The organism is Arthrobacter sp. ISL-5, from assembly GCF_018613835.1.
In the GTDB taxonomy this organism is placed as follows: domain Bacteria; phylum Actinomycetota; class Actinomycetes; order Actinomycetales; family Micrococcaceae; genus Arthrobacter.
This window is the reverse complement of record NZ_JAGGPM010000032.1, coordinates 56,923-145,698: the sequence shown is the minus strand read 5'-3', so window position 1 is coordinate 145,698 and position 88,776 is coordinate 56,923. Positions and strand designations below refer to the sequence as shown.

At 66.6% G+C, this 88,776-nt stretch carries 81 protein-coding genes and 1 pseudogene (1 of these 82 only partly in view); 24 read left to right on the top strand and 58 right to left on the bottom strand.

Going from position 1 to position 88,776, the window contains the following annotated elements:
• Nucleotides 1-58: 58 nt before the first annotated feature.
• From J7I89_RS18310 to J7I89_RS18295, 4 genes are all read right to left on the bottom strand, one after another.
• Complete coding sequence (locus J7I89_RS18310) at nucleotides 59-1,984, bottom strand: multicopper oxidase family protein (RefSeq protein WP_214973235.1); 1,926 nt, start codon at nucleotides 1,982-1,984, stop codon at nucleotides 59-61.
• An 18-nt stretch (nucleotides 1,985-2,002) separates the two neighbouring features.
• Nucleotides 2,003-2,461 carry a DUF6220 domain-containing protein gene (locus tag J7I89_RS18305; protein WP_214973233.1) on the bottom strand — a complete coding sequence of 153 codons (459 nt, stop codon included), beginning with the start codon at nucleotides 2,459-2,461 and terminating at the stop codon, nucleotides 2,003-2,005.
• 486 nt (nucleotides 2,462-2,947) lie between these two features.
• Nucleotides 2,948-3,430 (bottom strand): hypothetical protein, encoded by a 483-nt coding sequence (locus J7I89_RS18300; protein ID WP_308159962.1) that lies wholly within the window; start codon nucleotides 3,428-3,430, stop codon nucleotides 2,948-2,950.
• Nucleotides 3,431-3,516: 86 nt separating this feature from the next.
• On the bottom strand, nucleotides 3,517-3,786 hold the full coding sequence (locus tag J7I89_RS18295) for a hypothetical protein (protein WP_251045521.1): 270 nt from the start codon (nucleotides 3,784-3,786) through the stop codon (nucleotides 3,517-3,519).
• Nucleotides 3,787-4,027: 241 nt separating this feature from the next.
• On the opposite strand from J7I89_RS18295, the gene J7I89_RS18290 reads away from it, so the two are divergent.
• Both J7I89_RS18290 and J7I89_RS18285 read left to right on the top strand, forming a co-directional pair.
• Nucleotides 4,028-4,267 (top strand): response regulator, encoded by a 240-nt coding sequence (locus J7I89_RS18290; protein WP_251045520.1) that lies wholly within the window; start codon nucleotides 4,028-4,030, stop codon nucleotides 4,265-4,267.
• Nucleotides 4,268-4,379: 112 nt separating this feature from the next.
• Nucleotides 4,380-5,132 carry a hypothetical protein gene (locus J7I89_RS18285; RefSeq protein ID WP_214973231.1) on the top strand — a complete coding sequence of 251 codons (753 nt, stop codon included), beginning with the start codon at nucleotides 4,380-4,382 and terminating at the stop codon, nucleotides 5,130-5,132.
• A 32-nt stretch (nucleotides 5,133-5,164) separates the two neighbouring features.
• On the opposite strand, the gene J7I89_RS18280 is transcribed toward J7I89_RS18285, so the two are convergent.
• Nucleotides 5,165-5,368 carry a cold-shock protein gene (locus J7I89_RS18280; protein ID WP_214973229.1) on the bottom strand — a complete coding sequence of 68 codons (204 nt, stop codon included), beginning with the start codon at nucleotides 5,366-5,368 and terminating at the stop codon, nucleotides 5,165-5,167.
• A 1,250-nt stretch (nucleotides 5,369-6,618) separates the two neighbouring features.
• Between J7I89_RS18280 and J7I89_RS18275 the strand changes: the two genes are divergently transcribed.
• The 3 genes from J7I89_RS18275 to J7I89_RS18265 all read left to right on the top strand — a co-directional run bounded on the left by J7I89_RS18275 (nucleotide 6,619) and on the right by J7I89_RS18265 (nucleotide 7,911).
• Nucleotides 6,619-7,107 carry a hypothetical protein gene (locus J7I89_RS18275; RefSeq protein ID WP_214973227.1) on the top strand — a complete coding sequence of 163 codons (489 nt, stop codon included), beginning with the start codon at nucleotides 6,619-6,621 and terminating at the stop codon, nucleotides 7,105-7,107.
• Between the two features lie 194 nt (nucleotides 7,108-7,301).
• Nucleotides 7,302-7,565, top strand: coding sequence for a hypothetical protein (locus J7I89_RS18270; protein ID WP_214973225.1), 264 nt, complete (start codon nucleotides 7,302-7,304; stop codon nucleotides 7,563-7,565).
• 127 nt (nucleotides 7,566-7,692) lie between these two features.
• Complete coding sequence (locus J7I89_RS18265) at nucleotides 7,693-7,911, top strand: hypothetical protein (protein ID WP_214973223.1); 219 nt, start codon at nucleotides 7,693-7,695, stop codon at nucleotides 7,909-7,911.
• Here the strand turns inward: J7I89_RS18265 and J7I89_RS18260 are convergent.
• The 5 genes from J7I89_RS18260 to leuS all read right to left on the bottom strand — a co-directional run bounded on the left by J7I89_RS18260 (nucleotide 7,868) and on the right by leuS (nucleotide 14,824).
• On the bottom strand, nucleotides 7,868-9,379 hold the full coding sequence (locus J7I89_RS18260; protein WP_251045519.1) for a ComEC/Rec2 family competence protein: 1,512 nt from the start codon (nucleotides 9,377-9,379) through the stop codon (nucleotides 7,868-7,870). The two genes, J7I89_RS18265 and J7I89_RS18260, sit on opposite strands and share 44 nt — an antisense overlap.
• A gap of 469 nt (nucleotides 9,380-9,848) precedes the next feature.
• A complete protein-coding gene (locus J7I89_RS18255) occupies nucleotides 9,849-10,817 on the bottom strand; it encodes a helix-hairpin-helix domain-containing protein (RefSeq protein WP_214973221.1) in 969 nt (322 codons plus the stop codon).
• A 103-nt stretch (nucleotides 10,818-10,920) separates the two neighbouring features.
• Nucleotides 10,921-11,106: a hypothetical protein gene (locus J7I89_RS18250; RefSeq protein ID WP_104138436.1), complete on the bottom strand. Its 186-nt coding sequence runs from the start codon at nucleotides 11,104-11,106 to the stop codon at nucleotides 10,921-10,923.
• Between the two features lie 77 nt (nucleotides 11,107-11,183).
• Nucleotides 11,184-12,236, bottom strand: coding sequence for a DegV family protein (locus J7I89_RS18245; protein ID WP_308159961.1), 1,053 nt, complete (start codon nucleotides 12,234-12,236; stop codon nucleotides 11,184-11,186).
• A gap of 56 nt (nucleotides 12,237-12,292) precedes the next feature.
• Nucleotides 12,293-14,824 carry a leucine--tRNA ligase gene (leuS, locus tag J7I89_RS18240; protein WP_214973254.1) on the bottom strand — a complete coding sequence of 844 codons (2,532 nt, stop codon included), beginning with the start codon at nucleotides 14,822-14,824 and terminating at the stop codon, nucleotides 12,293-12,295.
• A 425-nt stretch (nucleotides 14,825-15,249) separates the two neighbouring features.
• Here leuS and J7I89_RS18235 point away from each other — a divergent pair, with 425 nt between their 5' ends.
• Nucleotides 15,250-16,119, top strand: a complete 870-nt coding sequence (locus J7I89_RS18235) for a hypothetical protein (protein WP_251045517.1) — start codon at nucleotides 15,250-15,252, stop codon at nucleotides 16,117-16,119.
• 61 nt (nucleotides 16,120-16,180) lie between these two features.
• On the opposite strand, the gene glpK is transcribed toward J7I89_RS18235, so the two are convergent.
• The 3 genes from glpK to J7I89_RS18220 all read right to left on the bottom strand — a co-directional run bounded on the left by glpK (nucleotide 16,181) and on the right by J7I89_RS18220 (nucleotide 20,511).
• Nucleotides 16,181-17,695 carry a glycerol kinase GlpK gene (gene glpK / locus J7I89_RS18230; RefSeq protein WP_214973220.1) on the bottom strand — a complete coding sequence of 505 codons (1,515 nt, stop codon included), beginning with the start codon at nucleotides 17,693-17,695 and terminating at the stop codon, nucleotides 16,181-16,183.
• Between the two features lie 94 nt (nucleotides 17,696-17,789).
• Entirely contained in the window at nucleotides 17,790-18,536 is a 747-nt protein-coding gene (locus J7I89_RS18225) for an MIP/aquaporin family protein (protein ID WP_214973219.1), read from the bottom strand.
• A gap of 172 nt (nucleotides 18,537-18,708) precedes the next feature.
• Nucleotides 18,709-20,511 carry a glycerol-3-phosphate dehydrogenase/oxidase gene (locus tag J7I89_RS18220; protein ID WP_214973218.1) on the bottom strand — a complete coding sequence of 601 codons (1,803 nt, stop codon included), beginning with the start codon at nucleotides 20,509-20,511 and terminating at the stop codon, nucleotides 18,709-18,711.
• 137 nt (nucleotides 20,512-20,648) lie between these two features.
• Here J7I89_RS18220 and J7I89_RS18215 point away from each other — a divergent pair, with 137 nt between their 5' ends.
• The 5 genes from J7I89_RS18215 (at nucleotide 20,649) to J7I89_RS18195 (ending at nucleotide 25,181) form a co-directional block, all read left to right on the top strand.
• On the top strand, nucleotides 20,649-21,611 hold the full coding sequence (locus tag J7I89_RS18215; protein WP_214973217.1) for a sugar-binding transcriptional regulator: 963 nt from the start codon (nucleotides 20,649-20,651) through the stop codon (nucleotides 21,609-21,611).
• A gap of 350 nt (nucleotides 21,612-21,961) precedes the next feature.
• On the top strand, nucleotides 21,962-22,168 hold the full coding sequence (locus J7I89_RS18210; RefSeq protein WP_214973216.1) for a hypothetical protein: 207 nt from the start codon (nucleotides 21,962-21,964) through the stop codon (nucleotides 22,166-22,168).
• A 128-nt stretch (nucleotides 22,169-22,296) separates the two neighbouring features.
• Nucleotides 22,297-23,166 carry an aldo/keto reductase gene (locus J7I89_RS18205; protein ID WP_214973214.1) on the top strand — a complete coding sequence of 290 codons (870 nt, stop codon included), beginning with the start codon at nucleotides 22,297-22,299 and terminating at the stop codon, nucleotides 23,164-23,166.
• Nucleotides 23,167-23,178: 12 nt separating this feature from the next.
• Nucleotides 23,179-24,108 (top strand): alpha/beta fold hydrolase, encoded by a 930-nt coding sequence (locus tag J7I89_RS18200; protein WP_214973212.1) that lies wholly within the window; start codon nucleotides 23,179-23,181, stop codon nucleotides 24,106-24,108.
• A complete protein-coding gene (locus J7I89_RS18195; protein ID WP_214973210.1) occupies nucleotides 24,105-25,181 on the top strand; it encodes a glycosyltransferase family 1 protein in 1,077 nt (358 codons plus the stop codon). Before J7I89_RS18200 ends, J7I89_RS18195 begins: the two co-directional genes overlap by 4 nt.
• A gap of 6 nt (nucleotides 25,182-25,187) precedes the next feature.
• Here J7I89_RS18195 and J7I89_RS18190 read toward each other — a convergent pair whose 3' ends face one another.
• From J7I89_RS18190 to pyrR, 13 genes are all read right to left on the bottom strand, one after another.
• A complete protein-coding gene (locus tag J7I89_RS18190; RefSeq protein WP_251045516.1) occupies nucleotides 25,188-27,320 on the bottom strand; it encodes a primosomal protein N' in 2,133 nt (710 codons plus the stop codon).
• Between the two features lie 83 nt (nucleotides 27,321-27,403).
• Nucleotides 27,404-28,639, bottom strand: a complete 1,236-nt coding sequence (gene metK / locus J7I89_RS18185) for a methionine adenosyltransferase (RefSeq protein ID WP_214973208.1) — start codon at nucleotides 28,637-28,639, stop codon at nucleotides 27,404-27,406.
• Between the two features lie 76 nt (nucleotides 28,640-28,715).
• A complete protein-coding gene (coaBC, locus tag J7I89_RS18180; RefSeq protein ID WP_214973206.1) occupies nucleotides 28,716-29,978 on the bottom strand; it encodes a bifunctional phosphopantothenoylcysteine decarboxylase/phosphopantothenate--cysteine ligase CoaBC in 1,263 nt (420 codons plus the stop codon).
• Nucleotides 29,979-30,018: 40 nt separating this feature from the next.
• Nucleotides 30,019-30,279 (bottom strand): DNA-directed RNA polymerase subunit omega, encoded by a 261-nt coding sequence (gene rpoZ / locus J7I89_RS18175; protein ID WP_056635274.1) that lies wholly within the window; start codon nucleotides 30,277-30,279, stop codon nucleotides 30,019-30,021.
• A 39-nt stretch (nucleotides 30,280-30,318) separates the two neighbouring features.
• On the bottom strand, nucleotides 30,319-30,891 hold the full coding sequence (gene gmk / locus J7I89_RS18170) for a guanylate kinase (RefSeq protein WP_214973204.1): 573 nt from the start codon (nucleotides 30,889-30,891) through the stop codon (nucleotides 30,319-30,321).
• A gap of 43 nt (nucleotides 30,892-30,934) precedes the next feature.
• Nucleotides 30,935-31,258: an integration host factor, actinobacterial type gene (gene mihF, locus J7I89_RS18165; protein ID WP_251045536.1), complete on the bottom strand. Its 324-nt coding sequence runs from the start codon at nucleotides 31,256-31,258 to the stop codon at nucleotides 30,935-30,937.
• Between the two features lie 90 nt (nucleotides 31,259-31,348).
• Nucleotides 31,349-32,230 (bottom strand): orotidine-5'-phosphate decarboxylase, encoded by an 882-nt coding sequence (gene pyrF, locus J7I89_RS18160; RefSeq protein ID WP_214973198.1) that lies wholly within the window; start codon nucleotides 32,228-32,230, stop codon nucleotides 31,349-31,351.
• A complete protein-coding gene (gene carB, locus J7I89_RS18155; RefSeq protein WP_214973197.1) occupies nucleotides 32,223-35,537 on the bottom strand; it encodes a carbamoyl-phosphate synthase large subunit in 3,315 nt (1,104 codons plus the stop codon). Before carB ends, pyrF begins: the two co-directional genes overlap by 8 nt.
• A complete protein-coding gene (gene carA / locus J7I89_RS18150) occupies nucleotides 35,537-36,796 on the bottom strand; it encodes a glutamine-hydrolyzing carbamoyl-phosphate synthase small subunit (protein WP_214973196.1) in 1,260 nt (419 codons plus the stop codon). Before carA ends, carB begins: the two co-directional genes overlap by 1 nt.
• Nucleotides 36,777-37,298: a hypothetical protein gene (locus J7I89_RS18145; RefSeq protein WP_214973195.1), complete on the bottom strand. Its 522-nt coding sequence runs from the start codon at nucleotides 37,296-37,298 to the stop codon at nucleotides 36,777-36,779. The genes carA and J7I89_RS18145 overlap by 20 nt, the downstream gene beginning before the upstream one ends.
• Nucleotides 37,298-38,689 carry a dihydroorotase gene (locus tag J7I89_RS18140; protein WP_214973194.1) on the bottom strand — a complete coding sequence of 464 codons (1,392 nt, stop codon included), beginning with the start codon at nucleotides 38,687-38,689 and terminating at the stop codon, nucleotides 37,298-37,300. Before J7I89_RS18140 ends, J7I89_RS18145 begins: the two co-directional genes overlap by 1 nt.
• On the bottom strand, nucleotides 38,689-39,684 hold the full coding sequence (locus tag J7I89_RS18135; RefSeq protein ID WP_214973192.1) for an aspartate carbamoyltransferase catalytic subunit: 996 nt from the start codon (nucleotides 39,682-39,684) through the stop codon (nucleotides 38,689-38,691). Before J7I89_RS18135 ends, J7I89_RS18140 begins: the two co-directional genes overlap by 1 nt.
• A complete protein-coding gene (pyrR, locus tag J7I89_RS18130; RefSeq protein WP_214973190.1) occupies nucleotides 39,681-40,265 on the bottom strand; it encodes a bifunctional pyr operon transcriptional regulator/uracil phosphoribosyltransferase PyrR in 585 nt (194 codons plus the stop codon). Before pyrR ends, J7I89_RS18135 begins: the two co-directional genes overlap by 4 nt.
• A 187-nt stretch (nucleotides 40,266-40,452) precedes the next feature.
• On the opposite strand from pyrR, the gene J7I89_RS18125 reads away from it, so the two are divergent.
• Nucleotides 40,453-41,721 carry a PrsW family intramembrane metalloprotease gene (locus J7I89_RS18125; protein WP_214973188.1) on the top strand — a complete coding sequence of 423 codons (1,269 nt, stop codon included), beginning with the start codon at nucleotides 40,453-40,455 and terminating at the stop codon, nucleotides 41,719-41,721.
• Nucleotides 41,722-41,838: 117 nt separating this feature from the next.
• Here J7I89_RS18125 and nusB read toward each other — a convergent pair whose 3' ends face one another.
• The 14 genes and pseudogenes from nusB to J7I89_RS18055 all read right to left on the bottom strand — a co-directional run bounded on the left by nusB (nucleotide 41,839) and on the right by J7I89_RS18055 (nucleotide 55,509).
• Entirely contained in the window at nucleotides 41,839-42,249 is a 411-nt protein-coding gene (nusB, locus tag J7I89_RS18120; RefSeq protein WP_214973186.1) for a transcription antitermination factor NusB, read from the bottom strand.
• Nucleotides 42,249-42,812 (bottom strand): elongation factor P, encoded by a 564-nt coding sequence (efp, locus tag J7I89_RS18115; RefSeq protein ID WP_056635236.1) that lies wholly within the window; start codon nucleotides 42,810-42,812, stop codon nucleotides 42,249-42,251. Before efp ends, nusB begins: the two co-directional genes overlap by 1 nt.
• Nucleotides 42,813-42,967: 155 nt before the next feature.
• Nucleotides 42,968-43,486, bottom strand: a complete 519-nt coding sequence (locus J7I89_RS18110; RefSeq protein ID WP_214973184.1) for a tetratricopeptide repeat protein — start codon at nucleotides 43,484-43,486, stop codon at nucleotides 42,968-42,970.
• Nucleotides 43,486-44,574, bottom strand: a complete 1,089-nt coding sequence (gene aroB, locus J7I89_RS18105) for a 3-dehydroquinate synthase (protein WP_214973182.1) — start codon at nucleotides 44,572-44,574, stop codon at nucleotides 43,486-43,488. The genes J7I89_RS18110 and aroB overlap by 1 nt, the downstream gene beginning before the upstream one ends.
• A gap of 212 nt (nucleotides 44,575-44,786) precedes the next feature.
• A pseudogene (locus J7I89_RS18100) lies at nucleotides 44,787-45,317 on the bottom strand (shikimate kinase); the annotation flags it as partial.
• Complete coding sequence (aroC, locus tag J7I89_RS18095; RefSeq protein WP_214973181.1) at nucleotides 45,317-46,516, bottom strand: chorismate synthase; 1,200 nt, start codon at nucleotides 46,514-46,516, stop codon at nucleotides 45,317-45,319. The pseudogene J7I89_RS18100 and the gene aroC, both read right to left, overlap by 1 nt.
• Before the next feature lie 26 nt (nucleotides 46,517-46,542).
• Entirely contained in the window at nucleotides 46,543-47,403 is an 861-nt protein-coding gene (locus J7I89_RS18090) for a shikimate dehydrogenase (RefSeq protein WP_214973178.1), read from the bottom strand.
• Nucleotides 47,400-49,049: an endolytic transglycosylase MltG gene (mltG, locus tag J7I89_RS18085; RefSeq protein WP_214973176.1), complete on the bottom strand. Its 1,650-nt coding sequence runs from the start codon at nucleotides 49,047-49,049 to the stop codon at nucleotides 47,400-47,402. The genes J7I89_RS18090 and mltG overlap by 4 nt, the downstream gene beginning before the upstream one ends.
• Nucleotides 49,046-49,645 (bottom strand): Holliday junction resolvase RuvX, encoded by a 600-nt coding sequence (ruvX, locus tag J7I89_RS18080; RefSeq protein WP_214973175.1) that lies wholly within the window; start codon nucleotides 49,643-49,645, stop codon nucleotides 49,046-49,048. The genes mltG and ruvX overlap by 4 nt, the downstream gene beginning before the upstream one ends.
• An 11-nt stretch (nucleotides 49,646-49,656) precedes the next feature.
• Nucleotides 49,657-52,335, bottom strand: coding sequence for an alanine--tRNA ligase (gene alaS / locus J7I89_RS18075; RefSeq protein WP_214973167.1), 2,679 nt, complete (start codon nucleotides 52,333-52,335; stop codon nucleotides 49,657-49,659).
• Nucleotides 52,336-52,446: 111 nt separating this feature from the next.
• Nucleotides 52,447-52,677, bottom strand: coding sequence for a DUF6167 family protein (locus J7I89_RS18070; protein WP_214973166.1), 231 nt, complete (start codon nucleotides 52,675-52,677; stop codon nucleotides 52,447-52,449).
• Between the two features lie 21 nt (nucleotides 52,678-52,698).
• A complete protein-coding gene (locus tag J7I89_RS18065; protein WP_078027879.1) occupies nucleotides 52,699-53,073 on the bottom strand; it encodes a DUF948 domain-containing protein in 375 nt (124 codons plus the stop codon).
• Nucleotides 53,074-53,218: 145 nt separating this feature from the next.
• Nucleotides 53,219-53,845 (bottom strand): 30S ribosomal protein S4, encoded by a 627-nt coding sequence (gene rpsD, locus J7I89_RS18060; RefSeq protein ID WP_011692125.1) that lies wholly within the window; start codon nucleotides 53,843-53,845, stop codon nucleotides 53,219-53,221.
• Between the two features lie 170 nt (nucleotides 53,846-54,015).
• Nucleotides 54,016-55,509 (bottom strand): replication-associated recombination protein A, encoded by a 1,494-nt coding sequence (locus J7I89_RS18055; protein WP_214973165.1) that lies wholly within the window; start codon nucleotides 55,507-55,509, stop codon nucleotides 54,016-54,018.
• Nucleotides 55,510-55,571: 62 nt separating this feature from the next.
• Between J7I89_RS18055 and J7I89_RS18050 the strand changes: the two genes are divergently transcribed.
• Nucleotides 55,572-56,243, top strand: a complete 672-nt coding sequence (locus tag J7I89_RS18050) for an acVLRF1 family peptidyl-tRNA hydrolase (protein WP_214973164.1) — start codon at nucleotides 55,572-55,574, stop codon at nucleotides 56,241-56,243.
• 104 nt (nucleotides 56,244-56,347) lie between these two features.
• Here the strand turns inward: J7I89_RS18050 and J7I89_RS18045 are convergent, their stop codons facing one another.
• From J7I89_RS18045 to J7I89_RS18020, 6 genes are all read right to left on the bottom strand, one after another.
• Complete coding sequence (locus J7I89_RS18045; protein WP_214973163.1) at nucleotides 56,348-56,671, bottom strand: 2Fe-2S iron-sulfur cluster-binding protein; 324 nt, start codon at nucleotides 56,669-56,671, stop codon at nucleotides 56,348-56,350.
• Nucleotides 56,672-56,680: 9 nt separating this feature from the next.
• Nucleotides 56,681-57,985: an NAD(P)/FAD-dependent oxidoreductase gene (locus tag J7I89_RS18040; protein ID WP_214973162.1), complete on the bottom strand. Its 1,305-nt coding sequence runs from the start codon at nucleotides 57,983-57,985 to the stop codon at nucleotides 56,681-56,683.
• Nucleotides 57,978-58,295 (bottom strand): cytochrome P450, encoded by a 318-nt coding sequence (locus tag J7I89_RS18035; protein WP_214973160.1) that lies wholly within the window; start codon nucleotides 58,293-58,295, stop codon nucleotides 57,978-57,980. Before J7I89_RS18035 ends, J7I89_RS18040 begins: the two co-directional genes overlap by 8 nt.
• A 9-nt stretch (nucleotides 58,296-58,304) precedes the next feature.
• Nucleotides 58,305-59,237: a cytochrome P450 gene (locus tag J7I89_RS18030; protein WP_214973159.1), complete on the bottom strand. Its 933-nt coding sequence runs from the start codon at nucleotides 59,235-59,237 to the stop codon at nucleotides 58,305-58,307.
• A gap of 163 nt (nucleotides 59,238-59,400) precedes the next feature.
• Nucleotides 59,401-60,168, bottom strand: a complete 768-nt coding sequence (locus J7I89_RS18025) for an IclR family transcriptional regulator (protein WP_214973157.1) — start codon at nucleotides 60,166-60,168, stop codon at nucleotides 59,401-59,403.
• 21 nt (nucleotides 60,169-60,189) lie between these two features.
• Nucleotides 60,190-61,932, bottom strand: coding sequence for an FAD-dependent oxidoreductase (locus J7I89_RS18020; RefSeq protein ID WP_251045515.1), 1,743 nt, complete (start codon nucleotides 61,930-61,932; stop codon nucleotides 60,190-60,192).
• A gap of 145 nt (nucleotides 61,933-62,077) precedes the next feature.
• On the opposite strand from J7I89_RS18020, the gene J7I89_RS18015 reads away from it, so the two are divergent.
• The 5 genes from J7I89_RS18015 (at nucleotide 62,078) to J7I89_RS17995 (ending at nucleotide 67,224) form a co-directional block, all read left to right on the top strand.
• The gene (locus J7I89_RS18015) at nucleotides 62,078-62,869 is read left to right on the top strand and encodes an IclR family transcriptional regulator (RefSeq protein WP_214973156.1); all 792 of its coding nucleotides are present in this window, start codon (nucleotides 62,078-62,080) and stop codon (nucleotides 62,867-62,869) included.
• A 100-nt stretch (nucleotides 62,870-62,969) separates the two neighbouring features.
• Nucleotides 62,970-63,731, top strand: a complete 762-nt coding sequence (locus J7I89_RS18010; RefSeq protein WP_214973154.1) for an SDR family NAD(P)-dependent oxidoreductase — start codon at nucleotides 62,970-62,972, stop codon at nucleotides 63,729-63,731.
• A gap of 74 nt (nucleotides 63,732-63,805) precedes the next feature.
• A complete protein-coding gene (locus J7I89_RS18005; RefSeq protein ID WP_214973152.1) occupies nucleotides 63,806-65,482 on the top strand; it encodes an FAD-dependent oxidoreductase in 1,677 nt (558 codons plus the stop codon).
• 1 nt (nucleotide 65,483) lies between these two features.
• Nucleotides 65,484-65,813 (top strand): Dabb family protein, encoded by a 330-nt coding sequence (locus tag J7I89_RS18000; RefSeq protein ID WP_214973150.1) that lies wholly within the window; start codon nucleotides 65,484-65,486, stop codon nucleotides 65,811-65,813.
• Nucleotides 65,814-65,823: 10 nt separating this feature from the next.
• Nucleotides 65,824-67,224, top strand: coding sequence for an MFS transporter (locus tag J7I89_RS17995; protein WP_214973148.1), 1,401 nt, complete (start codon nucleotides 65,824-65,826; stop codon nucleotides 67,222-67,224).
• Between the two features lie 431 nt (nucleotides 67,225-67,655).
• Here the strand turns inward: J7I89_RS17995 and J7I89_RS17990 are convergent, their stop codons facing one another.
• Together J7I89_RS17990 and aspS are read right to left on the bottom strand one after the other, a co-directional pair.
• Complete coding sequence (locus J7I89_RS17990; protein ID WP_214973146.1) at nucleotides 67,656-68,450, bottom strand: GNAT family N-acetyltransferase; 795 nt, start codon at nucleotides 68,448-68,450, stop codon at nucleotides 67,656-67,658.
• Nucleotides 68,451-68,616: 166 nt separating this feature from the next.
• Entirely contained in the window at nucleotides 68,617-70,410 is a 1,794-nt protein-coding gene (gene aspS / locus J7I89_RS17985; RefSeq protein ID WP_214973144.1) for an aspartate--tRNA ligase, read from the bottom strand.
• Nucleotides 70,411-70,507: 97 nt separating this feature from the next.
• Between aspS and J7I89_RS17980 the strand changes: the two genes are divergently transcribed.
• Nucleotides 70,508-71,752: an APC family permease gene (locus tag J7I89_RS17980; protein ID WP_214973142.1), complete on the top strand. Its 1,245-nt coding sequence runs from the start codon at nucleotides 70,508-70,510 to the stop codon at nucleotides 71,750-71,752.
• A 71-nt stretch (nucleotides 71,753-71,823) separates the two neighbouring features.
• Here J7I89_RS17980 and hisS read toward each other — a convergent pair whose 3' ends face one another.
• Nucleotides 71,824-73,176, bottom strand: a complete 1,353-nt coding sequence (hisS, locus tag J7I89_RS17975; RefSeq protein ID WP_214973140.1) for a histidine--tRNA ligase — start codon at nucleotides 73,174-73,176, stop codon at nucleotides 71,824-71,826.
• A 256-nt stretch (nucleotides 73,177-73,432) separates the two neighbouring features.
• Between hisS and J7I89_RS17970 the strand changes: the two genes are divergently transcribed.
• From J7I89_RS17970 to J7I89_RS17960, 3 genes are all read left to right on the top strand, one after another.
• A complete protein-coding gene (locus J7I89_RS17970; protein WP_214973138.1) occupies nucleotides 73,433-74,233 on the top strand; it encodes a peptidylprolyl isomerase in 801 nt (266 codons plus the stop codon).
• 70 nt (nucleotides 74,234-74,303) lie between these two features.
• Nucleotides 74,304-76,025 carry a DUF349 domain-containing protein gene (locus tag J7I89_RS17965; RefSeq protein ID WP_214973136.1) on the top strand — a complete coding sequence of 574 codons (1,722 nt, stop codon included), beginning with the start codon at nucleotides 74,304-74,306 and terminating at the stop codon, nucleotides 76,023-76,025.
• Nucleotides 76,026-76,114: 89 nt separating this feature from the next.
• Nucleotides 76,115-76,819, top strand: a complete 705-nt coding sequence (locus J7I89_RS17960; RefSeq protein ID WP_214973134.1) for a type IV toxin-antitoxin system AbiEi family antitoxin — start codon at nucleotides 76,115-76,117, stop codon at nucleotides 76,817-76,819.
• On the opposite strand, the gene J7I89_RS17955 is transcribed toward J7I89_RS17960, so the two are convergent.
• From J7I89_RS17955 to pdxT, 9 genes are all read right to left on the bottom strand, one after another.
• Nucleotides 76,700-79,093, bottom strand: coding sequence for a bifunctional (p)ppGpp synthetase/guanosine-3',5'-bis(diphosphate) 3'-pyrophosphohydrolase (locus tag J7I89_RS17955; RefSeq protein ID WP_374102028.1), 2,394 nt, complete (start codon nucleotides 79,091-79,093; stop codon nucleotides 76,700-76,702). The genes J7I89_RS17960 and J7I89_RS17955 overlap by 120 nt on opposite strands.
• Nucleotides 79,094-79,243: 150 nt before the next feature.
• Nucleotides 79,244-80,263, bottom strand: coding sequence for a protein translocase subunit SecF (secF, locus tag J7I89_RS17950; protein ID WP_214973132.1), 1,020 nt, complete (start codon nucleotides 80,261-80,263; stop codon nucleotides 79,244-79,246).
• On the bottom strand, nucleotides 80,263-82,020 hold the full coding sequence (gene secD, locus J7I89_RS17945) for a protein translocase subunit SecD (protein ID WP_214973130.1): 1,758 nt from the start codon (nucleotides 82,018-82,020) through the stop codon (nucleotides 80,263-80,265). Before secD ends, secF begins: the two co-directional genes overlap by 1 nt.
• A gap of 108 nt (nucleotides 82,021-82,128) precedes the next feature.
• Nucleotides 82,129-82,515, bottom strand: a complete 387-nt coding sequence (yajC, locus tag J7I89_RS17940; RefSeq protein ID WP_214973247.1) for a preprotein translocase subunit YajC — start codon at nucleotides 82,513-82,515, stop codon at nucleotides 82,129-82,131.
• Nucleotides 82,516-82,748: 233 nt separating this feature from the next.
• Nucleotides 82,749-83,849, bottom strand: a complete 1,101-nt coding sequence (gene ruvB, locus J7I89_RS17935; RefSeq protein WP_214973128.1) for a Holliday junction branch migration DNA helicase RuvB — start codon at nucleotides 83,847-83,849, stop codon at nucleotides 82,749-82,751.
• Nucleotides 83,842-84,486, bottom strand: a complete 645-nt coding sequence (gene ruvA, locus J7I89_RS17930) for a Holliday junction branch migration protein RuvA (protein ID WP_214973126.1) — start codon at nucleotides 84,484-84,486, stop codon at nucleotides 83,842-83,844. Before ruvA ends, ruvB begins: the two co-directional genes overlap by 8 nt.
• 80 nt (nucleotides 84,487-84,566) lie before the next feature.
• Nucleotides 84,567-85,145 (bottom strand): crossover junction endodeoxyribonuclease RuvC, encoded by a 579-nt coding sequence (ruvC, locus tag J7I89_RS17925; protein ID WP_214973124.1) that lies wholly within the window; start codon nucleotides 85,143-85,145, stop codon nucleotides 84,567-84,569.
• 34 nt (nucleotides 85,146-85,179) lie between these two features.
• Nucleotides 85,180-85,935 (bottom strand): YebC/PmpR family DNA-binding transcriptional regulator, encoded by a 756-nt coding sequence (locus J7I89_RS17920; RefSeq protein WP_214973122.1) that lies wholly within the window; start codon nucleotides 85,933-85,935, stop codon nucleotides 85,180-85,182.
• Nucleotides 85,936-85,938: 3 nt separating this feature from the next.
• On the bottom strand, nucleotides 85,939-86,661 hold the full coding sequence (gene pdxT / locus J7I89_RS17915) for a pyridoxal 5'-phosphate synthase glutaminase subunit PdxT (RefSeq protein WP_214973120.1): 723 nt from the start codon (nucleotides 86,659-86,661) through the stop codon (nucleotides 85,939-85,941).
• A gap of 91 nt (nucleotides 86,662-86,752) precedes the next feature.
• Between pdxT and J7I89_RS17910 the strand changes: the two genes are divergently transcribed.
• Complete coding sequence (locus J7I89_RS17910; RefSeq protein WP_214973117.1) at nucleotides 86,753-88,045, top strand: Mur ligase family protein; 1,293 nt, start codon at nucleotides 86,753-86,755, stop codon at nucleotides 88,043-88,045.
• On the top strand, nucleotides 88,042-88,776 hold the 5' portion of the coding sequence (locus J7I89_RS17905; RefSeq protein WP_214973116.1) for a type 1 glutamine amidotransferase. 6 nt of this gene lie beyond the right edge of the window; the window shows 735 of its 741 coding nt (coding positions 1-735); the start codon lies at nucleotides 88,042-88,044; its stop codon lies beyond the right edge, outside the window. The genes J7I89_RS17910 and J7I89_RS17905 overlap by 4 nt, the downstream gene beginning before the upstream one ends.

The window sequence follows — 88,776 nt, the reverse complement described above, 5'->3', positions numbered from 1 at the left end:
CGTTCAGCTTGAAAAATTCCGGTGTCGGCGGGGTGCTGTCCTTTCGGACCCGCTGCCACTATTCAGTGTGGTTCTGGGATGCACCGTCGTGGGTGTAAGGCGTCGAGATGCCGTCGTACGCGAGGTGGAACATCATGCCGTCCCTGGCGTGGGCGAGATTGTGGCAATGGTCCATCCAGATGCCGGGATTGTCTGCTGTCAGCAACATCGTCCATACCTGCCCGGGCCTGACTTCAATGCTATCCATGTGAAGATCCGCCTTGACCGGCTGGCCGTCGATCGAGAGGATGCGTACGTGATGACCGTGAGGATGCATAGGGTGTGTTTCCTCGCTCCGATTGACTATTGTGATCACGATCCTCTCCCCCTCATGAACCACAAGTGCCGGGATGTTGGGGTACACCGCCCCGTTAACAGTGAACGCGAAGCGAGGCACTCCATCGACAAAGCGGACGAGGTGGTCAAGCACAAATGTGGCGGATTGCTCGGTACTCGGGGAGGGCATGGCGGCAGGGGCCGCCCCGTAGGTGGCCAGATCCAGCTCGGGGCCGGCGATAAAGCGCGGAGACGGGGCTGCCGATGGCATTGCCCCCGGCATGAGTGAGAGCCCCCCCACGCGGGCGCCGTCGAGGGCGAGGTGTACCGGAAGGTCGGGCATGATGAGCTCGAGGTCATAGCGGCCTCCGGCGGCGAGCGGCAGGACGGTCCCGGTCAGTTCCCCGTCCGCCGGGTCCTCGCCCGGCGCCAAGTCGCGGCCGTCGACGGCCGTAAGCCTGAAGGGCACACCGGCGATGCTGAAGCGTTGGGTGAGTTGGTCGGTGTTGATGATGCGGAGCCTCACGTGCGTTCCGGGCGGCGCCTGCTGTGTCCAGACCGCTGCGTGGCTCCCGAAGAGTGTCGCGCCCCCGAGGGTGTGCACGGGGACGGTGAGGTCCAGGACACCGTACGGCGGTCCCGCGGCAGGGTCCACGATGAGCGCCCCGTAGAGGCCCTTGGGCTCGTCCACGGAGGCGTTTTGGTGGGTGTGATACCAATATGTTCCGGACTGCGCCGCCGGGAATTCATAGGTGAAACTTTGGCCCGGCATGAGCGCGTCCTGGGTGACGCCCGGGACGCCGTCCATGGCATTGGGCACGTCGTAGCCGTGCCAGTGGAGTGTGACACCGTCTGGAATGTTGTCGTTCACGAGGGTCACCCGGATGGTCTCGCCCTGGGTGGCCCGCAGCTCGGGGCCGGGCAGGGAGCCGAACGTCAGCGCGTCGACGCTGGTGCCGTCGTCGAGCGTGACGCGTTCGCTGCGAGCGTGGAGGGCATAGGAGCGGACCGGCCCGACCTCTGCAGGGCCTCGCAGGGTATCGACGCCACGGGTGATCCCTGGGCTGTTGCTTGTCCCAGCGTGGTGGCCTGCCGCATGGAACGACGACGGCGGCGCGGCGCGGCTGTCCATCCACGAGACCGCGAGTGCTCCCACAAGCACAGCCGCTCCCAGGGAACCGGCCGCGATCGCGCCCCGGTTCCGCCAGCCATGCCTGATCCCGAGGGTCCCGGCGACAGTTCCGAGGACGGCCAGCACAGCCAAGACGGCGAGCGGAAGCCAGCCCGCCGGGGTCCCAAACGTGACGACGGCGAGGAGCCCCGCCGTCGTGAACGCTGCTGCTGCGGTCAGCCCGGGAAGGACGGGGGCGCCGGCGCGCCTAGCGAGTACCTGAGACAAGGCGCCCACCGCCGCGCCAGGGATGGTGAAGACGAGACAGCCGAGAATCCGGTCGCCGACGAGATCCGGCTTGCCCGTGAGGAGGACCGCCAGGCGGCTGGCAGCAAGGAGCAGGCCCAGCCCGGCACACGCGGTGGGAACCCACGCCGGCAGCCACGTGGGAGCCGTGGTCTGTGCCTGCATGACGCACGCAACGAGCCCGCCAATCCACACCGCCGCACACAAGGCGGCAAGGATCAGGTCGACGCCGAGAACGGCTGACGCAGGCATCGCCAGTGTTTCTTGCGATCAGGAGGATGCGGGGAGGGACTCCTCCTTCGTTGATTTTAAGACAATCCCGGTTCGGTCCAGGCGCCGCGCGCGGAGCATCAGCCAGTACGTGGCGAAGATGATCAGCAGCCCGCTGACCGCGTGGAGGGAGACGGTCCAGGCGCCGGGCAGGTTGGGGTTTTCCTGACTTGAGCCGGTCAGGATGCTCCCGACGATGAAGACGAGCAGCTGCACCCAGGTCAGGAGGAAGATGCCAACGGTGAGCCAAACCGTCGACTTCCCGGACCTCGCGAGGGCAGCGAAGAGAATCGCGAGAAGAGCGAGGGACCGCATGACGAGCTGTCCGTTGATCATATGCGGCGTGAACGCCTCCTCTCCGATGAGCTCCCCGCTAAAGGTGCCGAACGCTGCGAGGTAGAGCTGGACGATCGTGTCGAGGAACAAGAGCGTGCTGATGATGAGCAAAGTTTTGCGCATGGTCACTCCTTATGGCTGAGCTGTGCCGGGTGGAAAATGACGGCGACCGGCATTCCGAGTGCGTGGCGGGCCGAGGAGGGCGGGCCGGTGTATGGCCGGCCATCGCCGGCCACCCCCAGTGTCACCAGTGGACCCTATGAAAACCCGGAACAAAGACCGTGCCGTTGTCTGTGGACCCCGTCCGTGGGTGGGTCCCGGTGGGCCTGCCTGGGACCTAGCCGCCCGATCAAACCGGACATACAGTGGAGGTTTCCTCCGCTAGGAAAAAAGGGGAGAGGCCTCCCTTTTCCTTGCCCCTGGCCGCAGGCCGCGCAGGCCTGCCTGTGACAGTCCGATCTGTGCCGGCGGGCGGGCTGGAATCCGCCCGGCGTGATCGGTACCCACCTTCACCGGTGATTCCACCAGATTGGAATCAACGTGCGGGAGGGCCGGATGAGGTCAAAAGTGGAGAGTGGAGTCCGTTCCTGGTATTCACCGGGGTTGTTGTCAGATGGCGTCCGTGGGAAGGTCCCCGGCCTGGGCTGCTTCGGGCTCTCCGCTTCCGGTTAGACCCCGCCAGGCAAGTACTATTGCGGCCACGGCCGCAACGAGAAGGCCTGCGGCCAGCCATGCCTTGCCGTGGCCGGGGCGGGTGGGCCTGAGTTTCCGCTCCGCGCGGTGGATCGCCTGTTCGGCAGCCTTCCGTGCCTGTTTCGCGGCCTTCTGATTCCCTGTCAGAGTGAGGACAACTGCGTGGACCACCTCGGGCATATTGGCGTCCTCAAGCCGGGACAGCGCCCAGCCCACAGCGGCGTCCACCTGGGGCGGAGGGACCTGGGCTGCGTGTCTGGTCCGGCCCGCCGCGCCGTGCTGAACATCATGGGAAGTCTTGTTCAATCCGATCATGGTCATCTCCTCCGAACCGATGGCTGCCAGCACCAGACTACGCCGGGGGCCGCCGGCCGACTCCCGCGCCGCAACAACCGTCACCCGCCTTCACTGCCTTCACTGTTCGGCTGGTTGGCATCCGCCAGCTTCACCTCGCGGCGCAAACCGGGAAGGGGGCGGTGTCGGCTCTACGTGTTTTCTCCAGGCTGGGTTGCGTCGAAGAACCGGTGCTCCGGCGGGGCTGTTTGGGTTTCTTCCGCCTTGGCCTGGATGAAATCCAGGTCCTCCTGGGAGAGCATTGCCTGGCCGTGCTCGTCACAGTCAACCCTGACGCCGGTTTCCCGGCAGATCTCTTCCGTCATGGTGCGTGGCAGAATCAGGCATCCGGGGTTGTTGGTGAGCCACCGCTGCGTTGCGGGGCTGAGTCGGTCCCAGTGGTCCTTGATTTTCATCTTCATTGATGATGCCTTTCTCAGTGAGCCCGCAGGGACGTGGTCGGTCCCGGCGTGTGCTCAGGGTACCTGACGATCCAAGAAGGACAGGGCGGCGATCAAGGGGCTTGAGGGTACCGCCCTAGACTATGCAGCACCTACTACAGGCCGGGGGGCACGTTGGGTTCACGCGGGCTTTGCCTGGTCATCGAGGATGACCAGGATATTCGGGATTTGCTCACGCTGATCCTGACGCGGATGGGGTTCGATGTTGAATTTACCGGACATGGACGGGCTGGACGTCGCCCGGCATATCCGGGCAAGGTCCGAGGCGCCGATGCTGTTTATCACCGCCCGGGCAGAGGTTGACGACGAAATGGCCGGCATGGCCTCCGGAGCAGCGGCGTACCTGACAAAGCCCTTCCACACCCGGCAACTCACCGAGGTAGTGAATCGGCTCTGCCCCGTAGGCCCCCTGACCGCACACCGCCAGGATAAGCGCGCCTAACGACATCCACTGAGGTTGGGACTAGCTGACGCGTTTGGGCAGGGGAAGCGTACCCCTGGCAGTTTCAGCCCTTTCAGCTGCTGTCGCAGTTACCGACGGGTAGAATCGCTGGATGCCTGTCACACGCAATGTCGCCTGGGACGAGGATCTGGCATCCTTCAAGGGCCGGGACACAACGCACTACGTGATCACCGCGGCAGCCATCGCGACGACCTGCGCTGCCTGCTACCGGCGGCTGCAGCCCGACGAACCACTGTCCTTGAGTGTGGATATCATCGAAAGCACCGCGCCGGACGGAACCGAATACGTCACGTTCACCGACTATGTCTTCCACCGGCAGTGCAGCGAACCCGGCCTCACCGTCGGTAGGGCACCCTGGAAGCCGGCTGATCTGACGCCCCGTGCCGCCCGGATGGTCCTGACCCAGGAGCCCCTCCCCGGCAGCCCCGGGACCGTCGTTGCGGCGCTGGCGTACACACTGACCCCGGTCGTCTCCTTCCGTGAACGCGACGGCGAACTGACCTCCGCGCTAGTGTCGATCCTGCTTTCCCACGGCTTTCAGCTGGCCATGAGCCCGGAGTACACCGACATCCTGCAACAGGCCGCGGAGGTGGAGGTGGAGGACGGCTGCTGCGTGGCAGTGACCGGGGCGGTCCTCACCGTGACCGTCGGCGGGGAAACGATCTATTCGGAACAGCTGAACCTGAAGAATCCTGACGATGCCCAGTGGCTGGAGGCGGCAGGCAAAGGCAGCGCCCTGCTGATCGCCGGGGACAACCTGGTCATCACCGACACCATGCTCGACATGAGCGCAGCCGCGCATCTGGGCACGCTGGTCATCGGTTACGTCCCCATCAAGACATGACAGGACGTCCCAAGCTAACGGAAATTACACCCCTACAGCGGGTGGATGTTCTCCGCCTGGGGGCCCTTCGGACCCTGGACCACCTCGAACTGAACCTTCTGGTTCTCTTCGAGGGAGCGGTAACCGCTGGAAGCGATCGCGGAGTAATGGGCGAAGACATCTGCGGACCCGTCATCAGGGGCTATGAAGCCGAAGCCCTTTTCGGAGTTGAACCATTTCACTGTGCCTGTTGCCATGCCCGCTGCTCCTGAAACTCTTCATCTCACCGCGGCTTTGCCAAGCCGGCGGCGCGGAAGCTGTCTCCCGCTGGTCCCAAAGCTACGGTTCCCCTTCTGTGGGCACAAGAGCCGGGGCAGTTGAGGCAAATAAGACCGGCGGCGGACTGGATGCCCACATGGCATGGGGGGAACCATTGGATCCTCCGCCGTCGGCCTGTTCTAAGGCTAGGCTGGGCGGTTCCTTGAGGCTCTTCGCGGCCACTGTCAATAGCGACCGTTACCGTGCAGAGGCAACAGGCAGGCAACCTGCCTTTGGGTTCATGGAGATGCTCCCTGAGCTGCGGTGGGACTGCCTGGGACCTAGCCGCCCGATCAAACCGGACATACAGTGGAGGTTTCCTCCGCTAGGGAAAGAGGGGAGACCGGCAAGCAACGCGGCCTCCCTTTTCCTTGTCCCTGGCGGCAGGCCGCTGCATGATCAACAGGAGTGGGAATCCTGGGATTTGGGTGGGAGGTGTCCGCGCCGGGAAGCTTCCGGGAATACCTGGCGGATGTTGGAGAACAAGACAGCTTTTACAGCCGTTACCTCGGGGCCGTGGCCGTGCTCTAGTCCCGTCTCCAGATCCCGGCAGTACGATTCGAGCCGCAGGGCGCCGGCCATCGCGGTCTTTGGCAACGATGAGATGGGCAGGGCCGGGAGGTGCACGATTTGGGTGATGGCATTGTCCTGGCACCATTGGAGAAACGGGCGTATTCGTGTCTGGTCCTTGGTCCCCGCAGCGAACCAGGCCCCAAGGTGGGCTTGAGTCGCGGTCCGGAGGGTGGACCCGTTGGAGTGGAGCGAGTGCAGAAACCGTGAGACGAGGGTGAGCTCACGTCTGCGCCAACCTAGTTGGGACTCTGTGAGCGCCTTCAGACGTGCCTGCCTCAGATGACCACTGGGTTGATAGATGGATTCGACCATCTCCATCAAGTAGACCGTTCTGGGTTTCCCCCGGCACCTTTGGTCATCAAACCAGCGTAGGGCGCCCAGGGCGCACTATCGGCCCCCCGACTAGCAGGCTATGTCCCGTCAGACGTTCCCATTCGGCCCCTTCGATAGTCCGGTGTCAACGCATTTCCGATTAGCTCGGCCGGCGGCAGCTCGTTGCAGCGGCCCGGGTGCCGACCGCTAGGCAGGAATAGGAACCTAAGATTTTCGAAGGGACGCGACAGGAGCTGGAACTCATGCAGATGGATGCGTGCCTGTGGGCGGAGGAAGGACAAGAATGGAGAAACGGCAGCGCTGGAAGGTGCGCTGGTGGATTCGACTCGTGGGCATTGCTGCCGTTCTGATCCTCTTGTCACAGCAATTTTCGACCATCTATTTCGTTGATCGCGGCGAAATGCCTGCTTCTGAGATCCCCCTAGGCTGGACCTCGATCGGTGCGCTCGCTTTGCTCGTTGTTCTGATGAGTTTCCGCCCTAACATAGAATTGCGTGCTGATGGCCGGCTCGTGCTGCAGGGACCATTTCGCAAGCACACTTTTCATCGTGAACAGGTTAGTGAAGTGCGCCCTACGGAATGGGGGCTGGGATTCACCCTCACAGACGGCTCCCGTCGGACAAGCATCGTCTGCCAAAAGACTTGGTCCCGAAACGAGCCCCGGTGGTTTGACGTTGCAGAAGCAGTTACGGGCCGTCGGCCCGTCTTTGGCCACGACGAAGATGATGAACGGGGCGTATGGCAGCACGTCCGCAGAGCGTTCCTCCCATAAGGCGGGCATGAGATGCTGGCCCAGCAGGTATATGGCTCAAGCCCAGTAGCTCAAGATGACCTTCCCTCGCGGAATCTTTCGATCTTCGGGAGTATGCTCAGGCCATGCTGCGAGCTCAGGGAAGGGCCAAGAGGGCGAAATACCAGTGGATCATCGGTATGAGTGTTCTTCCCCTTGCCTTAGGAAGTTGCGCAGTGAACCCTGGCGATGCAGACCTCACTTCCGGCACATCCGACCGCTGGATCGTTGGCGTGTCCGGCCCGCGGAGCGGCGTGATCGACCCATGCTTGAAAGACCCAATTATCGAAGAGTCGATTGAAAGTGCAAATCTGCCATCCACGCACTTGAGCATCAAACTTCGCGAAGCGGCGAAAAAAGAAGACGCTGACCGGATTGCAGACTGCCTTCGGCGTGGCTTGAAGAGCGGAGATGTATCGATCATTAGCCCCAAGAATTGAGGCAGTCCTTCAGCGACCGTTCAGGGTTCCTTCAGGGACGGCCGGGCGACGCCGGCGCCCGCGGTCCGCAACGCGCAGTCTCCGGCTAAACGCTGTTCTCAAGAGTGCATCTGACAGAATGGCCGGCATGATCGAGATGCAGCCGCCTGAACCGCCTGAGCTCGAACCGGATAAGATCCGGGCTCTGATCGACTACGCGGACAGGATGGCCGCGTTCATGGAAGCTGAGATGGAGCTGGCCGGTCAGCTTGGCAGGGCAACTCCGGAGAGCGACCTGAACGAACTCGTCGAAGGCTGGAGGTTCACCGCACAGGGCCTTCGGGACAGCTACGACGGACGGTTCTGAGACAGAACCACCGCGGCGATGATCGGCGGCCACTCCAAGGTTCGGTCCGGTTCCTAACAGGAACCCTGCGGGAAGGGCCGGGCCGCATGGACTTTCCTTCCAGTGTCCAGTCAAGCACACAGGCCGTCTTGAAGTGGGCCGCCAGCACGAGACGGATGGTTCCGGCAGGATGGGCCGCCGCCCAGACTGCCAGAGCGGTCAGAACGGAGAACAGCACCATGGTGAGCAATCCGAACGGACCCTCGGGCCAGGGCGGCGCCGCGCCCGGCAGGCCAGCCATGAACCTGGCGATACCGGCCACCCCGGCCGCGAAAAGGCCAGCCACGCCGATCAGTGCGGTGGCCAGCCACGGCAGGAGCGGCACCAACGGCACGGCAGCCGTCCCCAGGATGGTGACCGGCGCCACCAGCGGGGCCACGAACATGTTGGCCAGCAACGAGTACGTGGCGAACTGAGGCTGCAGCACCACGATGACCGGTCCGCACAGCAGCTGGGCGGACAGGGGCACGGCCATACCCGCGGCCGCCCAGCGCGGCACGGCAGGTGGAACCCAGTCCATGATGCGCCGTCCCAGCACGATGATCCCCAACGTGGCCAAGACAGACAGCAGGAACCCGAAACTGGTACCCAAGGCAGGATCACTAAGCAGCAGGGCGATGACCGCCAGGCACAGAAAGCTCAGCCCCCTGCCGGCTCGTCCGCCCGCCAGTGATGCCAGCGCGATGGCACCCATCAGCGAAGCCCTCAGGACACTGGCGTCCGGGCCCACCATCAGCACGAACATCCCGAGTCCGGCCAAGGCGCATGCGGCAGCCGGCAGCCTGGCCAGGCGCAGGCTGCGGGCGGCCAGCAGCAGGACCCCAAGGATCAGGCTGCAGTTGGCGCCGCTGACCGCCGTCAGGTGGGTCAGGCCCACGGTCTTCATGGCGGCCTCGAGTTGTTCATCCAGGCCACTGGTGTCTCCTGTCACCATGCCCGGCAGGAGCCCGCGGGCATCAGCATCCAGCCAGCCGGCCGCCTCCGCGAACTGCCGGCCCAGGGCGGCAGGCTGCTGCTGCCAGGGTGCGGCCGCCTCGAGGGTCACCGGGGGCGAGGACGCGGTGAGGATTCCGGCCTCAACGTCGCCGGGATCAGGAGGCCGCAGCTTGCCCGTGGCGCGCACCAGCTGTCCCAAGACCGCATGCTCCCAGTCCTGTCCGCCCATGATGAGGACGGCGGCCTCCGCACGGAGCAGCCGGCCGCCGGTATTCAGCGTCTTGACCATGGCCGTCACCGCCCAGCGTTGTGCCAGGGACGAACTGCCGGGCGCTTTGAGCGCTCGGGGGGCGCCGGTGATTTCCACCTCCGCCACGACGGACGCGTGTGCGGCGATGGCCCCTGCCACGGGACCGTCATGCCTTTGCGCGGCTGACACCGCGGAATGGGCAGCAGCGGCAGCGGCAAGCACCATGGCTGCCGCAAGGGTCATTAGAAAGCTCCGTGGGAGGCGGCCAAGGCCGCTGCGCCGCCGCTGGAATAGCAGGAGGAGCAGCCCTGCCCCGGCGGCACACCCGCAGCACACGCCCAGCAGCCCTACAGGCGTGAGCCATGGGCCGGCGACCGTCGCGGCCCACACGAGCAGTGCCGCCGGCGCCAGACGGAGGTCAACCCGCCGCCGCAGCTGGTCGGCGGCATCCGTGTTGGGCGCATCGGGGACAAGCCGCTGCCGGATCTTTTCGCGAAGTCCGTGCCGGACCGCTGTTCCCGCGTGGCCTGCAGCGGCGGCCTTGACTGGTACCGGGAATGTCGCCTGCGTCCTTCTGTCGGGACCGATCGGAGCGGCTGTGTCGCGGGCTGAGGGCGGGCGGACCGAAGCCCGGCCGGCGGCTTCCGGATTTACGGCTGCCTCGACGTATCTGTGCCACCGGCTTCTGGTTCTTTCACGATTGCCGTCCATCTCAGACCGTCACCAGCGGCAGCAGTGTTTCGAGCATTTTGGGTCCCACGCCGTCCACGGCGTCAACTTCCTCGGCGGTCTTGAACGGGCCGTGCTCCGTGCGCCAGTCGACGATCCGCTGGGCCAGCACCGGGCCGACCTTCGGCAGCTCCGCGAGTTCTTCGGCGCCGGCGGTGTTCAGATTCACTTTGCCCCCGGGAGCGGAGCCGCCGCCACCGCCGACATCCCCCGATGAGCCCGGGCCGGCGCCGGCTCCCGGCAGCGCGTCCGCCGGCGCCTCGGGCGGGGCGGCCTCACCGCGGCCGGGCACGTAGATTTTCTGGCCGTCCTCCAGCACGGACGCGAGATTGAGCCGGTTCAGGTCAGCCGCCGGAGTGGCGCCCCCTGCTGCCGCGATGGCCTGGTGGACGCGGCTGTTCCGGGGAAGCTCCACTATGCCGGCCTTCTTGACCGCACCGGCCACGTGCACCACCACCGTTCCGGCAGCGTCTCCAGCCTGGCCGTCGCCGGCCGCGGCGGAGCCGTCGCCGCCCGCCCCCGGGGAATCCGCCGGGGCCGTTTCGGCTGCATCGCTCGTAACGGCGCTCAGCGGGGTGACTTCCGGCCCGGCGGTCGCGACCCTCCACCAGAACCAGCCTGCGGCGAGCAACGACACCACCCCTAGCAGTACCGCAGCGCGGATGCCGAGCCGCCATCTGAGCCGGGCATCGGCCATGCCGTCAGCAGGCCCCGGGTCCGGTCCGGATCCCGGCCCGTTGCCGTAGGTGAAGCCGTTGAGGTCCCCCGCGCCCAGCAGTCCGGGAGAGGCCCTGCCGGATGCACGGCCGCCCTCAGCGTCCGGCGGCGGCCCGAGTGTCGCCGCGAGCCGCCTCGCCGCACGCCCGTCTGCTGCACGCCGCTCGGGCGATCGACGTCCTGCGCCGGCGCGCGACGGGGTGCTGGCTGCGGCTCCAGCGATCCGGCGTGACATACCCACCACCGTAGGAGACCGGCAACGGGGCATGAAGGGCGTACCGCCCCTATGTGGATAGCGCCACCGCTGGCGCGCTGCCGCGTACGGCGGCCAGGTACGGCTACTGCTGATATGTGATGTAGGCCTCGTACTGCACGCGCCACTTCTCCGGAGCTTTGGGGTCGGGAACAGTGGTGGTGAGGAACTGAACGTGTGTCACCTGGCCTTTGAGGTACTTCAGCCATTTGGTGACTTCGCCGGCGACGTCCTTGTCGAACTGGGCGACGTGGTGGACCTGCATTCCCATGGGAGCCTCCTTGATCGGTGGGGAGACTGTACTACCAGCGGCCGGGCACGGCCAGCCCCGGCCGAGTGCCTTCCGAACTAGGGAGCGGGTTCTGCCGGCCGGTCCTCTTCCTGCGTCCGTTCGGCGTCGTCGGCACCTTGGGAACCGGCCAGCGACGTGCTGCTCTCCCCCACGATCACGGCGAGGACGCCAAGGCCGGCGTGGGCGGCCAGCACGGCCGGCAATGCACTGATCTGGGCCGGCGGACTGTCCGGCAACGCCGCCGCGAGCCGGGCGGCGAGGAGCTCCGCTTCCGCCTCGTTGCCGAAGTGGTGGATGGCCAGCCTGGCCTCCCCCTTGGGCCTGGCAGCGGCGTCCGCGACCACGATCTCCTCCAGCCGGGCAACGGCTCTCGCGGCGGAACGGACCTTCTCCAGCGGAACGATCTTGCCGCCGTCGACCGCCAGGATCGGCTTGATCGCAAACATGGCCCCGACCAGGGAGGCTGCCGCGCCGATCCGGCCGCCGCGGCGCAGCTGCTCTAGGCTGGGCACGTAGAAGTACACCTTGGTCTTGGCGGCGCGCGATTCAGCCAGCCTGCGCACTTCGGCCGCGCTGCGGCCGTCCGCCGCCGCCACTACGGCACTCTGCACCGCCAGCCCCTGGGCCATCCCCACGGTGCGGGTGTCCAGGACCTCGACAGGGATGCTGACCCGCGCGGCCGCGAGGCGGGCGGCGTCGGCCGTGCCGGACAGGTCGCCGGAAATGTGGATGGACACCACTGACTCGAAACCGTGGCGTTCGGCCGCACGGTACGCCTGTTCGAACTGCCCCGGCGACGGCCGGGACGTCTTAACCGGTGTGGCCGCGGCCAACGCCACGGCGATAGTCCCGGCGATGTCGTCCTCGCCCTCGCCATAGATCTCCGCCCCCACCATGACAGGCATGGGGATGACGGCCAGCCGGCCGTTGATGGAGAAGGCCCTCACCCAGTCAGCGGGCAGCGCGGCCGCGGAGTCGGTCACCACTGCGGTACGGACGACGACGGCGGGCTCGCCAGTGGGCGGGGCCTGCCCCGGCCGGGTGGCCTGGCGGAGACGGACGAGGTGTTCCTTCAACCACAGCCAGGCGGCCGGTTCGCGGTCGATCACGGCACACCCCCTGCAGTTCTGGCCGGCCGCCGGCGATTCCGGCGGCCGGAACCCGGCTAGGCCGGGACGATGTTCACCAGTTTAGGTGCACGCACAATGACCGTCCGGATGGCGCGGCCGTCGAGGGCCCGCTGGACGTTTTCCGAAGCCAGCGCCAGTTCGCGCAGCTCATCCTCGGAGATCGCCGGTGAAACCTCCAGCCTGTCCCGCACCTTGCCCTGGACCTGAACCACGGCCGTGATGGTGTCCTGCACCAGCAGGGCCTCATCGTGGGCGGGCCAGCCTGCGTTGGCAACCGAGGCAGGGTGCCCCAGCACGTTCCACATGTCCTCGGCGGTGTACGGAGCGAACAGGCTCAGGATCACGGACACAGCCTCAGCCGCCTCGCGCACGGCCGGATCTGCACCGCCGGCGCCGGCGGCTGCATCTATGGTTTTGCGCGTGGCGTTGACCAGCTCCATGAGCTTGGCCACAACAACGTTGAACTTGTTGTTGTTGAGCAGCTCCGCGGCGTCCGCGATGGTCCTGTGCGTGACCGACCGCAGGGCGCGGTCGCCCGTGCTGAAGTCCACGCCGGGTTCGCTGGTCACGTCCTGCGCCAGACGCCAGGCCCGCGCCAGGAACTTCGCGGAGCCCGACGGCGAGACATCCGCCCAGTCGACGTCGTCTTCCGGCGGGGAGGCAAAGATCATGGTGAGCCGGACTGCGTCCACGCCGAACTTGTCCAGCTGTTCGCCCAGGTCCACGCCGTTGCCCAGCGACTTGCTCATGGCTTTGCCGCCGTTGAGCACCTGGCCCTGGTTCAGCAGCGCGCTGAAAGGCTCGTCCGCCGCCAGCAGGCCCATGTCATGAATGACCTTGGTAAAGAAGCGGGCGTAGAGCAGGTGCAGGATGGCGTGCTCTACGCCGCCGACATACTGCCCGACCGGCATCCACTCGTTGATCTTCGCGGGATCAAACGGACCGTCGGTGTAGTGCGGAGAGACGAAGCGCAGGAAGTACCAGGACGAGTCCACGAAGGTGTCCATGGTGTCCGTGTCCCGCTGGGCTGCGCGTCCGCAGTTCGGGCAGTCGACGTTGACCCATTCGAGGGCCGCGGCCAGCGGCGAGGTGCCCCTCGGGGACAGAGCCTCGCCGCGCAGGTCCTCGGGCAGCGTAACCGGCAGCTGCTCGTCGGGTACCGGCACTTCGCCGCACTCGGCACAGTGGATGATGGGGATCGGGGTGCCCCAGAAGCGCTGGCGGCTCAGGAGCCAGTCACGCAGCCGGAAATTCACGAACTTCTCCCCGGTGCCCTGCTGGCCGAGGATTTCGATGGCGGCCGGAATGGCCTCGGCCTTGGGCAGGCCGTCGAGCGGACCGGAGTTGATCAGCGTGCCCTCGCCCGCCGTTGCCTTGCCGGAGACGGCGGGATCCTCCTCGCCGGTGTTCAGCACCGCGCGCACAGGCAGGCCGAACTCCTGGGCGAAGTCGAGGTCGCGCTGGTCGTGCGCGGGGACGGCCATGATGGCGCCCGTGCCGTAGTCGGCCAGGACGTAGTCCGCCGCCCAGACGGGCAGCTTTTCACCGTTGAGGGGATTGATGGCGTAGCGGCCGGTGAACACACCGGTCTTTTCGCGCTCGGTGGACTGGCGTTCGATGTCCGAAAGGGCCTTGACCTTTTCACGGTAGGCCATGAGTGCGTCGTGGTGTTCAGGGGTGACCAGGTCCAGTGCCAGGTGCGCGTCCGCGGCCACGACAAAGAACGTGGACCCGTACAGGGTATCGGGACGCGTGGTGAAGACGGTGACTTCGCGCTCGGCACGTCCGTCGGACGCCTCGATCACGAACCGAACATGCGCGCCTTCCGAGCGGCCGATCCAGTTTCGCTGCATCGCCAGCACTCGCTCGGGCCAGTGCCCCTGCAGCTCGGACATGTCGTCGAGCAGCCGGTCCGCGTAGTCGGTGATCTTGAAATACCACTGGTTCAGCGACTTCTTGGTCACTGCCGTGCCGCAGCGCTCGCAGGCGCCGTTGACCACCTGCTCGTTGGCCAGCACGGTCAGGTCCTTGGGACACCAGTTGACCGGTGAGTCCTTGCGGTAAGCGAGGCCGCGCTCGTAGAAGCGCTTGAAGAGCCACTGGGTCCAGCGGTAGTACTCCGGGTCGGACGTGTGCAGCCTGCGGGACCAGTCAGCAGAGATGGCGTAGCGCTTGAACGACGCCGCCTGGGTTTCGATGTTGGCGTACGTCCACTCGCTCGGATGGGCGTTGCGCTTGATCGCGGCGTTCTCCGCCGGCAGGCCGAAGGAATCCCACCCGATCGGGTGCAGGACGTCGTATCCCTGCTGGCGCAGGTACCGCGCCACGACGTCGCCCATGGCAAACGCCTCGGCGTGGCCCATGTGGAGGTCGCCGGACGGGTAGGGGAACATGTCCAGCACGTAGCGGCGCTCGCGGGAACCGTCGTCGGCCGGCGTGAAGACCTTGAGGTCCTCCCACACCTGGGGCCACCGGGCCTCCATCGCCGCGAAGCTGTAGGCACCCTCCTCGGGGCTCTCGGCTCCACCTGCTGTTGTTCCGGTTTCGGTCTCCGGCTGAACGCTCACTGCTGCCCTCTTCTGTTCTGTCATGACGTCTGTCCTGTCATAACGGTCTGATCCCCTGCCGCCTGCCGGGAATGCGTCCCGAACACACAAAAGCCCCTCGACATGGAGGGGCGGCCGCTCGGTAATCCGTATTTGTCCGGGATACCGGGCGGCTAGCTAAGCAGAAGGATCGCACGCATAGTCCTACCTTAGCGTCTCCGGGGGAATCATGGTGAAACGAACACCGGATGGGGCGCTGGCCTACCCATTGCCAAACGCCCTTCAGAGGGTCACCATTCATTACACAGTTATTGGGGGTTGGCAAAGGTCTCAGGGTTGAGGAGCCTGACGTGGACCTTTCGGCTGGTAATACGTTGCATCACCGCGCAAGATCCACCGCATTCGCGGCGCCACCCTTAAGATCCGAGGGGCTTCGGATCGCAGCCTTGGGCTCAGTCCTGATACTGTTTCTGGCCATGTTCACCGTGGCGTCTGCCGCCCCTGGGGCCGCGGCGCCCGCCTCCGATGAACTCTGCAGACCCGGATCCGCCATAGATTACGATGCTTCGGACTTCCAGTCGTCGCCAAAAATCGACAACGACTGGTTTCCGCTGAAGCCCGGCATGCAATTCACCACGACCGGTACTGTTTCGAGCGCCGAGACCACCAAACGAACCGTGATCCACACTGTGACCGGGCTGACCAAGGTCATCGACGGAGTCAAGACACTGGTCATGTGGGACAGGGACTTCTCCGACGGCGAGCTCGTTGAATCCGAACTGGCCTTCTTCGCCCAGACCAGGAGCGGAACGGTCTGGCTCTTCGGGGAGTACCCGGAGGAGTACGAGAACGGAACGTTCGTGGGGGCACCCAGCACGTTCATTCACGGGATTGACAAGGCCCAGGCGGGAATTGCCATGCAGGCAAGCCCCCGCACCGGTACCCCGGACTACGTCCAGGCATATGCGCCCAAGGTTGACTTCCTGGACTGCGGCCACGTCTTCCAGAAACATCAGCGGGTATGCGTTCCCACGGGCTGCTACAACGATGTGCTGGAGATCGACGAATACAACCCGCTCGAGCCGGACGCAGGCCACCAGCACAAGTTCTACTCGGCAGGCACGGGACTCGTGCGGGTGACAGCGGTGGGCGGTACCGAGCAGGAAGTCATGGACCTGGTCAAGATCAAGAGGCTATCCAGCTCCGGACTCCGGGAGGTCAACGAGCAGGCACTGGAACTGGACCGGCACGCATACACGGTGAGCCGCAACGTCTACGCCAAGACTCCTCCCGCCGAAGTCTCAACGGCGCGTTAGCTTCCGCGCCTAACGGCTGCCCGGATCCGTGGCCGCTCACGGATCCGGGCTTATGCGCCGCCTACCTCACGTCCGCGTCCACCCAGTCCATGGCCTTGGTGACGGCCTTCCTCCACAGCCGCAGCTGCCGGTCCCGCTCTGCCGGGTCCATTGCCGGCTCCCACCGCTTGTCCTCGGACCAGTTGGCGGAGAGCTCGCCGAGGTCCTTCCAGAAGCCGACGGCGAGGCCGGCGGCGTAGGCGGCGCCCAGCGCGGTGGTCTCCACCACCTTCGGACGGATGACCGGGACGCCCAGGATGTCCGCCTGGAACTGCATGAGGGCATCGTTGGCGACCATTCCGCCGTCGACCTTCAGCTCGGTGAGCGGGACGCCCGAGTCAGCGTTGACCGCGTCCAGCACCTCGCGGGTCTGGAAGGCGGTGGCTTCCAGCGCGGCCCTGGCAATGTGGTTCTTGTTGACGAACCGCGTCAGGCCCACCATGGCGCCCCGGGCGTCCGAGCGCCAGTACGGCGCGAAGAGGCCCGAGAAGGCAGGAACGATGTACACGCCGCCGTTGTCCGGCACGGCGGCCGCCAGGGTCTCCACTTCCGGGGCGCTGCTGATCATGCCGAGATTGTCCCGCAGCCACTGGATGAGCGAACCGGTGACGGCGATCGACCCTTCCAGCGCGTAGTGGGTCGGCGCGTCTCCCAGCTTGTATCCGACAGTGGTCAGGAGCCCGTTCTTGGAGTGGACGATCTCCTCCCCGGTGTTGAAGATCAGGAAGCAGCCCGTGCCGTAGGTGTTCTTCGCTTCACCTGTCTGGAACGCCGCCTGGCCGAACGTGGCCGCCTGCTGGTCGCCCAGGATGCCGGCCACGGGAACCTCCCGCAACAGCTGGGTTGTGTGGACGGTGCCGTAGACCTCGGATGAGGACTTGATGGCCGGCATCATGGTCACCGGGACTCCGAAGATGCCCAGGATTTCCTCGTCCCACTTCAGCGTGTCCAGGTCCATGAACAGCGTCCGCGAGGCGTTGGTGACGTCGGTGACATGCACGCCGCCGTCAACGCCGCCTGTCAGGTTCCACAGCACCCAGCAGTCCGTATTGCCGAACACAAGGTCCCCGGACTCGGCCTTGGCCCGGGCACCTTCGACGTTATCCAGGATCCACTTGATCTTGGTTCCGGAGAAATAGGTGGCCAGCGGCAGGCCGACTTTTTGCTTGAAACGGTCCGCGCCGCCGTCGCTGGAGAGTTCATCCACGATCGGCTGGGTCCGGGTGTCCTGCCACACGATGGCGTTGTAGATCGGCTTGCCGGTGGTCTTGTCCCAGACCACCGTGGTTTCGCGCTGGTTGGTGATGCCGACGGCGGCGATGTCATGCCGGGTCAGGTTCGCCTTGGACAGCGCGGAGCCGATGACCTCGCGGGTGTTGTCCCAGATCTCGGCGGGGTCATGCTCAACCCAGCCGGCCTGGGGGAAGATCTGCTCGTGTTCCATCTGCCCGGAAGACACAATGCTGCCGCTCTGGTCGAAGACGATGGCGCGGGTGCTGGTGGTGCCCTGGTCAATGGCTATTACGTATTGGCTCATGATGACGTCCTTGTCGTGGTTCTTTCTAATGAGGAAATGTGCGCAAAAAAACTTGAAAGCGTTGTGCAGCCGGAGTCGTGCAGTGAATCAGGTGTCAGGTGGCCGCGGTGAAGACGATCGGGAGCCACCCGGCGAGGCCAGCCAGGGCTCCGCCGATCAGTGGGCCGACAACCGGGATCCAGGAGTAGCTCCAGTCGCTGGGACCCTTGCCCTTGATGGGCAGCAGGGCATGGGCGATGCGGGGGCCGAGGTCACGGGCGGGGTTGATGGCGTAGCCGGTGGGACCGCCAAGTGACACGCCGATACCGACAACCAGCAGGGCCACGGCCAGCGGGCCAAGCCCGGAGGGAATGCCGCCGAAGGTCAGGATGACGAAAACGAGGACAAAGGTGCCGATGATTTCCGTGGCCAGGTTCCAGGGAGTGGAGCGGATGGCCGGGGCGGTGGAGAAGACTGCCAGCTTGCTCGCCTCCGCGGGCTCGGCATCGAAGTGCTGCTTGTGGGCTAGCCACATGACTACAGCGCCGAGGAAAGCGCCCAGCATTTCCCCGCCGAAGTAGGTGAAGGTGGACGCGAAGTCCACGGGAACGCCGGGGGCGTACTCTGGCCTGCCCTTGACGAGCAGGCCCAGGGTGACGGCCGGGTTCAGGTGGGAGCCTGAGCTTGCGGCAACGTAGACACCGGCGAAAACGGCGATGCCCCATCCCCAAGTGACCATCAGGAACCCGCCATTGTTGCCTTTCGTGCCTTTCAGCGCAACGTTGGCCACCACGCCGCAACCCAATAGGGTCAGCATGCCGGTTCCGAAAACTTCGGAAAGAAAAACCAATCCAAGAGACATCTTTGACTCCTCTATTTTCTGTTGTCAGTCCTTCGAAAGGTTGAAGGACGGTTGTGCCGTCACCGCGTTGGCTGGTGGCGGCGGCCGGTCCGGGTCTGCTGTGCGGCGGACCCGGTCCGGCCCTGGCGTCCGGGCTGCCCGGCCCGGGCGCCGGGGTCTGTGTGACCCTGGCTCAGGAGACGAGGCTGTGCACCTCGACGCCGTGGTATCGCTTGAGCACCTCCTGCGCGTGGTGGATCTCGGCGGACTGGTCTGCCGTATCCCAGCCGAGCGGCTCCGCCAGGATGTCGGCCATCTCGTTGAGCAGCTCACCAGTGACCAGACCGCGGAAGGCAAGGGAGGTGCGGCGGATCAGAACATCCACCAGGTGGCCGATCTGCTCGTTGGCTGCCATGTATTCCAGCTCGCGGACGCTGAGTTCCCGGGTGGAGCGCAACAGGCTGTCAGGGCCGCCGTCGAGGTAGCTGATGACTTCGCCGGCACGCGTACCGTAGCGGGTCAGGAGACCTGCCACGCGGTCGGCATCGCGGTTCGCGCTCATGTGCGCCTTGATCCATTTCTGGATTCCCGCCTCGCTGTCCGGGAAGCCGGCGCCGCCGCCGATGGCGAGTTTCGCCGTCGAGACTTTCCGCTCCATTGCCAGTTCGGCTAGAACGTCGTTGCTCAGGTGTTCAGCCAGGGCCCGGAACGTGGTCCACTTGCCGCCCACGAGGCTGAGCACGACGGCGCCGCTGCCGCCGGCTTCCGGCGCTCGCCGTTCGATGCGGTAGTCCCGGGAAACGAAGCCTGGCTGGGTCGCGTCGTGCCTGGGCAGGGGCCGGACGCCCGAGAACGTGTAGACGATCTGGCCCCGGTTGACGGCGATGTCAGGGAAGACGTGGCCGATGAGGTCGAAGAAGTAGTCGATTTCGGATTCGGTGCAGACGGCGTCCTCGGACAGGTCGGCGTCCACGTCCGTGGTTCCCACCAGCACACGGTCTCCCATGGGGTAGATCAGGACGATCCGGCCGTCTGTGTGTTCAAAGAAGATCTCGCGGCCGTTACAGGCTGCCAGCAGGCCGGGGTGGTCGAGCACGATGTGGGAGCCCTTGGTGCCGCCCATGAAGGACGATGGCGTGCCCATGGCCCGGTTGGTGAGGTCAACCCACGCACCGGTGGTGTTGACGATGACATCCGCGGTGAAGTCAAAGACCTCGCCGGTCAGTTCATCGCGGAGTTCCACCGTGCTGGAACCGGCTCCGTTTGCTTTGATGGAGGCCAGCGAAAGATAGTTGCTGGCGCGGGCGGTGCTCCCGGCCTTCCAGGCGCCGGCTTTCCCGCCGGCTTTCTCGCCGTCCCGGAGGACGTCGAGGGTGAGGCGCTCGGGGTTATGAACGGAGGCGTCGAAGTAGGTGGCCGCGTACTTGATAGCGGGGTGCAGCATCGGCAACTCGGCCAGCGCCCGCTTCCGTCCACGGAACTGGTGGCGCGGGACGTTTCCGCCGTCACGGGAAAAGGAATCGTAGAGGCTGAGTCCCAGCTTGATCAGGAAGGCCCCGCGCTCCTTGGGCTTGCCGTGCTGCTTGTGTGTCAGGAACCGCAGCGGTGCCGCAAGGATGCCGGAGAAGGTGCTGAAGATCGGAATGGTGGTCTGCAGGGGTTTCACATAGTGCGGCGCGATCCGCAGGAGCCGGTTGCGCTCCACGACGGATTCCCGGACCAGGCGGAACTCTCCGTTTTCGAGGTAGCGGATGCCTCCGTGGATCATGTGAGAGGATGCGCCGCTGGCGCCCTGGCAGTAGTCCCCGCGCTCCACCAGTGCCACGTCCACGCCCTGCAGGGCGAGGTCGCGGAACGTGGCGACGCCGTTGATGCCGCCTCCGATGACGAGGACGCGGGCGTTGGGCCGCTGCCGCAGGCTGGCCACTGAGGCGCGCTCGGCCGTGCCCCGCGCGCCGGAATTGAACGGATGGCCGGATGGATCCTTGAGTCCCAAAACTGCTCCTTTGGGTTTGGTTCGTGGGCTTTATTTCAGGCGGCGCGCCATGGGACGCGCCGCCATTCACCACTATTGTTCGAAGCAATGGAAAATGTAGTCAAGCACTATGCACAAACGTGCAGAACGGAAAGAGCATGCCGCGTCCACGACATTCCGAAGCCCTCCGGGCCGCCCAGTTGTATTACCTCCAGGACCTTAAGATGGACGCGATTGCGCGGGAGCTCCGGACGTCCCGGTCCACGGTTTCGCGGCTGCTGTCGACCGCCCGCGAAACGGGCCTGGTCCAGATCCAGATCCGCAGTCCGCTGGACACCGGCCCGGAACTCGAGCGGATAATCCGGACGCAGTACAAGGTGGATGTGCACGTCGTGCCCGTCCTGGACACCCTGAACGAGGCCGAAACACTGGACCGCGTGGCCATGCAGGCCGCGCGCACCATCGGTCCGCTGGTGGACTCCAACGCCATCATCGGCGTGGCCTGGGGTTCCACGCTCAGCGCCGTCAGCCGGCACCTGACCCGCAAGATCACGCACGACAGCGTGATCGTGCAGCTGAACGGGGCGGGCAACATGCAAACCACGGGCATCACGTACGCGAGCGACATCATGCGCCGCTTCGGCAGCGCCTACGGAGCCCGGGTGGAACAGTTCCCGGTTCCTGCCTTCTTCGATCATGCAGCGACGAAGACGGCGATGTGGAATGAGCGGAGTGTTCAACGCATCCTCGACCTGCAGTCGCGGATGAGCATCGCCATCTTCGGTGTCGGCTCCGTGGACGCCGACTATCCCAGCCACGTTTACGCGGGCGGCTACCTCGACGAGGACGATCTGAACATTCTCGCGAGCTCCGACGTCGTGGGCGACGTGGCCACGGTGTTTTTCCGCGGCGACGGTTCCTCGGACGGCATCACGCTGAACGAACGGTCCACCGGCCCGTCCCTGGACCAGCTTCGCCAGGTGCGCCGAAGGATCTGCGTGGTCTCCGGCGCGTCCAAAATCAACGGCCTCCGGGGCGCTCTGACGGCGGGCCTCGCCACGGATCTGATCCTGGACGAGGCGTCGGCCAGGCGCCTGGTCAGTTTCGACACAGCAAGCTGAACGGTCCCGCGCCTGCGTGGACATAGCTTCTCAAAGTGGCCCGGACTTATGCTGGCCGCATGAAGCTCCTGCGGTCCCTTGCATGGCTCACAGTCTTGCTGCCGGCGCTGGTGCCGGTTACGGGCTGCGCAACGGTTTGCCCGGCCATCGCGTGGATCAACTTCGTCACTGTGGCCGTGGATGGAGACACCCCCAACGTGTCTTGGGTGCAGCTGTGCACCCCGGAGGCATGTTCCCGGGCGACGGAGCGCCCTGCACCGCAGACCGTACTTCCATCCGCGACCGCGACTCCAACCGGGGCCAACGGTCTCGGTTTACCGCCGGGTGGTGGTCCCACCGTGCGTCGCATCATGGTCGAGAAGGTTGGCCCGGACACGTGGCGGTTCGGGTTCGAGATCGACTCCCCCGGGTCAGTCACCGTTCGGGCTCTCGACGCCGCCGGCAAGACTCTCGCCGAGAAAAAGGTGCCGCTGGACTGGCAACGGGTCGGAAGAACGGTGGGATGCGGCGGACCCCAGACCGCGTCCCCCGTCACGCTGAGGTTGAGCACACCCTGACTTCTCCTCCACGCCGTCGTCCTCTGTTTGCGCCAATAGGGGAAATGTCCCCAGCAACGCAGCAACGCGTCCGGCTGTGATGATGGGGGTTCCACGCGTCCCTGCGCCATATCGGTAGAGTCATAACCATGACTACCTCACCCCGGCTCAGCCTGAACAACGGCGTGCTGATCGACCAGTTGGGATTCGGGCTCTACAAGGTTCCACCTGAGGACGCTGCCAGGTTGGTGGCCACGGCCCTGGAAGCGGGATACCGGCACTTCGACACGGCTGCCATGTACGGCAACGAATCCGGCGTGGCCCGCGGAATCGGTTCGCTGTACGGGGTGGAGGCTGCCCGCGGCGGTTCGGGCGAGGCCGCACCGCCCACCTCGCGGGAAGACCTCTTCATCACCACGAAGGTCTGGAACGACGACCACGGCTACGACGCCACACTCCGCGCCTTCGATACGTCCATGGTCAACCTTGGACTCGAGTACGTGGACATGTACATGATCCACTGGCCGTGCGCCAGGCGCGGACTGTTCGGGGAGACATACCGCGCCCTAGAGACGCTGTACCGCGAAGGAAAAGTGCGGGCGATCGGCGTATCAAACTTCCAGCCGCAGCACCTGGACCAGCTGCTGGAGACCGCCGAGGTGATACCTGCGGTCAACCAGATCGAGCTTCATCCCTGGCTGCAGCAGGCCGAGCTCCGGGAAAAGCACCGCGGGCTGGGAATCCTCACGGAGGCCTGGAGCCCGCTGGGCCGCGGACAGGTCCTGGAGGATCCTGTCATCCAGGCGCTCGCCGCCGAGCATGAAGTGACGGCCGCCCAGGTCATTCTGCGGTGGCAGGTGCAGCTGGGCAACATCGCCATTCCCAAGGCCAGCTCCGCGGACAGGATCCGGGAGAACCTCGATATCTTCCGCTTCGAGCTCTCCGAACTGGACATGGCGGACATCGCCGGCCTGGACCGCGGCTACCGCACCGGCTCCCACCCCGACAACGTCAACTAGGATCCACACAGCATGCAAACAGCAGACTCCGAGCCGTCCACAACGCCGTCCTTTTTCAGCCGCGACCTTGCAGCCAGGACCAGGGCCTCCGACGTCGACCTCCGGGGCACCACTGTGGCGTACTGGACCTACGAACCCGTGCGGACGACGCCGGAAACGCGCACCATCCTGGTCATCCACGGCTTCCGCGGCGATCACCATGGCCTGTTGCGCGTCGCCGACCAGCTGCCCGAAATGCGGCTGATCATGCCCGACCTTCCCGGATTCGGCAGCTCCGAGGCCTTTGCCGACGACGGCCACAGCGTCCCCCGCTACGGCCAGTTCATCAACGACTTCATGGACGCCCTGGACCTTGGTCCGGACACCGTGCTGCTGGGACACTCCTTCGGCTCCATCGTGGCGGCCCACTTCGCCGCCCGCCACCCGCGGGCTGTCCGGCCGCTGATCCTGATAAACCCGATTGCAGCGCCCGCCCTGGAAGGTCCCAAGGGCGCCATGACCCGGCTCGCCGTGCTGTACTACCGGCTCTCGGCCCGGCTCCCCCGGGGACTGGGCCTGCTCCTGCTGCGCAGCCGGCTCATTGTCAGGGTCATGAGCATCGCCATGGCCAAAACAAAGGACAAGGGGCTCCTGAACTTCATCCACGGGCAGCACCATGCCTATTTCAGCGCGTTCGCCAACCGCGAGAGCCTGCTGGAATCCTTCACGGCATCAGTCAGCAGCAACGTGGCCGAGGTGGCGGAGGAACTCACCCTGCCGGTCCTGCTGATCGCCGGGGAAAAGGATGAAATCGCCCTGCTGAAGGACCAGCACAAGCTCGCCGCCCGGCTCCCGGACGGCGAGCTGGACGTGATTCCCGGCGTCGGGCATCTGATCCACTACGAAACACCGGAGCCGGCCGCCGCTTTCATCCGACGCTTCCTGAAGGACCACCCCGCGTGAAAATTGTCATCGACGCCCGTTTCACCCGGACCGACCACCATGACGGCATCAGCCGCTACGGCGCGAGCCTCATCGCCGCGGCGTCGAAAATCGCCGACGTCTCCATGCTCATCAGCGACCCCCGGCAGCTGGCCCTCCTGCCGGATGTGCCCTACACGCTGATCAACAGTCCGCTCTCCCCCGAGGAGCTGTTCGTGGCCCGGAAAGTCAATGAACTTGGCGCCGACGTGGTGGTGTGCCCCATGCAGACCATGGGCACGTGGGGGCGGAAGTACGGCCTCGTGCTGACGCTGCACGACCTGATTTACTACGAGCACCCGGAGCCGCCCGGGTTCCTGCCGGCGCCGGTCCGCATCCTGTGGCGGCTCTACCACAAGGCGTTCTGGCCCCAGCGGCTCCTGCTCAACCGCGCGGACGTCGTGGCCACCATCAGCCGGACCACGGAGGCCCTTATGGCCAAGTACCGGCTGACCAACCGCCCTGTCCGCATCGTCAGCAACGCCCCGCAGCCCGCGCAGCTCCCGCGCGACCCCGCTGTGGGTGCCGACAAAACCCTGCTCTATATGGGTTCGTTCATGCCGTACAAGAACGTGGAGACCATGCTCGCCGGGATGGCGGAGCTGCCCGGCTACACGCTGCACCTGCTCAGCCGGATCACGCCGCACCGCCGCGCCGAACTCGAGGCCCTGATTCCCGACGGCGCGAACGTCGTCTTCCATAACGGCGTTACCGACGACGAATACACCGTGCTGCTCAAGCGCACCACGGCTCTGGTCAGCCTGTCGAAGGCCGAGGGCTACGGTCTTCCCCTCGTGGAGGCCATGGCGCTGGGCACTCCGGTCATCGCCAGCGACATTCCGATTTTCCGTGAGGTGGGCGCCGACGTCGCCACGTACGTGGACCCGGAGTCGCCGGACGCCTTTGCCGCGGCCGTCCGCAGCCTCGGCGACGACCGGCACTGGCAGGAAGTGTCCCGGCGCTCGGTGGAACGCGCCAACGAATTCAGCTGGGACGAGTCCGCCCGGCAGCTGGTTGACGTCGCGGCGGAAGTCGTGGCACTCCGCGCCGGCTAGGGCTGCCTAGAGGACGTCCACGCCGTCCAGCCGCAGCTGCACGGGGTCTTCGGTGCGTTTCGCCGCACTGGCCGCCTTCGCGGCCCTGAGGAGCCTGGTCACGGCGCCGGCCTGGCCGTACGGAATGAACAAGAGGGTGCGGACGTCCTCGGCCCTCGCCGCTGCGGTGCCGGCGGCCTGCCCCGGTGCGGCCGCAGGCAAGGACAGCGCAGGGAGCAGCGGCGCCGGACCGGCGATGCGCAGCTCCACGCCCTCCCCCGCGAGGAGTTTCGTGACCGACGCTGTGAAATGAGCGACGGCGGCGCGTCCCCCGGTCACGGAGGCCACCCGTACCGCCGGCGGAAGCTGCAGCTCGGTGCGCAGTGCCAGCTCGCGCTGCGCATATCCGGCAGGGTCCCAGCGGAGCAGGGCTCCCACAGCGGCGGTGTCGTCGGCGGTGATCACCACGACGCCGCCTTCCTGGGCCGGGCGCACGAGGGCGGCCGCATTGAACCACCGCCGCACGGCATCCTCTCCTGCCCGCAGGTTTTCGCGGCGCAGCAGCGAATCGCCATCGAGCAGCAGGGCGGCCGCGTAGCCGCCGGCCGCGACGGGCTCGGCCCCTACGGTGGCCACGATGAGCGCCCCGGTGTCCGCGACGGTGGCTTTGACGTGGTCGCCGGAGGAAGTGACGACGGCTTTGCCCGGGAAGGCCCTGCCCAGCTCTTCGGCCGTGCGCAGGACCCCCGTGGCGCCACGGCGCAGCCGGGTGCCGTTGCAGTGGCTGCAGCGCCAGGCAGGCGCCGGCGTCGAACACCAGCGGCACTGCGGGACGGCGGAACTGCCGGACGCACCGGCAACGGCCAACGGCCCCTGGCAGGACTGGCAGCGGGCGGCCTCACGGCACGTCTCGCAGGCCAGCGAGGGTGCGTACCCGGAGCGGGCAACCTGGACCAGCACGGGTCCGCGTTCCAGGCCTTCCTTGGCCGTGCGCCACGCAGCGCCGGGCAGGCGTGCCATCCTGGCTAGGGGGTCGCGTTCCATTTCAAAGCTGTCCGCGGTGTTGAGCACGCGGGGAACGGTCCGGCGGACCACGGTGCGCTCAGCCTCCACGGGCATGGCCCAGCCTGCATCCACGAGGCGCTGCAGTTCCGTGCTGCGGGTGTGCCCCGCCAGCAGGCATGCGGCGCCTTCCTGCTCCGCCCGGAGCAGGAGCACTTCCCGGGAGTGGGCGTACGGGGAGCGCTGCTCCACGTGGAGATCGTCGCCGTCGTCCCAACACGCTACGAGGCCGAGGTTCCGGACCGGCGCGTAGGCTGCCGAGCGCGTGCCGACCGCCACGCCGGCAGTGCCGTTGAGGACCCGCAGGTAGCTGCGGTACCTGGGCGTCTGGCCGTCGTCTGCGGTGAGCCGGGCGATGTCCCCGGCGGGAAGGACCTCCTCCAGGGCGGACTGTACCCTGTCCAGGTCGCGGTAGTCAGGGACCACGACCACCGCGCCCCGGCCGGACTGCCGAACGGCCGCCACCGCCCCGGCAAGGAGCCGGGGCCAGCCGCCCGGACCGAAGCCCTGCAGGGCGCTCAGGACAGCACGGGGTGAGCCGCCGGCACTCAGGTGACGGAGAAACGCGGCGCCGTTCCGGTAATCCGCCCATCCGGCACCGGGTTCGGTGCCGGGAGGGGAAACGGCCACAGCTGGCGCCACTGCATCCTCCGCAGCAATTTCCTTCTCCACCTTCACGACCCTGGGCGGTATGGCCACGCGGAGCACGTCGCTGACCGTGCCCGCGTACCGGCCGGCAACACGGCTGGCGAGCTCCCGAAGTTCGGGCGTAAGGACAGCGACGGGCGAGACAACCTTGTGCAGCGGCACCAGGACATGGCCGGCGTCGGACTCCTCGGCCCGCTCCAGGATGTAGCCGTTCAGTTCCTGGCCGCTGAACTTCACTTTGACCCGCACGCCGGGCTGCGCTGTTTCGTGGAGATCCGCCGGCACGCTGTAATCGAACGGCCGGTCCAGGTGCGGCAGGGACGATTCGATCAGCACGCGGGCCACGGGGCGGACGCTCGCCAGCGGCGGCCCCGTGAGGGTCCTGGTGCTGGCGGGAAACCCCTGCAGCAAGGAAAGCTGCAGGGGCTGGTCCGGCATGCCGTCAGACATAACGCCTACCTCCGTCCTGAATTAACCACCAGCCAAGCACACGGGTATGACATTCCTGGCTGCTGACGCCTTCGGGCAACGGGTTAGGCGTTGAAGTACGCCTTAAGGTCATCCACGCGGTCCAGGCGCTCCCAAGTGAAGTCCGGATCATCGCGGCCGAAGTGGCCGTGGGCCGCAGTCTTGGCGTAGATGGGGCGCTTGAGGTCGAGCGCATCGATGATGGCGCGCGGCCGGAGATCAAAGATCTCGGCGATCGCGGCACTGATCTTGGCAGGATCCACGGTTTCGGTTCCGAACGTTTCCACGTACGTGCCCACCGGACGGGCCTGGCCGATCGCGTAGGCGATCTGGATCTCGGCCCGCTTGGCCAGTCCGGCCGCCACCACGTTCTTGGCAACCCAGCGCATTGCGTACGCCGCGGAGCGGTCCACCTTGGACGGGTCCTTGCCGGAGAAGGCGCCGCCGCCGTGGCGTGCCATGCCGCCGTAGGTGTCGACAATGATCTTGCGGCCGGTGAGTCCGGCATCGCCGACCGGTCCGCCGATCACAAACGCGCCTGCGGGGTTGAGGATGTTGGCAGTCCGGGAGATGTCCAGGTTTGAGAGGGCAAGCACGGGGTCGATCACATGCGAGGCGAGGTCGGCCCGGAGCTGGTCGAGGCTGAATCCCTCGGCGTGCTGGCTGGAGATCACGATGGTCTCGACCGAGACCGGCCGGTCTCCGTCGTACCCGATGGTGGCCTGGGTCTTTCCGTCCGGACGCAGGTACGACAGTTCGCCGCTCTTGCGCACTTCGGTGAGCCGTTCGGACAGCCGGTGGGCGATCCAGATCGGCACGGGCATGTAGGACGGCGTCTCATCGCTGGCGTAGCCGAACATGAGGCCCTGGTCGCCGGCACCCTGGAGATCGTAGTCGTCCACCTGGCGGCCTTCGCGGGCTTCCAGCGAATTGAAGACTCCGCCGGCGATGTCGTTCGACTGCTGGCCGATGGACACGGACACACCGCAGCGGGCGCCGTCGAAGCCGTTGGCCGACGAGTCGTAGCCGATGCCCAGGATGGTTTCGCGGACGATCTGAGGGATCTCGACGTAGGCGTCCGTGGTGACCTCGCCGGCTACGTGGACCAGGCCGGTGGTGGCCATGGTCTCCACGGCCACGCGCGACTCGGGGTCCTTGGCAAGCAGGGCGTCCAGGATCGCGTCACTGATCTGGTCACAGATCTTGTCCGGATGGCCTTCGGTCACCGACTCAGACGTGAAAAGCCGGAGCGCGGACGGTACGGACCCGTGGGATTCTGGAATGTGCAGCGGTAAAGTCACTCAACTACCTTACTGGTTGGCAAACGGACGGGCGTCGGCGTATGTCCCCATGCTAAGGAGACGTTCCTTACGCCCGTCAGGTTCGCGGAAAGACCTTGCTCAGCTCAGCGCTGATGCGATCGATGACAACGGCGGCCACGTCCTGTTTGGAGCCGGACGCCGATTGGGGTTCGGAGCCGGTCCGCGAAAGGATGACCACGGAGTTGTGGTCCTGGCCAAAAACCTTGTCCGAGCCCACGTGGTTCACCACAAGCAGGTCACAGCCCTTGCGTTTCAGCTTCTCCTCGGCATACCCGAGGACGTCGCCGTGGGCGTCCCCGGTCTCGGCGGCGAATCCGACCACCAGCTGGCTGTTGCCCCCGGCGTCGCGGACGGCCACGAGTTCATGGAGGATATCGGGATTCCGGATGAGCGTGATGACGGGATCAGCGGCGTCGTCCCGCTTCTTGATTTTGGTGCCGGAGACGTCCGCCGGGCGGAAATCCGCCACCGCGGCGGCCATGATGACGACGTCGGAATCGGCTGCCGCCGTCAGGACGGCTTCCCGGAGCTGCAGGGCGGTCTCGACCTCCACGAGTTCGACCCCCGCCGGAGCGGGCACCTCCATGTGGGCGGCAATGAGCCGCACCGTGGCTCCGGCGTCCCGGGCGGCCGCGGCCAGCGCGACGCCCTGCTTCCCGGAGGAGCGGTTTCCGAGGAACCGGACGGGGTCCAGGGGTTCGCGGGTGCCGCCGGCGCTGATGGTCACGGTCCGGCCGGTGAGCGGGAAGAGCGGAGCCTCGGACCCGCCGTGGCCGGGAACGACTTCCTGCAGGCCGCGTGCCAGCGCCATGGCCGCTTCAAAGATGGCCTCAGGTTCAGGCAGGCGGCCCGGACCAGAGTCTGCGCCGGTCAGGCGCCCGCTGGCGGGTTCCAGCACGGTTGCGCCCCTGCTACGGAGGGTCTCCACATTGGCCTGCGTTGCGGGGTGCTGCCACATTTCTGTGTGCATGGCGGGGGCGAAGAGCACGGGGCCGCTGGCCATGAGCAGCGTGTTGGTGAGGAGGTCGTTGGCCTGCCCGGTCGCGGCGCGGGCCAGCAGGTCTGCGGTCGCGGGGGCCACGACCATCAGGTCGGCCTCGTGGCCAAGCCGGACGTGGTTGACCAGATGGACGTCGTCGAAGACGCTGTTGGTCACCGGGTTTCCGGAGAGCGCCTCCCAGGTCGCCACACCGACGAAGCGGGTGGCCGCTTCGGTGGGAATGACCGTGACGTCATGGCCGGCTTCAGTAAAAAGCCGGAGGAGCGACGCCACCTTGTAGGCGGCAATCCCTCCCCCGACTCCGAGGACTATGCGCACGTGACCTCCGTCAACAGGCAGTCTGTTTACTCTGCGGAAGTTACTCTGCAGCTTCGACGGGAGTGGCGACCAGCTTGCCTTCGTTGATCTCGCGCAGCGCGATGGACAGCGACTTCTCGTTCAGCTTGGTGTCAACCAGCGGTCCGACATACTCGAACAGGCCCTCGTGCAGCTGGGCGTAGTAAGCGTTGATCTGGCGTGCACGCTTGGCACCGAAAATCACCAGTCCGTACTTCGAATCGGCAGCCTTCAGCAGCTCGTCGATCGGCGGGTTGATGATGCCTTCAAGGTTCGTGGACACGAATTCTCCAAATTCTAACGGGCTGGCACGATCCGGCGGCTAGCGCGGGTGTGGGGTCAGCCCCATGAGTGAAACAAGCTCGTCCGCTGCCCGGCGAACGTCGTCATTAATAACGGTGTGGTCGAACTCCGGTTCAGCAGCAAGTTCTACTTTACCGGTTTCCAGCCGTCGCTGCTGTTCCTCGGCGCTTTCCGTGCCGCGGCCCACAAGGCGACGTACCAACTCTTCCCAGCTGGGCGGTGCTAGGAAGACGAACTGCGCATCCGGAAGGGCCTGCTTTACCTGGCGTGCGCCCTGCAGGTCGATCTCGAGCAGGACCGAACGTCCTTCGGCAATAGCTTGCTTTACCGTGCTCTTCAGAGTGCCGTATGTGTTCTGTCCATGCACCACGGCCCATTCCAGGAATTCGCCGGCGGCGACCAAGGAGTCGAACTCCTCCTTCGACTTGAAGAAGTAGTGCACTCCATCGACCTCCCCCGGCCGCGGAGCACGCGTGGTAGCTGAAACGGACAGCCAGACCTCGGGGTAATTGTCGCGGATATAGGTGGACACGGTGCCTTTACCAACAGCCGTAGGACCTGCGAGGACTGTCAGTCCGGGTTTCTTGCTCACGTATTCCTTTGGGCGGTCTTCAGATGACTCTGTTCGGATGGATCTATTTCTCGTTCATAAAATCTACCAGCGCCCGGCGCTGGTGGACGCCCAGCCCCCGCACCCTACGGGAAGCTGCGATGCCCAGGTTGTCCATAATGGCGGCTGCCCGGACCTTTCCGATCCCCGGCAGCGCCTCGAGCAGTTCGGAGACGCGCATGCGGGCGATCGCTTCCTCAGTGCCCCCGGAGTCCAGCACCTCGGCGATGGACAGGTCACCGGTTTTGAGTCTCTCCTTGGTGGCGGCCCTGGCAGCCCTCGCCGCCGCGGCCTTCTTCAACGCATCGGCTCGTTCCTGCGGCGACAAGGGTCGTAAGCTCACGGTCATTTCCCCCGGGGTCATCCAGCGGATCCAAGGCCAGGGCGGGCGTTGGACTTTTCCTGAACCTACCCCCTGCCGGCCCGAGAAATCAATGGACTATTCGGCGCGGAGCCCGTCAAGCGTGCGCGCCGCCGCGTCGGTCAGTTCCCGGATCCCCGGACCTGCCTTGAGGATGTCCCGGCTGGACGTACCCAGCACCTGCGGGTACGCCGGGCCGAACGTCCGCCGCAGATCTGCAGGGGTGGCTCCCTGGGCGCCCAGGCCGGGAGCCAGGATGGGTCCGCGGACGGCTTCCAGGTCCAGGTGGAGGTCCGCCAAGGCAGTCCCCACGGTGGCCCCGACCACCAGGCCAACGGAACCAAGCGGTCCCGCGTACCGCGCGTTTTCGCCGGCGGCGGCCTGGACAATCCTGCGGGCCACGGAGTCGCTTCCGCCCACGTGCTGGACTGAGGCACCCTCCGGGTTGGAGGTCAGGGCCAGGACGAAGACGCCGCGGCCGTATTCGGCGGCCAGGTCCAGGGCTGGACGGAGTGACTCGAACCCCAGGTAGGGGCTCAGGGTCACGGAATCCGCTGCGAGGGACGAGCCGTCCCGCAGCCACGCGTCAGCGTACGCGGCCATGGTGGAGCCGATGTCTCCGCGCTTGGCGTCGGCTATGCTCAGCACGCCGGCCTCCGCCGCGGCAGCAAGCGTCCGCTCGAGTGCCGCCATCCCGGCGGAGCCGTGGCGCTCGTAGAGCGCCACCTGGGGCTTCACCGCGGCAGCGAGGGAACCCACGGCCTCCAGGACGGTCAGTGAGAAGCGCTCCAGGCCCGCGGCGTCGTCGTTCAGCCCCCAGCTGTCCAAGAGCGCAGGGTGGGGATCGATGCCGACGCACAAGGGGCCGCGGTCGGCCATTGCCCGGCCCAGCCGGGAGCCGAAGGACTCCCGACCGGGCGAGAGGGCCGCTGCGGCTGCGGCGCCGGCCGCCTCAGGCATTCTGCGCTGCCGCATTCTGCGAGGCCACGAGGGCGGCGGCGTGCTCCTGCAGGCTCGTCACGGACCATTCGTAGGTGCGGAGCGCCTCGATCGCCTGGACGGCGGCGTTGAATTCGGCCACCGTAGTGATGCACGGAATACCGATCGAGGTGGCCGCGGCGCGGAGTTCGTAGCCGTCGCTGCGGGCCTCGCCGCCGGACGGGGTGTTGAACACCATGTCGATTTCGCCGGCCACCACCATGTCGGCGATGGTCCCTTCGCCTTCGGCACTGCTGCCCTCGGCAACCTTGCGCACCGGGGTGGCCTGGATGCCGTTGCGGCGCAGGACGTCGGCGGTGCCGCCGGTGGAGACAATCTCGAAGCCGAGGTCGGAGAGGCGCTTGACGCCCATGATCACCGAGCGCTTGTCCCGGTTGGCCACGGAGACGAAGATCTTGCCCTCGGTGGGGAGGGCGTTGTTCGCGGCGGCCTGGCTCTTGGCGAAGGCGGTGTCGAAGTGCTTGTCAATGCCCATGACTTCGCCGGTGGAACGCATTTCCGGCCCGAGGAGGGAGTCGACGACCTTGCCTTCGGGAGTGCGGAAACGGCTGAACGGCAGGACCGCTTCCTTGACCGAGACCGGCGCGTCCAGCGGCAGGGTGGAACCGTCGCCGGTTTCCGGCAGCATCTTGTAGGCGCTGCGCAGCTGGTTGATGGTCACGCCGGTGCCGATCAGTGCGGCGGCCTTGGCCATCTGCACGCCGGTGGCCTTGGAGACGAAGGGCACGGTGCGGGAGGCACGCGGGTTGGCTTCCAGCACGTACAGGACGTCCGAGGCCAGCGCGAACTGGATGTTGATGAGGCCGCGGACGCCCACGCCCTCGGCGATGGCCCGGGTGGCGGTGCGGACGCGCTCCAGCACGTTGGCGCCCAGCGTGATGGGCGGCAGGACGCATGCGGAGTCGCCGGAGTGGATGCCGGCTTCCTCGATGTGCTCCATGATGCCGCCGAGGTACATGTCCTTGCCGTCGAACAGGGCGTCGACGTCGATCTCCACCGCGTCTTCGAGGAACCGGTCGATCAGCACCGGGTGCTCCGGCGTGATTTCCGTGGCGTTGGCGATGTAGCGGGACAGGTTGGGCTCGTCATAGACGATCTCCATGCCGCGGCCGCCGAGGACGTAGGACGGGCGGACCAGCACGGGGTAGCCGATCTCGTCCGCGATCTTCTTGGCGTCCTCGAAGGACACTGCGGTGCCGTTCTTCGGGGAAATGAGCCCGGCCTTGTCCAGAACGCGCGAGAAGGCGCCGCGGTGCTCGGCGAGGTCGATCGCTTCCGGTGAGGTGCCCAGGATGGGCACCCCGGCGTCGGCCAGCTGCTGGGCCAGCTTCAGCGGGGTCTGGCCGCCGAGCTGCACGAACACGCCCATCACGCCGCCGGTGCGTTCCTCGGCCGCGATGACCTCGAGCACGTCCTCAAGGGTCAGCGGCTCGAAGTACAGGCGGGTGGAGACGTCGTAGTCGGTGGAGACGGTTTCCGGGTTGCAGTTGACCATGACGGTCTCGTAGCCGGCCTTGCGCAGGGCCATGGAGGCGTGCACGCAGGAGTAGTCGAACTCGATGCCCTGGCCGATGCGGTTGGGCCCCGAGCCGAGGATCAGGATGGACGGCTTGGCGTGCAGGGCCACCTCGTCCTCCTCGTCGTAGGAGGAGTAGTGGTACGGCGTGTAGGCGGCGAACTCGGCGGCGCAGGTGTCCACGGTCTTGTAGACCGGGCGGATGCCGAGGGCCTGGCGCACTCCGCGGACCACGGCCTCGGAGTTGTGCGTGAGGGCGCCGATCTGCTCGTCCGAGAATCCGTGCCGCTTGGCCCGCTGGAGCATCTCCACGGTCAGGGCGCCGGACTGGCGGATCTCGCGGGAGATCTCGTTCAGCAGCTGGAGCTGGTCCAGGAACCAGGGATCGATCTTGGTTGCCTCGTAGAGCTCCTCGATGCTGGCCCCGCCGAGCAGGGCGCGCTGGACCTGGTGCAGGCGGTCCGTGGTGGGGCGTTTGGCCTTCTCGATCAGCTCCGGGACTTCCCATTCCGGAACGTGGCTGAAGTCCAGCTGCGAGCCCTTCTGCTCGAGGGACCGCAGCGCCTTCTGCAGGGCTTCGGTGAAGTTCCGGCCCATGGCCATGGCCTCGCCCACCGACTTCATGGTGGTGGTGAGCGTGGGGTCGGCTGCCGGGAACTTCTCGAAGGCGAACCGCGGAACCTTGACCACGACGTAGTCCAGGGTGGGCTCGAAGGAGGCCGGCGTCTTCTGGGTGATGTCGTTGGGGATCTCATCCAGGGTGTAGCCGAGCGAGAGCTTGGTGGCGATCTTGGCAATGGCGAAGCCGGTGGCCTTGGACGCCAGGGCCGAGGACCGGGACACGCGCGGGTTCATCTCGATGACGACGACGCGGCCGGTGTCCGGCTCGATCGCGAACTGGATGTTGCAGCCGCCGGTGTCCACGCCGACTTCACGGATGACGGCGATGGAGATGTCGCGCAGCCGCTGGTATTCGCGGTCCGTGAGGGTCAGCGCAGGAGCCACGGTGATGGAGTCGCCGGTGTGGACGCCGACGGGATCGAAGTTCTCGATGGAGCAGACAACAACGACGTTGTCGTTCTTGTCGCGCATCATCTCGAGTTCGTATTCCTTCCAGCCGAGGATGCTCTCTTCGAGCAGGACCTCGCTGGTGGGGCTGTACTGCAGGCCCTGGCCGACGATCCGGCGGAGGTCCTCTTCGGTGTAGGCGAGCCCGGAGCCCAGGCCGCCCATGGTGAAGGAGGGGCGGACCACCATGGGGTAGCCGAGGTCCTCTGCTGCCTTCAGCGCCTCGTCCATGGTGTGGATGATGTGGCTGCGGGCGGACTCCGCACCGCAGCGCTCCACGACGCCCTTGAACTTCTCGCGGTCCTCGCCGAGTTCGATCGCGGCGATGTTCGCGCCGATGAGCTCCACGTTGTACTTTTCCAGCACGCCGTTCTTGTCCAGCGCGATGGCGGTGTTCAGCGCCGTCTGTCCGCCCAGGGTGGGCAGCACGGCGTCGGGGCGCTCCTTGGCGATGATCTTCTCCACCACCTCGGGGGTGATGGGTTCGATGTAGGTGGCGTCGGCGAACTCCGGGTCCGTCATGATGGTCGCCGGGTTGGAGTTGACGAGGATGACGCGCAGGCCTTCCTCCTTGAGGACGCGGAGGGCCTGGGTGCCGGAGTAGTCGAATTCAGCCGCCTGGCCGATCACGATCGGGCCGGAACCGATGACCAGGACGCTCTTAAGGTCAGTTCTCTTAGGCATTACTTCTTGTCCTCAGTCTTGGATTCGGTGGCAGTCTTTGTGTCGGTTGCAGCGTCCGCCATCAGGTCGATGAAGCGGTCGAAGAGGTACGCGGCATCGTGGGGGCCGGCGGCGGCTTCAGGGTGGTACTGGACCGAGAACGCCGGGATGTCGAGGCACGCGAGCCCTTCAACGACGTCGTCGTTCAGGCTGATGTGGCTGACCTCGACCCGGCCGAAGCGCTCCTCCGGCGCCGTGGTGGGGCCGTCCAGGGGCGCGTCGACGGCGAAGCCGTGGTTCTGCGACGTGATCTCGACCTTCCCGGTGCGGCGGTCCATGACCGGCTGGTTGATGCCGCGGTGGCCGTACTTGAGCTTGTACGTGCCGAAGCCCAGGGCACGGCCCAGGATCTGGTTGCCAAAGCAGATGCCGAAGTAGGGCAGCTTCTCGTCCAGCACGGAGCGGAGGAGCTTGACCTGGTTGTCGGCCGTGGCGGGGTCGCCGGGGCCGTTGGACATGAAGAAGCCGTCCGGGTTGGTCGCCTTGACGTCCTCGAGGGTGGCGGTGGCGGGCAGCACGTGGACGCGGACGCCGCGCTCGGCGAAGCGGACGGGCGTCATGGCCTTGATGCCGAGGTCGATCGCGGCGATGCTGAACCGGGCATCGCCCTCCCAGCCGTGGTGCTTCGGTTCGACGACGTAGGCCTCGTCGATGCTGACTTCCTCGGCCAGTCGGGCGCCTTCCATCGGCTCGCTGGCGAGCACCACGTCCAGCAGTTCCTTTTCGGTGGCCTGTGCGGCCTCACCGGAGAAGATGCCGGCGCGCATGGTCTTGTGCTCGCGCAGGTGGCGGGTGATGGCGCGGGTGTCCACGCCCTGTATGCCCACGATGCCCTGCTCCACGAGTTCCTCGTCCAGACTCCGCTCCGAGCGCCAGTTGGACGGGCGCCGCGCGGCGTCGCGGACGATGTAGCCGGCCACCCAGATGCGGCGGGATTCCGCGTCCTCGCTGTTCACGCCGGTGTTGCCGATGTGCGGGGCCGTCTGCACCACCAGCTGGCGGGCGTAGGACGGGTCCGTGATGGTCTCCTGGTAGCCGGTCATGCCGGTGGCGAAGACCGCCTCCCCCAGGGCCGTGCCCTGGGCGCCGTAGCTGCTGCCGCGGAAGATGCGGCCGTCTTCGAGCACCAGGGCGGCCGGGGTGGAACTTGCCGCCTGGGGTGCAGTCACTGTGTTTACTTCGTTGGGATCCGTCACTGTATTACTTTCCACTATGGGCATCGGCCTGGGGGCCTGCGTAGATCAATTCCTGAAGAGTTTTGAGGAGGGCCGGTTTGTCCGCGGCCCGGCGGGTCCGGAAACCCGTGTCCAGTTCGTGGGTTCCGAGGGACCAGCTGAGAACCAGCAGGCCGTCCTTCTCGACGAACTTGCCGGCCATGCCGCTGTCCTGGCGGACGCCGGCCAGGCTGGCCGCCGGGATGAAGAGCGGCCCGGCTCCGGACCGTTCGAACAGCACACCCTCCGGGTGGACGGTGAGTTCCGCGTTCGTGCGGATTCCCAGGCCGTGGACCGCGATGCGGTCCAGCCAGTCGCCTGCCGTGGTGGTGGCCACATACTGGCCGTCGGCGGCGGCAAGCGGCAGGCTCAGCTCCGCCGGAACCGCGGGCAGCTGTTCGACGTCGGACTGGCGGCGGAGGCGGTTCCGCCACCCGATGCCGATCAGGACCAGCACGACGGCGATGAGCGGCAGCGTGATAACCAGCGTCAGGGTCTTATTGTCCATCAGTACCCGCCCGCCGGCGCTGTGGCGGCGTCGGCCGGGTGACGGTAGGGGGTGTTGAGTTTGCCGTCCAAGACGGTGGGGTGTCCCTTGAAGAACGTGGCCATCACCTTGCCCGGAAGCTCCATGCCGCGGAACGGCGAGTTGCGTCCCATGGTGGCCATGGTGGACGGGTCCACGGTCCAGCGTGCGGCCGGGTCCACCAGGATGATGTTGGCGGGCTCGCCTTCTTCCAGGGGCCGGCCCTGGTCGGACAGGCGGCCGATGCCGGCCGGCGCGAAGGAGGTGGCCCTGGCGAAATCAGCCCAGGTCATGAGGCCGGTCTCGATCATGGCGTGCTGGACGACCGAGAGTGCGGTCTCCAGCCCGGTCATTCCCATCGCCGCCTGGGCCCATTCGCATTCCTTGTGTTCGCTCGGGTGCGGTGCGTGGTCCGTGCCCACGACGTCGATGGTGCCGTCGGCGAGGGCGGCGCGCAGTGCCTGGACGTCCGCGTCGGTGCGCAGCGGCGGGTTGACCTTGTAGACGGGGTCGTAGCTGCGGACCAGCTCGTCGGTGAGCAGGAGGTGGTGCGGCGTCACTTCAGCGGTGACGTTGATGCCGCGGGCCTTCGCCCAGCGGATGATCTCCACGGAGCCTGCCGTGGAGACGTGGCAGACGTGGAGCCGCGATCCGACGTGCTGGGTGAGGAGGACGTCGCGGGCGATGATGCTTTCCTCGGCCACGGCTGGCCAGCCGGTCAACCCGAGGACGGCGGAGACATCGCCTTCGTTCATCTGCGCCCCGGCCGTGAGGCGGGGTTCCTGCGCGTGTTGGGCCACCACGCCGTCGAACGCCTTGACGTATTCGAGGGCGCGGCGCATCAGGACCGGGTCATGGACGCAGATGCCGTCGTCCGAGAACATGCGGACCCGGGCGCGCGAGTCGGCCATGGCGCCGAGCTCGGCCAGCTGCTCCCCCGCGAGCCCGACCGTGACGGCGCCCACGGGACGGACGTCGACCCAGCCGGCGGCGCGGCCCAGGCTGTGGACCTGTTCCACCACGCCGGCGGTGTCGGCCACCGGCGTGCTGTTGGCCATGGCGTGGACGGCAGTGAAGCCGCCCAGCGCGGCCGCCCTGGTTCCCGTCTCGACGGTTTCCGCGTCTTCGCGGCCCGGTTCCCGCAGGTGGGTGTGGACGTCCACCATGCCCGGCAGGGCGATGAGGCCGTCGGCGTCGATGATGGTGGCGCCGTCGGCCGAGAGGTCCGTGCCGCGCCCGGCGATGATGCCGTCGCGGATGAGCAGGTCCTCGGCTCCGGCCCCCAGGATCGCCGCCCCGCGGATGAGGTAGGTTCCGGTGCTTCCGGCGGTGGCGTTATTGTTTGTGCCGTTATCGGCAGATTGTTCAGCCATCAGTTGCTCTCCTTCAGGGTGGCGGCTGGTTCACGGGTGTCCCCGGAGAGCAGCAGGTACAGGGCGGCCATGCGGACGGATACTCCGTTGCGCACCTGTGCAAGCACGGTGGAACGCGGCGAGTCGGCAGCGGCGGCGGAAATTTCCAGGCCGCGGTTCATGGGGCCGGGGTGCATGATGATGGTGTCCTTCAGCCCCAGGCTGTCCAGCGCCCGGAGCCTGTTGTCGTCAAAGCCCCAGCGGCGTGAATACTCGCGCGTGGAGGGGAAGTACGAGGCATTCATGCGCTCGCCCTGGACGCGGAGCATCATCACGGCATCCACGCCCTTTTCCAGGGTTTCGTCCATGTTGTAGCTGACGCTGCAGGGCCATTGCTCGACGCCGATCGGCAGCAGCGTGGGCGGTGCCACCAGGGTGACCTCGGCGCCGAGCGTGCGCAGCAGCCAGACGTTGGAGCGTGCCACGCGGGAGTGCAGGACGTCGCCGGCAATCGCAACGCGCATGCCTTTGAGGTCAGCGCCCGTGGAGGGAAGCCCCGCGAGCTTCGTCCAGTGGCGGCGCATGGTGAACGCATCCAGCAGCGCCTGGGTGGGGTGTTCATGGGTGCCGTCGCCGGCATTGATGACGGCGGCGTCGATCCAGTCGGTCGCCGCGAGCCGGTGCGGAGCGCCGGAGGCCCAGTGGCGGATTACGACGGCGTCCGCCCCCATCGCGGACAGCGTCTGGGCGGTGTCCTTGAGGGACTCGCCCTTGGAAACGGACGATCCCTTGGCGGCGAAGTTGATGACGTCCGCGGAGAGCCTCTTGGCGGCTGCCTCAAAGGAGATGCGGGTCCGGGTGGAGTCCTCGAAGAAGAGGTTGACCACGGTGCGGCCGCGGAGCGCCGGCAGCTTTTTGACTTCGCGGTCGCCGACGGCGGCCATTTCCTCCGCGGTGTCGAGGATGCGGACGGCATTGCCCAGGCTGAGGCCTTCGGTGGACAGCAGGTGCTTCATGCGCCGGCCTCGATAACAACTTCATTGACGGCCTGGCCGTCGATGACGTCGGTCTCCTCGAGGCGTACCCGGACTTTTTCGGCCGAGGACGTCGGCAGGTTCTTGCCCACGTGGTCGGCCCGGATGGGAAGCTCCCGGTGCCCGCGGTCGATCAGCACGGCCAGCCGCACGATGCGGGGGCGGCCGAGGTCAACGATCGCGTCCAGCGCGGCGCGGATGGTGCGGCCGGAGTACAGGACGTCGTCAATCAGGACAACAACCTTGTTGTCGATTCCGGACAGCGGCAGCTGCGTGCGGTGGGGCGGCCTGGTGGGCTGGTGGGACAGGTCGTCACGGAACATGGTGACATCGAGCTGCCCCACGATCGCGGTGGCATCAACGGCGGGATCGGCGGCTGCGATCTTCTGGGCGAGCCGGACTGCCAGCGGATAGCCGCGGCGTGGAATGCCCAGCAGCACCAGGTCCTTTGAGCCTTTGTTGGCCTCGAGGATCTCATGGGCGATACGAGTGAGTGCACGGTCGATGTCCGCGTGGTTGAGTACAACCCTGGCCGGGACCGGTGCCTGTGTGACATGAGTCAACGCTCGTCTCCCCTTTCCCCGCCTCACGGGACGGAATTAAAAAAGGAACATTTGCCTTCCAAAATTACCACACGGACGCCCCGGCGCAGCCCGGTCGGAAGGCGTCGTCGGTCACACCTGCGGCGGCCGGAGCTTGCGGCCGAACAGGCCTTTGGCGACGCGCATCCCGCCGCATAGGCTCATCTCTATGTCGATGAACCCGCAGCAGCCTGCGCCCGGCCCGTCAGGCAACCGCCCCGGTGACCCGCAGTGGCAGTTCCGTGAACAGGCCAACCCCAGCTGGATGGGTCACGTCCAGCCGCAGAACTACCGGCTGGCGCCCGGGCACAGCGGGGGTTCGGTAGCCCAGGTCATCCCGGCGTCCGCGTCCACAGTCGGCGTGAGGGCGTCGGGCGGCGTGCTGGGGCTCGTCGTGGGCGGAGGAATCCTCGCCGTCGTCAGCCTGTTCCTGGTGGTGCCCTTCCTGCTGGCCAACACCGGCACTACCGGGTTCGCCATCGGCTTCGCCGCATCGCTGATCCCGCTGGGCGCCGTGCTGGGCTCGGTGTACATCATTGACCGCTGGGAACCTGAGCCGAAGAGGCTGCTCCTCTTTGCGTTCACGTGGGGCGCCGCGGTGTCCATCGCCGTGACGCTGCTCATCCAGCCGGTATTCGCCCTTGCTGCCCCGTACTCTGACGAGGCCGCCTTTCGCGATTTCATGACCACGGTCCAGGCTCCGGTGGTGGAGGAATTCGCCAAGTCCCTGGGCCTGCTCCTGCTGCTCCTGATGGCCCGGAAAAACTTTGACGGCCCGGTGGACGGGGTGGTGTTCGCGTTCACCATCGCGGGCGGCTTCGCGTTCACCGAGAACATCCTCTACTTTGGCCGCGCCATCGCCGAGTCGGGCACGCCCGGCAGCGACCTCGCCCAGATCTTCTTCCTGCGCGGTGTGATGTCCCCGTTCGCCCACGCCATCTTCACGGGAACCACCGGCCTGATCATGGGGCTCGCGGCGCGCCGCTGGCACTCGGGCGCATCGGTTGTGGCCTTCGTGGTGGGACTCATACCCGCCATGATCCTGCACAACAGGTGGAACAGCATGGGGCAGGACTTCCTGGCGCAGTATGTGCTGGTTCAGGTCCCCATCTTCCTGCTGGCGGTGGCCTGCATCGTGGTGCTGCGGGTCGCCGAAACCCGCCTCACCCGCCAGCGCCTGCTCGAGTACGCCGCCGCGGGCTGGTTCACGCCGGTCGAGGTGGAGATGCTGGCCACCCCCGGCGGCAGGCGGCAGGCCGTGCGCTGGGCCGGCGCCTACAACCGTGCGCCGCAGATGAAGGAGTTCGTCGAGGCAGCCACGAGGCTGGCATTCACCCGCCAGCGGATCCTCAGCGGCAGGGACGTCCAGGCACACCAGCAGGACGAGGTGCAGCAGCTGCACGAACTCGTCGCGTTGCGCGCCGCCGTCGGACAGTGAAACGCCGTGGCACAGTGAAACGCCGTCGGACGGTGAAACCTGACTGAAGCGGGCAGCAGAGAGCCCCGGCCAGTTCACTGGCCGGGGCTCTCCCGTACTGCTGATGACCTGCGCAGGTCAGGCCAGCAGTGAAGGCTTCAGCTGCTGGAGACGCCCGAGCAGGCCGTTGATGAACGACGGCGACTCATCGGTGGAAAGCGTCTTGGCCAGGGCCACGGCTTCGCTGACGGCAACGCCGTCGGGCACGTCGTCGTTGTAGAGCAGTTCCCAGGTGCCGATCCGCAGGATGATGCGGTCCACGGACGGCATGCGCTCCAGGGTCCAGCCCTGTGAGTACGTTTCCAGGAACTCATCGATGGCCGGCTGCAGTGAAACGACGCCCTCGACGATTTCGAGCGTGTAGGGGTTGACGATCTGGTCGGTCTTCTCCCGGCGCGCGCGAAGCACGTCAAAGGCGGAAACAGAGCGCTGCTCCGCTTCGAAGAGGACGTCAAGAGCCCTGTTACGGGCTTTACCGCGGGCGCTCACTACTCGCTTACCCTGCCCAGGTAGCTGCCGTCACGGGTGTCGACCTTGACCTTGGTGTTGTTCTCGACGAACAGCGGCACCTGGATCTCGTAGCCGGTCTCGAGGGTGGCCGGCTTGGTCCCGGCGGAGGAGCGGTCGCCCTGCAGGCCCGGCTCCGTGTACGTGATTTCGAGGACAACGCTCGGCGGCAGTTCGATGTACAGCGGCGTGCCTTCGTGGATGGCGATGTTGACCATCTGGTTTTCGAGCATGAAGTTGGTGGCGTCGCCCACCGTGGCACCGGAGACGGTGATCTGGTCGTAGTCCTGGGTGTCCATGAAGACGAAGTCCGCGCCGTCCTGGTACAGGTACTGGTAATCGCGGCGGTCCACGGTGGCGGTTTCGATCTTGAGGCCGGCGTTGAAGGTCTTGTCGACCACCTTGCCGGACATAACGTTGCGCATCTTGGTGCGCACGAACGCGCCGCCCTTGCCCGGCTTGACGTGCTGGAACTCGATGATGTTCCAGAGCTGGCCCTCAAGCTTCAGGACGGTTCCGTTCTTGATGTCGTTTGTGGTTGCCACTGGTTTCCTCTGGTTTGTATCTGACTGCTTCTAGCTGCCAGCCGTATGCCAAGCAGGCATGCCGAACGGCCCGCCAGCGTGTATTTATCAAAAATCCAAGAACCATTCTAGCGGAAATGCGGGCGCACTCCGTCGGCCCCCTCCGGCGGCCGCGGTCAGGAGGCCAGTTCGAGTACGTCCCGAGCCCGCTGAAGCGCCACGGTCGACGAATAGATGAGCTCGGCGTCGGCTGACTGCGCAACCCTCAGGTCGAGCGCCCGGGCGAACGACTCCACGGCAGCACCGATGTGGCCGGAAGCGAAATGGGTCCTGCCGAGAAACTGGTGCACTAGTGCCTCATTCGGCGTGCCCGGCACTTCCGCAAGCAGCTGCCTGAACAGCTCAACGGCGCGGTCAAAGCGGTGGGACACGCGGAGGACCTCGGCTTCAAAGGTCCGGAGCCGGAACGACTCCGGGTTCTTATACCGCGCTTCGGCGAGCAGTTCGGCGGCGTCCGGCGCGTGCCCCTCAACGAGCAGCACGAACACCCGGTCCGCCGGGTCGGTCGACGACTCAAGGGCCGCAGCGCAGGCTTCGGCGTTGGTGATCTCCGGCAGAAGGGTTTCCGGGTTGATCCTGATTCCCGGGAAGCCGCCGGCAGGCCACTCAATGGTGTCGCCCTCGAACTCCCGCATCAGGAGGCAATCTCCTGGTAGGCGGCGAAAAGCAGGGAGGTGTCGGGAACATCCAGGATGCCGGGCTTCCCGACGCCGTCGAGCACCACGAAACGGAGCAGGTCCCCGCGTGACTTCTTGTCGCGGCGCATGCCGTCCAGGAGCCCCTGCCAGCGGTCGCGGCGGTAGGTGACGGGCAGCCCAAGGGACTCGAGGATGCTCCGGTGGCGGTCTGCGTCGGCATCGCTGAGCCGGCCCACGCTGCGGGACAGTTCTGCGGCGAACATCATGCCCACCGAGACAGCCGCGCCGTGGCGCCAGGAGTAGCGCTCGACGAGTTCGATGGCATGGCCAAGGGTGTGTCCGTAGTTGAGGATCTCGCGGAGGCCGGATTCCTTCAGGTCCTCGGACACTACCCGGGCCTTGACGGCAATGGCACGCTCAATGAGCTCACGAAGGACGTCCGAGCCGGGGTCGGTGACGGCCTCCGGGTTCTGTTCCACGAGATCGAGGATGGCCGGATCGGCAATGAAGCCGCACTTGATGACTTCCGCCATGCCGGAAATGATCTCGTTTTTCGGCAGCGTGTTCAGGGTGTCAAGGTCCGCGAGGACGGCCGCGGGAGGGTGGAACGCGCCCACGAGGTTCTTGCCTTCGGCCGTGTTGATGCCGGTCTTGCCGCCCACCGACGCGTCCACCATGCCGAGGAGGCTCGTGGGCATGTGGATGACCTTGACGCCGCGCAGCCAGGTGGCGGCGACGAAGCCCGCGAGGTCCGTGACGGCTCCTCCCCCGACCGAGACGACGGCGTCGGAACGGGTGAAGTCGTTCTGGCCCAGCACCTGCCAGCAGAACGCGGCCACCTGGATGTGCTTGCCTTCTTCGGCGTCCGGGATCTCCGCCGTGAGTGCAGTGAAGCCCGCCGCGGCGAGTTCGTCCCTGACGGTGTCTCCGGTGAGCCGGAGCGCACGCGGGTGGATGACCAGGACACGCCGGACGCGCTCACCGAGCAGCTCCGGGAGGGTGCCCAGCAGGCCGCGGCCAACGACGACGTCGTAATTGTCGCCGGCCGACTCGCCCGTGACCTTGATGACGGTTGATTCGCTCACTTCTCAACTTCCTGTTTCGCGGCCGTGGATTCCCCGGCCGCCGTAGTCGCGGCCATGTTTTCCCCGGCCGCCGATCCCGCGCTGATGTTCTCCGCGGCTGGGTTCGCCGCACCTGCAGTCCCTGCGCCTGCGCCTGCGCTGTCCGTTCCCGTGGCGTCTGTTCCGGCGCTACCCGCTCCGGTGCCGGTTCCGGCGCCGGCAAGGAAGGCGCCCAGCGCCGCTTCGAGCCGGCGTCCCAGCTCCGGCACGGTTCCCTGACGGACGTCGACGACGATGTCTGCGAGGCGTTCGTAGACGGGTTGCCGGGTGGCAAACAGCGTCTTCCAGCGGCGGATCCCGTCGCCGGCGAGGAGCGGCCGGCCCGAATTCCTCGCAATCCTGGCTGCGACGGTCTCCGCATCGCATTCCAGGTAGACCACCGTGCACCGGTCCAGCAGCTGCTGGGTTCCGGAGTCCAGGACCGAGCCGCCGCCGAGCGAAATCACGGTGGCGGTGCCGGCCGCCTCTTCAACGACGCGGGCAACAGTCCGTGCCTCAATCTCCCGGAACACCCGCTCGCCGCGCCCTGCGAAGATGTCAGCGATGGAGCCGTGGTTTTCTACGATGACCGCGTCAGTGTCAACAAAGGGGGCGCCCAGCTGTTGTGCCAGCTGTTGCCCGATCGCCGACTTGCCAACGGCCATGGGTCCGATCAGCACTATGGGCCGGTCCCCTGCAGCACAGGGCGTATTGCTCGAAGGCACTAGCGTCCGATCGTGTCCAGCGACGCCGGAATGCTGTCGAGGTAGCCCTTGATGTTGCGGGCAGTCTCGGCCACGGAATCGCCGCCGAACTTTTCAGTGACGGCCTCGGCGAGGACCAGGGCAACCATGGCTTCAGCAACCACGCCGGCAGCCGGAACGGCGCACACGTCTGAACGCTGGTGGTGGGCCTTGGCGGCCTCCCCGGTGCTCACGTCAATGGTCTTCAGGGCCCGGGGCACGGTGGCGATCGGCTTCATGGCGGCCCGCACACGCAGGACGTCGCCGATGCTCATGCCGCCTTCGATGCCGCCGGCACGGTTGCTGGTGCGGATGATCTTGCCGTATTCATCCTTGATGATTTCGTCGTGGGCCTGGGATCCGCGGCGGGCGGCGGTAAGGAAGCCGTCCCCCACTTCGACGCCCTTGATGGCCTGGATGCCCATGAGGGCGGCGGCCAGGCGGGAATCCAGCCGGCGGTCCCAGTGGACGTAGCTGCCAAGTCCCGGAGGCAGCCCGTAGGCCAGGACCTCCACCACTCCGCCGAGAGTTTCGCCTTCCTTGTGGGCGACGTCAATCTCGGCAACCATGGCATCGGACGTTTCACGGTCGAAGCAGCGGAGGGGGTCGGCGTCGAGCGCAATGACGTTGGCGGGAACCGGCAGGGGCCTGCCTTCGGGGACCGTGACGCTGGCAATGGAGACCGTGTGGCTGACGAGTTCAATGCCCAGGTGCTTCAGGAACTGTGCGGCGACGGTTCCCATGGCGACGCGCGTGGCGGTCTCGCGGGCGCTGGCGCGTTCAAGCACCGGGCGGGCCTCATCGAAGCCGTACTTCTGCATGCCCGTGAAGTCCGCGTGGCCCGGGCGGGGACGGGTGAGCGGGGCGTTGCGTGCCTGGTCGGCGAGTTCCTCGGGGTCAACGGGATCAGCAGACATGATCTGCTCCCACTTGGGCCATTCGGTGTTGCCCACCTGGACGGCGACAGGGCCGCCCTGCGTGATGCCGTGGCGGACTCCGCCAAGGATGGTGACCACGTCCTGCTCGAACTTCATCCGGGCACCCCGGCCATAGCCGAGGCGGCGGCGCGCCAGGGCATCGGCAATCTGCCCGCTGGTGAGTTCAACACCTGCGGGGACGCCTTCGATAATTCCGACCAGTGCCGGACCATGGGATTCACCGGCAGTCAACCAACGCAACATACAATCCATCCTGCCATGTCTGGCGGTCAGTACACGCGCCGGGGAGCCCCGACTGCGTCACACATCACATCTATGACTTCCGCGCTGGCGGCGTCGTCGCGGCCCGTAAAGTAGCGGACCTGCTCCACCGCCTGGTACAGCAGCATCTCCAGGCCGGCAACCACAGTTCCGCCGAGGCCTTCCCAGACGGCCGCGATCCGGCTGGGCCATGGATCGTAGGCGACGTCCAGCAGGACGCCGCCCGTCGTCGTGCCCAGCACCTCAAGCTCGGCAGCCATGCCGTCCGCCGCCCGGGGCGGCAAGGTGGATATTACGACGTCGGCGCCAGCCAGGGCGGCGACGGCTTCCGATATGGGACGCACGGCGATCTCCATCCCCAGGCCGCTGGCCGCGGCCCTGGCCTCGGCCGCCCGGCCGGTGTCCCGGACGTAGACGGCAACAGACCGTGCGCCGAGTTCCTGGAGGGCGGCCACGGCCGCCGCCGCGGTCCCGCCGCCGCCGAGGACCACCGCCGCAGGCGCCTCGACCGCTCCGGCGTTACGCAGCGCGTTGACGATGCCCGCGACATCGGTGTTGTAGCCGACCCGCCGTCCGGACTCCCCCACGGATTCGAAGACGACCGTGTTGATGACGCCGAGCACCTGCGCCACTCCGCGGACCTCATCCACTTCACGGACCATGGCCTTCTTGAGCGGCATGGTCACCGACAGCCCGCGCCAGCCCGGCTCGGCGCGCAGGGACTCCATGAACGCGGGCAGGGACTCCTCCGTCACGTCGATCGCCGTGTAGCCGATGTCGGCGCCAAGCTTCGCATAAGCGGCCAGGTGCAGCGCCGGTGACTTGGAGTGGCCGATCGGATGCCCCAGGACGGCAGCACGCAGGCTCATACGCAGCGGCCCGGGTTGGCCTCACACCAGGCGTTGTACTGATCAACGTAACGGTTGTGCTCCTCCAGCGTTTTGGAGAATTTGGTTTCCTTGGTGTCGAGGTTGATGGTCACCCAGTACATGTATTCATTTTTGTTCGGCTTGGCCGCAGCATCGATGGCCGTCTTCCCCGGCGAACCGATGGGGCCCACGGGCAGTCCCTGGTTCGCGTACGTGTTGTACGGGTTGGACTTGTCCGCCTTTTCGTCTTCGTCGATGTGGAAGCTTTTCCTGCCCAGGCCGTAGGTGACCGTGGCGTCGGACTGGATCAGCCCGGCCGTCTCAGTGTTGTTGGGCTTGAGCCGGTTGTAGATCGCGCCCGCAACGTCCTTGTACTCGGCCTGACCGCCCTCTGCCTGCACAATGCTCGCGACCGTGACCACGTCATACTGCTTGGCGGGGTCGGTGACGCCCTGTGTCTTCAGCTCGTCGGTGGTGCTCTTGACCAGGGAGGTCAGGATCGCCTTGGGGGCGGTTCCGAGCGGGAACCTGTACTCGCCCGGAGCCAGGTAGCCCTCAAGGTTCTTTGCCTTGGCGGGGAGGCCAAACTGCTTGGGGGAATCGCTGAGTGCCTTTAGCTGGGCGACCGGTATCCCGGAGCCTTCGGAGATTGCCTCCAGCGATTCTCCGATCCGGAGTCCGGCGCTCAGGGCGAAGTACATGACCTTGGCCTGTTCGGCGTTGAGCAGGACCGCCACGGCGTCGGCGTTCTTCATTTCCTGCTTGAAGTCGTACTCGCCGGGGGCAAGGGTGCCGCCCGAGGCGGCCAGTTCGGAGACAAAGGTGTCGGCGTTGGCCACCACCCTCGCTTCCTCAAGCTTCGCGGCAACCGAGACGGGCCCCTCGCCGGGCAGGACCGCCACCTTCACCTGGCCCGTTCCCGGGCCGGGAAAGTCGCTGGGCCCGTCGGCCCCGAGCAGCGGCTTGAGGAACTGCGCACCCACGACGGCGGCAGTGACGAAAAGTGCGAGGGACAGCAGCAGCGCAACAAGACGGCGTCGTCGGCGGACTTTCTTGGAAGGCCGGGTCACCGTGGTCCCGCTGTCCGCATTGGCCAGCAGCTGGTGCCCGACGGCCTCGTGTTCAAGAGCGTCATGGTCCTCGTACGTGTCAGGGTGCACGTCATGGTGGTGGTCCTGGTAGCCGGGTTCTGCGGCGTCAGCATGGTGCAGGTCTTCGTCGGCCCGGTGCAGGTCGGCATCAGCATGATGCAGGTCTTCGTTAGCGTGGAAGACAGGTTCCTCCACGACCGGTTCCTGGACCGTCGGCGGAGCGGGCGGCACCCGCGGCACAGCCACCGTTGCAGGCACGGGCTCAGGGTCAACCACCGGCTCGGGCGCACGCTGCGGTGCCGGCGCGGGCGCCTCAGCTGCGGGCGCGGACTGGGCCGGCGCGGACTGAGTAGGCGCGGACTGGGCGGGCAACGGGCTGTGCCCAGGCATCTCCGGTGCCGTGTCCTCCCCGGACTCGTAAGCCTGCTCGGGAACGACGTCGCCGGATTCCGCCGTGAGGGCCTTCTCCCGGGCACGGATTTCCTTGCGCGTCAGCGGCCGTCCGGCCTCCCTGAAGTTCCTGCCGGAGGAGTCGTCGTTGTTGACCGGGCTCACTGTAGCCTTCCATCCTCTGAAGATTGTGTGTCTTGCCCCGGGACAGCCTGCTCAGCACTGCTTGCTGCGGCGTCTCCGGGTAGCCCCGGCTGGAAAAGCGCGCGCACGCGGCTCCCCACATCCGTTCCCCTGGCTTTTTGCATGTCGATGGCGTGCTGCAAGATTCCCGCAGCCGCAACCTGATCCACCACTTTACGGTGATTTTTGCTGCTCATGCCAGCTTCGTGCAGGTGTCGGTGGGCTGTGACCGTGCTGAGGCGCTCGTCAACGAGGTTGACGGGCACGTCCAGCCCCGCGCGGCCCAGCTCGTTGGCCAGCAGCTGGGCGTACTCCGTGGCCATGCGGGCGGAGGCATGTTCTTCGCCCTTCATGGTCCTCGGCAGGCCCACAAAAATCTGCACGGCACCCCGCTCAGCAGCCAACGCCGCAATCACGCGGACATCGGAGTTCTTTTTGGGGTTGCGGTCCAGTGTTTTGAACGGCGTGGCCAGGATGGCGTCACTGTCGCAGATGGCGACGCCGACACGGACGGTGCCCACGTCAACCCCCAGTTTGATGCCCTGGGGGTAGACGTGGGACGCAGCGGATGAGGTCACGGATCTGCTAGCTAGCGCCGGGTCACGGCATCTACGACAGCCGCCAGCGCCGGGCCGACCTTCGACGCGTCGGTGCCGCCGCCCTGGGCGACGTCGTCCTTGCCGCCTCCGCCGCCGCCGAGGATGGCGGCCGCGAGCCGGACCAGCGCCCCGGCCTTGACGCCGGCTTCACGTGCGGCTTCATTCGTGGCGATCAGGATGACCGGGCGGTCGTTGCTGACTCCGGCCACGGCCACCGTGGAGGCCTCCGAACCAAGGCGGTTCCGCAGGTCCATGGCGAGTCCGCGGAGGTCATCCGCACCGCTGACCTGGCCGGCGTCGTGCGCAATGACACGAACGCCTGCGGCGTCCTTGGCGGTCCCCACCAGCTGTGCGGCCTCGGCCGTGAGCTTTTCCTTGCGGAGCCGCTCCAGCTCCTTTTCCGTGGCCTTCAGCTTGGCCAGGGTCGTGGCGATCCTATCGGTCAGCTGGCCGGACGGAACCTTGAGCATTTCCGTCAGCTCCGTGACGAGGGCGCGTTCCGCCGCGAGGTGCCGGAAGGCGTCCATGCCGACGAATGCCTCGACGCGGCGGTTGCCCGATCCCACGGACTGTTCGCCGAGCAGCGACAGGCTGCCGATGCGGGACGTGTTGGGAACGTGGGTGCCGCCGCACAGCTCACGCGACCATGCGCCGTCGATTTCCACGACACGGACTTCGCTGCCGTAGTTTTCTCCGAACAGGGCCATCGCGCCGAGCGCCTTGGCCTCGGCGAGGCCCATGACCTTGGTCTCCACGCGGAAGTCGTTCCGGATGGCCAGGTTGGACACTTCCTCGATCTCGGAACGGGTGGCGGCGCTGAGGCCTTCGCCCCAGGCGAAGTCAAAGCGCAGGTATCCGGCCTTGTTGTAGGAGCCGCGCTGGGTGGCTTCCGGGCCGAGGATCTGGTGCAGGGCCGCGTGCACGATGTGCGTTCCCGTGTGCGCCTGCTCGGCGGCATGGCGGCGTTCGCGGTCCACCGCGGCACGCACCAGCGCGTCGGAGGCGATTTCGCCCTCGCGGACGATCGCCTTGTGGACGCTGAGGCCCTTCACCGGCCGCTGGACGTCGAGAACTTCGACGACGAAGCCGTCACCCGTGATGAGGCCGGTGTCCGCAGCCTGGCCGCCGGCTTCAGCGTAGAACGGCGTTTCGGCGAGGACCAGCTCGATCTCGTCGCCAGTGGCGGCCTGGGAGACCTTGCGGCCGTAGCTGAGGATCCCGCGGACGCGGGATTCGCCGTCGAGGTCGGTGTAGCCGGTGAAGACGGTCTCCCCCTCGGACAGCAGCTCCTGGAAGGCGCTGAGGTCCGCGTGGGCGCCCTTCTTGCCCTTGGCGTCGGCCTGGGCGCGCTTGCGCTGCTCCAGCATGAGCTTGCGGAACTCCGGCTCGTCAACCTTGAGCCCGGCTTCCTCGGCCATCTCCAGGGTGAGGTCGATCGGGAAGCCGTACGTGTCGTGCAGGGCGAACGCGTCGGCGCCGGACAGCGGCCGGCCGGCGGCCTTGGACTCGCTCACGGCGTCTTCGAGGCGGGCGGTGCCGGAGGCGATGGTCCGGAGGAAGGCCTTCTCTTCCGCGTAGGCGATCCGGCTGATGCGGTCGAAGTCCGTCTCCACGATCGGGTAGACGCCCTTCATGGCGTCGCGGGAGGCGGGCAGGAGATCCGGCAGGCAGGCCTTTTCGACGCCGAGCAGGCGCATCGAGCGGACGGCGCGGCGGATCAGGCGGCGCAGCACGTAGCCGCGTCCCTCGTTGGACGGGCTGACGCCGTCGGCGATGAGCATCAGCGCCGAGCGGATGTGGTCTCCGACCACGCGCATCCGGACGTCGTCCGTGTGGTGGGGATCGTCAGCCGTTTCCGCCGACGTGTACTCCTTGCCGGAGAGTTCCGATGCCTTGTCGATGACCGGGCGGACCTGGTCGGTCTCGTACATGTTCTCGACACCCTGCAGGATCATGGCGAGTCGCTCCATGCCCAGGCCGGTGTCGATGTTCTTCTTGGGCAGCTCGCCCACGATGTCGAAGTCGTCCTTGGAGCGGACGTTGTTGATCTGGTACTGCATGAACACCAGGTTCCAGATTTCGACGTAGCGGTTTTCGTCGGCGATGGGGCCGCCTTCCACGCCGTACGCGGGGCCGCGGTCGTAGTAGATCTCCGAGCAGGGGCCGGCCGGTCCGGGCTGGCCGGTGTGCCAGTAGTTGTCCGCCTTGCCCATGCGCTGGATCCGGCTGGCGGGGACGCCGGTGTTCTTGAGCCAGAGGTCCTTGGCTTCGTCGTCCTCTTCGTAGACCGTCACCCACAGGAGTTCCGGCGGAAGGCCGTAGCCGCCGTCGTCAACGCTTGTGGTGAGCAGTTCCCAGGCGAACTTGATGGCGTCTTCCTTGAAGTAATCGCCAAACGAAAAGTTGCCGCACATCTGGAAGAAGGTGCCGTGGCGGGCAGTCTTGCCCACTTCCTCAATGTCGCCGGTGCGGATGCACTTCTGCACGCTGGTGGCCCGGCTGAAGGGGGGCTCTTCCCGCGCGGTCAGGTACGGAATGAACGGAACCATCCCGGCGACCGTGAACAGCAGGGAGGGGTCGCTGGAGACCAGGGAGGCGGAAGGCACGGCGGTGTGGCCCTTGCTGACGAAAAAGTCGATCCAGCGCTTGGTGATCTCCTGCGACTTCATGAGCTGATTACTTACCCTTCTTGGTTCACGCGTTCTGCCGCGTGACAGTTGATTCAGATGGCAGTCCCGGAACAACGGTTACTGCCGGTTTAATTCTCCCGCAGCGGCGGGCTAGCGCCGCACAACATCCTGGGATTCGACGCCGAGCGCGGCACGGAGGTCGGTCTCCCGCTCGCGCATTCCGGCGCGGACCGCATCCGCGAAGTCGTAGACGCCGTCGGCCAGCCGCCCCACGGCGCGGTTCAGGCCCTCCGGCCCCAGGTTGGCCTGGGCCTCGGTGACTTTGCGGAAGGCGATGACTCCGATAGCCACGCCGATTCCCATCCAGACAAGTCTTTTCATTTTCAGTTCTCCGGGTGGGGCTTAGCGGCTGCGACGGCCGGCGGCGGGCTTCTTGCGGGCGGCGAAGGCGGAGCGAACGCCGTAGCTGAAGGCGGCCACCTTGATCAGCGGCGAGCCCACAGTGGCGGCAACCAGGGAGGACAGCGCCGAGATGTTCGCCGAGGCGTCCGAAACGTTGGAGGCGATGCCGTCCACCTTCTTCAGCTGCTGGTTGGTGGTGGAGACGGTCGCCGTGACTTCGTCCATGAGTGGGGTCGCGCCGTCGCTGATGGAGCGGATCGAGGTCCGCACTTCATCGAACACCCGCCCCAGCTTGAGGATCGGGACGGCAAGCAACAGGACCAGGAGCGCAAATACCCCGGCCGCGATCAGGCCGGCAATATCGCCACCAGACATAGACGTTCATCTCCTTGAAACTCCGTGGAACGGTACATGGCCCGCGGCGGCAGCGTGCTGCAGCCGCGGATGTCCCCCAAGTACCTTACATACAAAGAAGCCCGCGGCGCTTGCCACGGGCTTCCTTGGATACGCTGCCGGAAATTTAGCGTGCGTAGAATTCGACGACGAGCTGCTCTTCGCAGGTCACGGGGACCTCGGAGCGTTTCGGGCGACGGACCAGGCGTGCCTGCAGGGCGTCAAGCTTGACGTCCAGGTAGGCCGGAACCTGGGGCAGGACGTCGCGGTGTGCGCCGGCTGCTGCAACCTGGAACGGAGGCATGGTTTCGCTGCGGCTGTGAACGTGGACCAGCTGGCCCTCGCCGACGCGGAAGGACGGGCGGTCAACGCGGATGCCGTCAACCAGGATGTGGCGGTGCACAACCAGCTGGCGGGCCTGGGCGATGGTGCGGGCGAAGCCGGCACGCAGCACGAGGGCGTCGAGACGCATTTCGAGCAGTTCGATCAGGTTTTCACCGGTCAGGCCCTTGGTGCGGCGTGCTTCTTCGAAGGCACGGGTCATCTGGGCTTCGCGGATGCCGTACTGGGCGCGCAGACGCTGCTTTTCGCGCAGACGTACGGCGTAGTCGGAGTCCTGCTTCTTGCGGGCACGGCCATGCTCACCGGGGCCGTACGGGCGGCGCTCCATGTACTTGGCGGCCTTGGGGGTCAGAGCGATGCCGAGTGCACGCGAGAGGCGTGCGGTACGGCGAGCACGAGTGTTGTTAGCCACTTGTGTCCTTCCAATTACTGCGGTGTGTCAGTGTTACTGGCCTCCACGATGGAGAGCATCGGCCAACCGCTGCCTTTTGCTACTGGGCGCAGGCATTACCTCATCAAACGTGAATTTGGTGGATTTTGCGTCCGCGCCTTGCCAGACAAGCATCAATCTTAGCATGATGCTCACTTGCCCCGGACGATCTTCCGGAGGCGTTCGAGCCGGACGGCGATGTCCCGCTCGGCCCCGTTGCCGGTGGGCTCGTAGTAGTCGCGGCCCACGAGGTCGTCCGGCGGGTACTGCTGGCGGGCCACCGAGTGCGGGGCGTCGTGGGCGTACTTGTACCCCTGCCCGTGACCCAGCTGCTTCGATCCGGGGTAGTGCGCATCCCGCAGGTGCGCGGGGATTCCGTTCCCCAGGCCTGCCCGGACGTCCGCAATGGCCTTGTTGATGCCCATGTAGGCAGCATTGGACTTCGGTGCCGTGGCGAGGTGGACCACGGCTTCGGCGAGGACGATCCTGCCTTCCGGCATGCCGATCAGCTGGACCGCCTGCGCGGCCGCCACGGCGGTCTGCAGGGCGGTGGGGTCAGCCATGCCCACGTCCTCCGCCGCGGAAATCACGATGCGGCGTGCCACGAAGCGCGGGTCCTCCCCCGCCTCCAGCATCCTGGCGAGGTAGTGCAGCGCAGCGTCCACGTCGGAACCCCGGATGGACTTGATGAAGGCACTCGCAACGTCATAGTGCTGGTCGCCGGCGCGGTCGTACCGGACCGCGGCAACGTCCAGCGCCCGCTCGGTGTGGCGGAGCTCAACGGTGACCGGCTCCTCCGTCAGCGGCGCGGCGGCGGCAGTGCCGTCGTCGTCGGCGTCGGCGGAAATGCCGCCGTCGGCGGAAGGGACGACGTCGTCCGCGTCGCCGAAAGCCACACCGGCTGCGGCCTCCAGCGCGGTCAGGGCGCGTCGGGCGTCCCCGCCGGACAGCCTGACCAGGTGGGCCAGGGCGTCGGCACTCAGCCGGACCTTGCCGTTCAGCCCCCGGGTGTCCTCCACGGCGCGCTGGAGCAGGCCTTGAATGTCGGCGTCGGTCAGCGGCTTGAGCGTGAGGAGGAGCGAGCGGGACAGCAGCGGCGAGACCACCGAGAAGGACGGATTCTCGGTAGTTGCGGCCACGAGCACCACCCAGCGGTTTTCGACGCCGGGCAGCAGCGCGTCCTGCTGCGCCTTGTTGAACCGGTGGATCTCGTCCAGGAACAGGACCGTGGTGGTTTTGTAGAGGTCGCGGGCGGTCAGCGCCTCGTCCATGACCCGGCGCACGTCCTTGACGCCGGCCGTGATGGCAGACAGTTCGACGAACTTGCGCCCGGGCCCGCGCGCAATCACATGCGCCAGCGTCGTCTTGCCGGTGCCGGGCGGGCCCCAGAGAATGAGCGAGCTTGGACCGGCCGGGCCGACTGCATCGGCGCCGGCAGCCAGCTGGCGAAGCGGCGATCCCTGCCCCAGCAGGTGCTGCTGGCCCACCACGTCATCCAGGGTGCGCGGCCGCATCCGGACAGCCAGCGGGCTGCGCGGCGAGGCTGTGCGCCCGCCTAGAGGTCCGCCACTTGGGCGGCCCGACGGCGAGGCGTCGCCGTCGTCCGCGTCTTCGTTGTCCGGCCCCGAGCCGAAGAGATCATCCACATAGATAGGCTACTCATAGATTCACCGGGCAAAGTCCGGTCACGGAAGCAAGGAAGTCGGCAATGCCACACAGCGGCGCACCAGGACGTCCTGCCGCCGCATCGCGGACCGCGTTCATATCCGGCGCACGGCTGGCCGGCTGGGTGGATCGCTTCGGCTCCAGCCACGGCGACCTCGGGATTGAGGACCACGACGACGGCGTGCGGCTGTTTGCGCCCGACGGCGCCAGCGCGCTGCTGCAGGCGCCCTGGCCGGCCGACGGCCGGCCCGGACGGGGCGCCGACCTCGTGGCCCGGCTGGCCTCGCTCGCGTCGCAACCACGGAGGATCGGCCTGGTCCTCGTCCGCAGGGGCGGGTACGGAGTGGCCGTGGCGAGTGAAGGCAGGCTGCTGGCCGCCAAGACCGGGTCGAAGTACGTGCAGTCGCGCACCGCGGCCGGCGGCCAGTCCCAGCAGAGGTACGCGCGGCGCCGCGCCAATCAGGCGGACTCGATGGTGGAGGCCGTCGCGGACCAGGCACGGCAGGTGTTTGCCGGGCAGGTCATCGAGTACATCGTTCCCGGCGGCGACAGGGGCATGGCCGAACTCGTTCTCGACGAGCCGGCGCTCAAGGCCTACGCCGGGCTGCCGCGCCTGGCCTACCTCGATGTCCCCGATCCCCGTGCAGCCGTGCTGAAGAAGGCGGCCGCGGATGCCTGTGCCGTGCGTGTCACGGTCACGGACCCGCCGGCTTAATCCGCTGCCGGTCCGGCGCGGTTCCGATGGTTTGCACCATTTCGACGGTTCCCTGCCGGTTCGACGCTTCGCAGCATCGAGTGCGCAGGGAACCGTCGAAACGGTTACTCCTCGGGCGCGAGGATGACGGTGGCTCCGTTGAGATGCCGGCTGAAGTCGAGCTGGCAGGATAGCCTGGAGCCGCATTCCCGGTACTCCTCGGCTTCGACAAGCAGTTCCAGTTCGTCCTCGCTGCGTTCGCCCAGGGTGTCGAATACCTCCTTCTCCACGAACACGTGGCAGGTTGCACAGGAGGCGGTGCCGCCACACGAGGCCAGGACCGAGAGGTCGTTGTCGCGCAGGGCCTCCATCAGGGTCTGGTCCGGCTCCCATTCGAGGTGATGCGTGGAGCCTTCGCGGTCGATAACGGTCAGTTTGTTGTTGCTCATGGCGGTTCCTTAGATTCGGGCTGTCGCAGGGGCAGCGTCGGCGGGATTGGGGCCGGGGGAATTTGCGTCGTCGAGAATGGCGTCGGTGAGGGGAATGCCGGGGTCCGCCGCCAGCGCGGGGTCGATCCGGGCTCCGTGGGCGATCAGTTTCCTGGCCGGCCGGAAGTCGGTCAGGCCGGCGACGGTGTCGACGGCGGCGAGGCGGCCGTCCCGGAGATAGACCACCGAGAACCTGCCGCGTGCGGGTTCGCCGCGCACGATCACGTCGTCGTCCGGGTGGCGCACCCCGGCGGTCTGGAGCCGGACGCCGTGCTGGACGGTCCAGAACCAGGGGATTTCCGGAACTGCGGCCTGCTGGCCGGTGATGTGGGCGGCAACCCGGTCCGCCTGGGCCTGCGCGTTCTGGATGCATTCCAGGCGCTGGCTGGCGCCGTCGACCGGGCTGGTGAAGCGGGTGGCGTCACCGGTGGCGTAGATCGCCGGGTCGGAAGTCCGGCCGTCCCCGTCCACCAGGATGCCGTCCCGGCACTCGAGTCCGGCATCGGCGGCCAGCTCCTGGTTGGGCAGCACTCCGATCCCCGCCAGTACGACGTCGGCATGGAAGACGGTGCCGTCGGCGGTGACCACGCGCTCGGCGCGCCCGTCTCCCTCAATGGCCGTGACCGCGGCGCCAAAGACGAACCGGACACCGTGCTGCTCGTGGAGCTGTTCGAAATGGCGCGATACCGGGGCGGAGGTCACACGGCTCATGACGCGGTCCTGGAACTCCAGAACCGTCACCTCGCAGGCTTTCGCGGAGGCCGCGGCGGCTACTTCAAGTCCGATATACCCGGCGCCGATGATGGCGACGCGGGCTCCCCGAACCAGCAGCCGCTTGAGCTCGAGGGCGTCGTCCCGTGTTCTCAGCGACTGGACCCCGGCCAGACCGGCGCCGGGCACCGTGAGGGGCCTCGCCCGCGAACCCGTGGCGATAACGAGCCGGTGGTAGGCGTGACGGCTGCCATCGGACAGCAGGACTGTCGCGCCCTTCCTGTCGATGGCCTCCGCCGTGATGCCCCTCAGCCGGTCGATCCGCTTGTCCTCGTAGAACTTCTCCTTGCGCAGGACAGCCGACTCATCCGGCGCTCCGTCTTTCAGGAGTTCCTTGGAGAGCGGGGGGCGTTCATACGGCGTCTCCTTTTCTGCGTCGAGCAGCAGGATGCCGCCCTCCCAGCCCCGGGAACGGAGTCCCGCGGCGACGGCAACGCCGGAGTGTCCGGCGCCGACGATCATCACCGGAGCGGAGTGCCCGCTCATGGCTTCCGGCTCACGCATCGAACTGCTCCAGCGTCACGTGGAGGTGCTCCGGCCCCGAATTCGTCAGGTTGTTTCCGCGTACGTATTCGATCGGCCGGTTGGGATCGACAGCCAGGGATCCCAGCTTTTCCGCGAGGAGCTTCACGGTCACCAGGACCTCGAGCCGTGCGAGGGGAGCCCCGAGGCAGCTGTGGACGCCGTGGCCGAAGCCGAGATGGCCATCGGTGTTGCGGTCGATGTCGAACCGCTCGCCGTCGGGGTACTTGCCGCTGTCCCGGTTCGCGGCGGCAGGCAGCAGGCGGACGATGGCGCCGGCCGGAATTGTCACCCCGGCAACCTACACCTCCTCTGTGGTGATCCGGCTGGCCCGCTGCACCGTGCCGCGGTAGCGGGCCAGTTCCTCGACAAAAAGATTCGCGTCGTCCGGGTTCCGGCGGATCCGGTCCAGGAGTCCGGGCTGTTCGCTGAACACGCGGAACGCGTTGGCCAGCAGGATGGTGGTGGTGTCGTGGCCGGCGACGAAGACGAAGGCGCAGAGTTCCTTGGCTTCCTTCTCGCTGAGCAGGCCGTCCTTCCACATCCGGGCGATGTGGCCGCCGACGGAGTCGCTCTCCTCCCGGTAGAGGCGCTCCATGGTGTCCTTCAGGTAGGCGAAGAACTCGAAGGTGCTCTGCTCGTCGGTGCCGGTGCCCTGGGCGTTGCGGGCCAGCCGGCCGAAGTAGCTGAAGGTTTCGTCGGACCAGAACTTCATCTTGTCGAAGTCCTCGGCCGGCACGTCGAGCAGGGCGCTGATGGTGGACATGCTGAGCGGGATCGCGTAGTCGTCCACGGCGTCGCCGCCGCCGGCCGCGAGCATCGGAGCCAGGTACTTTTCGGCGTTCTGGCGGACCCGGTCCTCAAAGCGGGCGATCGCCTTCGGGATGAAGGCCTGCGCAACCACCTGGCGCAGCCTGGTGTGGTTGGGGGCGTCGAACAGGGTCAGGAAGGTCAGCGGAACCGGGTCCACAACCTGGGAGGAGAAGACCTTCGGTGCCCGCATTGCCCGGCGGACGTCGTCGTACCGGGAAATGAACCAGACATCCGAAACGGGCGAATGGGCCCGGAGGACCGGGGCGTTTTCCCGCATCCATTCGTAGTGGGCGTAGGGATCGCCCTGCGTCCCGTCATCGACCACCTTGAACGGCGCCATGCCCTCAGGCCAGCTCAGTTCATTCGAATACGGGGCCAGGCCGTCGCTTTCGCCAGCGGATACCGAGGGTATTTCTGTCATACGGGCAGACATCATTGTCCTTCTTTCCGGATTGCGTCGACGTGATCTACGTCTCAAGTCACAATGCCGAGTTCCCCGGCTCCGCTCCCACAGGTCTTCCGTTCATCGGTTGTGAAAGTCCGCCCCCGGACCCAACTCAAAGCCCGGGTGTGCAGGCTCGTGGCTAGCACCTGGGCGCCGCAGCTGACTTCAAAGCCCGCGAAATCCCGTGCGCGGCGGTCAGCAACGCGGGGACGGTCAACGGAACGGCGGCTTCCTGCCGAGGAACGATGGCATTGAGGGCGGCAACGATGGTGTTGTCGGGGCCGAAGACAGGCACGGCAATGCCGGTCCACTCCGTTACGCCAATGCCAGGCAAGGCCACGTAGCCGCGTTGCCTGATTTCGGCCAGATGCTTCCGGATGAGTGCGGGGTCGGTGATGGTCTCGGGGGTCACCGCCGCCAGCGGGCCTGAAAGCACCTCGTCCTGGAAGGCAGGCGGAGAAAATGCCAGCAGCACGAGGCCGGACGAGGCGGCGTGAATGGGCATTCTCTGGGCAATATGAGCCGCGTCCAGGCTGGATTGCGGCGAGGACAGGCGCTCCACGTAGAGCACCGTCCCGTGGTCCAGCACCGCCAGCGTGGCGTGCTGGTGCACGGCTGCCTGGACATCCTCCATGAAGGGCAGAGCCAGCTCACGAAGATTCAGCGCACGCGAACCCCGTGCGGCCAGCTCCCACATCCGCATCCCGGAGCGCAGGTTCCCGTCCGGCAGCCGCTCAATCAGGCCGTGGAGGACCAGATCGTCCACCAGCCGGTGGGCGGTGGTCAGGGGCAGGCCCGCGCGGCGGGCGAGGCCGGAGAGCGTCATGGTCGGCAGGTTCCGATCGAACGCACTCATGAGCCGCACGACGCGGCTGATCACCGATTCACCCGATGGTGAGTTTGCCATGGACGGCTCCGGCCCGGCGCCCTAGCCGGCTGCCACGTTGGCCGCGCGGTCCACACCCCGGGCGGCCGCGAGCCCGGCGATATCGCGGCCGGCACGGTAACCGAACACGAGGGCCGGACCAATGTGCGAGCCGTAGCCCGGGTAGCCGCCGCCGAAAACGCTCACCGCAGCCGCGCCGACTGCAAGGAGGCCGGGGATCGCCGTTCCCTGCGGGGTGACAACTTCCGAGCGCTCGTTGACGCCCACCCCGGCGAAGGTGCCAAGGTCGCCCATCTGGATCTTCGCGGCGTAGTACGGGCCCTTGCCCACCGGGGCGAGGTTCGGATTCGGCGCGTGCTCCATGTCGCCGCGGAAGTGGTTGTACAGCGTTGAGCCGCGGCCGAATGCCGGATCCTCACCGCGCTCTGCTGCGGGGTTGAAGTGAGCCACGGTCGCTGCGAGGCCCTCGGCGTCGATCCCGAGCTTCCCGGCCAGTTCCGCCAGGGTGTCCCCCTTGACCAGGTACCCGGTCTTGTAGAAATAGCCTCGGGGCATCGGCCAGGGCTTGGCGTAGCCGATGCCGTATTTGTGCATCGTCTTTGCGTCGCCGATCACATACCCGAACGTCTTGTCCTCGTCCTTGTTGTGCCCGATCATCGCGCCGCCGAAGTCGTGGTAACTCAGGGCCTCGTTTCCGAAGCGCTTGCCGTGACGGTCGACGGCGATCAGGCCGGGCAGGCCGATCGCCCGCAGGTGCGGAAAGAGCCGTTGCTGGCCGTTGAGGTACTTGAACACGGTCACCGGGGCCCAGGAGCCCACGCTGAACACGGAATCGTCGATGTGCCCGCCGGCACTGATCGCCAGGGTGGCGGCGTCCCCGCCGTGGCCCACGGTCGGCGTGAAGTGGTCATCGCCGTCGGCGTCGTGCGGAAAATACTGCTGCCGCAGTTCCTTGTTGCCGGAGAAGCCGCCGGCGGCGAGGATGACGCCGAGCCGAGCGGTCACTGTGGCGGCATGCTCGCCGCCGATCACGGCGCCCGTGATGGTTCCGGCGTCGTCGCGGGTCAGTGAAAGGGCCGGTGAGGAATTCCACAGGCGGACGCCCAGGTCATCGGCGCTCTTGACCATGCGGGTCATCAGGGCGTTGCCGTTGGACCGCAGGACGGGTCGCTTGTACCGGGCGGCGTCGGCCCACGTGCGCAGCAGTTTCTTGGCCACATAGACGAACGACTTAATCGACTGGTTGACGTGGAAGAACTCGTTGATGTCCGGCCCCACCTGCGGCATGTAGCCGAAGACTGTGTAGGAACTCATGTACGGCTGCATCAGGAGTCGCTTGTCCCCCAGCACCCGGGCGTCAACGTCCTGCGGAAGGATCGCACGACCTGACAGCTTCGCGCCGGGCAGGTCCATCTGGTAGTCCGGGGACTTTTCCGGGTAGGTGAACTTCACCTCGGTTTCGTTCTCGAAAAAGGAGATCGCCTCAGGCACGGTATCCAGGAAGTCCCTGACGCCTGCTTCGTTGACCGTCTCAGGGGCGAGGTTCCTCAGGTACGTCTCGGCTTCCTCCCGCGTATCGCCCTGCGCCACGCCCTGCTTGTTGCCGGGCACCCACGCCCAGCCTGCGGAAATGGCCGTGGTACCGCCGAAGTACTGTTCCTTTTCCGCAACGATCACGGTCAATCCCTGCGAAGCGGCTTTCAACGCTGCGGCCATCCCGGCCACGCCGGAGCCGATGACGAGGACATCACAGACCGCATTGTTCATTGTTCTTGTCTTGCTCATGGTTCCTACCTTGCTCATTCGTCCTGCACGTTCAGGCTGCCCGCATCCTCGCGGCAGCCGCGGGAAGGCTAAATCCCCAGTAGATGCGAGGGCGCCGGCGCCCGGGAGGAGGATTACCATTGAGCGGGAATCCTGAGGAGGAAGCGTGGCCAATTCCCCATCGGGCGAGTCGATCATCGGCCGCTTCGTGAAGATCGTGAGCGCGTTCGACGACCGCCACACGTCCATGAGCGTCGCCGAACTGGGGCGCCGGACCGGGCTGCCGGTGACCACCACCTACCGGCTGGTCAACGATCTGCTGCTCGAACGGCTACTCGAACGCGAACCCGGCGGTGACATCCACATCGGCACGCGGATGTGGGAACTCGTTTCCCGCGGGTCCAAGATGCTGGGACTGCGGGAGGCGGCCCTGCCGTTCATGGAGGACGTCCAGGCCGTGGTGCAGCACTCCACCACCCTTGGCATCCTTGATTCCGACGAGGTCCTGTACATCGAGCGGCTGGGCTCCGACAAAACCATCGTCGACATCACCAAGATCGCCGGCAGGCTGCCGGTGCATGCAACCTCCTCGGGCCTGGTCCTGCTGGCCCACTCGCCGGCCGCCTATCAGGACAGCTTCTTGGCCAGGCCCCTGACGAAGTTCACCGAAACCACCCTGACCGATCCCGCTGTACTCCGCCGCCACCTGGCCGAGATCAGGCAGCGCGGCTTCGCCGCCATGCCGGGCGTGATCGTGCCCGAATCGAGCGGCATCGCCGTCCCCGTCTTCGGGCCCGACAACACGGTCTGCGCGGCGCTGAGCGTGGTGGTCCCCCGGAACGAGGAGAACGCCGCCGCCCGCGTGCCCGTCCTGATGGCGGCCGCACGGGGCATATCAAGAGCCCTCGGTTGGCGGGGCGAGCTGAAAGGAACGCTCCGCCAGAGTCACTCAAAGTAAGTATTTCCGTTCATCGGTAATCGTGTGGTTCCCATCACAACTCCCCTGCCACTCTGGCTAGGACGCAGCGAAGAGGCTGCAGGAGCACGAGGAGCACCACATGAATCCCACACAGAACCGGGTGGCAGGAAAGACCGCCATCGTCACCGGAGGCCGGGGCGACCTGGGCAGCGCCACCGCCGCCCTCCTGGCTGAACACGGCGCAATCGTCGCCAGCCTGGACGTGGCCGGCATCCCGGCCGCCGCGACCCACGCAAACATCAGCGAATACGACGTCGACGTCACCAGTGAGGCCAGCGTCGCCGACGCCATCCGCCGGGTCCGCGACGAACTGGGCACGCCGGACATCCTGGTCAACGCCGCCGGAATCATCGGCCCGGCCGGCGCCTCCCACACCGCCTCCGTCACGGACTTCGACATGATCTTCAACGTCAACGTCAAGGGCGTCTGGTTGATGACCAAGCACGTGGTCCCCGGCATGATCGAAAAAGGCACCGGCAGCATCGTCAACTTCTCCTCCATCCACGGCATCACCGGTGGCAGGAATGTGCCGCTGTACCACGCCACCAAGGGCGCCGTCCGGCTCCTGAGCAAGTCGGACGCGGCGGCCTACGGAAGTTACGGCATCCGGGTGAACTCCATCCACCCCGGATCCATGAACACCAGGATGAGCCGCCGCTCAGCCGAGCAGTCCGATATCGGCGCCGAGGCCTACTACAAACAGCTGGTCGGCTCCAACCCGCTGCCCCGCCAGGGCCAACCGGACGAGATCGCCTACGGCGTGCTGTACCTGGCGTCCGACGAATCGCGCTTCACCACTGGCTCCGAGCTCGTCATCGACGGCGGCTACACCGCCGTCTGACCCTGCCCTCCGGCCCCAGCCCCGCCCGCGGGCGCTGCGCAGACATTTCTTCCTCTGAAAGGCAACACCACCCCATGAAATTCATCAACGGATCCGCGTCGGACAGCTACGATGTCGTCGTCGTGGGCTCCGGCGCGGGCGCGCTCACCGCCGCCGCCACCGCAGCCCGGGCCGGCAAGTCGGTAGTCGTGCTGGAGAAAAGCGAACTGCTGGGCGGCACGTCCGCCGTCTCCGGCGGCATGCTCTGGGTGGCGGACAACCACCACGCACGGAAGGCCGGTAGTACCGATTCCAAGGAGGCAGCCGCCGAGTATGTGCGCGCCGTGGCCCGCGGACGCGGCCGGCAAGAGCTCCTGGATGCGGCACTGAACCACGGCGACCAGATGCTCCGCTTCGTGGAAGAAGAATGCGGCGTCCGCTTCATCTTCCTCGACAACTTCCCCGACTACCGGCAGGACCTGCCCGGCGCCATGGAGGGCGGCCGCACGGTGGAGCCCGAGCTGTTCAACAGCAAGGAAGCCCTGGGCGGTCTCAGGGCGCACGTCCGCAGTGACGGCCGCGCGCCGTTCACCATGCAGGAATACGAAAACTGGGGCGCCTTCACCAAGTTCCCATGGGACGAACTGGCCGGCCGCCAGGACCAGGGGCTCGTTGCCAAGGGCCAGGCCCTCGTCTCCATGCTGCTGGCCAGCCTGGTCCGCGACGGCGCCGCGCTCGTCACCGGGGCACGGGGGCACCGCCTGCTCACCGACGGCGGCCGGGTGACCGGCGTCGAACTGGAATCCGGCGAAGCCTTCCGGGCGAACGACGGCGTGGTGCTGGCCACCGGAGGCTTCGAGTGGGACAAGGCCCTGGCCGACTCGATGCTCGCTTCGCGGCTGTACACGATGTGCTCGCCGCCCTCGAACACGGGCGACGGGCTGCGGATGTCGCAGCGCATCGGCGGCCAGACCCGCGGCACCCGCGAAGCCTGGTGGGCACCGATGTCCATCACCGGGGACATCCGCGACGGGCAGCCTGTGGGCACCCTGCTCCGCTTCGAACGCCAGGGCCCGGGATCGATCATGGTGAACCGCCACGGCCGCCGGTTCGCCAACGAGTCGCAGAACTACAACGATCTCGCCCGCAGCCTGCAGTCCTGGGACTCCGCCGCGAACCGGACCCTCAACACCCCGGCCCACGTGATCGTGGACCACGGCTACCTGGAGCGCTACGGCATCCTGGCGCACCGCGCCGGCCAGCCGGCGCCGGGCTACCTGATCGAGGCGGCAACCCTCGAGGAACTGGCCGCAAAGATCAACGTTCCGGCGGAGAACCTCGCCGCTACCGTGGCGCGGTTCAACGAGTTCGCGGTCAAGGGCGAGGACCCCGACTTCGGCCGCGGCGAAAGTGCGTACGACAAGTACTGGGGCGACGACGACTGCCCGTGGCCGAACCCCTCGCTTGGCCCGCTCCAGTTCGGACCGTTCTACGCCCTGGAGGTGGTCAACGGCGCCTTCGGCACCAACGGAGGCGTGGCCACAGACGGGCTGGCCCGCGTGCTCGACGTCGACAACCGCCCCATCCCGGGCCTGTTCGCCGCCGGGAACACCACCGAAAACGCCTACGCCGCAGGCTACCCAGGCGCCGGCGCCACCCTCGGACCGATCATGACGATGGGCTACCTCGCCGGCCGCACCATCGCCGGCCTGTCACCGGAGTACCGCGCTGCCGAACAGGCTGGGCAAACCGCGGACCTGGTTGGTGCCTGAGATGATCCGCCACACCGTGCTCTTCAAGTTCAAGCCGGGTTTCCCGCCCGCCGACAAGCAGGCCTGGATTGACGGCCTCAACAACATGACCGGCAAAATCCCCGGCATGCTCAGCCTCAGCCACGGCGCGGACGTCCTCAGCACCGAGCGCTCTTTCGACTACGCCATTGTGGCCGACTTCGAAACGGTCGAGGACATCGCGGTGTACAACACGCACCCGCTCCACGAGCCGCTGAAAGCGTACTCGTTCCCCAACAGCCAGCAGATCCTCTCGGTGGACTTCCGCCTCGGGGACACCTCTGCGGCAACCACTAAGACAACGCAGTCTTAAGGAGATTCCCATGCAGTCTGCATCCACAACTCAACCCGCAATGCCGCCGGCCCAGCGCAAGACCCCAGGCAAGGCCGCCCTGGCGTCCTTCCTCGGCAGCACGCTGGAGTACTACGACTTCTTCATCTACGGAACCGCCGCCGCCCTAGTGTTCCCGCACCTGTTCTTCCCTTCTGCAGACCCTGCCATCGGACTGATTGGCGCCTTCGCCACCTTCGGCGTCGCCTACGTGGCCAGGCCTGTCGGCGGCCTGGTCATGGGCCATTTCGGCGACAAACTGGGACGGAAAAAGATCCTGCTGCTGACCCTGGGCATCATGGGCCTCGCCTCGCTTGGCATCGGATTCCTCCCCACCTACGAGCAGCTCGGCGTCTGGGCGCCCATCCTCCTGGTGGCCGGCCGGCTGGCCCAGGGATTCTCCGCTGGCGCTGAGTCTGCGGGCGCCTCCACCCTCACGCTGGAGCATTCGCCCGAGGGCAAGCGGGGCTTCTTCACCAGCTTCGTCATGACGGGCTACGCCTCCGGCATGGTGCTGGCAACCCTCGTGTTCATCCCGGTCACCGCCCTGCCCCAGGAAGCGATGATGAGCTGGGGCTGGCGCATCCCGTTCTGGCTCTCCATCGTGGTCCTGGCCATCGCCTACTGGGTCCGGACGCACCTGGACGAAACACCGGTCTTCGAGGAGGCCCAGGAGAGCCGCCAGGTCGCCCCCATGCCCATCAAGGAAGTGCTCCGTTTCCAGGCCCCGGACGTGCTGCGCGTCGTGGGCATGTCCATCATGTCCGTGATGCAGACCATTTTCACGGTTTTTGGACTGGCGTACGCCACGTCCACCGCAGGCTTCGACCGCGCGTCCATCCTCACCGTAAACGCCGTCGCCATCGGCCTGTCCATGTTCGCCATGCCGCTGGCGGCGAAGCTCTCGGACCGGATCGGCCGCCGGCCCCTGCTGCTCACCGCCGCATTCGGGTGCTCAGCCACGATCTTCCTGTACTTCCTTGCGCTGTCCACCGGCAACATCGTCCTGGTCTTCCTGGCGGCTTTCCTGAACATGACCGTGCTCTACTCGGGCTTCAACGGCATCTGGCCCGCATTCTTCGCCGAGCAGTTCGCCGCTCCTGTCCGCTACACCGGAATGGCCATGGGCAACCAGCTGGGGCTGGTCCTCGCCGGCTTCGGGCCGATGATCGCCGGCATGCTGCTGGCTCCGGGAGTCACGGGCTGGGTTCCGGTGGCCGTCTTCGGCACTGTCTGCATGCTCATTGCCGCAGCGTCCGCGTTCTACTCCCGGGAAACGTACAGGACGCCGATTCAGGAACTCGGGGCACCCTACCTGGCGGGCACCGCACGGCGCCGGGAGGCGTTCGACGAGCAGAAACTGACCCAGCAGCCCGCCGTCGGGCTCCACTAAGCCCCCGCGAGCCTACGCCCAAGCGCCATTTCGACGGTTCCCTGCCGGTTCGATGCTTCGCCGCGTCGAGTGCGCAGGGAACCGTCGAAACGGCGGACCGAAGAACCTGCGAGGAAGGAAAGCACATGCCGCGCCGCTTCAGCCGCCGGACAAAGTACCCCAGCCACTGGCCAGTTCAGGTATCGGGGATGCCTGCCGGCCGGCAGCCAAGGCCCCAGACCTGTGCGGCGGCAATCGAACAGACGCCTCCGGCACCCGCTCAACCGGCCGACGACGACGAACTTACGGCGTCGCCCTGGGTCGGTCTGCACTACCGGGCCGAGGGGTCGTAGCTCCACCCCGGCACCGTTTCGACGGTGCCCTGCCGGTTCGACCCTTCGCAACGTCGAGTGCGCAGGGAACCGTCTAATTGGGTTACCCGACCCCGCGTCCTAGCAGCCGGTCAGGTGCCGCTTCGGCCGCTCCTGCCGATAGTGGTAGCGGCCGGTTTCCCGGAAGCCGGCCCGGGCATACAGGTCCCGGGCACCGGAATTGGCTGCCGTCACCAGCAACCAGTAACCGTCAAGCCCTTTTGCCGCCCCCAGCAGCGACCGCAGCACCCTGTTTGCGTAGCCGCGGCGGCGGGCATCCGGACGGGTCACCATGCAGTACAGTCCGCCCCAGCTATCTGCCCCGCCGTCAGCTCCGTCGGGAGGAACAGCAAGGCGTCCGACGGCGGCGGGCAGGCCGTCGTCGTCCCTCACCAGGGCGTACAGCGACTGGCAGCCCTCGAGGATTCCGCGGGCGGCGGCGAGGGAATCCTCGTCGCCGCGGCCGTCCACGCTCCACCAAAGCCGCAGCCACTCGTCCGTGGGCCCAGCCGAAAGCTCAACACCCGGATCGGGCACCAGGGCGTCCCCGCCGCGCACCAGGATCAGGGTCTCGGACTGACGGGTGAAGCCTTCCTCGTCGAGGACAGCGTTCAGCGCGTCACTGCCGGCGTTGTCGAATACCTGGAAGATTAAAGGAAGCCGGCGGCTGCGGTACCAGGCCCGGGCATCGCGGAGCAAGGCCGGCCATTTGTGCCGGGTTCCACCCGGCCCCGAGCGCGGCCAGACGGAGTTGGCCCGCTGCGTGACGCCGTCGGCGGCACGGAGCACCCATTCCCCCGTGTCGTAGCGGTCAGGGGCAGGCCACGCGGCGTCCATCAGTGCTTCCAGCCGCGGCAGCGAGATCAGTTCCGTCATGGTTCCTTCTTATCGGCGGACGCCAACGGCTCCCCGGGATTCCGGGGAGCCGTTGTTACTGCAGGAGCCGTTGATACAGCTGGTGGTGCTAAGCCCTTCACGTGCAGTGCCCTTCAGGTGCAGTGCCCTTCGAAGGGACGCTGAACCGCGAGGCGTCCTGCCCCGCTTACTTCTCTTCGGGCTTCTTCGCTTCAGGCTTCTTGGCCTCGGGCTTGAAGTCCACGCCGGCTTCCTTGCGCTGCTGGGCAGTGATGGGCGCAGGGGCGTCCGTGAGGGGGTCGTGGCCGCCGCCGGACTTCGGGAAGGCGATGACGTCGCGGATCGAATCCACTCCCGCCAGCAGCGCTACAACACGGTCCCAGCCGAAGGCGATGCCGCCGTGCGGCGGAGCACCGTACTTGAAGCCCTCCAGCAGGAAGCCGAACTTGGTCTGCGCGTCCGCCTTGTCCAGGCCCATGAGCTCAAATACACGCTCCTGGATGTCCCGCTCGTGGATACGGATGGATCCGCCGCCGATTTCGTTGCCGTTGCAGACGATGTCGTAGGCGTAGGAAAGCGCCGATTCGGGGTCCTTGTCGAACGAGTCCATGAACTCGGGCTTGGGCGAGGTGAACGCGTGGTGGACGGCAGTCCACTGGCCGGCGCCGACGGCGACGTCACCGGAGGCGACAGCGGTAGCAGCGGGTTCAAACATGGGAGCATCCACGACCCAGCAGAAGGCCCAGGCATTGGGATCGATCAGGCCGGTGCGGTGGCCGATCTCAACCCGGGCGGCGCCGAGCAGTGCACGGGACGGCGCCTTTTCGCCGGCGGCGAAGAAGATGCAGTCGCCGGGCTTGGCGCCGACGGCGTCGGCCAGGCCGGCGCGTTCGGTCTCGGTAAGGTTCTTGGCCACGGGGCCGGCGAGCTCGCCGTCTTCCTTGTACAGAACATAGGCCAGGCCCTTGGCGCCGCGCTGCTTGGCCCATTCCTGCCAGGCATCCAGGGCACGGCGTGCCTGGGAAGCTCCGCCCGGCATGACCACGGCACCCACGTAGGGCGCCTTGAAGACGCCGAAGTTGGTGTCCTTGAAGAACTCGGTCAGCTCAGTGAGTTCCTGGCCGAACCGCAGATCGGGCTTGTCGGAGCCGTACCGTGCCATGGCGTCCGCGTAGGTGATCCGCTGGATGGGCGTGGGGATCTCGACGTCGATCAGCTTCCACAGCGCCTTCACGATGTTTTCGCCGAGCGTGATGATGTCATCCTGGTCGACGAAGCTGGCCTCGATGTCCAGCTGGGTGAACTCCGGCTGGCGGTCGGCGCGGAAGTCCTCGTCCCGGTAGCAGCGGGCAATCTGGTAGTACTTCTCGAAGCCGCCCACCTGCAGCAGCTGCTTGAAAAGCTGCGGGGACTGCGGCAGTGCATACCAGGATCCTGGTGCGAGGCGGGCCGGGACCACGAAGTCGCGGGCGCCTTCCGGCGTCGAACGCGTCAGCGTGGGAGTCTCGATCTCGACGAAGCCGTCCTGGTGCAGCAGTTCGCGTGCCACGCGGTTGGCTTCGGAGCGGAGGCGGAGGTTGCGGCTGGGGCCGGGGCGGCGCAGGTCAAGGTAGCGGTGCTTGAGCCGGGCTTCCTCGCCGACCTCGACGTGCTCATCGATCTGGAACGGCAGCGCTTCCGCGGTGTTGAGGATGACCACCTTGTCCGCCATGACCTCGATCTCGCCGGTGGCCAGCGCCGGGTTTTCGTTGCCTTCGGGGCGCTGGGAAACCGTGCCGGTCACCTGCAGCACATACTCGTTGCGCAGCCCGTGGAAGACCTCTTCTTCACGGACCACGATCTGGGCGACGCCTGAGGCGTCACGCAGATCGACGAATGCGACACCACCGTGATCACGACGGCGGCCAACCCAGCCAGCCAGGGTTACGGTTTGTCCAATGTGCTCGGAACGGAGGGATCCGAGGTCATGTGTGCGCAGCACAGCATTCCTTTCAGAAGGAAAACGATATGAAGTTCAATAGGATCGTTGTGGAACGATCCCGTCCGAGTTTACCCGCTGGAAAGGTTCACGACCCGCCATGACCAGGCATCAGAAGCTCCAGCGAAGGCTAGGTGTGTTCGACGCAACATCCATCGGACTCGGATCGATGCTGGGCGCCGGCGTCTTTGTGGTTTTCGGTCCCGCCGCCGGCCTGGCCGGAAATCTGCTCCTCGTATCCGTTGTGGTTGCCGGGGCGGTGGCGTACTGCAACGCCGTGGCCTCGGCCCAGCTCGCGGCCAAGTACCCGGAGAGTGGCGGCACCTACATCTACGGCCGCCGGCAGTTAGGCGAATGGCCCGGATTCCTTGCCGGCTGGGGTTTCGTGACCGGCAAGTCGGCCTCGTGCGCCGCCATGGCCCTGACCTTCGGGCAGTACGTGGCGCCGGACTACGCCACCCCGGTGGCCGTCGCGGCCGTGGCGGTGCTGACCGGAGTGAACCTGATGGGCATCACCCGGACGGCGTTCCTGACCCGCATCCTGCTGGGCATCGTGCTGGCCACCCTGGCGTTTGTGGCCGCGGCCAGCATCCTGGGTCCGCATCCTGCCGGCAGCGGGACGGGCGAATCCGTGGGCAGTGCATGGGGCATCCTGCCGGCTGCGGGCCTGGTGTTCTTCGCTTTCGCCGGCTATGCACGGATCGCGACCCTGGGCGAGGAGGTGAAGGACCCGGTGCGGGTCATCCCGCGCGCCATCCTGGGTGCACTGGGTGCGGCCTTCGCCATCTACTTGCTGCTGGGGGCGCTGCTGCTGGCCCATCTGCCCGTTCAGTCACTCGCAACATCAGCGGCACCCTTGCTCGACGCCGTAGCCCAGTCCCGCCTGTCCGGCTGGGCGCCCCTCGTGCAGGCAGGCGCCGCCGCAGCGTCCCTCGGCGCGCTGCTGGCGCTCATCACCGGGGTGGGGCGCACCGCCATGGCCATGGCCCGCGAACGAGACCTGCCCGGGCCGCTGGCGCGCGTCGGCGGACGCCATCCGGTGCCGTTCGTCGCCGAACTCGCCGTGGCCGCCGTCGTGATTGTGCTGTTGCTGACCAGCGACGTCGTTACGGTGGTGGGATTCTCCAGCTTCGGCGTGCTGCTGTACTACGCCGTGACCAACGCAGCGGCCTACACGCTCAAAGACCGCGCGCGGCACGCGCCCAAATGGCTCAATGCGGCGGGGCTCGCCGGCTGCCTCCTCCTCGCCTTCACGCTGCCGCCGGCTTCAGTGCTGACCATGGCGGCCGTGCTGGCGGCCGGCATGGGCGGACGGGCGCTGGCTCTCCGGCTGCGCCGGCACTGAGCCGCCGCTCCGTGGAGTGATATCCCGGGGCGGTCACTCGAGGTGGTCACCCGGAGTTACACCCCGGGTGGTTACTCCGGCGAGACGCCTGTGACCTGGACGTGGAGGTCCTCGTCCGACGGCGTCCAGGTGGCCGGATCCGCGTCGGTCTGCACGCCGGAGCGGATGTCCTTCACCTGGTGCTTGCCGTCGTCGTCGGTGAACCAGACGAAGGGGATCCCGCGGCGGTCGGCGAACTTGATCTGCTTTCCGAACTTTTCGGCCTTGGCGGCGACTTCCGTTGCGATGCCGCGGCTGCGCAGCTGGGTGGCGACGTCCTGCGCCTCTCCCCATGTGTCGTCGGCGTTCAGCGCGACGAGCACGGCGGTGGGCACCGAACGGGACGCCTTCGCGAGGTCCTGGCTGAGGATCCGGGAGACGAGCCGGGTCACGCCGATGGACAGCCCGACGCCGGGGAACTTGCGGTTGCCCTTGCTTGCCAGCGCATCATACCGACCGCCTGAGCAGATGGAGCCCAGCTGCTCGTGGCCGACCAGCACCGTTTCCACGACTGTTCCGGTGTAGTAGTCGAGCCCGCGCGCAATGCTCAGGTCCGCGATGACCTTGCCCGGGGCGCGCTTCACGGCGGCCTCAATGACCTGCTCGAGTTCGTCCAGGCCCTCTTCGAGGAGCTCGTTGCTCACGCCGAGGGAACGGACCTGCGCCACGAAGGACGTGTCCTCGGTCCGGATGCCCGCAAGCTTCAGTGCTGCCTGCGCCTGCTCATCGGTGGCGCCCAGCTCGGTCCTGAGCAGTTCAGCCACCTTGTCGGGGCCGATTTTCTCCAGTTTGTCGATGCTGCGGAGCACGCCGGCGGTGTCATCCAGGCCGATGCCGCGGTAGAAGCCCTCCGCGAGCTTCCTGTTGTTGATGCGGAGCCGGAAATCCGGGATCGGCAGCGCGCCCAGCGCCTCGGCGATGACCAGGGCGATTTCGACGTCGTAGCGGAACGGAAGGTCGCCGTCGCCCACCACATCGATGTCCGCCTGCGTGAACTCGCGGGCGCGGCCTTCCTGCGGGCGTTCCCCGCGCCAGACCTTCTGGATCTGGTAGCGGCGGAACGGGAAGGCAAGGTATCCGGCGTTCTCCACGACGTACCGCGCAAACGGAACCGTCAGGTCAAAGTGCAGGGCGAGGGCGTGGGGGTCGTGCTTGCCCTTGCCCTCTTCGCCGTCGTCATCCTGGAGCCGGCTCAGGCCGTAGACCTCTTTGTCGATCTCGCCCTTGCGCAGCAACTGGCCGACGGTTTCCACGGCACGGGTTTCAATCGAGGAGAAGCCGTGCAGTTCAAAGGTGCGGCGCAGGGAGTCCAGGACATGCTGCTCCACCAGCCGCTCCTCGGGAAGCCACTCGGGGAATCCGGACAGGGAGGCTGTGCGTGCCATGGTGGAGTTTCTCCTCAGGTAACCGAAGGCCGGAGTCCGCTGCGCAGTATTCCGCGTCGCCATTTGGATCAAAAAGCGGCGGCGAGGGCGGGAGTCCAGCCTGTCATGCATAAACTATGTGCGGCAGTCAGTTTATGCTTTCGGCGCCTGCATCTCTAATGCGGGACCGTTGGCTGACCGGCCGCCGCACTGCAGCTGCAGCCGGGGATGCCTTCAGGGTGGATCAGGCGGGCAGCCCGATCAACGAGGAGGACCTGTGGCGGCCAGTCCACGCGAGACGCGTGAAGCCAGAAGGCGCATCCAGCAAATGGAAGCCAAACGCGAGCTTCGCCGTGACCAGGAGAAGCGCCGCAAGCGGGACAACCTGCTTGCGGGAGGCGCCGGAGCGGCGGCGGTGATCGTCGCCGTCGTGCTTCAGCTGGCGGTTTTCTCCGGAAACCCGACAGAGGAAGAATTCGCCGCGGCGGAAGCCGGGCTTAACTCCCCCTCGGCGTCGCCATCCGCCACTGCCACCAACGCCCCCAACATCCCTAAGCCGGAGGCGGCCGCGGGCAAGGTCTTCACCGGCGAACTGAAACTGAACCGCGGAGCCGTGGGAGTTCAGCTGGACGGCACCAAGGCGCCGCAGGCCGCCGCCGTCTTCAAGTCCCTCGCCGACTCGGGCTATTACCAAGGCGTCAGCTGCCACCGGCTCACCACTGCCGATAACTTCGGCGTGCTGCAGTGCGGCTCCAAAACCGGAGACGGCCAGGGCGATCCCGGCTACACCTGGGGTCCGCTTGAAAACACGCCGGCGGACAACATATATCCGGCCGGCACCATTGCGGTGGCCCGCACGGGCGGAAACGCCTACGGCAACGGCACGCAGTTCTTCGTCGTATACAAGGACACGGTCATCCCCGCCGATGCCGCGGGCGGCTACACAGTGGTGGGCAAGGTGACCTCCGGCCTGGACCTGGTCGCAAAGATTGCGGCTGCAGGTCTTAAGTCGGGCGGAAACGCCACCGACGGCGCTCCTGTGGAACCAGTCACGATAGACTCGTTCTCTCTGAAGTAAGAACCCCGCGTCCCAAGCGGCCACGGGTGCATTACGAGAGTATTTTCCTCCAAGCGAAAGACTTTTAGCGGTGACAGACAGTCAGAAATCCGACGAAACAGCTGCCGACCTGAACGAGGTTGCGGCCCCTCCGGCCGAGCCGACGGAAGCAGCGGCAGACGACACGCAGGCAGAAGCAGTGCAGGCAGAAGACACGCAGCCCGAGGCTGAGCCGGCCGAGGTTACGCAGGCTGAGGACACGCAGTCAGGCGAGGCCGCGGCCGAGCAGGCCGACGTTGCCCCGGCTGAGGACACGCAGTCAGGCGAGGCCGCGGCCGAGCAGGCCGACGTTGCCCCGGTTGAAGAGGAGGCCGGTGCCGCCGAAGCGTCTGCACCCGCTGAAGAGCCTGCCCCTGCTGGGGCCGGTGCCGCTGAAGCGTCTGCCCCCGCTGCCCCGCGCCCGGCGCCCCGCCCGGCGCCGTCGCCCGCGGCGTTTGCCGCCCGTCCCAAGGCAGGCCCTGCGGCTGCCGTGGCGCCTGTACCTGCTGCGCCCGCGACGTCGCTGGCCGAAGCGGCCCGCTGGGGCCGCGTCGAGGGGGACGGCCACGTCTTCCTGACCATCGACGGCGAGGAGCACCCGGTCGGGCAGTACCCGGACGTCAGCAACGACGAGGCGCTGGCGTACTTCGCCCGGAAGTATGACGACATCGTGGCGCAGATCGTGCTGCTGGAACAGCGCGTTGCATCCAAGGCGCCCACGACTGACATGCAGAAGACCGTGACACACCTCCGCGAGCAGCTTGCTGAGCGCAACATGGTGGGAGACATCCGCTCCGCGGAAGGCAGGCTGGACACGCTGTCCACGGAGATCACCGCGCTCGAAAAGGCAGAGAAGGCGCAGCACGACGCCGTGCGGGCGGCCGAACTCGCCGCCCGGGAGGCCATCGTCACCGAGGCCGAAGCCATTTCCGGAACGGATCCGGCGCAAATCCAGTGGAAAACCTCCAGCGCCAGGATGAACGAACTGTTCGAAAGCTGGAAGACCGCACAGAAGAGCGGCGTCCGGCTTGGCCGCAGCAATGAAGATGCACTGTGGAAGCGGTTCCGCGCTGCCCGGACGGTCTTCGACCGCCACCGCCGCGCCTACTTCTCCCAGCTGGACAGCAACAACTCCGCGGCGAAGGCTGCCAAGGAGAAGCTGATCGCCGAGGCCGAGGCACTCTCTTCCTCGACCGACTGGGGATTTGCCGCCGGCGAATACCGCCGACTGATGGATGAGTGGAAGGCGTCACCGCGCGCCAGCCGCAAGGATGACGACGCACTGTGGGCCAGGTTCCGCGCGGCCCAGGATGTCTTCTTCTCCTCACGCCAGGCTGCGAACGACGAGATCGACCAGGAGTACGCCTCCAACCTGAAGGTCAAGGAGGCCCTCCTTGAGGAGGCCAACTCGATCCTGCCGGTCAAGGATCTCGGTGCCGCCAAGAAGGCCCTGCAGTCCGTCCGCGACCGCTGGGAGGAAGCCGGAAAGGTGCCCCGTGCGGATATGGGGCGCATCGAGGCTGGCCTGCGCAGGATTGAAGATGCTGTCCGGCAGGCCGAGGACGAAGTCTGGCAGCGCTCGAACCCTGAGACGAAGGCCCGCACCAACAGCGCCCTGAGCCAGCTTGAATCGGCCATCGCCGGGCTCAAGGATGATCTGGCCAAGGCCGCGAAGGCCGGCGACCAGCGCAAGATCAAGGCTGCCCAGGAAGCCCTGGACGCCCGCCAGGCGTGGCTGGACCAGATCCAGCGTTCGGCCAGCGAGCTCTCCTAGCCAGGACACTCCGCAGGCCCCGTACCGGTTATCCACATAGCCGGGACGGGGCCTGTACTCGTTTTGGGCCCTTCCGGCAGGATGGCTGAATGGCCTCAATTTCCGGGAGCGCCCCCGACTCCCCCGCGCAGCTTCTGGACCTCTATGCCCCGGGCCCGTTGTTCTCCTGGCCGGAACTGCAGTCCATGGCGGCCGACGGCGTGCTGGCGCAGCTCTACCAGCACGGCTACACCATTCCCGGCATGGCCGCATCCCCGCAGCTGCGGGCCCGCGCTGCAGCGTTCGCAGTTCCGCCTGCGATCCGCCAGCGGGTCGTGGCCGGGCGAATGACGGCCGCCTGGATCTATGGCTGCGCGCGCGAGCCGGACCGCCTCGCCCTGCTGGTGGACGCCAAACGCCGCATCTCGAGCCTTCGGTCCACCAGGGGCTGCACGCTCCACGAGGTCCGGCTCGGCCCCTTCGACGTCGTGAGCCTGGGCGGGCTGATGGTCTCAAGCCCCCTGCGGACGGCCCTGGATATTGCCCTGCACGTTGAGGCCGAACGCGCAGTACCGGCCTTGCGCCAACTGCTGGAAAGGCCCGAACTCGATGTCCGGCTGCGACTCCTGACCTTGGCCGTGGAAGCGTCGCCCCGGCTGCCCCACAAGAACGCGGCGCTGGAAAAGCTGGCCCTGCTAGCTCCTCCGGCGGTTGCCCGTAGTCCGGTAGACGTCGAACACGCCGTCGATTCGCCGGACGGCGCTCAGCACGTGGCTGAGGTACTTGGGGTCGCCCATCTCGAAGGCAAACTTTGAGATGGCCACCCGATCGGTCGACGTATGAACGCTGGCGGCGAGGATGTTGACGTGGTTCTCGGAAAGGACACGCGTGACGTCGGACAAGAGGGATTTCCTGTCCAATGCCTCCACCTGGATCTCCACGAGGAACACGCTCGACTGGGTCGGGGCCCAATCGACGTCGACGATCCTGTCAGGCTGGTCCTTCAGGCCGGCAACGTTGGTGCAGTCAGTCCGATGCACGGAGACGCCCGAGCCGCGGGTGACGAAGCCGAGGATCGGGTCCGGCGGCACAGGGGTGCAGCAGCGTGCCAGTTTGACCCAGACGTCGCCCACGCCGCGGACCACCACGCCGGAGTCCGAGAAGCGGGCCTTGCTGACCTGGGTGGGAATGCTGACTTCGGTGAGGTCATCGTCGGGCGTTTCGTTCCCGCCCAGGCTCTCGATGAGCTTTTCCATGACGGACTGGGCGGACGTGTGCCCGTCTCCGACGCCGGCGTAGAGACCGGAAATGTCGACGTACTTGAACTCCTCGGCAACGGCGGCGAGGGCGTCATGGGTCATCAGGCGCTGCAGCGGGAGGTTCTGCTTCCGCATGGCGCGGGTCAGCAACTCCTTGCCGCGGTCGATCGCCTCTTCGCGCCGTTCCTTGCTGAACCACTGGCGGATCTTATTCCGCGCGCGGGCGCTCTTGACGAAATGCTGCCAGTCCTGGCTCGGCCCGGCCCCTTCGGCCTTGGAGGTGAAAATCTCCACCCAGTCGCCGTGGTTGAGTTCGCTGTTGAGCGGGACCAGCTTTCCGTTGACCCTGGCCCCGATGGTCCGGTGGCCCACCTCGGTGTGCACCGCGTAGGCAAAGTCCACGGGAGTGGAGCCGGCCGGAAGCGCCATGACCTCGCCTTTGGGCGTGAACACGAAGACTTCCCGGGCGTTGATTTCGAACCGGAGCGAATCGAGGAATTCGCCGGGATCGGACGTTTCCTGCTGCCAGTCCACCAGGGAGCGGAGCCAGCCCATGTCGCCGTCGCGCGGGCTGCCGGGTCCGCTCGCGGTGCGGTTCGGCTGGTCCTTGTACTTCCAGTGGGCGGCGACACCGTACTCCGCGCGCCGGTGCATCTCATGCGTTCGGATCTGGATCTCCACGGGCTTGCCGCCCGGGCCGATCACCGTGGTGTGCAGGGACTGGTACATGTTGAACTTGGGCATGGCGATGTAGTCCTTGAACCGCCCCGGCAGCGGGTTCCACCGTGAATGCAGGGTGCCAAGGGCCGCATAACAGTCCCGGACCGAGTCCACCAGGACACGCACGCCCATGAGGTCGTTGATGTCGTCGAAGTCCTTGTCCCGGACGATCATCTTCTGGTAGATCGAGTAGTAGTGCTTGGGCCGGCCGGTAATGGTGGCCTTGATCCGGGCCGTGCGCAGGTCATCGGCGATCTGGTTCCGGATGACGCTGAGGCTCTTTTCGCGTTCCGGCGTGCGGTCGCCCACCATGCGCACGATTTCCTCGTACACCTTGGGATAGAGCGCGGCGAAGGAAAGGTCCTCCAGCTCCCACTTGATGGTGTTCATGCCGAGCCGGTGTGCCAGCGGGGCGAAGATCTCGAGTGTTTCGCGGGCCTTGCGGGCCGAGGACTCCGCGGAAACGAACCGCCACGTCCTCGCGTTGTGCAGCCGGTCGGCCAGCTTGATCATGAGGACCCGGATGTCCTTGGCCATGGCCACGACCATTTTGCGGACCGTTTCGGACTGGGCGGCTTCGCCGAAGCTGACCTTGTCCAGCTTAGTCACGCCGTCCACGAGCATGGCCACTTCCGGGCCGAAGTCCGCTTTCAGGTCGGCCAGGGTGTAGGGAGTGTCCTCGACCGTGTCGTGGAGCAGCGCCGCAGCCAGCGTGGTCCCGCTGAGCCCCAGTTCCGCGAGGATGGTTGCCACGGCCACGGGGTGGGTGATGTAGGGATCGCCGCTCTTGCGCTTCTGGCCGCGGTGGCTCTGTTCCGCGACCACAAAGGCACGCTGGATCAGGTCGAAGTCCTCTTTGGGGTTGTTCGCCCGGACTGTCCGAAGCAAGGGCTCGAGGATGGGCGAATAGGTGGCGGTGCTCCGGCCTGTCAGCCTCGCCAGCCGGGACCGCGTGCGCTCACGCCTGCCTGGAAATGTGGGGCGGACACCCGAGTTGTCCACAGGAACACCCGGGCCGGGGCGTCCCTCAGCAACCAGACCAGTCTGCGGACCCTGGCCCGGACTGTTGTCCCCGGCTGCTGCTGGAGCCGACGTCGAACCCTCTTCCAATGAAGCACCCCTCATCAAACCCGTTTAATTATCCCAGTCTATTCCCGCCGCGGGCCTGTTCGATAACCGGCCCCGTCCGATGGCCGGGGCTTCGACGCAAAAAGGCCGGACGCCGTCATGATGACGGCATCCGGCCCCGGATGGTGCTTGCTAGGCCTGTGCGGGCTGCGCGGCGGCCGCGTCCTTGGCGGCGCTGTCCGCCCGGCGGTGCGCCACGCGCTGGGCCTGTTTGACCAGGGGCGGTTCGTTCTGCCGCAGCCAGGCGTACATGGGCGCCGCGACGAAGATCGTTGCCGCGGTACCGATGAGGATCCCCACGAAGAGGGCCAGCGAGAGGTCGCGCAGGGTTCCGGCACCGAGCAGTCCTGCACCGATGAACAGGATCGCCCCCACGGGCAGGATGGCCACCATCATGGTGTTGATGGAGCGCACCAGGGTCTGGTTGACTGCCAGGTTGACCTCTTCGCCGAACGTGCGGCGGGTGGACGAGTCGAGATCCGCCGTGTTCTCGCGGATCTTGTCGAACACCACCACAGTGTCGTACAGCGAATAGCTCAGCACGGTCAGGAACCCGATGATCGCCGAGGGCGTGACCTCGAAATCACTCAGCGCATAGACGCCAGCGGTGATGAACATCGTCACCAGCATGCCAGCGATCGCGGACAGGGACATCTTCCAGGTCCTGAAATACAGGGCCATCAGGACGGTCGCCAGGGCCACGAAAACCACGAGTCCGATTAGGGCCTGCTTGGTGACGTCCGCGCCCCAGGTCGGCCCCACGAAGGTGGAGGTCACCTCGTTGTCCGTGACGCCGTATGCCGAGGTCAGGCCCTCTTTGATCTTGATGGTCTCGTCGTCGGTGAGCTTGTCCGTCTGGATCCGCATGGTGGTGCCGGCGACGTTCGCCACGCGCGGCACGCTTCCGGCAACGACGTCGTGCACAGCCTTTTCGCCCAAGGACGCCTCGGTGGTCTTGACGTTGGAGACGGTGAACTCGGAGCCGCCGCGGAATTCAATGCCGAGGTTGAACCCGCCCTTGACCACCGGAATCAGGATGGACAGGGCAACGCCCGCGAGGGCGATCAGGAACCAGATCTTCTTCTTACCGACGAAGTCGTAGGAACGCCTGCCCGTGTAGAGCTCGTTACCGAATTTCGCAAAACTGGACATTACTTGCCCTCCTTGGCCGGGCCCTTGGAGGAACCCGCGAGCTGCTCCTGCTGCTCCGCGCGGCGGCGTTCAGCGATGGTCATCCTGCGCTCCGCTTCAGCAGCGGCACCTGTGTTCTTTGCGCGCACCACGGACGGCTTGTCCTCCGGGCTGCGGAGCCTGCCCGCGCCGCGGTACAGCGGCACCGCGCCGAGGCTCTCGGGATCGAGGCCCGAGAATTTGTGGCCCTCGCCGAAGAACCGGGTGCGGGCCAGCTGCCGCAGCATGGGGTGCGTGAACATGAACACGACCAGGAGGTCGGCAAGTGCCGTCAGGCCCAGCGTGAAGGCAAAGCCCCGCACGTTGCCCACGGCCACGAAGTACAGCACCAGGGCGGCAAGGAGGTTGACGGCCTTGGAGGCCAGCACCGTTCGCTTGGCCCGCTTCCAGCCGTTCTCGACAGCCGAGACGAGGCCGCGGCCTTCGCGGAGTTCGTCGCGGATACGTTCGAAGTAGACGATGAACGAGTCCGCCGTCTGGCCGATCGAGACGATGATGCCGGCCACGCCGGCCAGGGACAGGCGGTAGTTTTCTGTCCAGCCCAGGATGGCGATGGCCAGATAGGTCAGGGCACCTGCCACCACGAGGGAGGCGATGGTGACGAAGCCCAGGGCACGGTACTGGAAGAGGGAATACACCACCACCAGTAGGAGTCCGATCAGGCCTGCAAGCAGGCCCATGCGGAGCTGCTCGCCGCCGAGCGTCGCCGAGATCTGCTGCTCGCTCTGGATGTCGAAGCTGATCGGCAGCGCACCGAAACGCAGCTGATCGGACAGGGCCTTGGCCGACTGCTCGGTGAACCCGCCGGTGATCTGCGGGCGGCCGTCGGTGATTACCGCCTGGGACCGCGGAGCGGAGATGACCTGGTCGTCAAGGACGATGGCGAACTGCGATTTCGGGTCCGACCCGGCTTCGCCGCCGGCAGCCACGTAGAACTGGTTCAGGCGCTCGGTGACGGTCTTGAACTTGGCCGTGCCTTCGCCGTTGAACTGGATGTTGACGGCCCACTCATTGGTGACGGCGCCCTGGGCACCCTGCTGGAGCTGGAACGTGGATCCCTGGATCTCGACACCCTTGACCTCCACGGGACCAAGGATGTACTTGATGGCGGGAGTCTGGTCGGTGGCGGGTTCACAGGTCACCAGCGGCTTGGCCGGGTCGGAACGCTCCTGCTTGTCCTGCGCCGGCTTGTCGCAGTCGAGCGCCTCGAACTGCTTCTGGATGTCCGCCGTGATCCAGTTGGAGTCGCTGCCGTTCTGGGGCTTTGCCGTCGGCTTGGGCAGCTGTGCTGCCGGTGTGCGGGATTCGGCGGGAACTGCTGCGCCGGGTCCTGTGACCAGGACCGGGCGGAAGTTCATGTCCGCGGACGCCTGGATCAGGGCGCGGGTCTCCGATGAAGGAGTTCCGGGGAGGCTGACCACCACGTTACGGCCCGACTGGGTGCTGATTTCAGCTTCCGCGACGCCGGAACCGTCCACGCGCTGGCGGATGATCGCCACCGCCTGGTTGAGCTGTTCCTCGTTGATGTCGGAACCACCCTCAACCTTGGGCGCCAGGATCATCTGGGTACCGCCCTCGAGGTCCAGCGCGAGCTTGGGGGCCCAGCTTGCCTTTCCGGCCATGGTGCCGCCCGCAAGGACGGACGTCAGGACAGCCAGAATTACGCCAAGCCAGACCAGCACCCTGAGGGATGGTTTATTGCGGCCAGTTCGTGCCATTGTCGATCTTTCTATTAATTACGGAGAAGCCGCCGGTGCGGGTACGACCCGAGCCGGCGGCAGCCCTGCAGCCGTAGATGGTGGTGCCCAGCGGGTCGCGACGACGGACTAGATGTCCTTTTTGCCCTCGTCGTTGAGGCGCTTCAGGGTTTCATCCGGCGTTTCGCTGCCTGCGGTGGCGCTTCCGTGCTCCTCGGCCGTCAGCGACGATGCGTCGTCGGGAATGTCCTGCGACTCGGCGGCGGCGGGCTCCACGATCTTGGTGACGGCCTGGCGGTGGACGGTGGCCAGGTTGCCGGGTGAGAGTTCCAGGACAACCTTGTTGTCTTCGTCATCGATCGACACAATGCGGCCGAACAGGCCAAAGCTGGTCATGACGTCAACCCCCGGCGCAAACTGCGACTGGAGCGTGGCCTGCTGCTGCCGGGTCTTCTTGTTCCGGCGGAACATCATGAAGATGAAGATGCCGAGCATGACGAACAGCAGTATGGTCATGATGTCGATGCCGCCGCCGGCCTGCGGCTGGGCCTGGGCAGTAATATGTCCGAACACAGGGAAGTTCCATTCTGTACTTGCGTAGCTGGTTGACAGCAACATCCGCCTTGTACCGGGCGTCGGGCCAGACGAGGGTGACTGGCGACGGACGGCTGGCTGGCGCCAGCCACGGAAACAAAGCCCGGAGGTGCCGAGCGTCCTACCAGTCTAGAGGGAAACGGCGTGCAACGGTGCTAGTGGCTGTTCGGAATCCATTGCGATTCGGTCTCCGCGCCCGTATCTCCGGTGAGTTCGTCAACAGCGAACACGTCCAGCGGTTCCTGCCCGAACACGCCGGGGGGAACCGCGAAGCCCAGGTGGGTCCATGCCGGCGCCATGGCGATGCGGCCCCGGGGCGTCCGGCCGAGCAGGCCCTCCCGGACCAAATACGGCTCGGCAACGGTCTCGACAGTTTCCGGTTCCTCGCCGACGGCTATGGCCAGGGTTGACAGCCCCACGGGGCCGCCGCCGAACTTGGTGATCAGCGCGTCCAGCACGGCTCGGTCTAGGCGGTCCAGGCCGCGCTTGTCCACCTCGTACATGTCCAGCGCGGCAGAGGCTGACCTGGCGTCGATCTGTTCGATGCCGTGCACCAGGGCCCAGTCCCTGACCCGCCGCAGCAGCCGGTTAGCGATACGCGGTGTGCCGCGGGACCTGCCCGCGATTTCACTGAAACCCGCCGAATTCACTTTCAGGTCAAGGAGTCCGGCGGATCTGCGCAGGACGAGCTCGAGCTCCTCCACGGAATAGAACTCAAGATGCCCGGTGAAACCGAATCGGTCGCGCAGCGGTCCGGGCAGGAGCCCGGCGCGGGTGGTGGCGCCGACTAGCGTGAAGGGTGGCAGCTCAAGGGGTATTGCCGTTGCCCCCGCTCCCTTGCCCACCACAATGTCCACCCGGAAGTCCTCCATGGCCATGTAGAGCATTTCCTCGGCGGGGCGGGACATCCGGTGGATTTCGTCGAGGAACAGAACCTCGCCCTCGGACAGGGAGGAGAGTATGGCGGCAAGATCCCCGGCGTGCTGGATGGCGGGGCCGCTGCTGATGCGCAGCGGGGCGTTCATTTCCGCGGCGACGATCATGGCCAGGGTGGTCTTGCCGAGTCCCGGCGGCCCGGAAAAAAGCACGTGGTCCGCGCTGCGGCCCCGCATGCGGGAGGCCTGCAGCACCAGGGACAGCTGTTTGCGGACACGGTGCTGGCCCACGAAGTCGTGGAGGTTCTTCGGCCGAAGGGCGGCCTCGATGGCCCGCTCCTCCGGCTCTTCTCCCCCGGCAACGAGGGACGGTTCAGCCACGGCTGCCTACCCGGTTGCCGGCGCGGGCGCCGTCCTGGCCGAGCCACCGCAGCGTGGTGCGCAGGATCTCGGCAACGTTTCCCTGCTCCGCAAGGTCAGGTGAATCGGCCAGTGCCTTGTCGATGCTGCCTGTGGCGTCTTTCTCAGACCAGCCGAGGCTGGTCATGGCAGCCACCACCTGCGGCTTCCAGACCGATTCGGCTGACGCGGCTGGGGCGGGAGCTGCCGGGGTGCCGTGCGGAACCAGCTTTCCGGCCAGCTCCAGCACGATCCGGCCGGCAACCTTCGGGCCGATGCCGGGGACCTTGGTGAACGACTTGCTGTCGCCGGTGTGCGCCGCGACGCGGATGGCCTCCGGATCGTGGACAGCCAGGACGGCCAGGGCGAGCCGGGGACCGACGCCGCTGACGCTGAGCAGGACGTCGAAGACTTCCCGTTCGTCGTCGGTAGCGAAGCCGAACAGCGTCAGCGAATCCTCCCGGACAATCAGGGACGTGAACAGCTTCCCCTCCTCGCCGGTCCGCAGCTTGCTGAGGGTCTGCGGCGTGGCATAAACGCTCATGCCGGCACCGTTGAGATCGATCACGGCCGTGGACAGGCCAACGTGCGCTACGGTTCCGCGGAGAAAACTTATCAAGGCCGGGCTCCTGAACTACCGCCGGCAAAGACCGACTATCCGAACATATCTACGAATACCCTAGCAAGGGCCGCGGACAATCAGCGCGCACGGCGCGCCTTTGCCTCTGCCTCGGCCCAGGCCCGCTGGGCGGGAGTCAGCGACTGCGATCCCGGACCGGTGGAAGCCACTGCCGCTCCGCTGCCCGCCCGCCACGCGTGCGTGATGGCAAGGGCGAGGGCGTCCGCGGCGTCCGCCGGACGCGGCGGGGCGTCGAGCCGGAGAATCTTGGTCACCAGCTTGGTGACGGCGTCCTTGTTCGAGTTGCCGCTGCCGGTCACGGCCGCTTTGACTTCCGACGGCGTGTGGAGCGCCACCGGTATGCCCCGCCGGGCGGCAGCCGCAATAACGACGCCGGAGGCCTGGGCCACACCCATCACCGTGCTGACGTTCAACTGGGAGAAAACGCGTTCCACCGCCAGCACGTGCGGCTCGTAACGGTCAAGCCAGTCGTCAATGGCGAGGGCGATGACCAGCAGGCGCTGGTCCAGCGTCTCCTCCGGCGACGTGCCCACCACACCGACGGCCACCATGGTGGCGCGGCGGTTCTTCTCGACGTCCACCACGCCGATGCCGCAACGGGTGAGGCCCGGGTCGACGCCCAACACACGCAGGGTCAAGGCCGGGCCTCAAGTTCACAGCGGCGCTGCGGGATCACTCGGCTTCCAGTGCGGCCTGCACTTCGTCGCTGAGGTCGGCGTTGCTGTAGACGTTCTGGACGTCGTCGAGGTCTTCCAGGGCGTCGACGAGCTTCATGAACTTCTTGGCGGCGTCCAGGTCGAGGGGCACCTCCATGGAGGGGACGAATTCGGCCTCGTCGGTGTCGTATTCGATCCCGGCTTCCTTGAGGGCATCGCGGACGGCCTGCAGATCCTTCGGGTCCGAGTGGATCTCGAAGGTGTCGCCGTTGTCCTTGACTTCCTCGGCGCCGGCGTCGAGCACCGCCATCAGGACGTCGTCCTCGCTGAGCCCGTTCTTGGGCAGGGTGACCACGCCCTTGCGGGAGAAGAGGTAGCTGACGGAACCGGGATCGGCGATGGTGCCACCGTTGCGGGAAATGGCGAGGCGGACCTCGGAAGCGGCACGGTTCTTGTTGTCCGTGAGGCATTCGATCAGCAGCGCCGAACCCTGCGGGCCGCGGCATTCGTACATGATTTCCGTGTAGTCAACGACTTCGCCGGTGAGGCCCGCGCCGCGCTTGATGGCACGGTCAATGTTGTCGGCCGGGACCGAGGTCTTCTTCGCCTTCGTAACGGCGAGTTCCAGGCTGGGGTTGCCGGCCAGGTCCGGGCCGCCCATCCGGGCAGCGACTTCGATGTTCTTGATCAGTTTGGCGAACGACTTGGCCCGGCGGCTATCAAGGATGGCCTTCTTGTGCTTGGTCGTTGCCCATTTGGAGTGGCCTGACATGCTTTACGCTTCTCCTCTGATCATTCGGATAAAAAGTTCATGTACGCGCTTCTCCCCCGTCACTTCCGGGTGGAAGGAGGTGGCCAGCAGGTGGCCGGAACGCACTGCAACAATTCTAGCCGTCCCCTGCAGATGGGCTGCGTGAGACGCATGCTCGGGGTCCGCCGGTTCCACCTGGGCCAGCACCTCGACGCCCGGCCCGACGCGCTCCACCCAGGGCCCGCGGATGAACACCGCGTGGACCGGCGCGACGCCCTCTTCGGTGGCGCTGAAATCCAGGCCCTTGAAGTCGAGGTCGGTTTCGAACGACTCACGCTGGCGGCCGAAGGCGTTGCGGCGCACGGTGATGTCCAGCCCGCCGAAGGTCTGCTGCGGGTTCCCGGCGAGGTCGGTGGCGGGGTCGGCGATGTCGTGCGCGAGCAGGATCATTCCGGCACAGGACCCGTACACCGGAAGGCCTTCGGCAATGTGCTTGCGCAGCGGGTCCGCGAGCTCGAAGGCCCGCGCGAGTTTGTCGATCGCGGTTGATTCCCCGCCGGGAATGATAAGTCCGTCCAGGCCGTCAAGTTCCGCAGGCCGGCGGACGCCGACGCCGGTGGCACCGGCCGCTTCGACGGCACGGAGGTGCTCGCGGAAGTCGCCCTGGAGTGCCAGGACGCCGATGCGCAAACCTGCACCGACGCCATCAGTAGGGCGCGGAACCGCGGCAAAAAGGGGGTTGGTCATCCAAATATCATAGTGTCCCGGACGCTGCCCCGAGTCCTGCCCGGCCCCGGCCCGCCTCATTGCATGCCGCTACTGGGATATATTACAGAGCATGTTTTCCTTCAGCGTTCCGCTCGGCAAGCTCGTCCGCCGGGTCTCCCGGCTCAGGGGCGGAGGCTCCGCCCTACCCGGGCTTGTGGTCGAGAAAATCGACCCCGGCTTCATGCAGCGGACCCTGTCCACACTTCCGCACGGTGTGGCCGTGGTGAGCGGCACCAACGGCAAGACCACCACCACCAAGATGGTGGTGGAACTGCTGGAAAGCCAGGGCCTGAAGGTCTTCACCAACCGCACCGGCAGCAACTTCACCCGGGGCGTGGCCGCCGCCCTGCTCGGCGACGTGGACTGGCGCGGACGGCTCGACGCCGACATCGCCGTGCTGGAACTGGACGAGGCCCACGCCGTGCACTTCGTCAACCGGGTTCCGCCGCGCTACAGCCTGTTGCTCAATGTACTCCGTGACCAGCTGGACCGCTTCGGCGAGATCGACAAGACCGCCCAGCTCCTCCAGCACATCGCCTCCAAGACCACCGGCACCGTGGTCCTGAACCGCGAGGACCCCCGGGTCGCCCGGATCGCCGACACCCTGGACGGGCCGGATGTCCGCTACTTCGGCCTCGACGACTCGCTGCTGAGCACCTTCCCCAACGACGACGAACTGCGCGCCGGTCCCGGCAGCCCCGCCCCGGCGGCAGTGCAGCAAAAGCCGCCCGCCGACGTCGTCCTCCGCCGGGTGGGGCCGGACAACGCCGATTTTGAGTACGACGGCGGCACAGTCACCACCGCGATGAAGCTCCGCGGCGTCTACAACATCTTCAATGCAGCGGCGGCGCTGACGCTGGCGCGCAGCATCTGCGGCAGCGGCGCTGCCGCCGCGGACCAGGCCACGCTGCTGACGGCGCTTTCCCGGGTGGCGCCGGCCTTCGGCCGCGGCGAAAGCCTCGTCGTCGACGGTCTCCCCCTGGACCTTGTGCTGGTCAAGAACCCGAGCGGATTCCGGCTGGGGCTCAAATCATTCCCGGCCGGCGGCTACGCCACCATGATCGCCATCAACGACAACTACGCGGACGGACGCGACATGTCATGGCTGTGGGACGTCGACTTCGAGTCACTGCGGGCTGACGGGGTGGACCAGCTGACCGGTTCCCGCGCCTACGACATGGCGCTGCGGCTGCAGTATGACGAGGTGACCGTCGGCGCCGTGAACACCGAGATCGCGCCTGCCCTGGCCGCGTTTATTGCCGGGGCAACGGACAAACCGAAGCGCATCTTCTGCACCTACACGGCCATGCTCGCCATCCGGCGTGAACTGTCCAAAATCACCACAGTGGAGGTGGTCTCATGACCCCCGGAACATCAGGCAGCAAGGGAACCATCAGGGTCCTGCAGCTATATCCGCGGGACATGAACATCTACGGCGACTGGGGCAACGCACTGGTGCTGCAGCAGCGGCTGAAATGGCACGGCTACGCCCCGGAGCTGCTTGAGTACAACGTGGGGGACGAATTCCCGGACGAAGTGGACATCATTGTCGGCGGCGGCGGGCAGGACAGCGGGCAGCTGGTCATCCAAGACGACCTGCAGTCGCGTGCCGAAACCCTCCGGGGCCTCGCGGAGGACGGCACGCCCATGCTGCTGATCTGCGGGACGTACCAGTTGTTCGGGCGCTTCTTCAAGACACGCACCGGGTCAGTCATTCCCGGCATCGGCGTTCTTGACGTGGAAACGCACGGCACGGATGAACGGCTGATCGGCAATGTCAAAATCACCACGGCGGAGTTCGGCGAGGTTCTGGGCTATGAGAACCACAGCGGCCAGACCACCCTCGGCCCGGGCGTGGAGCCGCTTGGCACCGTGCCCAAGGGAACGGGCAACAACAGCAGCGACGGCCAGGAGGGCGCCCGGTACCGCAACATCGTAGCCAGCTACCTGCACGGCTCCCTGCTCCCGAAGAACCCGGCGATCGCCGACTTCCTGATCCGGGCCGCCGTCGAACGCAAATACGGGAGTTTTACGCCGGGCGACCCGGATGACCGCTATGCGGTCCTGGCGCGGGAACACGCGGCCCGCCGGCCC

Coding starts and splice junctions, on each gene's coding strand:
- J7I89_RS18310 (WP_214973235.1), bottom strand. CDS start 1,984: ATGCCTGCGTCAGCCGTTCTCGGCGTCGACCTGATCCTTGCCGCCTTG.
- J7I89_RS18305 (WP_214973233.1), bottom strand. CDS start 2,461: ATGCGCAAAACTTTGCTCATCATCAGCACGCTCTTGTTCCTCGACACG.
- J7I89_RS18295 (WP_251045521.1), bottom strand. CDS start 3,786: ATGAAGATGAAAATCAAGGACCACTGGGACCGACTCAGCCCCGCAACG.
- J7I89_RS18290 (WP_251045520.1), top strand. CDS start 4,028: ATGTTGAATTTACCGGACATGGACGGGCTGGACGTCGCCCGGCATATC.
- J7I89_RS18285 (WP_214973231.1), top strand. CDS start 4,380: ATGCCTGTCACACGCAATGTCGCCTGGGACGAGGATCTGGCATCCTTC.
- J7I89_RS18280 (WP_214973229.1), bottom strand. CDS start 5,368: ATGGCAACAGGCACAGTGAAATGGTTCAACTCCGAAAAGGGCTTCGGC.
- J7I89_RS18275 (WP_214973227.1), top strand. CDS start 6,619: ATGGAGAAACGGCAGCGCTGGAAGGTGCGCTGGTGGATTCGACTCGTG.
- J7I89_RS18265 (WP_214973223.1), top strand. CDS start 7,693: ATGATCGAGATGCAGCCGCCTGAACCGCCTGAGCTCGAACCGGATAAG.
- J7I89_RS18260 (WP_251045519.1), bottom strand. CDS start 9,379: ATGACCCTTGCGGCAGCCATGGTGCTTGCCGCTGCCGCTGCTGCCCAT.
- J7I89_RS18255 (WP_214973221.1), bottom strand. CDS start 10,817: ATGTCACGCCGGATCGCTGGAGCCGCAGCCAGCACCCCGTCGCGCGCC.
- J7I89_RS18250 (WP_104138436.1), bottom strand. CDS start 11,106: ATGGGAATGCAGGTCCACCACGTCGCCCAGTTCGACAAGGACGTCGCC.
- glpK (WP_214973220.1), bottom strand. CDS start 17,695: ATGAGCCAATACGTAATAGCCATTGACCAGGGCACCACCAGCACCCGC.
- J7I89_RS18225 (WP_214973219.1), bottom strand. CDS start 18,536: ATGTCTCTTGGATTGGTTTTTCTTTCCGAAGTTTTCGGAACCGGCATG.
- J7I89_RS18215 (WP_214973217.1), top strand. CDS start 20,649: ATGCCGCGTCCACGACATTCCGAAGCCCTCCGGGCCGCCCAGTTGTAT.
- J7I89_RS18210 (WP_214973216.1), top strand. CDS start 21,962: ATGGTCGAGAAGGTTGGCCCGGACACGTGGCGGTTCGGGTTCGAGATC.
- J7I89_RS18205 (WP_214973214.1), top strand. CDS start 22,297: ATGACTACCTCACCCCGGCTCAGCCTGAACAACGGCGTGCTGATCGAC.
- J7I89_RS18200 (WP_214973212.1), top strand. CDS start 23,179: ATGCAAACAGCAGACTCCGAGCCGTCCACAACGCCGTCCTTTTTCAGC.
- J7I89_RS18190 (WP_251045516.1), bottom strand. CDS start 27,320: ATGTCTGACGGCATGCCGGACCAGCCCCTGCAGCTTTCCTTGCTGCAG.
- mihF (WP_251045536.1), bottom strand. CDS start 31,258: ATGACCGTGAGCTTACGACCCTTGTCGCCGCAGGAACGAGCCGATGCG.
- pyrF (WP_214973198.1), bottom strand. CDS start 32,230: ATGCCTGAGGCGGCCGGCGCCGCAGCCGCAGCGGCCCTCTCGCCCGGT.
- carB (WP_214973197.1), bottom strand. CDS start 35,537: ATGCCTAAGAGAACTGACCTTAAGAGCGTCCTGGTCATCGGTTCCGGC.
- carA (WP_214973196.1), bottom strand. CDS start 36,796: ATGCCCATAGTGGAAAGTAATACAGTGACGGATCCCAACGAAGTAAAC.
- J7I89_RS18145 (WP_214973195.1), bottom strand. CDS start 37,298: ATGGACAATAAGACCCTGACGCTGGTTATCACGCTGCCGCTCATCGCC.
- J7I89_RS18140 (WP_214973194.1), bottom strand. CDS start 38,689: ATGGCTGAACAATCTGCCGATAACGGCACAAACAATAACGCCACCGCC.
- J7I89_RS18135 (WP_214973192.1), bottom strand. CDS start 39,684: ATGAAGCACCTGCTGTCCACCGAAGGCCTCAGCCTGGGCAATGCCGTC.
- J7I89_RS18125 (WP_214973188.1), top strand. CDS start 40,453: ATGTCGATGAACCCGCAGCAGCCTGCGCCCGGCCCGTCAGGCAACCGC.
- J7I89_RS18110 (WP_214973184.1), bottom strand. CDS start 43,486: ATGCGGGAGTTCGAGGGCGACACCATTGAGTGGCCTGCCGGCGGCTTC.
- aroC (WP_214973181.1), bottom strand. CDS start 46,516: ATGTTGCGTTGGTTGACTGCCGGTGAATCCCATGGTCCGGCACTGGTC.
- J7I89_RS18090 (WP_214973178.1), bottom strand. CDS start 47,403: ATGAGCCTGCGTGCTGCCGTCCTGGGGCATCCGATCGGCCACTCCAAG.
- alaS (WP_214973167.1), bottom strand. CDS start 52,335: ATGAAGTCGCAGGAGATCACCAAGCGCTGGATCGACTTTTTCGTCAGC.
- J7I89_RS18070 (WP_214973166.1), bottom strand. CDS start 52,677: ATGAAAAGACTTGTCTGGATGGGAATCGGCGTGGCTATCGGAGTCATC.
- J7I89_RS18065 (WP_078027879.1), bottom strand. CDS start 53,073: ATGTCTGGTGGCGATATTGCCGGCCTGATCGCGGCCGGGGTATTTGCG.
- J7I89_RS18050 (WP_214973164.1), top strand. CDS start 55,572: ATGCCACACAGCGGCGCACCAGGACGTCCTGCCGCCGCATCGCGGACC.
- J7I89_RS18045 (WP_214973163.1), bottom strand. CDS start 56,671: ATGAGCAACAACAAACTGACCGTTATCGACCGCGAAGGCTCCACGCAT.
- J7I89_RS18040 (WP_214973162.1), bottom strand. CDS start 57,985: ATGCGTGAGCCGGAAGCCATGAGCGGGCACTCCGCTCCGGTGATGATC.
- J7I89_RS18030 (WP_214973159.1), bottom strand. CDS start 59,237: ATGACAGAAATACCCTCGGTATCCGCTGGCGAAAGCGACGGCCTGGCC.
- J7I89_RS18025 (WP_214973157.1), bottom strand. CDS start 60,168: ATGGCAAACTCACCATCGGGTGAATCGGTGATCAGCCGCGTCGTGCGG.
- J7I89_RS18020 (WP_251045515.1), bottom strand. CDS start 61,932: ATGAGCAAGACAAGAACAATGAACAATGCGGTCTGTGATGTCCTCGTC.
- J7I89_RS18010 (WP_214973154.1), top strand. CDS start 62,970: ATGAATCCCACACAGAACCGGGTGGCAGGAAAGACCGCCATCGTCACC.
- J7I89_RS18005 (WP_214973152.1), top strand. CDS start 63,806: ATGAAATTCATCAACGGATCCGCGTCGGACAGCTACGATGTCGTCGTC.
- J7I89_RS18000 (WP_214973150.1), top strand. CDS start 65,484: ATGATCCGCCACACCGTGCTCTTCAAGTTCAAGCCGGGTTTCCCGCCC.
- J7I89_RS17995 (WP_214973148.1), top strand. CDS start 65,824: ATGCAGTCTGCATCCACAACTCAACCCGCAATGCCGCCGGCCCAGCGC.
- J7I89_RS17990 (WP_214973146.1), bottom strand. CDS start 68,450: ATGACGGAACTGATCTCGCTGCCGCGGCTGGAAGCACTGATGGACGCC.
- J7I89_RS17980 (WP_214973142.1), top strand. CDS start 70,508: ATGACCAGGCATCAGAAGCTCCAGCGAAGGCTAGGTGTGTTCGACGCA.
- hisS (WP_214973140.1), bottom strand. CDS start 73,176: ATGGCACGCACAGCCTCCCTGTCCGGATTCCCCGAGTGGCTTCCCGAG.
- J7I89_RS17960 (WP_214973134.1), top strand. CDS start 76,115: ATGGCCTCAATTTCCGGGAGCGCCCCCGACTCCCCCGCGCAGCTTCTG.
- secF (WP_214973132.1), bottom strand. CDS start 80,263: ATGTCCAGTTTTGCGAAATTCGGTAACGAGCTCTACACGGGCAGGCGT.
- secD (WP_214973130.1), bottom strand. CDS start 82,020: ATGGCACGAACTGGCCGCAATAAACCATCCCTCAGGGTGCTGGTCTGG.
- yajC (WP_214973247.1), bottom strand. CDS start 82,515: ATGACCATACTGCTGTTCGTCATGCTCGGCATCTTCATCTTCATGATG.
- J7I89_RS17920 (WP_214973122.1), bottom strand. CDS start 85,935: ATGTCAGGCCACTCCAAATGGGCAACGACCAAGCACAAGAAGGCCATC.
- pdxT (WP_214973120.1), bottom strand. CDS start 86,661: ATGACCAACCCCCTTTTTGCCGCGGTTCCGCGCCCTACTGATGGCGTC.
- J7I89_RS17910 (WP_214973117.1), top strand. CDS start 86,753: ATGTTTTCCTTCAGCGTTCCGCTCGGCAAGCTCGTCCGCCGGGTCTCC.